The organism is Tersicoccus sp. Bi-70 (assembly GCF_001968825.1).
In the GTDB taxonomy this organism is placed as follows: domain Bacteria; phylum Actinomycetota; class Actinomycetes; order Actinomycetales; family Micrococcaceae; genus Tersicoccus.
In genome coordinates this window covers 230,687-346,029 of sequence record NZ_MIEU01000016.1, presented here as the reverse complement: position 1 = coordinate 346,029, position 115,343 = coordinate 230,687, and the positions used below count along the sequence as shown (strand labels likewise).

Below are 115,343 nucleotides of genomic sequence, written 5' to 3'. Positions count from 1 at the left end.
GTGTACTCCGCGGTCCTGCCGGCGTCCTCGGTCAGCGCACGATCGCCTCGGGCCTCGGCGTCGCGGACGTCGGAGGCAAGTGGACGCTCGCGGCGTCCTCCGCCGCCACCTCCGTGGACGGCACCCGGATGACGGTCAACCACGCCACCGCCGGGTCGAGCAGCGCCGGTTACCTCAGCGCGGTCTCCTCGACCGCGGTGGATCTGACGGCGACGCTGACAGTCGACTCGGTGCCCAACGGCGGTGGCCTGTACGCCTCCGTGATCGGGCGCCGGGTCAGCGGCTCGAATTACAAGGCCAAGGTCCAATACCGCAACACCGGCCAGGTCAGCCTGCAGATCACCCGCAGCGCGGGAGGCACCGAGACGGTCCTGCAGAACATCATCGTTCCCAACCTCACGCTGACCGGGGGCGAGCCGCTGCGGCTCCGACTGCAGGTCACCGGGACGGGGACGACCAGCGTGCAGGCCAAGCTGTGGAAGCAGGGCCAGACCGAGCCGACCGCCTGGATGGTGACGGCCACGGACACGACGGCCGCCCTCCAGGTCGCCGGCCAGATCGGGTACGACACCTACCTGTCGGGCTCGACGACCACCCTGCCGGTGGTGTTCCACCTGGACGACCTCGTGGTCACGCCGACGCAGTAACAGGAACGATCCGGTGGCCCCGGCTGCGGCAGTCCCGCGGCCGGGGCCACCGGTCTGTCCGGCTCCGATACGCTGACCGTCTCCCCAGGAAGAGGAACCCATGACACAGCAGCCCGTCACCGCGGTCGACGTGGTCTTCCCGGCCACCCGGGACATCCCCGACTGGCAGGCCCGGCATGCGGCGGGTGAGGTGCCCGGGCGCTGGCCCTACGGCCTGGACGAGCTGGACCGCTGGTCCGGGGCCCTCACGGCCACCTCCGTGGCCGACCCCTCCGGCACCCGGAGCCGGCTGGCCCGCCTGCTGCCGCGACTCGGCCGGGCGACCCCCGTCCCCGGCGCCGCCCGAGACATCGCCCTGACGTGGGAGGAGAACACGGCCGTGGCCATGCGACGGCTGCACCGGCGTGCCGAGATGTACTGCGGCGTCATCTGGGTGACGGACTCGCTCACCCGCGCCGGTTACCCGCACGCGGACCTGCACCGGGCCACGCTGCGTGCCATGACCGGGGTGTGGGTGATCAGCCGCGCGCAGGTCGAGCCGCTGCGCGATTTCCTCGGTCCGGACGGACCGCCCGTCAGTTTCATCCGGTTCGGCGTGGACGACCGGTTCTTCACCGCGGCACCGTACCCGCAGCGCCCCCTGGTCGCCAGCGTGGGCGGAGACCGCGACCGGGACCCGGACACGCTGTTCGCGGCCCTCGAACAGGTCGCGCTCCGGGTCCCGGAGGCCCGGATCGTCGTCCAGAGCCGGTCCGAGCGGCCCGCCCCGGCCGGCGTCGAGAAGATCGATCACCTGACCCACCGGCAGTTGCGCGACCTGTACCGCCGTGCCTCCGTCGTCGCCATCGCCACCCGGCCCAACCTGCACGTCTCCGGGATGACGGTCAGCCTCGAGGCCATGGCGACGGGCCGACCCGTCGTCGTCACCGGCTCGCCGGGTCTGGAGGACTACGTCGAGGACGGCGTCACCGGCCTGCTCACCGGTCAGGGCGATCCGGCGGCGCTGGCGGACGCGGTCGTCGAGCTGCTGGCCGAGCCGGACCGCGCCCGGCGGATGGGGGAGGCGGCTCGCACCGCCGTCACCACCGGGATGACGACGCGGCACCTCGTCGCGGGCCTCGCGGGTGTCCTCGGTCTCGAGCCCGTCGCCGCGCCCGTGCAGGAGTCGACGGCCTGACGGCCCGACGGCTCGGACGGGCGGTGGCGTGACCCTCCCGACGGCTCGACCGGGCGGTGGCGTGATCCTCCCGACGGCTCCGGCGAGCGGTCTCGCCGACCGGGGAGTCGGTCAGGCCGTCGGCGCGGGCATCGTCGTCGCCTGCTGCTGGCGTCGGCGCGCCAGGTCGGCCCGGACGTAGAGCAGGTTGGGCACCACCTGGCACACGAGCACCGCCACGGCCGAGCCGATGATCGGTCCGCCCGGGCCGATCGCCAGGGTCAGCCACCAGGACAGGGCCAGGTTCACCGGCACCATCACGAGGATGGGCGCGACCTGGAACCGGAGCCCGCGCTGGTCCGTCATGTACATGCCCAGCGGGTACTTGACCGCCTGCAGGGCGACGAAGAGGACGAAGCCGGCCAGCAGCCAGAAGTCGAGGGTGATCCTGCCCGCGGAGACGAACGCGGCCAGCCACGGGCTGAGGACGGCGAGGACGAGGCCGAGCACGACGCCCATCCCCAGGAACGCCAGCGTCGGCTGCCACGGGGACTCGACCCGGTCGGCACTGCGCGCCGCGGCGAAGATCGGCCAGAGGGCCACGCCGGAGGCGGCGATGGTCTGCAGGATCAAGCCGAACAGCTGGCTCGCGAGGTTGTACTGGGCCAGTTCGCCGGGGCCGGCCAGGTGGCTGAGCAGCAGCCGGTCGGTCTGCATCGCCATCGGCAGCGCGATCATCTGCACCAGCATCGGCCACGCCAGGTGCACGGCGCGCACCCCGCGGTAGCGACGCGGATGGGGGATCAGCCGGACCGCCTCCCCGAGCTGGGGGCGGAGCACGCGGGCGACGACGACGAGGCAGATCACCGAGACGAGCGCGTTGCCGACGTAGGAGAGCGCCGACAGGCCGGCGCCGACGGGCAGTGCCAGCAGGGCGCACGTCCCGATCGAGACGAACATGAACGGCGCCACGACCGCCTGGCTGGCCACCTGCGTCGTCGTGCGGCCGAGCCCCACGAGGATGCGCTGGCCCACGGTGAGGGGGAGCGCGAGCCCGAACAGCACGAGGCAGAGGAAGGGCACCCACGCGGCGCCGGGCATCAGGCCCTCCCCGAGCAGGGCCGGCCACCAGCCGGCCAGGGTGATCACCGCGGCGACGGCGACCAGGATCGCCGAGGAGACGAGCAGGATGCGGAACGCGGTGACGACGGTGCGGCGAACGGTGTCGTCCCGCGCCGGGTCGTCCGAGCCGGCCACGGCGTTGATGACCACGGCGGCGATGCCGAGGTCGGCGAACGGCAGCAGCGTGGGGATGGTGGCGAGCAGCCCGTACTGGGCGTAGGCGGCGGTGCCGAACTCGGCGATGATCAGCCGGCTGGTGAGGATGCCCAGCACGCCGGACAGGCCCATCACGAGGATCTTGGCGGCCGCGGCGGAGCCGACCACCGACCAGACGCCGCGGCTCCCGCCGGGGGCACGACGGCGGAAGGGGGAGAGCAGGGGCACGGAGCGTTTCCTCACCGGTCGGCTGCGTCGAACATGGCGTCGTCGGCCGCGAGGCGTCCGTCCCGGGCGGGCAGACCGGCCCGCACCTCGTCCGGCGAGGGCCCGGACGCCAGCGCGGCGATCAGCGCGTCGGCGAGCACGGCGGCGTCCGCGTGCCCGTCCACGACCCGGTGGCCGTGCTCGGTGAGCCAGTCGGCCAGCCCCGTCTCCGTGGTCGTCACCACGCGGGTGCCGTGGGCGAGGGCCTCGACGATGGGCAGGCCGACCTGTTCGCGCCAGGTGCGGCTGGGCTGGGAGGGCAGGGCGAGCACGGCCGCCGCAGCCAGTTCGACGTGGATCCGGGCCCGCGGCGGGTCGATGAGCACCTCGATCGAGGGGTCCGTCGCGGCCGCCGCCTCGACGGTGCCCTGCAGGGCCCCCTTGCCGACGATGCGCAGACGCGCGTCCGGCCGGGCGCGCCGCACCACGGGCCACGCCTGCAGCAGCAGGTCGACGCCCTTGCGCTCGGAGAGGGCGCCGAGGAAGAGCACGCGGCCGGCCCGATCGCCGTCGTGCGTCCCCTCCATGGCGGCGCAGGAACACGGCTCCGGCAGGGCGGGCACGGTGAGCAGCCGCGCCCGGGTGGTCCCGAGGGCGCGTCGGTAGGTCTCCCGGGCGCCGTCCGTGCCGAAGACGACGACGTCGAGGCGGTGCCACAGCCAGTGCGCCAGCGCCCGCTCACCGACGCGGCGCACGCGGGACTTCAGCCCGGCGGACGCGGACGGCGGCGGGAACGGATCGGCGTTGCCGATCGCGTAGCTGACGACCCTGGTACGGGGCCGCCGGCGGAACAGGTCGCTGACCCGGACGGCGGCGACCGCGAGCGCCGCCGCCGGCACGGCCGAGAGCATCAGGGGCTCGTTGACCTCCAGTTCGCGGGGGGCGGACCCCCACAGCAGCCGAGCCGTGCGCAGCGGGCCCGCCTGCACCAGGGGCAGGCCGTCGGCCAGGGCCGCGTCGAAGTCGTAGCGGCGCACCCGGTAGAGGATCGAGGCGGGCCGCAGCGCGGCGGCGCGTTCCAGGTGCGCGGTGCGCACGGATTCGTAGACCCGGACACGGTCCAGCAGCGGGGCGCTCATCGGTGCCCTCCGGCCCGGCCCGGGACACGACGTTCGAAGCGCCGGCCGGACAGCCAGCCGGGGACCGCGGGGGGCCCGCTGTCCTCGTCCAGTCTTCGACGGTCCAGCAGCAGCAGACCGAGCGCGAGGATCAGCGTGGGCGCTGCCCCGTACAAGGGGCTGAACATCGCGTTCCACAGCGCGTAGGTGAAGAGGAGGATACGGATTCCGGCGGCTTCGGACGTCCCGAGCAGGTGGCTGAACGAATTGATCAGAACGATCAGGAGTACGGCGGCGAGCAGCAGCCCGGCGACGCCCATCAGCGCCCACGCGTCGGCCACCGTGGAGTGCAGTTCGAAGCTCGTGCCGAACATGTAGCGCTCCACGTAGCCGTTGTTGGGCCGGTAGTTCAGGGCCGCCATGCCGGTCTTTGCGACGGCGATGTCCGTGCTCGAGGGCAGCGCTCCGAGTCCGAAGCCGAGGGGGCGGTACTGGAAGAGGGCGATGGTCGCCCCGAGCTCCGGGCGGCCTCCGAGGATGAGGTTGCCGGAGGTCTCCACCTGGGCGAGGGACCGCTGCTGTGTCTCGGCCCCGAGCAGTCCCTCGGTGGCCATGGAGGACCCCACCAGGTAGACCCCGACCAGCAGTACCCCGAGTCCGAAGATGCTGCGCAGGCGGGTCAGGGGCGTCGACCTGTTCCGGGGGATCAACCGCCAGAGGGTGACGAGCAGCACCAGGACGAGGATCGAGAACAGGGACCGGGAGTCGTTGAGCGCGGAGACGGTGGCCAGCACGGCGGTCACGACGATCGTCCCGATGCGGGTCCGGAACACCTCACACAGCCCGAGGGACAGCACCGTGACCGGTATCGCGAGGGCGAACTTCCACGGGTTGCTGCTGGAGAGGGAGTGGTTGACGAAGATGTTGACCGTCATGCCGATGCTGTAGAGCACCGCGATGGCGCCGGGGGAGAAGTACGTCCGGGCCCACAGGACGGCGCCGACCGATGCGGCGATGCCGACCATGAGCATGGTCGTGGCGATGGTGAGGGAGGTGTCGGTCTGCCGCTCCAGGTTGGACCAGCCGGTGAACCACAGGCCCGTACACACGGCCAGGACGGTGAGCACCGCCACCAACAGGGCGTAACGATAGCGGCGCAGGGCCGGCAGCCACCACGGGGTGGCGGCGATCGCGGCTGCGAACCCGAGCGTCACGCCCGCCATGAGGTTGAGGCGGATCCCCAGGACGGCAATCACGCATCCGGCCAGCAGCATCCGCAGCGTCTGGCCGGAAGGACGGTCGACCGCGAACCAGCGCGGCCGGGATGCCGCCCGGAGATGACGACGCCGGGCCCGGTGCGGCCGGGTCAGCACCGTGGTCACGGCCACTCCCCGGCCCGGACGAGGGCGCACTCATGCGCGAGCCGTCCGTCACGGACGGCGCCGACGATTCGCTGACGCACACTTCCCCCTGCGAGAACCCCACTCGCGGCCGGCGCAGATGCCGACCACCCCCTGCTCGATGCTATCAAGGCGGGCACTCGCGGCCCAGACGTGTCCACGTCAGCGGCGGGGGTCTCCCGCCGCCCGGAGCCGCACGGGACGGCCGAGCAGGTGCGCCGCGGCGATGCGGGTCCCGGCCAGGGTGCCGCGCGCGGCCGCGCCGACGGGTGCCACCGGGTGCAGCAGTTGCCGCCGGCCGCCCTGCAGCAGGATCTGCCAGGCGCACCACGGCGCCAGCAGCAGCCAGCGCCCCACGGTTGCCCGGTCCAGGTGGTCGACGGCGTACTGCAGCCGGTTGCGGGTGTTGAAGTAGTAGTAGGTGGGCGACTTGCCGAGCTGCTCGGGCCCGGTCCGGTGGGTCGCTCCCTCGTCGTGCACGGCCACCGCGTCCTCGCGGACCTCGAGCCGCCCGCCGGCCTCGAGCACCCGCGCGGACAGGTCGACGTCCTCCCAGTAGAGGAAGTACGTGTCGCTGAACCCGCCGCACGCGTCCCACAGGTCCGCCGAGACCATCAGGCACGCCCCGGAGAGCCACTCGCGGACCTCGGCGCCCGGTTCGCGTCGGCGCCGCGACCGCATCAGCCCCGTGCGCAGGTACAGGTCCGCTCCGGCGAACCACACGCCGCCGTCCGGCCGGTGCACGGCCGGGGAGACCAGCAGCAGCGGGTCCGCGATCACGGCGTCACCGAGCACGCCGACGGCGTGCGCGTCGATGCGGGCGTCCGGATTGAGCAGGAGGAACCGGGTGGCCCCCGCCCGCCGGGCCGCCGCCACCCCGTGATTCATACCCGTGCCGAAACCGACGTTGACGTCCTCGGGAACGAGGTGCCAGCCGGACCGTTCCGCCAGGTCGGTGATCCGGGTGCGTTCGTCCGCCGTCGTCGGATTGTCCACGACGACGACGGTCGCCTCCGGGCACGCGGCGGCAGCCGCGGCCAGATTGACGGCGAGCAGCTCGCTCGAGCCGTAGTTGACCACCACGATGCCGAGCCCCGCGTCGTCGGCCCCCCTGTTATCCTGCACGAGCCTCACCCTATCGAGGTCCCTGCGGCCGGTGGGCACACGAGCAGCTCATGACGGGGACAGGGCGAGCGCGGGGGTCGGGGCGCGAGAATCGGGGGAGCATGAGTGAGCGTGACCGTGCGGCGGAGCCGCGACCGGTGACCTTGACGATCGCCGTCCTGACGTACCGGCGTCCGGACGACCTGGCGGAGTTGCTCCCGCTGCTGGTCGACCAGGCCACGTCCGCCGCGGCGTACCGGGTGGACGTGATGATCGTCGACAACGATCCCGAGGCGGGGGCCGCCGCATTCGTGCGTGACGGTGCCGGGCGCGGGCCCGTCCGCTACGTGCACGAGCCGCGGCCCGGCATCGCCGCCGCCCGCAACCGTGCCCTGGACGAGGCGTCCGACGCGGAGCTGCTCGTGTTCATCGACGACGACGAAAGGCCGGGACCGGACTGGCTGGCCGACCTGCTGCGCGTGCGGGAACGCGAGGGCTGTGCTGCCGTCGTCGGGCCGGTCGTCTCCCGCTACGCCGTCGAACCCGACCCGTGGATCGCCGCGGGCGAGTTCTTCCGCCGCCGCCGACTGCCCACGGGCACGGACGTGGACGTGGCCGCGACGAACAACCTGCTGCTGGACCTCGGGAGGGTCCGCGCGCACGGGCTGCGGTTCGACGAGCGCTTCGGTCTGATCGGCGGCGAGGACACGCTCTTCACCCGGGCGCTGGTCGCCGCAGGGGAGCGGCTGGTGTGGTGCGACGAGGCCGTCGTCACCGACGTGGTGCCCCCGGCACGGCTGACCCGCTCGTGGGTGCTGAGGCGGGCGTTCAGCAGCGGCAACGCCGCGGCGCTGGTGGAGGCCGAACTGCATCCGGGATGGTCCGGACTGCGGCGGCGTGCGCGCCGGGTGGGGGACGGACTGGTCCGCGCCGCCGGTGGCGGGGCGAGGGCGGTGCTCGGCACCGTCCTGGCATCACCGGCACATCAGGCCAAGGGCTGCCGCACCGCGGCCCGTGGGGCCGGAATGATCAGCGGCGCCGCCGGCTACCGGTACGGCGAGTACCGCCGGACCTGAGACCGATCGCCTCCCGGAAGGCGGCCAGGTGGGCCTGCCCGGCCCCGCTCCAGTCCCGGCCCGTCAGGTCCGGCCGGTCCCCGGCGCCCAGACCCTGGACGGCCGAGGACGCCCGCTGCAGGTCGGCCGCGGTCAGTTCGCCGTCGAACAGCTGCACCCAGGGGGCGCCCACCTCGTCCGCGAGCCTGCGGTTGACCGTGTTGTCCGGCACCAGGACGGGCCGGTTCAGGGAGAGAGCCGTGAGTGCGCCGCCCGAGTTGTGCATGTGCCGATAGGGCAGCACCACGAGCTGCGACGAGCCGACCACGTCGACCAGTTCGGCGTCGGTCAGGAACGCCAGCCGGGTGCTGATGCGGGGGTCCTGTGCGGCCGCCTCGGTGAGCGTGCCGGCCAGCTCCGGGCTGGACGGGCGGCCGCCCACGACGAGCGACCATGCCTCGCCGTCCAGATCCCTGAAGGCCTGCACCAGGGTCTCCGTGCCCTTGTAGCGGCGGATCAGGCCGGCGTAGCCGAAACGGCCGGGCACCGGTGCCGGCCCGGGGTGGGCGGCGAACCAGTCCCGGTAGTGGCCGTGCGGGATGGTGCTGACGGTCTGACCGGGCGGCAGCTCCGTGCTGGTGTTGAGCCGGATCCGGTGCGTCGTGAGGTGATCGAAGGCGAGCAGCAGGATCCGCTGCACCGGGGAGAGGCCCTCGGGCAGCGCGAGGTTGTGCACGGTGCGGACCACCGGGGTGCGGGTGATCGCGAACCGCCCGAGGAGCAGGGCGAACAGGGCCTGCCGGGCCGCCGTCTTCACGGGTCCGTGCCCGTCGACGAGGATCTCGGGCCAGTGGGCGTGGAACACGTCGTACCGGCCCAGCAGCGCGGTCCGGTAGGAGAAGTAGTGCAGCTCGAGGCCGGGTGTCCGCTCCAGAGCCTGCGCGAGCATGACGATGTAGGGGTTGGTGGTCGGCCGCGGTCGTGGGAACGAGGCCAGCACCCGCACCGGCTCGGGCATCACCCGGCGGTGGAGTCGACGCGCTCGCGGGTGTCGGCGTCGTTCTCCGGCCGCATCGTCTCCACGGCCCGCCGCCACAGGGGCTCCGACCGCGCATCCGTGCGGTAGTAGGCGCCGGAGCGGGGCAGGCGCACGCCGTTGATCGCGACGCCGAGCACCTTCGCGTTGATGGTGTTCAGCGCCTCGATCGCGTCGCGCAGCTGCGCACGTCGGGTGGCGCCGGCACGAACCACCAGGATGGTGCCGTCGGCGAGCTTGGCCAGCGGCAGCGTGTCCGTGACGGGCAGCAGCGGAGGGCTGTCGACGACGATCAGGTCGTAGCTGCGGCCGAGCTCGGTGAGCACGTTCTCCGCGGACGCACTGTTGAGCAGCTGGTTGGGGTTCGGCGGCACCGGCCCGGAGGGGAGCACATCGATGGTCTCGACGCGGACCACGGCCTCCTGCAGGGTGGCCTGCTCGATCAGCACGCTGGACAGGCCCACGGACGCCTCGATCTGCAGGCGGTCGGCGACACCGGGACGCCGCAGATCCGCGTCGACCAGCAGCACCCGGGCACCGGACTCGGCGATCGCCAGGGCGAGGGCGACGGCCGTGGAGGTCTTGCCCTCACCGGCGGCGGGGGAGCTGACGACGACGGTGCGCAACCGGGCGTCGACCTCCATGAACTCCAGGTTGGTCCGCAGCAGGCGGTAGGACTCGGCGGCGGTCGACTGCGGGGCGGTGATCATCACCGACGACGCCGTCCGCCGGTTGGCCAGCCGCGCGAGGCTGGCCAGCACCGGGGTGTCGGCCACGCGGTGCACGTCGCGGTCCCGGCGGATCCGGGTGTCGAGCACCTCGCGGATCAGGACGTACAGGACGGCGAGGAGAATGCCGATCGCGAGCCCGGCGATCACGTACAGGCGGGTGTTCGGCGCGAACGGGGCATTCGGCTGCGTCGCCGCGGACACCGTGTTCAGCACCACCGAGGGCCGGTTGTTCGGGCCCGGGGGAGCGAGACGCTCGACCTCCGTGCCCAGCGACTCACTGACGGCGTTGGCGATCCGTGCCGCCTCGCCCGGTGAACCACTCGTCACCGTGATCTCGATGATCACGGTGTTCAGCGGGATGTTGGCCGAGACCTGGTTGTCGAGCGCCTGGGCCGTCGTGTCGAGGCCGAGCTTCTTGATCACCGGGTCCAGGACGACGGGCATCGTCGCGAGGCGGGAGAAGGACTCGACCTGGTCCTGCGTGTAGGTGGATCCCTGCACCAGTTCCTGGACGGTCTGCCCGCGCTGCGACGAGACGTAGACGCTGCTCGTGGCCCGGTAGCTCTCCCGGGTGGTCATCGCCAGCGCACCGGCCACCACCGCTCCCAGCAGTCCGGCCACGACGACCAGCACCCAGTACCTCTTGACCACGCGGACGAACTCGCTCGGTTCCACCACGCATCGACCCCCCTCCGTGTCGTGCTCCCCACGTACACACTACTCTGTGGTCCCCACGCGGCGCCTGAGTATGGAGTGTTCGCGGTACCCTCACAGGAACCGTGCCCCCGGGTGGCCCGGAAGAAGGGCGGCCTGATGCACGTCAGCGAGGCGGGAACGGTCCTGGTCGTGTGCACGGCGAACGTGTGCCGTTCCCGCTACGCGGCCGCGCTGCTCGCTCCGCGGGTGCCGTGGCCCGTGCGCAGCGCGGGCGTGCAGGCCCGGGACGGCGCGGTCCTGTGTTCCCTGGCCGCGCACCGGCTGGACGACGATCATCGCGCCCTTGAGTCCGCCGGACCGGGTGGCCGTCGTCTGCGGCACGAGCACCTCGCCGGAGCCGGCCTCGTGCTCACCGCCCGGAGGGCCCAGCGGGCCGCCGTCGTGCGGATGCTGCCCGAGGCGCGCTCACGCACCTTCACCCTGCGGGAGTTCGCGCTGCTCGTCGAGCAGTTCCCGCACGCGCTGAACGGGGACCTCCCGGGTGCCGTCGCCGCCCTGGACCGGTTGCGGCCCCGGCTGGCGGTGCCGAACGCCCGGGTGCGGTTGATGGACCGGGTGACCGGGGCGGGTCCGGCGGCGGCGCTGAGCGCGCTCGACGTCGAGGACGGCCACGTGCACGGCGGCCGGCGCCACCGTCGTGCCCTCGACGAGATCGAGGCGGCCAGCCGCCGGATCGGGGACGCTCTCGCCCTCCTCGCCATCACCGCCGACGGTTCCCTCTGAGCCGTACCGGCCGCGGGCGACGGCCGGTGACCGGGGTGCCGATCGGTGGCACAATGACACGGGGACCTGCCCGCGGGGGGTCCCGGAACGCGCGGCGGGGGGCCGCGTGAGCTCGGAATCGGCAGGGGGACGACCATGGCCATGCGCGTGGGTTACGCGGCAGGCGCTTTCGACCTGTTCCACGTGGGACACCTGAACATCCTGCGCCAGGCGCGCAGCCTGTGCGATCACCTGATCGCCGGCGTCGTCTCGGACGAGATGCTGGAGTTGACGAAGGGGCGCGGCCCGGTGGTGCCGCTGGCGGAGCGACTCGAGATCGTCGAACACATCCGCTATGTCGACCAGGTGCATGCCGAGGTGGTGCCGGACAAGCTGGACACCTGGCGCGAGCTGCGGTTCACGCACTTCTTCAAGGGTGACGACTGGCGCGGCACTGCACGGGGCCTTCTGCTCGAGCGGGAGTTCGCCGCCGTCGGGGTGGAGGTCGTCTACTTCCCGTACACCCTGCATACCTCGAGCACGAAGCTGCGCGCCGCCCTGGATCTGCTATCCGGGCGGGTCGATGAGCACGACGGTGATGGCGCTGCCATCACGGGATCGTGAGCACGGTTCCGGGGTCGGGCGCCGCCCGCGACCGAACCCTCGTCGCGCGGTTGGACTCCCGTGACAACGCGCTGAATGCGCTCCGACTTCTCTTCGCCGTGCTGGTCATCGTCTCGCACTCGTGGCCGGTCGGCGGATTCGGTGAGGAACCGGCGCTCGGCAACCTCAAGCTCGGGACGTTCGCGGTCGGTGGGTTCTTCGTCGTCAGCGGGTACCTGGTATCCCAGAGCCGTGAACGGTCACGGGCCTGGTCCTATGCGTGGCGCCGATTGCGACGGATCTTCCCGGGTTACTGGGTCTGTCTCGTGGTCACGGCGTTCGGCTTCGCTGTCGTCGCCGGGCTGACTGACGGCGGATGGAATCTTCGGTCTGCGGTCGGCTATCTGTGGCGGAACTTCCTGATGATCTGGGATCAAGGCAGAGTGGGAGCGACGCTCGCCGGTGTACCCCTGGACGGTGTGTGGAACGGGTCGCTGTGGACCCTGCGCTACGAGCTGTGGTGCTACATCGCGGTCGGACTCTGCTACAGCCTGCCGGTGTTCCGGCGGCGCGCCTGGCTCACGCTCTCCAGTTTCGTGCTCTGCACCGCCGCCACGCTCGTCCTGCACGCGACGGCTCCGAGCGGGCGCCTCTTCAACTTCGTCTTCCTGCTCACCTTCTTCCTCGCCGGCGCCGTGCTCTACAAGTTCGCCGACCGGATCCCGGTGGACGGCCGGCTCGCTGCGCTGGCCACGGCGGTGCTGATCGTGGTGAGCCTCACTGGCTACGGTCGGCAGCTCGCGCCGCTGCCACTGGCCTACGCGGCGCTCTGGGCCGGCATCAGCGCCCCCAGCGTCCTGAAGCGGATCGGACGGGTCAACGACTTCTCCTACGGCACGTACCTGTACGCGTTCCCCGTGCAGCAGTCACTGGTCCTTCTCGGGCTCCATCACGCCGGGCCGTGGATCTACGTTCCGGTCGCGGTGCTCGCCACGGCGCCCTTTGCGGCCGCCAGCTGGTTCTTCGTCGAACGCCCCGCCAACCGGGTCGGCGTACCCTTTCTCGACCGGACTCCCACGACGCACCTGCTCCCGAAGAGACGCCGCACTATCGACGTGCCCGCGGAGCCGGTCACCGCACGCGACGTCGAGGCCTGACCCGGCCGCTTGACCTGGCCGCCGGTGCTCAGCTGCCGGCGCGGTCGACCAGGGTCGCCACATAGGCGGCGAGGGCCGGGTCCATCGGCCGCGGCTCGAAGCCGGTGGCGCGCAGCCGGGCGGTGGACAGCGTGCTGTGCACCGGCCGCGGCGCGGCGGGCCGACCGGCCAGGTACTGCGCCGTCGACACCGGGGTCACCGCGTCGGCATCCGCCCCGCACAGCCGGAACACCTCCGCCGCGATCTGCGCCCACGAGCGCGCGGGACCGCTGCCGGTCAGGTGATAGGTCCCGTACGGTGCCCCGGTGGCCAGCAGATGCGCGATGCCGGCCGCGACGTCATCGGCGAACGTGAGGCGACCGATCTGGTCGTCCACCACCTCGGGGCGCACGCCGCGCCGGGCGAGCCCGACCATGGTGCGCACGAAGTTCGGCCCGTCCCCGACCACCCAGCTGGTGCGCACCACGTAGTGGCGTGGCGCGGTGGTGGCGGCGAGGTCCCCGGCGGCCTTGGACTGCCCGTACACGCCCAGGGGACTGAGCGGCTCGTCCTCCTCGTGCTCCGGGACGGCGCCGTCGAACACGTAGTCGGTGGAGATCTGGACCAGCGTGAGCTGGTGCCGGGCGGCGAGGCGGGCGAGCGCGGCGACGGCGGTGGCGTTGACGGTCCACGCCGCCTGCCGGCCCTCCTCGGTCTCGGCGGCGTCGACGGCGGTGTAGGCGGCCGCGTTGACGATGGCGCCCACCCCGTCGACGTCGATGGCCTCGATCGCCGCAGGATCGGACAGGTCGACGTCGGCACGCCCGAGGAAACGCGCGGCGGGCAGCACCGCCCGCAGGGCACGACCGACCTGACCGCCGGCGCCGAGCACGATCGTGTCGCGGCCGGCCATCGGCGTCACGTCGGCCAGCCGGGGGTGCGCCCGGTCCGCCGCCGAGACCTCCGCCTCGGCGAGGTCGATCGGCCAGGGGATGCCCACGGTCTCGTCCGCCAGGTTCAGGTAGGTGTACCGGGTCTGGGCGGCGGCGCTCCAGTGGTCGTTCACCAGGTAGGTGTACGCGGTGTCCGGTGCCAGGGTCTGGAACGCGTTGCCCACGCCGCGCGGGACGAAGACGGCGAAGCCCGGCCCGATCTCCGCCGTCACCACCCGCCCGAACCCGGGTCCCTCCCGCAGGTCCACCCACGCCCCGAAGATCCGGCCGCTGGCGACGGAGACGAACTTGTCCCACGGCTCGGCGTGGATACCGCGGGTGGTGCCGGGGCGCGTGTTGAACGAGACGTTGTTCTGCACCGGGGCGAAGTCGCCCAGGCCCAGCTCCGCCATCTTCTCCCGTTGCCAGTTCTCCTTGAACCAGCCGCGTGCGTCGGCATGGACCGGCAGCTCCAGCAGGATCAGGCCGTCGATGGCGGTGGTCGAGGACCGGAGGCCGGGTGCCACGGTCACTGACCCTTCGCCGCGTACGCCGCCTCGGTGGCGTCCTTGGCCGGCCGCCAGAACTCCTCGTGCTCCCGGTACCAGTCGATGGTGTCCGCCAGTCCCGCCTCGAAGTCCCCGAACCGTGGCCGCCAGCCGAGTTCCTCCCGCAGGCGGGTCGCGTCGATGGCGTAGCGCCGGTCGTGGCCGGCGCGGTCGGCGACGAGAACCAGGTCGTCGTCGTCGTGCCCCATCAGCCGCAGGATCTGCGCGAGCACCTCCCGGTTGCTGCGCTCGTTGTCGGCGCCGATCAGGTAGGTCTCTCCGACGGTGCCGCGATCCAGCACGGCCAGCACGCCGGAGGAGTGGTCGTCGGCGTGGATCCAGTCCCGCACGTGCCGCCCGTCGCCGTACAGGCGCGCCCGGGACCCCGAGAGCAGGTTGGTGATCTGGCGGGGGATGAACTTCTCCACGTGCTGCCACGGCCCGTAGTTGTTCGAGCAGTTGCTGATCGTCGCGGCGATGCCGAACGAGCGCACCCAGGCCCGCACCAGCAGGTCGGAACTCGCCTTCGTCGACGAGTAGGGGCTCGACGGGTTGTACGGCGTGGACTCGGTGAACCGCACCGGGTCCTCCAGTTCCAGATCCCCGAACACCTCGTCCGTCGAGATGTGGTGGAACCGGGTCTCGTGCCGGCGTACCGCCTCCAGCAGCGTGAAGGTGCCGATGACGTTCGTCTGCACGAACGGAGCGGGAGAAGCCAGCGAGTTGTCGTTGTGCGTCTCGGCCGCGAAGTGCACCACCGCGTCGTGCTGCCCGACGAGGGCGTCGACCGTGCCGGCGTCGGTGATGTCGCCACGGACCACCCGGACCCGCGCCGAATCGAGTGCGCTGAGCGCGTCCTCACTGGCGGCATAGGTGAAGCTGTCGAGGACGGTGACGGCGTCGTCGGTGTGGGCGAGGACATGACGGACGAAGTTCGAACCGATGAAACCGGCTCCCCCCGTCACCAGCAACTGGCGCATGGTCCATAACTTAGTAGAGTTGGCGATCAATGGGCGCAGACCGCCGTGGGGACGGCGGGTCGGACTGGGGAGCAGGCGCCCGCAGGAACAGGGGGAGGGTGCATGCGGGGGATCCTTCTCGCCGGGGGCACGGGGTCGCGGTTGCACCCCATCACACTGGGGACGTCGAAGCAGCTTGTGCCCGTCTACGACAAGCCGATGGTCTACTACCCGCTGTCCACGCTGATGCTGGCCGGCATCCAGGACATCCTGGTGGTCACGACCCCGCACGACGCCGAGCAGTTCCACCGGCTCCTCGGCGACGGGTCCCGGTTCGGGGTGGACTTCACCTACGTGACGCAGCCGAGCCCCGACGGGCTCGCCCAGGCCTTCGTCCTCGGCGCGGACCACATCGGGTCCGACGCGGTGGCGCTCGTCCTCGGCGACAACATCTTCTACGGCCCCCGGATGGGCCGGCAACTGCGGCGCTTCGCCGACGTCGACGGCGCCGCCGTCTTCGGCTACTGGGTGGCCGACCCGGCCGCCTACGGCGTGATCGAGTTCGATGCCGACGGCCGCGCGGTCTCCCTCGAGGAGAAGCCGGCGCAGCCGAAGAGCAACTACGCGGTGCCCGGCCTGTACTTCTACGACAACGACGTCGTCGAGATCGCCCGCGGGCTGCGGCCCTCGCCGCGGGGCGAGCTGGAGATCACCGACGTCAACCTCACCTACCTGCAGGCCGGCAAGCTCCAGGTCGAGATCCTGCCCCGCGGCACCGCGTGGCTGGACACCGGGACCTTCGACTCGCTGCTGGACGCCTCTGACTTCATCCGCACGGTGGAGAAACGGCAGGGCCTCTCGATCGGCTGCCCCGAGGAGATCGCCTGGCGGCGCGGCTTCATCGACGACGACGGGCTGCGCGAGCGCGCGGAGCCCCTGGTCAAGAGCGGCTACGGCCGCTATCTGCTGAACCTGCTCGAGACGCGATGAGGCAGCCGAGCGCGGGCACGCCCACCGGACCGTCCGGTCCCCGCCGTCGGACGGTGCTCGGCGCCGGTGCCGGTGCCGGGGTGGGCATCGCGGCGCTGCTCGCCGGCTGTGCGCCGGCCGGTGCTCCCGTCTCCCGCCGCCGGACCCCGCCCTACACGATCGACGACCTGCTGGCCGAGGACACCTTCTTCATCGCCCACCGGGGCTCCGGCGACAACTGGCCCGAGCACACGATGGAGGCGTACCGGGCGGCCACCGCGGCGGGCGCGATGGCGCTGGAGGTGTCGGTCCACGCGACGAAGGACGGCGTTCTCGTCTGCCACCACGACGGCAACACGAAACGGATGACCGGCGTCGACCGTGAGATCGCGGACACGACCTGGGCCCAGCTGAGCGCGCTGCGCGTCAACGCCCGCCGATGGCTCGGCCCGAGCACCCAGCTCGCGCCCATCCCGCGGCTGAGCGACGTCCTGGCCGCCTTCGCCGACACACACGTCCTCTTCGTCGAGGACAAGACCGGCACGCACGACACCGAGGTGCTCGACGCGCTCCTCGCCCACCGCGACGCCACGCAGCGCATCGTGTGGAAGCAGCACGTCGGCGGCCCGAACCTGAAGGCCGCCACCGACCGGGGGCTGCGCACCTGGGGGTACTTCACCACGCACGAGCTCGACGTCTTCGACCAGAACAAGGACCGGTTCGACCTGCTCGGCCTGATTCGGGAGGCCGACGACAACGCCTTCCGCCGGTTCGTGGCCACCGGGAAGCCGGTGATCTGCTGGGAGGTCCACCGCCGCTCGGACCTCACCCGCCTGCAGGGCCTCGGAGTGCGCGGCATGATGTGCTCCAACTTCCCGTACGTCACGAGCCCCGACGCCGCGGTGACACGCGACCAGTTCGCCTCCGGTCGCCGCTCGCCCGGTGACCTGCCGTACCTGATCGGTGGGGACTGGGTCACCCAGCCGCAGTGGCTGGGGGAGGACGCAGCGCTGCGGATGGCGCACACCACCAACACGAGCTACGTGCTCGGCTCGCTGTGCCCCGTCGACCGCGACAGCCATTCCCTGCGCTGGTCGATGCGCTGGCCGACGACGATGCCGACGAGCAACCAGCACGCGGGCATCGCCCTCGGGCAGGACACCGACGAGGTCTACCGGCCCACCCTGCCGAGCACCGTCGGCGGCTACCACGTCATCCTGCGGGCCAACGGGCAGGTCGGCATCTACCGGCGCGACCCCGGTCAGGCCGCCGGCACCCTGCTCGCCGACTTCCGCAGCCCCGCGCCGAAGGTGGGCCAGTGGGTGAGCCTGAACGTCGATGTCACGCGGACGACGCTGATCATCTACCGCGACGGCGACGACACGTGGACCGCGGGCGCGAAGGACGACACCTACCGGGGCGGCTATCTCAGCCTGTGCAAGAACTACCCCGGCACCGTCCCCGTCGACTTCAAGGGCGTGCGGATCGATTGAGTGCCCCACGGACATCCGCACCCCGGGTGCTCATCGCCCATCCCTCCCCGGACCTCTACGGCTCCGACCGGATGCTGCTGGAGGCGGTCGCCGCCTTCGAGGCGGACGGCTGGGACGTCGACGTCGTCCTGCCCGGCGACGGCCCGCTGGTGGCCGAGCTGGCGCGGTACCGCTGCCGCATCGCGTGGGCACCCATGCTCGTGCTGCGCAAGGTGTTCCTGCGGCCTTCCGGGCTGGCACAGCTGGCGGTGCAGAGCGCCCGTTCGGTGCTGCCCACGCTGCGGTTGATCGAGTCCTCGAAGCCTGACCTCGTCTACGTCAACACCCTGACCATCCCCGGGTGGCTGCTCGCCGGCCGCGTGACGGGGCGGCGCGTGCTCGCCCACGTGCACGAGGCGGAGTCCGACGTTCCGCGGCTCGTGGCGGTGGGGCTCGCGGCGCCCCTGCTCGCCGCGCACCGGGTGGTGGTCAACTCGCGGGCCACCGCGCGGGTCCTCACCGACGCCATCGCCGGACTGTGCCGGCGGATCGAGCTCGTGTACAACGGCGTGCCCGGCCCGGCCGAGCCGGATCCGCCCCGCGAGCGGCTCGACGGCCCGGTCCGGCTCGTGGTGGTCGGGCGGCTCTCGCCGCGCAAGGGCACCGACGTCGCCGTCGACGCCCTCGCCCGGCTGCGGGACCTCGGGGTGCCGGCCTCCCTGACCCTGGTCGGGTCCGTGTTCCCGGGCTACGAGTGGTACGAGGAGCAGCTGCGCAAGCAGATCCACCGGCTCGGGCTGGACGACGCGGTGACCTTCACCGGTTTCGTCGCCGACGTCGCCGCGGCGCTCGCGGACGCGGACATCGCCCTCGTCCCGTCCCGCGTGGAGCCGTTCGGCAACACCGCGATCGAGGCGCAGCTTGCGCTGCGGCCGGTGGTCGTCAGCGCGACCCAGGGCCTGGTCGAGACGGTCGACGACGGCCGGTACGGCTCGCTGGCCGCACCCGGCGACGCCGACGACCTGGCCGACCGGGTCGCCGAGCTGGTCGACGACTGGCCCGCGGCCCTCGATCGGGCGCGCCGAGCCCGGGAGCGGGCGGTGGGCGAGTTCGCGCCGGAGCAGTTCCATCGCCGACTCGTGGCCGTGGCACGCGCGGTGGCGCGGGTCTGACCGCGGCCACGAGGACGGTCATGACCGCGCGTGAGCGTGGCCCGACCGTCCTCCCGTCTCAGGGGCGTCCGAGGGCCCGGTACGTCCAGCCGGCCGCGCGCCAGGTCGCGGGGGTGAGCACGTTGCGCCCGTCCAGGATGCGTCGGGTGCGCACCAGCGCCCCGGTCGCCTCCGGGTCCAGCCCGGTGAACTGCGGCCACTCGGTCAGCAGCAGCACGGCGTCCGCGCCGGTGAGTGCGGCCGTCAGATCCTCCTCGAACTGCAGGTCCGGGAACCGGTGCTCGGCGTTGGCGAGGGCTTTCGGGTCGGTGACGACGACGTTGCCGCCCTGCAGCTGGATCTGCGCGGCGACGTTCAGGGCGGGGGAGTCCCGCACGTCGTCGCTCTCCGGCTTGAACGCGGCGCCGAGCACCGCGATCTTCTTGTTCAGGAACGAGCCGTCGCAGACCTCCCGGGCCAGCTCGACCATCCGGATCCGGCGGCGCATGTTGATCGAGTCGACCTCGCGCAGGAAGGTCAGGGCCTGGTCCGCACCCAGTTCCCCGGCCCGGGCCATGAACGCCCGGATGTCCTTGGGCAGGCAACCGCCGCCGAAGCCGAGCCCGGCGTTGAGGAACTTCCGGCCGATCCGGTCGTCCAGGCCGATCGCGTCGGCGAGCTCCGTGACGTCCGCACCGGAGGCCTCACACAGTTCCGCCATCGCGTTGATGAAGGAGATCTTCGTGGCGAGGAAGGAGTTGGCCGCGGTCTTGACCAGTTCCGCGGTCGGGTAGTCGGTGATCAGCCGGGCGGACCCACCCGCGAGCGGGGTCGCGTACACGTCGTCGAGCACCGCCGCGGTGGCGTCCCGCTGCTCGTCGTCGGGGATACCGTAGACGAGCCGGTCGGGGTGCAGGGTGTCGGTGACGGCGTGCCCCTCGCGCAGGAACTCCGGGTTCCACACCAGCCGTGCGTCGGGGTTGGTGCGGTGCAGCTGCTCGGCGAGGCGCCGTGCGGTGCCGACCGGCACCGTGGACTTGCCGATGATGAGATCGCCGGGGGCCAGGTGCTCGGCGGCGGAGGCGAACGCGGCATCGACGAACCGCAGGTCCGCGGCGTTCTCCCCGCGCCGCTGCGGGGTGCCGACGCACACGAAGTGCGCGCGGGCCCCGGCGATCTGCGCGAGGTCGGTGGTGAACCGCAGACTGCCCGCGTGCCCGCCCTCCCCGGCCCGGTCACCGGCGCCTTCACCGGAACCACGCGCCTGGATGTCGGCGAGCAGCTCGTTCAGCCCCGGCTCGTAGAAGGGCGCCGCCGCGGACTGCAGCGCGGCGATCTTGCCCGCGTCGACGTCGACCCCCACCACGTCATGGCCGAGCGCGGCCATGCACGCGGCATGCACCGCTCCGAGGTAGCCGCACCCGATCACCGAGATTCTCACGCCATCAGCCTTTCGCCCCACGACCCTGCCGCGGTCAGCATATGGGGTGCCGGGGCCAGGGCCCGAACGCGGGTCGACGACGAGGTGACCCGCAGGTCAACGCGGAGGTGCGCCCCCGGCCGGGCGCGCGGCCAGGGCCGGTGTCCGACGGCGGCGTCGCGCGGTCCCGGCCGTCCAGGCCCAGGCGCCGGCCACGACCACCGCGACGCCGAGCGCGGACCCGAGCGTGTTGGCCGCCACGTCGGCGAGGGAGGCGACGCGGGTGGGCAGGAACAGCGCCTGCGCCGTCTCGATCGCCCCGGAGGCGACGGCGCCGATCGCGACACCCCACCAGCGGGCCAGCGGGGGCAGCACGAGGGCGAGGAACAGCCCGGCCGGGACGAACAGGGCGATGTTGGCCAGCCACTCCACCGCGCCGTACTCGGCCCAGGACCAGCCGGCGGCGCGCAGCCGGGCCAGCAGGGCGAGCAGCGAGGCGTCGATGCCAGCGTCGGCACGCTCGGGCCGAAGGGTGAGGAAGGCCAGCGTGCCGCCGTACGCGATCGCCAGGAGCACCGCGAGGCTGTGGCGGGCCGCCCGGAGCCGGGCGCCGGCGTCGGGACGGGAAGGCATGGGCTCAGGATACTGACTCGTCCTGGGGCCGGGCGCAGCGGCCGGCGGTTCGGCCGGGGCCGCCATCCGCGACGCGGCCGCCGACTCATCCCACGCGATGGATGGCGCGCCGGCGGTGGTGCCGGTTGCGCAGTCGCAGCACGATCGAGGCGAGCACGGCGGCGGTCAGCGACCCCGCGAGGATCGCGACCTTCGCGTGGTCGTGGTGCGGGCTGGTGGTGGCGAAGCTCAGCTCCGCCACGAGTAGGGACACGGTGAAGCCGATGCCGCCGAGCACGGCGATGCCGGCGAGGTCCGGCCACCCGACCGTCGGGTCCAGCCGCGCCCGCGTGGTCCGGGTGAGCAACCACGTCGTGCCGAGGATGCCGATCGTCTTGCCCGCGATCAGGCCCACCGCGATGCCGATCGCCACCGGGTCCGTCGCCGTGGCCCGGATGCCCTCCCAGCCGCCGAGCGCGACGCCGGCGGAGAAGAACGCGAAGACCGGCACGGCGACGCCCGTGGAGAGGGGCCGCAACCGGTGCTCGAACGTCTCGGCCAGCCCCTCCATGTCGTGGGTCTCCGGGGTTCGTGTCCGCACCCGCACCGGCACGGTCAGGCCGAGCAGCACCCCGGCGATCGTGGCGTGGACGCCGGAGGCGTGCACGAGCCACCAGGTGACCAGGGCCAGGGGGAGCAGGAGGAGCGTCGCGGCGCCCGGCCGGAGCCGGAAGAGGCGCTCACGGCGTTGGGCGATGACGGCGAAGAGCAGCAGCGGCGCGAGGGCGGCCAGCAGGTAGAGCGGCTGGAGGTCCGCGGTGTAGACGAGCGCGATGATGACGATGGCGATCAGGTCGTCGACGACGGCGAGCGTGAGCAGGAACGTACGCAGCGCCGACGGCAGGTGCGAGCCGATCACGGCGAGGACCGCGAGCGCGAACGCGATGTCGGTGGCCGTTGGGACCGCCCAGCCGCGCAGTGCCTCCGGACCGGAGGAGGCGGTGACGAGGACGTAGATCAGGGCGGGGACGGCGACGCCGCCGAACGCCGCAGCGACCGGGACGATCGCGCGGGACATGTCCCGCAGGTCGCCGACGACGAATTCCTTCTTCAGTTCGAGTCCGACGAGGAAGAAGAAGAGGGCGAGCAGGCCGTCCGCGGCCCAAGCGCCGACGGTCAGGTCGAGGTGGAGGACGCCGAGGGACAGGTGGGTGTCACGCAACGTCGTGTAGCCGGCGGCCCAGGGGGAGTTGGCCCAGAGCACGGCGAGTGCCGTGGCGGCGAGCAGCAGCATCCCGCCGACGGTCTCCCGGCGGAGGATCTCGCCGATGCGGCGGTCCTCGCGGCGGCTTCCTCGGCCGAGGATCGTCCGCTTGGCGGCTTCCGACACGCGGGCGGCGGGCGAGGGGGCAGCATCGGGGGCGGGGGTGGAATCAGGGGTGTGGTCGGTCACGGGCGGCTCCGGGGTCGTGCGCCGCGAGGCGCGCAGGACAGGACGACGCCGACCAGACTTCCCGGCACACCTGCCTACGAGACTACCGGACGACCCGTCGTCGAGCGGACCACGAGGCGGGGTTCGACGACGCCGCGGGACTCCCGGGCCCCGGCGTCGAGCTCGCCGAGCAGCGCCCCGATGCAGCGCCGGCCCAGTTCCTCGAAGTCCTGGCGCACCGTGGTCAGCGGTGGGAAGAAGTAGGCGGACTCGGGCTGGTCGTCGTAGCCGACCACGCTGAGGTCCTCCGGCACGCGCAGTCCGGCCTCCTGGATGCCGCGGAGCAGCCCCAGGGCCATCTGGTCGTTGCCCACCAGCATCGCGGTGGCCGTCCGGCCGGCGGCCAGCTCCCGGCCCACTTCGTAACCGCGGGCCGCGGTCCAGTCGCCCTCGACGAGCAGGTCGGCGGTCAGTCCGGCCTGCTCGAGGGTCTCCCGCCAGCCCGCGACCCGTTCGGCGGCGTCGTACCAGTCCAGGGGTCCGGCGAGGTGCCCGATGCTCGTGTGGCCGAGCTCGAGCAGGTGCCGGACCGCGAGGCGGGCGCCGAGGCGCTGGTCCACGCCGGCGCCGGCCAGGGGCCGCAGCGGGTCCGAGGTCGCCGCGACGACGGGGAAGCCGGGGGCCACCCGGTCCAGTTCCTCGAGCAGCCCGGGGTGGGGGACGACGACGACGAGTCCGTCCACGCCGTGGTCACCGAAATGGTCGACGGCGTCCCGGACCGCCTGGGGGGTCACCGTGCGCAGGGTGACGATGCTGACGAAGTAGCCGACGTCGCGGGCGGCCTGCTCGAGGCCGAGCAGCGTCCGGGCCGGCCCGTACTGCGCCAGCTCCGAGGCGAGAACCCCGATCGTCCGGGACCGGCGGGTGACGAGGCTGCGGGCGGCAGGGTTGGGCCGGTACCCGAGTTCGGCGATCGCGGCCTCGACCCGTTCGCGGGCGCCCGCGCTGACGTTCGGGTGCTGGTTGAGGACCCGGGACACGGTCTGGTACGAGACGCCGGCGATCCTCGCGACGTCCTTCATCACCGGGGCGCGGCGTGAGGCGGGTTGGATGCTCATGGATCCTCTCTCCTTCGTGCCTACGGTATGTCGGTGCTTCCGGCCGGGGACAGCACGCCGCTCGGCGGGCGCCACCGTCGGCGTCGAGGCTCGGGACCGGCGGGCGACGGCGGCCCGTCGCTCGACGGAGCCGACCGGGCACGACCGGTGGGAGAGACCGCGCTCAGTGTGAACGCTCACAGCGTGAAACGTCAAGCATCGCGACACGGGTTGCGAACGTTCACAAAGTGTCTTGACTCACACCGGGGCCACCCCTACTGTGGTGCCGTTGTGAACGTTCTCACCGCCGGCAGCGCTGCCGCGGAACTGGTGAGGCGGGAGCTGCCACGAGGGGCACGGCCGGCGGCCGGGCGCCGACGGCAGGGGCCGCCGAACCGGACCGGCAAGGGCGCTAGTCCCACAGCACCAGTTCGCAGGCATTCGTCCTGCGGGAGGAGACCATCGTGAAGTTCAAGAAGTCCTGGGGCGTCCTCGCCCTCGTCCTGGCCGTGCTCGTGGCCCTGACCGGTTGCGGCGCCCGGGGCAGCGCCGCCGGTTCCGACAGCAGCGGCAGCGCCGCGGCGAGCGATTCCCTGGTCGGCATCTCGATGCCCACCCAGACGTCCGAGCGGTGGATCGCCGACGGCAACAACGTGCAGGACTCGCTCAAGAAGCTCGGTTACAAGACCGACCTGCAGTACGCCAACGACGACATCCCCACCCAGGTGTCGCAGATCGAGAACATGCTGACCAAGGGCGCCAAGGCGCTCATCATCGCGGCGATCGACGGCACCACGCTGACCGACGTGCTCGACAAGGCGAAGCAGCAGAACGTGAAGGTCATCGCGTACGACCGCCTCATCAACGGCTCGCCGAACGTCGACTACTACACGACCTTCGACAACTACCAGGTGGGCGTGCAGCAGGCCACCTCGCTGCTGACCGGCCTCGGCCTCGTCGACGCGAGCGGGAAGAAGGTCGACGGCAAGGGCCCATTCAACATCGAACTGTTCGCCGGCAGCCCCGACGACAACAACGCCAGCTTCTTCTGGAACGGCGCGATGGACACCCTGAAGCCGTACCTGGACGCCGGCACCCTGAAGGTGCCCAGCGGTCAGAAGAACTTCAACCAGGCCGCGATCCTGCGGTGGCAGGCCTCCGTCGCCCAGAAGCGCATGGAGGACATCATCTCCAGCGCCTACAGCTCCGGCAAGAAGCTCGACGGCGTGCTCTCGCCCTACGACGGCCTGTCGATCGGCATCATCTCCGCGCTGACCGGCGCCGGCGGCTACAGCGCCAGCAAGCTGCCCGTCGTCACCGGCCAGGACGCCGAGAAGGCCTCGGTCAAGTCGATCGTCTCGGGCCAGCAGTACTCGACGATCTTCAAGGACACCCGCAAGCTCGGTGCCCAGGCCGTCACCATGGTCGACGACCTGCTCAAGGGCAAGCAGCCCGAGGTGAACGACACCAAGAGCTACAACAACAAGGTCAAGGTCGTCCCGGCCTTCCTGCTGAAGTCGGTCGTCATCACGAAGGACAACTACCAGAAGGAACTCGTGGACTCCGGCTACTACACGGCGTCGGACCTCAAGTAACACCCGAGGGTGGGGGCCGCCGACCGGCGGCCCCCACCTGCTCGACCATTTCCCGGTAGTGCCAGGAGGCAGCGGTCACGATGTCGACCCCCATTCTCTCGATGCGCAGCATCACCAAGACCTTCCCCGGCGTCAAGGCGCTCTCGGACGTCAGCCTCGACGTCGAGCGCGGCGAGGTCCACGCCATCTGCGGCGAGAACGGCGCCGGGAAGTCCACCCTCATGAAGGTGCTCTCCGGTGTGTACCCCCACGGTTCCTTCGACGGCGACATCCTGTTCGAGGGCGAGCCGTGCCGGTTCTCCGGCATCTCCGACAGCGAGAAGCGCGGCATCGTGATCATCCACCAGGAGCTCGCGCTCAGCCCCTTCCTCTCCATCGCCGAGAACATCTACCTGGGCAACGAACAGGCGAGGCGCGGCTGGGTGGACTGGCAGAAGACCAACCTCGAGGCGGCCAAGCTGCTGGCGCGCGTCGGCCTGGACGAGAACCCGGCCACCCCGGTCCAGCACATCAGCGTCGGCAAGCAGCAGCTCGTCGAGATCGCCAAGGCCCTGTCCAAGCAGGTCAAGCTGCTGATCCTCGACGAGCCCACGGCCGCCCTGAACGACGAGGACTCGGGCCACCTGCTCGACCTGATCCTGCACCTGAAGGGGCAGGGCGTCACCAGCATCATCATCAGCCACAAGCTCAACGAGATCCGGCGGGTCGCGGACGCGGTCACGATCATCCGCGACGGCCGGACCATCGAGACCCTGCGGCTGTCCGACGGGGTCACCCAGGAGCGGATCATCCGGGGCATGGTGGGCCGCGAGCTCGAGAGCCTCTACCCCGAGCGCGACCCGCACCCGGGCGAGGAGGCGCTGCGCATCGAGGACTGGTCGGTCCGGCACCCGCAGGATCCCACCCGGATGGTCGTGCAGAACGCCTCGATCTCCGTGCGTCGCGGCGAGGTCGTGGGGCTGGCCGGGCTGATGGGCGCCGGGCGCACCGAGCTGGCGATGAGCGTCTTCGGGCGCACCTACGGGCAGGCCGTCTCGGGCCGGGTGATCAAGGACGGCAAGGAGATCGACACGTCCACCGTGGCCGGTTCGATCCGGCACGGCATCGCCTATGCGACCGAGGACCGCAAGTACTACGGCCTCAACCTCATCGAGGACATCAAGCGGAACATCTCGACCGCGGGGCTGCGCAAGCTCGCGCCGCGGGGCTGGGTGGACAGCAACCGGGAGACGCTCGTCGCGGAGGACTACCGCAAGAGCATGAACATCAAGGCTCCCTCCGTGGCCGCCGTCGTCGGCAAGCTCTCGGGCGGCAATCAGCAGAAGGTCGTGCTGAGCAAGTGGATGTTCTCCGACCCCGACGTGCTGATCCTCGACGAGCCGACCCGCGGCATCGACGTGGGAGCCAAGTACGAGATCTACTCGATCATCGCGAGGCTGGCCGGCGAGGGGAAGGCGATCATCGTCATCTCCTCCGAGCTCCCCGAGCTCCTCGGCATCTGCGACCGCATCTACACCCTCGCCGGTGGCCGGGTGACGGGCGAGGTCCCGATCGCGGAGGCCACCCAGGAGACCCTCATGCACCACATGACCCGAGAGAAGGAATAGCACCATGTCCGCCCTCCGAGATTCCCTCGGCTTCCTGGCCAGCCGCCTCCGTCAGATCGGCATCTTCATCGCGCTGATCCTGATCGTCCTGCTGTTCCAGGGGCTGACCGACGGCATCCTGCTCGAGCCGCAGAACGTCACCAACCTCGTGGTCCAGAACAGCTACATCCTGATCCTGGCCATCGGCATGGTGATGGTCATCATCGCCGGCCACATCGACCTCTCGGTCGGCTCCGTCGCCGGGTTCATCGGCGCCGTCGCCGGCGTGCTGATCGTGCAGTGGGGCTGGCCGTGGTGGGCCGCCATCATCGCGTGCCTCGTCGTCGGCGGCCTGGTCGGCGCCTGGCAGGGCTACTGGATCGCCTACGTCGGCATCCCCGCGTTCATCGTCACCCTCGCGGGCATGCTGATCTTCCGCGGGTTGACCCTGATCACCCTGCGCAACCAGCAGATCACCCCGTTCCCGGAGCAGCTGCGGGCCCTGGGCGGTGGCTTCCTGCCGGATCTCTCGGGCGGCAACTCGGTGCTCGAGTGGCTGACCGTGATCCTCGGCGTCGGCGCCACCGCGGCGTTCGTGACCCGCGAGCTGCGGCAGCGCCGCATCCGGATCCGATTCAACCTGGAGAGCGAGCCGACCTCCTGGTTCGTCGTGAAGACCGGCTTCAGCGCGCTGCTGATGCTGTTCCTGACGTTCCTGCTCGCCAGCTACCGCGGCACGCCCATCGTCCTGATCGTGCTCGGCGTGCTGATCGTCGGCTACAGCGCGGTGATGAGCAACAGCGTCTTCGGCCGCCACATCTACACCGTCGGTGGCAACCTGCACGCCGCCGAGCTCTCCGGCGTCAAGACCAAGCGCGTGACGTTCCTGCTGTTCGTCAACATGGGCGTCCTCGCCGCGCTGGCCGGCCTGATCTTCACGGCCCGCCTGAACTCGGCGCAGCCGGCCGGCGGCAACGGGTTCGAGCTCGACGCCATCGCCGCGGCCTTCATCGGCGGTGCGGCCGTGACGGGCGGCATCGGCACGGTCGCGGGCGCGATGATCGGTGGTCTGATCATGGGCGTGCTGAACAACGGCATGTCGATCCTGGGTCTGGGCACGGACTACCAGCAGCTCATCAAGGGCCTCGTCCTGCTGGTCGCCGTCGCGTTCGACATCTTCAACAAGAACCGCAGCGGAGGCGGCGGCGGCCTCGGCCGGCTGTTCGCCTTCCGGCGTGGGGGCACCGCCCCGGCGCCGGCCACCGTGACCGGTGAGACGTCGCCGAAGGAGCCGGTGACCACGGGCTCCGGAGCCACCGCCTCCTGATCCGGCCTCCGGGGCAGCCTCCGCCCCGGAACGACGACGGCCCCGGTCACCGCAGTGCGGTGACCGGGGCCGTCGTGCTTCTCGTCCAGCGGATGGGCCGGTGTCAGCCCAGCGCGCGGAAGCCGACCACCAGGGTCGCGAGGGCCAGCGTGATGGAGATGGCGACGACGAGCAGCGGCAGTGCCGGCGTCGTCGTGGGGGTTTCCGTGGGGGTCCTCGTGCCGGTGGAGCCGGATGCGTCGGGGGCCCCGGTGGCCGCGCCGGAAACGGTGTCGGCCCCGGGCGCGGTGCGGGCGGCGCGCAGCGCGCGGAAGGCCACGAACGACCACGCCCCCAGCGACCACAGGCCCGCGACGATGAGCAGGACGGCCAGCGGGGTGGGCAGCGACACGGTCAGTGCTCCCGGATCCAGCGCGCGACGGCGTCGGCCTGGTGCTGCACGGCCTTGGCGATGACCGGCTCGGCCATCTGCGCGATCCGTCCGCCGAGGAACGGGATGCCGGACGTGACGTCACCGGTGACGGTGAGCGTGCACCCGTCGCCGGTCGGCGTCAGCTGCTCGGTCCCCGTGACCTTGAGCGGGACGCTGCCGAACGAGATCACCACGTCCGAGGTGCGGCCGCCCTCCCCGGCGGGTGCGGACCAGTGCTCCTCCTGGGTGAGCAGCAGGCGGCCGCCGATGAAGGCCCTGGCCATGTCCGGGATGCGCGCGTCGTCGACGGCCCGGCTGATGGTGATGGTGAACGCGCCGGCAGGGTCGCCGTCGACGCGGAAGTCCTCGAGCGATCCGCCCGCGGCGTCGCCGGAGTACTGCGCGAACTCGCGGTCGGCGAAGGCACGGACGACGGTCTCGACGGGGGCGTCGATGGTGGCGGTCGCGGTCAGGCTCATGCGGCAGTCCTCTTCACGGCGTGGGGATGGGAGAACGGGGGCGGGCGCGCCCGGTTCGGTCTCCCATCCTAGGCGTGCGGGCCGGGCAGGCCGCCGACCGCGGCGGATTCCACCCGCAGCGGACAGCCGGCCGACGCCCCTGACCGGTGAGGCCTCCGTTGGTAGGCTGGAGACTTCCCCGGGGTCCGTGCTGGACCTCGGGTGTTCGTGCTGCCCGCGCCTGTCCGATCGGTGCGGCGACCCTGTCTCCCGAGGAGTCATCCGATGAGCCTGACCGGTCTGCGCACCGCACTGGAGGACGAGTCCGGCGTCGCCCGGCTCGCCCGCCTGTCCCGTGCCGGCGCCGACGCCCCGGAGTCGCTGGAGATCAGCGCCCCCGCCGGGCTGCGCGCCGCACTCCTGACCGAGCTGGTCACCGGGATGGGGGAGGCCGGTGCCGGACGGGACGGTGGCCGGGCTCCGGTCGCGCTCGCCGTCACCGCGACGGACCGCGAGGCCAACGACCTCGTCGACGCCCTGAGCTGCTACCTGCCCGCCGGTTCCGTCGAGGTGTTCCCCGCGTGGGAGACGCTGCCCCACGAGCGGCTGTCGCCGCGCTCGGACACCGTCGGCACCCGGCTGCACGTGCTGCGCCGGCTCGCCCACCCCGAGAAACCGGCCGGGGGAGCACCCGGGCGGGACGCCGCGGCCCTGCGGGTTGTCGTCGCCCCCGTCCGCGCCGTCGTCCAGCCCGTCGTCGCGGGCCTGGAGGACCTCGAGCCGGTCACCATCGCCGTGGGCGAGGACCATCCCTTCGACGGCCTGATCGCCGCGCTGTCCGCCGCCGCCTATGCGCGCGTGGACATGGTCACCCGGCGCGGCGAGTTCGCCGTGCGCGGCGGCATCCTCGACGTCTTCGCCCCCACCGCCGACCACCCCGTGCGGATCGAGTTCTTCGGCGACGAGGTCGAGAACATGCGGTACTTCTCGGTGGCGGACCAGCGGTCCCTTCCCGGAGAGGAACTGCAGAGCCTCTACGCCCCGCCGTGCCGCGAACTGCTGATCACCCCCGCCGTCGCGGACCGCGCCGCCGCGCTGATGCCCGCGATGCCCGGCGCCGCCGCGATGCTCGAGAAGATCGCCGCGGGCATCGCCGTCGAGGGCATGGAGTCCCTCGCCCCGGTGCTGGCCGACGGGATGGTGCCTGTCGTCGAGCACCTGCCCGACGGGTCCGTGCTCGTGCTGATCGAGCCCGAGAAGGTGCGCACCCGTGCCCACGACCTGGAGAACACGAACGCGGAGTTCCTCGCCGCGGCCTGGGCGTCCGCGGGCGACGGCGGCACCGCCCCGCTCGAGCTCGGTGACGCCGGGCGCGGACTGGAGGCCGGCGGCTTCGCCTCGCTGGCGGACACCCGCACGAACGCGCTCGACGCCGGCGTGCGGTGGTGGGCGATGTCGTCCTTCGTCCAGCCCGACGACCTCCTGCCTGACGTGGACACCCTGCGCGTGGACGCCCGGGAGCCGCACCGCTTCCAGGGCGACGTCGAGCAGATGCTCACCTTCCTCGGCGGCCGGGTCCGCGACGACTGGCGCATCGTCGTCACGACGCCCGGCCCCGGACCGGCGCAGCGCATCGCCGAGCTGCTGCACGACGCCGACATCCCCGCCGCCCGGGTCGACGACATCGGCGGCGTGCCCGAGCCCGGCATCGTCCACATCACCACCGGGGCGGCCGACGGCGGCTTCGTCGTCGAGTCGCTCAAGCTCGGGCTGCTCACGGAGGCCGACCTGCTCGGCCGCGCCAGCGCGTACGGCACCCGCGAGATGCGCAGGATGCCCGCCCGGCGGCGGCGCAACGCCGTCGACCCGCTCAGCCTCACCGCCGGGGACTCCGTCGTGCACGAGCAGCACGGCATCGGCCGCTTCGTCGAGCTGATCCAGCGCACCACCGGTGTCGGCAAGGCCCGCACCACCCGCGAATACCTCGTCATCGAGTACGCCCCGGCCAAGCGGGGTGCCCCGGGCGACCGGTTGTTCGTCCCCACCGACCAGCTCGACCAGGTGACCCGCTACGTCGGCGGCGACGCGCCCGCGCTGTCCAAGATGGGCGGCAGCGACTGGTCACGGACGAAGAACCAGGCGCGGCGCGCGGTCAAGGAGATCGCCGGCGAGCTGATCCGCCTGTACTCGGCGCGGATGGCCTCCCGCGGCCACGCGTTCGGGCAGGACACCCCGTGGCAGCGCGAGCTCGAGGAGGCGTTCCCGTACGTCGAGACGCCGGACCAGCTGACCACGATCAACGAGGTCAAGGCCGACATGGAGCGGGAGGTCCCGATGGACCGGCTGATCTCCGGCGACGTCGGCTACGGCAAGACCGAGATCGCCGTCCGCGCCGCGTTCAAGGCCGTGCAGGACGGCAAGCAGGTGGCCGTGCTCGTGCCCACCACGCTGCTCGTCCAGCAGCACTTCGAGACGTTCTCCGAGCGCTTCTCGGGCTTCCCCGTGCGGATCCGGGCCCTGTCCCGCTTCCAGACGGCCAAGGAGTCGAAGGAGACGATCGCGGGGCTGGGCGAGGGCAGCGTCGACGTCGTGATCGGCACCCACCGGCTGCTCTCCGACCAGGTCCAGTTCAAGGACCTCGGCCTGGTGATCGTCGACGAGGAGCAGCGGTTCGGCGTCGAGCACAAGGAGCAGCTGAAGAAGCTGCGCACCAACGTGGACGTCCTCGCGATGAGCGCCACCCCGATCCCGCGCACCCTGGAGATGGCGGTCACCGGCATCCGGGAGATGTCGACCCTGGCCACCCCGCCGGAGGAGCGCCACCCGGTGCTGACCTACGTCGGGCCGTACACGGACCAGCAGGTCACCGCCGCGATCCGGCGCGAGCTGATGCGCGAGGGCCAGGTGTTCTTCGTGCACAACCGGGTCTCCTCGATCGAGCGGACCGCCGCGCACCTGCAGCAGCTGGTCCCGGAGGCGCGGATCGCCGTCGCCCACGGGCAGATGAGCGAGTCGAAGCTCGAGCAGATCATCGTCGACTTCTGGGAGCGGCGGTTCGACGTGCTGATCTGCACGACGATCATCGAGACGGGTCTGGACATCGCCAACGCGAACACCCTGATCATCGACCGGGCCGACTCCTACGGGCTGTCCCAGCTGCACCAGCTGCGCGGACGTGTGGGACGTGGCCGGGAACGGGCGTACGCGTACTTCCTGTTCCCGTCCGAGAAGCCGCTCGGGGAGGTCGCGCTCGAACGGCTCAAGGCCGTCGCCCAGCACAACGAGCTCGGCGCCGGCATGCAGCTGGCGATGAAGGACCTCGAGATTCGCGGTGCCGGCAACCTGCTCGGCGGTGAGCAGTCCGGCCACATCGCCGGCGTCGGTTTCGACCTCTACCTGCGGCTCGTGGGGGAGGCCGTCTCCGACTTCCGGGGCGAGAAGGACGAGTCGCCCGCGGAGATGAAGATCGAGCTGCCGGTCAACGCGCACCTGCCCGAGGAGTACGTGCCGGGGGAGCGGCTGCGGTTGGAGGCCTACCGCAAGCTGGCCGCCGCCTACACGGACGAGGCCATCGACGAGGTCCGCATCGAGCTGACCGACCGGTACGGCGAGCCGCCGGCCGAGGTGGAGAACCTGCTGGCCGTCGCCCGGTTCCGGATCGCGGCCCGCGCCGCCGGGCTGAGCGAGGTGATCGCCCAGGGCGCCATGGTCCGCTTCGGCCCGATCGCCGACCTGCCCGAGTCCCGCCAGATGCGCCTGACCCGCATGTACCCCGGGACCCTGGTCAAGCCGGCGCTGAACGCGGTGCTGATCCCGCGGCCGAAGTCGGCGCCGATCGGCGGCATCGACCTGACCGACGAGGCCATCCTGACGTGGGCGCGCGGCGTCATCGACAGCGTGTTCGCGCCCGAGCCCGCCGTCGCCGGCTGACGCCCGACGACGCTGATACGCAGCAGGACCCCGGCCGGGTGGCCGGGGTCCTGCTGTCTGTCGCTCGGGCGGCGGCGCTCAGCGGCCGGCGTGCTCCTTGCGGGTGGGCCGGGAGAAGCCGATGAAGTAGGCGAGGGACGCGATGAGGATCGCGGCCGGCATCGCCCACCAGGTGGCGGGATTGTTGTGGTCGACGAAGCTCATCAGGTAGATGCCGACGAGGAAGACGACGAACAACACGACGAAGGTCACGATGTTCTGGACGAAGCGACCCTCGCCGGAGTGCTGGCGGTGCGGGTTGTCGTCCATCGGTTCGCGCCGCTCCTCCCAGTCGTCGCGGGGCGCCCGACCTGTCGCTGACGTGCTCATGCTTCCTCCGGTGGTTCGCGATCGATGACTGCCCCCATCGTACCCACCGCCGCGCGCGGATACCGGTCGCGTCAGTACCCGCTGCCGGTCCCGCCGGTGACGATGGCGATGCCCGAGCTGGCGCCGATGCGGGAGGCGCCTGCCGTGATCATGGCCAGGGCGTCCTCCCGGGTGCGGACCCCGCCGGAGGCCTTGACGCCGAGCTGTTCGCCCACGACGCGGCGCATCAGCGCGATGTCCTCGACGGTCGCGCCGCCGCCGCCGAACCCGGTGGAGGTCTTGACGAAGTCGGCGCCGGCGTCGACGGCGCAGCGGCACGCGAACTCCTTCTGCTCGTCGGTGAGCATCGACGTCTCGATGATGACCTTGAGCGTGGCCTGGCTGACGTGCACCGCCTCCGCGACCGCGGCGATGTCGACGACGACGGCGTTGCGGTCCATCGCGATCACGGACGGGATGGTGATGACCATGTCGACCTCGTCGGCGCCGTCCAGGCACGCGCCGCGGGCCTCGTAGACCTTGACGTCGGTGGGGGTGGACCCGAACGGGAACGCCGCGACCGAGCAGGTGAGCACCGCGGTGCCGCGCAGGGCCTGACGGGCGGTGGAGACCCACAGCGGGTTGACGCACACCGACCGGAACCCGTGGTCGACGGCCTCCCGGCACAGCGTGAGGACCTCCTCGCGCGAGGTGTTCGGCTTGAGCAGGGTGTGGTCGATGTAGCCAGCGAGCTCGGCCGCGGTCAGGGACGTCGCGTCCACGCTGTTCGAGGGCATCGGGGGCCTTTCGTCGGGAGTCGGATCCATGCTCGCACACCGGCAGCGGGCGCCGTCCCGCGCCGTACCCCGCAAGTCGGCGGCGCCGGCGGCCGGGGCGCGGGCTCAGTCCTGGCGGGGGGAGAGGTCGAGCAGCTCGCGCAGGTCGGCGGCGATCGCGTCCAGGGACGCGTCCGCGCGTGCCGTCGCCGCGGGCAGCTCGGCCCGGGACGCCGCAGGGACGACGACCTCGAGGTAGCACTTGAGCTTCGGCTCGGTGCCGGACGGGCGCACGATCACCCGGTTGCCCGCCTCGGTCACCCAGTAGAGGCCCTCGGTGGGGGGCAGGGCGGCGAGGCCGGGAACGGACTCATCGGCGGCGAGGTCGACGGCGACGACGACGGCGGACCCGTCGAACGTCGTCGGGCCGCCCTCCCGCACGCGGTGCATCATGGCGTCCAGCAGCCCGAGGTCGGAGACGCGGACGGAGAGCTGCCGGGTGCGGTGCACGCCGTGCAGCAGGAACAGCTCGTCGAGGACGTCGATCAGGGTGCGGCCCTCGGCCTTCGCGTCGGCGGCCAGTTCCGCGGCGAGCAGGCCGGCGCTGATGCCGTCCTTGTCCCGCACCGCGGCCGGGTCCACGCAGTAGCCGAGCGCCTCCTCGTACCCGAAGGAGAGCCCCGGCGTGCGGGTGATCCACTTGAAGCCGGTGAGGGTGACCCGGTGCTCGACGCCGGCGGCCCGGGCGATGCGCGACAGCAGCCGGGAGGAGACGATCGAGTTGGCGAACACGAGCCGGCCGGTGCCGGCCGGGACGGGGCCGTCCTCGGTGGCCCGGCGCTCGCGGTCGAGCACGTGGGCTCCGAGCAGCGCCCCGGTCTCGTCGCCGGTCAGCACCCGGTAGTCGCCGTCGTGCCGCACGGCGAGGGCCACGCGGTCCGCATCGGGATCGTTGGCGATGACCAGGTCGGCGTCCCGTTCCCGGGCGGCGGCGAGGGCCAGGTCCAGCGCGCCGGGCTCCTCCGGGTTGGGGAAGGCGACGGTGGGGAAGTCCGGGTCCGGCTCGGCCTGCTCGGCCACCACGTGCACGTCGGTGAAGCCCGCGTCGGTCAGTACGCGGCGCATCGTCGCGCCGCCGACGCCGTGCATCGGGGTCAGCACGACGCGCAGGTCCCGCGCCTCGAACACCTCCGGGAGCAGCAGCGTCGTGACGTCGGCGCGGTACTCGTCGGCGATCGAGGCGTCGAGGACCCTCCAGCCGTCGGCGGCCAGCGGCACCGCGGCCGGGTCGACGGGGTCGACGGCACGGATCCGTTCGGCGATCGCCGCGTCGACAGGGCTGACGATCTGGGCGCCGCGGCCGTCGTCGTCGCTGGCCCGGCCGCCCAGGTACACCTTGTAGCCGTTGTCCTGCGGCGGGTTGTGGCTCGCGGTGACCATCACCCCCGCCTCGGCGTCCAGCCGGCGGACCGCCCGGGCGAGCACGGGGGTCGGCAGGGCCGCCGGCATCAGCAGCGCCTCGACACCGGCCGCCGTGAACACGGCCGCGGTGTCGGCGGCGAACACGTCGGAGTGGTGGCGCGCGTCGAAGCCGATCACCGCGCGCGGGGTGTACGCGCCGGCGGCGACGTCGAGCAGGTACCGCGCGAGGCCGGCGGCCGCCTGGCGGACCACGAGCCGATTCATCCGAGCCGGTCCGGCACCGAGCGCGGCCCGCAGGCCGGCCGTGCCGAACGTCAGCGGACCGGCGAACTGGTCGGCGATCCGCTCCCGCGCGGCCTCGTCCCCGGCCGCGGCCGCGTCGACGTCGGCGAGCAGCTCGTCCCGGGTCCGCGGGTCCGGATCGGCGTCCGCCCAGGCCCGGGCGGCCGCGAGAAGACCGTCGGGTGCGCCCGCGGCTTCGCCCGTGGGGGACGCGGCGTCGGGCGTGGGGGAGGGAGACGGGGACGACGACGTCCGCTGCTGGCTCATACGTGTTCCTCGGGTGGGTGCGGCGGTGTCGGGGGGGAGGGCGACGCCGTCGGTCAGAGCCGGCGGACGATGCCGGCGAGCAGCGCGCTGATCCGGGGGCCGGCGTCCTGCCCGGCCTGCAGCACCTCGGCGTGACTGAGCGGTTCGTCGCTGATGCCGGCGCCGAGATTGGTCACCAGCGAGATGCCGAACACCTCCATGCCGGCGTGCCGGGCGGCGATGGCCTCGAGCGCGGTGGACATGCCGACCAGGTCGGCACCGAGCACGCGCGCCATCCGCACCTCGGCCGGGGTCTCGTAGTGCGGGCCGGGGAACTGGGCGTAGACGCCCTCGGTCAGCTCCGGGTCCACCTCGCGGGCGAGGTCCCGGATCCGCGGGGAGTACAGGTCGGTCAGGTCGACGAACGTCGCCCCCTCGAGCGGCGACGCGCCGGTCAGGTTGAGGTGGTCGGCGATCAGCACGGGCGAGCCGGGGCCCACCTCCGGGCGCAGGCCGCCGCAGCCGTTGGTCAGGATCATCGTGCTCGCGCCGGCCGCGGCCGCGGTACGCACCCCGTGGGCGACGGCGCGGACGCCGCGGCCCTCGTAGTAGTGGGTGCGGGCGCCGAGGACGAGGACGTGGCGGCCGGTCTCGGTGCGCACGGAGCGGATGGTGCCGACGTGGCCGGCGACGGCGGGCTTCGCGAACCCGGGCACGTCGGTGGCGTCCAGCTCGGCCACGGTCTGCCCGATCAGCTCGGCGGCGCCTCCCCAGCCGGAGCCGAGCACCAGGCCGATGTCGTGCCGCTCGACGCCGGTGCGCTCGGCGATGACGTCGGCCGCGGACGCGGCCAGGGCGAAGGGATCGTCGGTCGTGGGGGTGCTCACCCGTCCGACCCTACCGGCTGCCACGGATGAGGTTGCTCACGCTCGGCGCCGGTTCCCGCACGTCGGCGGCGCCTCGCTGGGCGGAGGCTTTGCCCTGGCCCGAGCCGATGGACGACAATGGGCGCCGTGAAGAATCAGCTGGACTACTCGTCGTTGCGTCTCGGGATCATCGGCGGCGGCCCGGGCGGCTACGAAGCCGCCATGGTCGCCTCCTCGCTGGGGGCCGAGGTGACCATCGTGGAGTCGCAGGACGTCGGCGGCAGCGCGGTGCTCACCGACGTCGTCCCGTCCAAGACGCTGATCGCCACCGCCGACGCCATGACGGCCGCCGCCGACGCGGACGCGCTCGGCATCAAGTTCGCCTCCGCGGGCGGCGCCACCGGCGACACCCCCGGGCTGGACACGACGACGCCGGCGCCGGCCATGTGGGCCGACCTGGCCGGCGTCAACCAGCGGCTGCTCAAGCTCGCCCGGGACCAGTCCAACGACATCCACGCCACCCTGGAGCGCAAGGGTGTGCGGATCGTCTGCGGACGGGGCCGGCTGCTGCCCGATCACACCATCGAGGCCACCACCGACGCCGGCACCGAGCTGATCGAGGTGGACGCCGTCCTGCTGGCCGTCGGCGCGAGCCCGCGGGAGCTGCCGTCCGCCACGCCGGACGGCGAGCGGATCCTGAACTGGAAGCAGGTCTACAACCTCGACGCGCTGCCCGAGCACCTGATCGTCGTCGGCTCCGGCGTCACGGGCGCCGAGTTCGCGTCCGCGTTCGTGGGCCTCGGCGCGGAGGTCACGCTGATCTCCTCCCGCGACCGGGTGCTGCCGGGGGAGGACCCCGATGCCGCCGCCGTGCTGGAGGACGTGCTGCAGAAGCGCGGGCTGAACCTGCTGGCCCGCTCCCGGGCCACCGCCGTCGAGCGCACGGAGAACGGCGTCCTCGTCACGCTGGCGGACGGCAGCACGGTCGAGGGCTCGCACTGCCTGCTCGCCGTGGGCGCCGTGCCGAACACGGCGGATCTCGGGCTCGACGACGCCGGGGTGGCGCTCACCGAGTCCGGGCACATCGTCGTCGACGGCGTCTCCCGAACGACGGCCTTCAACGTCTATGCGGCGGGGGACTGCACGGGCGTGATGCCGCTGGCCTCGGTCGCCGCGATGCAGGGCCGCATCGCCGTCGCGCATCTGCTGGGCGACGCGGTCAAGCCGCTGCGGATCAAGCAGGTCTCGTCCAACATCTTCACCTCCCCGGAGATCGCCACGGTCGGCGTCACCGAGGCGGACGTCGAGTCGGGCCAGTACCAGGCGGACGTCTTCACCCTGTCCCTGAACTCGAACGCGCGGGCCAAGATGATGCACGTCAAGGACGGCTTCGTGAAGGTGTTCGCACGGCAGGGCTCCGGCACGGTGATCGGCGGCGTCGTCGTCGGACCCCGCGCCTCCGAGCTGATCTACCCGCTGGCCATCGCCGTCAGTCAGAAGCTCAACGTGGACGACATCGCCTCCACCTTCACCGTCTACCCCTCGCTGTCGGGCTCGATCGCCGAGGCGGCCCGCCGCCTGCACGTCCACCAGTAGGACCCGGGGGACCACCCCCACACGACGCCAGCTCGTCAATAGATGTCGCATCCACCCCGGAATCGGGGCCGGATGGAGCATCTATTGACGAGCTGGCGTTCGTCGTCAGGGAGGTGCTCGTTACGGGGAGGTGGTCTCCACCGCGACGGTCGCGGCCTCGTCCTCGAGGGTGTCGAGGTCGCGATGGCGGGTCTCCCGGGTGAACCAGAGGGCGATGAACGTCAGGACGCCCATGAACGCCAGGTACGCGCCAACCCAGCCGACGCCGACGCTCTGCACCAGCGCATCCGCGACGAACGGGGTGATCGCCGCGCCCAGGATGGAGGCCACGTTGTACGCGATGCCGGAGCCGGTGTACCGGGTGTTCGTCGGGAACAGCTCGGGCAGCACGGCGGACATCGGGCCGAAGGTCAGGCCCATCAGCGCCATCCCGATGCACAGGAACAGCAGCATCAGGCCCATGTTGGCGTTCGCGCCGGTGCCCATCACGTCGCGGCTGAGGAACAGGCTGAAGCAGAAGCCGAAGACGATGATCAGACCGGTGATCACCAGCAGGGTGGGCCGGCGGCCGTACCGGTCGGCGAGCCAGCCGGAGATCGGCACGAATGCGGCGAAGAAGAGGATGGCGACCAGCTGCAGGACCAGGAAGTCGCGGTAGCCGATCCCGAGCTTGCCCTGGGCGGTGGGGCCGATGGCGTAGGAGAGGATCCACGTGGTCATCAGGTAGAACACGCCGTAGGTGGCGAGCATGATGAACGTGCCCTGGACGACCTGCACCCAATTGCGCCGGAAGACCTCGCCGAGCGGGGCCTTGACCTTTTCCCCGCGGGCGACGGCGCGGGCGAAGACCGGGGTCTCCTCGAGCTTGATCCGCACGTAGAGGCCGATGGCGACGATGATGATCGAGAGCAGGAACGGCAGGCGCCAGCCCCAGGTGAGGAACGGGCCGTCGAACAGCGGCTTGGTGGAGTCGTGCCCGAAGACCAGGGTCAGCACCAGGAACAGGCCGTTGGCGAAGAAGAAGCCGATCGGGGCGCCGAGCTGGGGCCACATCGCCGCCCACGCGCGCTTGCCCTTCGCGGCGGTCTCGGTGGCCAGCAGGGCCGCGCCGGACCACTCGCCGCCCAGACCCAGACCCTGGGCGAAGCGCATGATGGCGAGCAGGGCGGGCGCGAACACGCCGATCTGCTGGTAGGTCGGCAGCAGGCCGATGAGGAACGTGGCGATGCCCATGGTCAGCAGCGACCCGAGCAGGGTGGCCTTGCGGCCGACGCGGTCGCCGAAGTGGCCGAACAGGACGGAACCGATCGGGCGGGCCACGAAGGCGACGCCGAAGGTGGCGAGGGATGCGAGGACGGCGGCACCGTCGTTGCCCTTCGGGAAGAAGAGCAGCGGGAAGACCGAGATCGCCGCGGTGGCGTAGACGTAGAAGTCGTAGAACTCGATCGAGGTGCCGACCAGGCTCGCCACGATGATGCGGCGGCGGGGGACGGTGGGGGTCGCGGCGCCGTCGGTGGCGGCGGCGTCCGCGGGGCCCGGATGTGATGTGGACACGGGTGCTCCTTGTGCGAGTGAGACGCAGGAAATCTACGCCCATGACCACATCGCGGACAACAGTGTCCGACATCCGGACCGCCCTGGACGGCCCGGATGTCTCCGGACGCCGGCGGCGTCAGTCGGTGATGGTGGCGATGATCGCCCCGGCCGACACGGTGGCGCCCGCCGCCGTCGTCAGGCCCGAGATCGTTCCGGACCGGTGCGCGGTCAGCGGCTGCTCCATCTTCATCGCCTCGAGCACGACGACCAGGTCGCCCTCGCTGACGGTGTCCCCGTCGGCGACCGCGACCTTGACGATCGTGCCCTGCATCGGCGAGGTCAGGGCGTCGCCGTCGACGGCCGGCCCGGCCGCGGAGCGACTGGTGCGCGGCTTGCGGGAGGCCCGCACGGCGGTCGACGCGGACTTGACCGTGGAGGAGATGAACGCCGGGAGCACCACCTCGAGCCGCTTGCCGCCCACCTCGACCGTGACCCGCTGCCGCTCGTCCTCCGCGGTGTCGGAACCGGCCGGGCCGTGCGGCGGGATGGTGTTGACGAACTCGGTCTCGATCCAGCGCGTGTGCACCCGGAACGGACCACCGTCGGTGGGGGCGAACGCGGGATCGACGACGACGGCCCGGTCGAACGGGGCGACGGTCGGCATGCCCTCGACGACCAGCTCGGCCAGCGCCCGGCGGGACCGCTCGAGCGCCTGCTCGCGGGTGGCGCCGGTGACGATGAGCTTGGCGAACATCGAGTCGAAGTTGCCGCTGACGGTCTCGCCCGCCTCGACGCCGGAGTCGACGCGCACGCCGGGGCCGGAGGGGAAGGTCAGCGTCGTCAGGGTACCGGGGGCGGGCATGAAGTTCCGGCCCGGGTCCTCGCCGTTGAGCCGGAACTCGAAGGCGTGGCCGCGGACCTGCGGGTCGTCGTAGCCCAGGGCCTCGCCGCGGGCGATGCGGAACTGCTCGCGCACCAGGTCCAGCCCGGTGACCTCCTCGGAGACCGGGTGCTCGACCTGCAGGCGGGTATTGACCTCGAGGAAGGAGATGGTGCCGTCCTGCCCGACGAGGAACTCGCAGGTGCCGGCGCCCTCGTAACCCGTCTCCGTGAGGATGGCCTTGGACGCCGCGTACAGGCGGGCGTTCTGCTCCTCGCTCAGGAACGGGGCGGGCGCCTCCTCGACCAGCTTCTGGTTGCGGCGCTGGAGGGAGCAGTCGCGGGTGGAGACGACGACGACGTGGCCGTGCGCGTCCGCGAGGCACTGCGTCTCGACGTGGCGGGGCGCGTCGAGGAATCGTTCGATGAAGCACTCACCGCGGCCGAACGCCGCGACGGCTTCCCGGACGGCGGACTCGTAGAGCTCGGGGATCTCCTCGCGGGTGCGGGCGACCTTGATGCCGCGGCCGCCGCCGCCGTGGGCGGCCTTGATCGCCACCGGCAGGCCGTACTCGTCGGCGAAGGCGACCACCTCGTCGGCGCTCCGGACGGGGTCCGCGGTGCCGGGCACGAGCGGGGCGCCGACCTTCTCGGCGATGTGCCGGGCGGAGACCTTGTCCCCGAGCGCGGCGATCGCCGCCGGCGGCGGACCGATCCAGGTCAGCCCGGCGTCGATGACGGCCTGGGCGAACTCGGCGTTCTCGGAGAGGAAGCCGTATCCCGGGTGCACGGCGTCCGCGCCGGACTGGCGGGCGACGTCGAGCAGCTTGGTGATGACGAGGTAGGACTCGGCCGCCGTCGTCCCGCCGAGGGCGTACGCCTCGTCCGCGAGCCGCACGTGCAGGGCGTCCCGATCGGGGTCCGCGTACACGGCGACCGAGGAGAGTCCCTCGTCCCGGGCGGCGCGGATCACGCGAACGGCGATCTCCCCACGGTTGGCGATGAGGACTTTCGAGATGGCTCGTGACACGGGACGTGAACTCCTTCGGTGACCTTCCGGAACCCTATCGCTCTTGGTGGCTTCGGCCTACGGATCGCCGGGTTCACGCGTTGCGACGCCCGAATCGTTGTTGAATCCCTACAAATTGCGCGGAAGCGGGGTCGTCACGCCCAGAGGGTGGTGATGTCCTCACCGAGCCGGCCGAGCAGGGTGCGCAGGGTCGTGACCGACAGGCCGATGACGGCGTGCGGGTCTCCGTCGACGCGGCGGATGAAGGCGGACCCGCGGGAGTCGATGGTGAAGGAGCCGGCCACGGTCAGCGGCTCGCCGGTCGCGACGTAGGCGGCGATCTCGGCGTCCGTCATGGTCGCGAAGTGCACCTCGGCGCTGGCGATCGCGCCGGCCGCCGCCCCGCCCGGCGCCGCGTCGGAGCCGGCGTCGGTCCCGGTCACGCGCTCGGGCCGGGTGTCGATCAGCCAGTGCCCGGTGTAGAGCACGCCCGACCGGCCGCTCATCGCGGTGATCCGCTCGGTGGCCCGTGCGGGGGTGTACGGCTTGCCGTAGGCGACACCGTCGAAGGAGAACACCGAGTCGCAGCCGAGCACGAGCGCGCCGGGGCCGGGCTCGTTCGCCTTCTCGGCCAGCGTCGCCGCGACCGCCTCGGCCTTCGCGCGGGCGAGCAGGAGGGCGGTCTCGGCCGGGTCGGTCACCCCGTGCCGGGCGACGACGGCGTCCTCGTCCACGTCCGAGACCTGGATCCGGTGGGCGATGCCCGCGTCGGTGAGCAGCTTGGTGCGGGCGGGGGACGCGGAGGCAAGGATCAGGTCGAGTGGACGGCTCAGCGTGGGGGTGTGGCTCGGCTCGGGCATCCGTTCAGCGTAACCGGGGGTGGTGGGCGGCCCGACGGCGATCGCCGGTCGGGCCCGGGAACACGAACGGGCCGGGCCGCCCTCCGACGAGGACGACCCGGCCCGTTCGTGCGCCCCGCCAAGCGGCGGGGCAGTGTGGCGTGACTCAGCCGCGCGTGCCCACGAGGCCGGTGCGCTGCCCGTCGTCGGCGGACTCCGCCGGAACCGCGGCGGTCTCCTGGGCGACCTCGCGCACGTCGTCGGTGAACGGCGCACCGCTGCGGGGCGCGTTGTACAGCGCCTCGTCGAGCATGCCCTGGCGCTTGGCGACGATCGTCGGCACGAGCGCCTGACCGGTGACATTCAGGGCGGTGCGACCCATGTCGAGGATCGGGTCGATGGCCAGCAGCAGGCCGACGCCCTCGAGCGGCAGCCCCAGCGTCGAGAGGGTCAGCGTGAGCATGACGGTCGCGCCGGTGGTGCCGGCGGTCGCGGCCGAGCCGAGCACGGAGACGACGACGATGAGCAGGTACTGCCCGATGTTCAGGTCCACGTGGAAGAACTGCGCCACGAAGATCGCGGCGACGGCCGGGTAGATGGCCGCGCAGCCGTCCATCTTCGTCGTCGAGCCCAGCGGCACGGCGAAGGACGCGTAGCCGGAGGGGACGCCGAGGTTGCGCTCGGTGACTCGCTGGGTCAGCGGCATGGTGCCGATCGAGGAGCGGGAGACGAAGCCGAGCTGCGCGGCCGGCCACACGCCCGAGAAGAACTGCTTGACGCTCAGGCCGTGCGCCTTGACCAGGACCGGGTACACGACGAAGGCGACGAGGGCCAGGCCGACGTACACGGTGAGGATGAACCAGCCGAGGGAGCCGATGGTGTCCCAGCCGTACTCGGCGACGGCGCGGCCGATCAGGCCGATGGTACCGATCGGGGCGAGGCGGATGATCCACCACAGCACCTTCTGGATGACGGCGAGCGCCGACTTCGTGAGGTTGAGGAACGGCTCGGCCGGCTTGCCGACCTTCAGGGCCGCAATGCCGACGGCGATCGCGATCACGAGGATCTGCAGGACGTTGAAGCTGACCGCGGTGGTCGCGGCGCCGTCCGCCACGGTGGTGTCCGCGCCCAGGCCGAGGAAGTTGCCCGGGATGAGGCCCTGGAGGAAGGCCCACCAGCTACCGGTGTTCCCGGTGTACTGCGCGGGGGCCTGGCCGCCGGCGCCCGCGCCCGGGCGGAAGAGGACGCCGAGGCCGATACCGATCACCACGGCGATGAGGGCGGTGATGGCGAACCACAGCAGGGTGTTCCACGCGAGCCGGGCGGCGTTGGAGACCTGCCGCAGGTTGGCGATGGAGCTGACCACGGCGGTGAAGATGAGGGGGACGACGGCGGCCTTGAGCAGGGAGACGTAGTCCGCGCCGATGGTGTGCAGCGTCGTCGTCAGCCAGTTGGGCGACGTCTTCGGGTCCCCGCCCATCGCCTTGGCCACCAGGCCGAGGACGATACCGATGACGAGGGCCGCGATGATCTGGACGCCGAAGGACGTCATCCACCGGGGGAGGGTGCGAGTGCGGCGATCCGCCGCGGAAGTCTGGGAAGTCACCGATAGAGAATAGTCGGCGCTCTATATCAAAGTACAGGGAATATGTCGAATTGTGACGTCGGCTGCGTCACATGCCCACCGGAACCGGCAACCCCGTCCTCGGCCGTTCCATTCCCCGGCCACCACGCCAGCTCGTCAACAGATGCTCGATCCGGGCCCTGCGGACCCGGTTTCTGTGCATCCAGTGACGAGCTGGCGAGGGAGTAGCAGATCAGGCGGCGGGTAGCAGCGCTCGGCGGAGCGTGTCCAGGCCCACCGAGCCGAGCGAGAGCGCCCGGGTGTGGAACGCCTTCAGGTCGAAGGCGTCGCCCTCGCGGGCGCGGACCTCGTCACGGGTCTGCTCCCACAGCCGCTGGCCGATCTTGTAGGCCGGCGCCTGGCCCGGCCAGCCGAGGTACCGGGTCCACTCGAAGTCGAGCTGGCCCTCCGAGATGGCGATGTTCTTGCGCAGGAACGCCCGGCCGTTGTCGGCGTCCCACGTGCCGGTGCCCCAGCGCTCGGGAACCGGCAGCTGAAGGTGGACGCCGAGGTCGAACACGACGCGGGCCGCGCGCATCCGCTGGGCGTCGAGCATGCCGAGCCGGTCGCCCGGGTCGTCGAGGTAGCCGAGATCGGCCATCAGGCGCTCCGCGTACAGCGCCCAGCCCTCGCCGTGGCCGGAGACCCAGCACGCACTGCGACGCCAGTCGTTCAGCACGTCCTTCTTCATCGTCTGGTAGCCCATCTGCAGGTGATGGCCCGGCACACCCTCGTGGTAGACGGTGGTCTTCTCCTTCCACGTTGTGAACGTGGTCTCGCCCGCGGGCACGGACCACCACATCCGGCCGGGACGGGAGAAGTCGTCGGCCGGCGGCGTGTAGTAGATGCCGCCCTCCTGCGTGGGGGCGATCATGCACTCGAGCGTGCGCATGATCTCGGGGATCTCGAAGTGGGTGCCGGCCAACGCCGCGACGGCGTCGTCCGAGGTGGACTGCATCCAGGCCCGCAGCGCGTCGGTGCCGTCGAGCTGCCGCGCCGGGTCGGCGTTGAGCACCTCGATCGCCTCGGGAATGCCGGCCCCGGCCTTGATCTGCCCGGCGACCTCCTCCTGCTCGGCGATGATCCGGTCCAGTTCCGCGACGCCCCAGGCGTACGTCTCGTCCAGGTCGACGGCGGAGCCGAGGAACTGGCGCGAGTGCAGGGCGTACCGCTCGCGGCCGACGGCGTCGGCCGTCGGCGCCACGGGCCGCAACTCGGTGGCGAGGTAGTCGCGCAGCTTCGCGTACCCGGCACGGGCGGCGTCCGCGCCGCGCTCCAGGTCGGCGGCGACGGAACCGGGCAGCTCACCGTTGCCCGTGCGGGCGCCGGAGACGAGGCTCGCGAAGTAGCCCTCGTCGCCGACGTAGCGGCCGATCTGCTCGACCACGGTGTCGACCTGGCGGACGGCGGCCACCTCGCCGCGGCCGGCGGCGTCGCGCAGGGAGGCGACGTAGCCGTCGAGGGCGGCCGGGATGTTCGCCAGCCTGCCCGCGATGTGGGACCACTGCTCGGCCGTCTCGGTCGGCATCAGGTCCAGGACGCTGCGGATCTCCTGAGCCGGGGAGGCGATGTTGTTCAGCTCGCCGATGTCGTGCCCGGCGTCGTGGATCTCGAGCGCGAGGCCGAGGCGCTCGTCGAGGGCATCGAGGGTGACGACGTCGACGTCGTCCTCGGGGCGAAGCTTCGCGGCGGCGTCGCGGGTCTGCCGGGCGGCGTCGGCCGCGGCCCGGTAGCCGTCGGGGGAGTAGTCGCGGTACTCGGTCTCATGGCCGGCCTTGCCCATGACGGTGGCGAAGGCGGGGTCCAGGTCGAACAGGGTCTGGGTGTACCCGTTCGCCAGCTCGTCGAGGGTGGTCGGGGTGCGGGGGGCGTCGGATCGTGTGGTGTCGGTCACGGGTCGAGCCTAGCGGGCGTCGGTGACACTCCCGGCTGGCGTCCCGGCACGCCGGCCGCTGGCGCCGAGGCGGCGTGGCCGTCTATCCTGCCCATGAAGTTGAGCGTTCAACTTCTGGGGGCCGCCATGGGGGCGGCGCGATCATCAGGGGGATCCATGGTTCTGTCGCTGCGCCGTGCGCGCACACTCACCTCGCTCGCCGTCGCCGGCGCGCTCACGCTGGCCGGCGCCGCCGCCGCCGCACCCGCGCAGGCGGCGCCGACCGACTCGACCCGCGTCTCGAGCATCACCGCCGGGCCGTCGACGGTCGTGAAGTACGGGCAGATCACCGTCGCCGGCGGCGTGCAGAAGTACACCAGCGGTGCCTGGCGCGCCTCCGCCGGCGCTCCGGTCGCGGTGTACTTCGACCCGGCGGGCACCGCGCCGAACGCGCTCGTCCGCACCGTGAAGTCCGCGACGAACGGCACCTACAGCACCCGGTTCACCGCGACCCGCAGCGGTGTGTGGACCGTCCGGTCCGCGGCGACGACGACGCTGAAGGCCTCCGCGGTCAGTGCGCGCCGCACCGTCACCGTCGTGACGTCGCGCGCCGGCACCGCCCGTCCCGCCAGCCCGTGGACGTGCCCGTCGTGGGCGCCGATCAAGGGCAACGCGTCCAGCGGCATCTTCCACCGGCCCGGCCAGCGGTACTACGCCGTCACCAAGCCCGAGGTCTGCTTCGTCTCCTCGGCCGCCGCCGTCGCCAACGGGTACCGCGCCGCGAAGGTCTGACGCGTCCGCATCGCTCCGAGGCCGTCGTCCCGCTGCGCGGGGCGGCGGCCTCGGTCGTTCCCGCACCCGCGATCACCGGTGCAGCCGTTCCGACCAGCCGCGCTCCCCGCGTTCCGCGGAACCCTTGACGGCGCGCATCGCGCCGCTCTATCGTCGTAAGTGAATGAGCATTCATTCAGTGTGAACAGTCATTCATTGGTGAGACGGACGGAGGCACGAATGCCGACGATCGACGCGACGACGGATGCCACCGAGGCTGCCCACGACGCGCGCACCGAGGCGCGTCGACGCCAGCTCCTCGCAGCCGCCGCCCGCCTGATGGCCGAGCACGGCTCGCCCAACGTGTCGATGCAGGCGGTGGCCGACGGGGCCGGCGTCAGCGTCGGGCTGATCTATCGCTACTTCGGCGGCAAGCAGGACCTGCTCCAGGCCGTCATCGTCAGCGTGCTCGAGTCCTTCGCCACCCGCGTCGCGGAGGCGATCGGGGACGAGCCGGATCCCGTCCGGCGGATCGCGGCCGCCTTCGCCGGCTACTGCGACGTCATCCACGACGAGCGCGAAGCGGCCCTGCTGGCCTATCGCGAGACGAAGTCCCTCGACCCCGAGGGCCGGCGCGTGCTCATGGACCTCGAGGTGCAGACCGCGCAGCCGCTCGTCGCGGCCGTGACGGACGCGGTCGACGCCGGACTGATCCGGCCGGTCAACGTGCCGGTCTTCGCCTACCAGCTGCTGATGACGGCCCACTCGTGGGCGCTCAAGCACTGGTACTTCGGCACCCGCATCGCCCACGCCGACTTCGTCGCCGAGCACACGGCCCTCGCCCTCTCCGCCGTGCTGCGTCCCGAGACCCGGAACCACTACACCGACCTGCTCGGCACCCTCGCCTGAATCGCCGCTCCGACACCACCGCTCCGACAGCACCGCTCCGACACCGATCGACCCGCTGGGAAGGACCACCATGACGACGACGACCGACTCCCCGACCACGGCCTTCGAGGACATCCTCTACGAGGTGGACGGCCCGACCGCCGTCATCACCATGAACCGGCCCGCGCGCTACAACGCCTTCCGCGGCCGCACCGTCGAGGAGCTGATCAGGGCCTTCCGCGCCGCGTGGGCGGATCGGTCCGTGCAGGCGGTGATCCTCACCGGCGCCGGGGAGAAGGCGTTCTGCACCGGCGGGGACGTCAAGCAGCGCGCGGAGACCGGCGACTACGGGCCCACCGAGTCCGGCATGTTCGAGATCGGCTACCTGCACAAGCTGATCCGGGACATTCCCAAGCCCGTCATCGCCGCGGTGAACGGCCTGGCCATCGGCGGCGGCCACGTGCTGCACGTGCTGTGCGACCTGTCCATCGCCTCCTCGACCGCCCGCTTCGGGCAGTCCGGGCCGAAGGTCGGCTCCTTCGACGCGGGATTCGGCTCGGCCTACCTGGCCCGGGTGGTGGGGGAGAAGCGGGCCCGGGAGATCTGGTACCTGTGCCGCCAGTACGACGCCGCCACCGCCGAGCGCTGGGGTCTGGTCAACGCCGTCGTCGAACCGGAGCGTCTGCTCGACGAGGCGAAGGCGTGGGCCGCGGAGATCGCCGAGAAGAGCCCCACGGCCCTGCGATTCCTCAAGCAGTCCTTCAACGCCGACACCGACCACCAGGCGGGCCTGAGCAACATGGCGATGTCCGCCCTCGACCTGTTCGTCGCCTCGCCCGAGGGGGCCGAGGGCGCCGCGGCGTTCGCCGAGAAGCGGCAGCCCGAGTTCAACCGGTACGTGCAGACCCACTGACCGCCGGCACCCGTTCCGACCGGCAGCCCCCCTCCGACGACGCAGAGAGGCCGAACGCACCCATGGACTTCACCCTCACCGAGTCCCAGCACCGCCTGGTCAAGGAGGCGCGCTCGGTCGCCGAGCAGATCGCCCCCGGCTACCGGCAGCGCGAGATCGACCGCCGGATCGACCCGGACCTGCGCCGGGAGATCGGCGGGCGCGGCCTGATCGCCCCCGAACTGCCCTCCGCCTTCGGCGGCCGGGACGAGCCGCGCCTGAGCTCGGGCCTGATCACCGAGGAGATCGCCCGCGGCGACTTCAACGTCGCGTACCTGCAGGTCGTCGGGTCCCTGGTGGGCCAGATCCTGCTGGCGAACGCGACGAGCGACGTCGCCCGGCGCTGGGTACCGCGGATCACCAGCGGTGACGGGATCGTCGCGATCGGCCTCTCGGAGCCGACCGCCGGCTCCGACGCCGGCAACCCGTCGCTCACGGCCCGGCGTGAGCGCGGGGGCTGGGTGCTCGACGGCACCAAGTCGATGTCCTTCGCCCTGCAGGCCGACGCCGCCGTCGTGTTCGCGAAGACCGACGACGCGCAGCGCCGCGGCCGCGGCATCAGCGCGTTCGTCACCGACCTGCACGCCGACGGCGTCACCCTCGAGGCCGTCGAGGACATGGGCACCCGCGCCGTCACCCGCGGCCTGGCCCACTACACCGAGGCGTGGATCCCCGACGAGCACCTGCTCGGCAGCGAGGGGCAGGCGTTCACCCAGGTGATGCAGGGCTTCGACTTCTCCCGCGCCCTGATCGGGCTGCAGTGCATCGGCGCCGCCGCCGTCAGCGTCGAGGAGACGTGGGAGTACGTCAAGGGGCGGGAGGCCTTCGACAAGCCGCTGAGCAGCTTCCAGGGGGTCGCGTTCCCGCTGGCCGAGAGCGAGACGCTGCTGACCGCCGCCCGGCTGCTCTGCCACCAGGCGCTGTGGCTCAAGGACGAGGGACTGCCGCACACCTCGCAGGCCGCGATGTGCAAGTGGTGGGCGCCGAAGACCGCCTACGAGGTGATCAACTCCTGCCTGCTCCTGCACGGCCAGTCCGGCTACCGCACCGACCGGCCGCTCGAGCAGCGACTGCGCGACGTGCTGGGCCTGCAGATCGGCGACGGCACCGCCCAGATCATGAAGCTGATCATCGCCCGCCAGGCGGTCGGCCGCGAGTTCGCGCCCTGACGCCGTCCCGACCGACCCGATCACCCACCCACCACGCGGAGCCAGGAGAACCCATGGGAAAGCTCGAGAACAGGATCGCCGTCGTCACCGGTGCGGCCAGCGGCATCGGCAGGGGCATCGCCACCAAGCTCGCCGCCGAGGGCGCGACCGTCGTCGTCAGCGACATCAACGAGGCCGCCGCCAGGGAGACGGCCGCGAGCCTCGGCGGACCGGCGATCGGCCTCCACACCGACGTGACGTCCCGCGAGTCCGTCGACGACGCCGTCCGCGCGGTGATGGCCGAGTTCGGCCGGATCGACATCCTCGTCAACAACGCCGGGTGGGACAAGGTCGGGCCGTTCGTCGACAGCGACGTCGAGGACTGGGACCGGGTGATCGGCATCAACCTCTACGGCACGCTGCACTGCAGTCAGGCCATGCTGCGCGCGATCGCCGAGCAGGACGGGGGCCAGGATCGCGCCACCATCGTCAACGTCGGCTCGGACGCCGCCCGGGTCGGCTCCTCGGGGGAAGCGGTGTACTCGGCGGCCAAGGGCGGCATCGTCGCCTTCACCAAGACCCTCGCCCGGGAGACCGCCCGGCAGAACATCACCGTCAACGCGGTGTGCCCCGGCCCCGCCGACACGCCCCTGTTCGCCGGCATCAGCGAGGAGAACCCGAAGCTGCGGGCCGCGCTGGAGAAGGCCATCCCGCTGCGCCGGCTCGCACAACCGGAGGACCTGGCCAACGCCGTCGCCTTCCTCGCCTCCGACGAGGCCTCCTACATCACCGGCCAGACCCTGTCCGTCTCCGGCGGACTCACGATGATCTGATATCCCCTCGAGCGACCAAGGACGGACCATGAGCACACCCTTCGCCATGCTGGAGCCTCCTGCCGAGGCGGACGACTTCCGCGCCGCGGGTCACTGGAAGAACCGCCTGCTGATCGACTACCTGGACGACGCCGTGCGCGCCCACCCGGACCGGGTCGCCAACATCGACACCGGCGGGTCCCGCACCTACCGCGAGCTCGGGCGCCTGGTCGACGACGTCGCCGCCGGGCTGCTCGACCTCGGGGTCGCGGCGGGCGACACCGTCTCCATCCAGTTGCCCAACCGGCACGAGTGGATCGTCGCCCACCTGGCCGCCCAGCGCGTCGGCGCCGTCACCAACCCGCTCGTGCCGATCTTCCGCGACCGCGAGATCGGGTACATGGCCGCCCGGGCCCGCACCCGGGTCGTGTTCGTCCCGGCGGAGCACCGGAAGTTCGACCACGTCGCGATGATCGAGCGGCTGCGGGGCGACCTGCCGGAGCTGACGCACTGCGTGGTGCTCGGGGAGACGGCCGACCGGCCCGGCTTCCTGACGTGGGACGCCCTCGCCGAGCGCGGCCGCGCTCGCGGCATCACTGCCGACGAGGTCGCCGCCCGGCGACCGGATCCGGACGACCTGGCCCTGATCATGTTCACGTCCGGGACCACGGGCAGCCCCAAGGGGGTGATGCACGCCCACAACACGGTGCTCGCCGGATCGCTGCCGTGGCCGGACCGGCTCGGCATGGACGAGACCGCCGTCATCCACATGGCCTCGACGTTCAGCCACCTGACCGGGTACCTCTACGGGGTCGCGCTGCCGCTGATGCTCGGCGCCACCGGCGTCTTCCAGGAGGTCTGGAACGCCGCCGAGTTCCTCCGGCTCGTGGAGGAACACGGGATCCAGCACACCTCCGGTGCCACCCCGTTCCTGCAGGACCTGCTCGACGCCGACGGGCTGGGCGAGCACGACACCTCCAGCCTGGCCCGCTTCTGCTGCATGGGGGCACCCATCCCCGGGGCGGTCCTCCGGCGCGCCAAGGAGGTGCTGCCCGGCCTGAGCGTCTTCGGTGGCTGGGGGCAGACGGAGTGCTGCCTCGTCACCATGGGCAGCCCGGGCGACCCGGAGGAGAAGATCCTCGGCTCCGAAGGCCGCCCCCTGCCCGGCATGGACCTGCGCATCGTCGACCTGACCGGACAGCCGACGCCCGCGGGCGAGGAGGGCCGGATCCAGGTGCGGGGAGCCTTCCTGTTCCGGGGCTACCTCGAGCAGCTCGACGCCACCCGCGCCGAGCTGCACGACGGCTGGTTCGACACGGGCGACCTCGGCACGATGGACGAGGACCGCTACGTCGGGCTCGCCGGGCGCACCAAGGACATCATCATCCGCGGCGGGGAGAACATCCCGGTGGCCTACGTGGAGAACATCATCTACGAGCACCCGCGGATCACCGGCGTCGCCCTGGTCGCCGTCCCGCACCCGCGCCTGCAGGAGATCGGCGGCGTCGTCGTCCAGCTGCGCGACGCCGACCCCTTCACCCTCGAGGACCTCCGGCACTTCCTCGAGGTCAAGGGCCTGGCCAAGCCCTACTGGCCCGAGGTGCTCAAGGTGGTCGAGGACTTCCCGCGCACCGCCAGCGGCAAGATCCAGAAGTTCAAGATCCGGCAGGACCTGGCCGACGAGACCGCCCGCCTCGCCGCCGGCGGCCCGGTCGAGAGCACAGCGACCGATAGCGTGTCGATCGACAGCGGTCCCATCGACAGCGCTCCCATCGACAGCGCTCCCATCGACAGCACAGCACCGCAGGAGGCAACCCCGTGACGACCACCGACACCCGCGCACCCGGATCCCGGACGGGCACCGACGCGTCCTTCCTCGGTCCGGTCGACCTGATCGGACTGGACGGCCAGTTCTCCCCGGACGAGAAGGACCTGGCCCGGTCCGTGCGCTCCCTCGTGGACGAGCACATCCGCCCGAACATCGCCGGCTGGTACGAGCAGGCCGTGTTCCCCCGTGAGATCGTCCCCGAGCTCGCCCGGCTCGGCCTGCTCGGCATGCACCTGGACGGCTACGGGTGCGCCGGCCGGTCGGCCGTCGAGTACGGGCTGGCCGCCTCCGAGCTGGAGGCCGGCGACTCGGGGCTGCGCACGTTCGTCTCCGTGCAGGGATCGCTGGCCATGTCGGCCCTGCACAAGCACGGCTCCGAGGAGCAGAAGCAGCGGTGGCTCCCGCCGATGGCCGCGGGGGAGGCGATCGGCTGCTTCGGGCTGACCGAACCCACCGCCGGCTCCGACCCGGCCTCCATGCGGACGACCGCCGTCGAACAGCCCGGCGGCGACTGGGTGCTCAACGGGTCCAAGCGGTGGATCGGGCTGGCCACGATCGCCGACGTCGCCGTCATCTGGGCGCAGACCGGCGAGCCCGGGGACGCCCGTGGCGTGCGCGGGTTCGTCGTCCCGACGAACACGCCGGGCTTCCATGCCGAGGCGATCCCCGCCAAGCTGTCGATGCGGGCCTCCGTCCAGTGCGACATCACCCTCACCGACGTCCGGCTGCCCGCCGACGCCGTCCTGCCGGCGGACTCCGCCGTGGGGCTCAAGGGGCCGTTCGCGTGCCTGAACGAGGCGCGCTACGGGATCATCTGGGGCGTCATGGGAGCGGCGCGGGACAGCTTCGAGGCCGTCCTGCGGTACGGCGGGGAACGGACCCAGTTCGGCACGCCGCTGACGGCGTTCCAGCTCACCCAGGCGAAGCTGGCGGACATGGCCCTGGAGATCACGAAGGGGTACCTGCTGGCGCTGCAGCTCGGCCGCGCCAAGGACGCCGGGACGCTGGATCCGGTGGCGATCTCCGTGGGCAAGCTGAACAACTGCCGGGAGGCCATCGCCATCGCCCGGGAGGCCCGGGAGATGCTCGGGGGCAACGGCATCACGGGCGACCACGCGCCTCTGCGGCACGCGAACAACCTCGAGTCCGTGCGCACGTACGAGGGCACCGACGAGGTGCACGCCCTGGTCATCGGCCGGGCGCTGACCGGCATCGGCGCCTTCACGGCGTCGGGGAAGTAGGTCGCCGCGGTGCAGACCCTGATCACCACCGTCGACGACGGCGTCGGCGTCATCACGATCAACCGGCCGGACGTGCGCAATGCCCTCTCCGGCGTCGTCCTCAGCGAGATCGCCGGGGTGCTCGACGCGTGGGAGGGGGACGACGCCGTCGGCGCGATCGTCTTCACCGGTGCGGGCGAGAAGGCCTTCGTCGCCGGCGCGGACATCACCCAGCTGGCCGGGTACGACCTGGCCCACGGGCTCGCCGCCACCATGCAGCGCCTCTACGACCGGATCGAGGACTGTCCCAAGCCCACGATCGCCGCGATCAACGGCGTCGCGATGGGCGGCGGGCTGGAACTGGCGATGAGCTGCGACATCCGCCTCGCCGGGCAGACCGCGCGGATGGCGCTGCCCGAGCCGACGCTCGGCGTGCTGCCCGGCGCCGGTGGCACCCAGCGCCTCTCTCGCCTGGTCGGCGCCGGCCGGGCCCTGGAGATGATCCTCACCGGTCGCGTCCTCACGGCGGACGAGGCGGAGCGGTACGGCCTGGTCACCACCGTGGTGCCCGCGGACGAGCTGCTCGCCGCGGCCACCGCGACGGCGACCACCGTCCTGGCGAAGGGACCGCTCGCGGTCCGGCTGGCCAAGCTGATCGTCCGGCGGGGTGCCGACGCGGACCAGACGACCGGCCTGCTGCTGGAGCGACTGGCGCAGACCCTGCTCTACACGACGGAGGACAAGGCCGAGGGCGCCGCCGCGTTCCTCGGCAAGCGCACTCCCGAGTTCCGGGGGCGGTGAGGCCGTGACGACCATCCTCGTCATCGGCTCCGGCGCCATGGGCCGCCAGATCGGCATGGCCGCCGCCGTCGCCGGCTTCACCACGACCGTGCGCGACGTCGACCCCGGCGCCGTGACCGCCGCAGAGACCGACATGCGCGGCTGGCTCGACGGGCGGGTCGCCAAGGGACGCCTGAGCGCCGAACAGGCCGCCGACGCCGGCGGGAGGATCCGGTTCACGACCGAGCTGGAGGAGCCCGCCGCTCACGCCGACCTGGTGATCGAGGCGGCCACCGAGAAGCTCGACGTCAAGCGGGCGATCTTCACCGACCTGGACCGGCTCACCCCGGACCACGCGATCCTGGCCACCAACTCCTCGACCCTGGGCTCGTCCGCCGTCGCCGACGCCACCGGCCGGCCGGACCGCGTCTGCAACCTGCACTTCTTCAACCCCGCGCTCGTGATGCGCGCCGTCGAGAACGTCCGGAACGAGCACACCTCGGACGAGACCGTCGCGACGGTCAGCGCGGTGGTGCGCGCCCTGGGCAAGTCACCAGTCCTCCTGACCAGGGAGGTTCCCGGGTTCGTCGCGAACCGGTTGCTGGCCGCCGTCCGGAACGAGGCGCTGGAGCTGTACGCGGACGGGGTCGCCTCGTTCGAGGACATCGACGTCGCCGCGCGGGACGCGCTCGGCCACCCGATGGGACCCTTCGAGCTCATGGACCTCGTGGGGATCGACGTGTCGTACCTGATCCGGCAGGCGGCGTTCGAGCAGTCCGGCGATCCGCAGGACCTGCCGCACCCCCTGGTGACGGCGAAGTACGAGGCCGGGGAGTACGGCCGCAAGACCGGGAAGGGCTGGTACGACCATGACTGAGACGACGTCACCCGAGCAGAGGTCGCTGCGGGGGCTGGAGGACACCGACGCCTACCTCGCCTCGCTGCGGGACAGCCTGACGACCCCGCGGGACACGGACTACCTCCTCCTGGCCGGCGACCTGCCCGCCGAGGCCGTCGACGCCCGTGCCCGGATGCGGGCCTACGTCGACGCCCACGTGCTCCCCGTCATCAACGGGTACTGGGAGCGTGCCGAGTTCCCCTGGGACCTGCTGCCGCCGCTCGCCGCCACCGGGCTGGTCGGGGGCGTCCTGCGCGGCCACGGGGCGGCCGGTCTCTCCCGCCTGGCCGCCGGCCTCGCGACCGTGGAGATGGCCCGCGGTGACGGCTCGATGAACACGTTCCTCGGCGTCCAGGCGAACCTCACCATGGGCACCATCGACCTGCTCGGTTCCGACGAGCAGAAGGACCGCTGGCTGCCCGCGATGGTGCGGCTGGAGAAGATCGGGGCGTTCGCGCTCACCGAGCCCCGGCGCGGCTCCGACTCCGCGCAGCTGGACACCAGTGCTCGGCGCGACGGCGACACCTGGATCATCAACGGCGCCAAGCGGTGGATCGGCAACGGGTCGATGGCGCACGTGACGGTCATCTGGGCCCGCGACGAGGCGGACGGTGAGGTGAAGGCGTTCGTCGCCGAGCGGGAGGACCCCCGCGACCCGGAGACGCTGCCGCCCGGGCTCACCGCGCGCACCATCGACGGGAAGATCGGCAAACGCGCCATCCTCCAGGCCGATCTCGGCTTCGAGAATCTGCGGATCCCCGAGGCCAACCGACTGCCCGGCGCCCGCAGCTTCCGCGACACCTCCCGCGTCCTGGCCACCACGCGGGGTGGGGCCAGCTGGGAGTCCCTCGGCCACGCCGTCGCCTGCTTCGAGGCCGCCGTGGCGTACACCGAGGTCCGCGAGCAGTTCGGGCATCCCCTCGCCGGCAACCAGCTGGTGCAGAACACGCTCGCCTCGATGCTCTCCGAGCTGAGCGCCATGCAGCTGATCTGCTTCCGCATGGCGGAGCTGCAGGAGAAGGGCACCTGGACGGGCACCATGGCGTCGATCGCCAAGTTCCACACCGCCAACAAGGCCCGCGTGATCGCCCAGCAGGCGCGGGACCTGCTCGGCGGGAACGGGCTGCTGCTCGACTTCCACGTCGCCCGGCACCTGACCGACATGGAGGTCGTGCACACCTACGAGGGCACCGAGTTCATCCAGTCCCTGCTGATCGGCCGCAAGGTCACCGGCCGGTCGGCCTTCTGACCGTGGCCGGATCCATCCGCGGCGCGAGCGCGGGGCTCGATGGGTTGATCGGATGAGCGCGCACTTCCGCCCCGAGACCCAGCCGAACGAGAGGATCCTCCCCGTGCCCAGCGCCCCGATCGCCGTCGGCGACGTCCCCGTCTTCCGCCGGACCGTCACGGAGACGGACATGGTCCTCTTCGCCGGCATCACCGGCGACTTCGCGGCCAACCACACGGACGAGGAGTACATGCGCCGCACCGTGTACGGCACCCGGCACGTGCACGGTGCCCTCGTCGTGGGCTTCATGTCGACGGTCGCCGGGAGAGCGCTCGAACACGCGCGGCCGGACGGACTGGTGCCGGTGTCCCTGGGCTACGACCGCATCCGCTTCGTCCGCGCCGTCTTCCCCGGCCAGACCTTGCGGCTGCGCTACGAGTTCGTCACCTGGGATCCAGAGGAGCTGCGGGCGACGGCGACGGTCGCAGCGTTCGTCGAGGACGAGCTCGTCGCGGTGGGAACCCACGTCGTCGTCTGGGTGCCGGCCGACCCGGCCTGAGAACGCCGCCAGCTCGTCAATAGATGTCGCATCGAGCCCGATTCGGGTCCGGATGGAGCATCTATCGACGAGCTGGCCAGAAGGAACGTCGAGTGCGTCAGCGGTGCAGGGAGCTCCGGCGCCAGGCGCCCGGGCCCGGGGCGGGCCGCATCCGCAGGGCCGCACGGCGCTGCCACGCGCGGTCGTGCTCCGTGTTCTCCTCCTCCGCGGAGCCGAGCGTGGCGACGACGGCGGCGAGGGCCGCCAGCTCCTCCGGGGTGGGGTTGCCGGCGAGCACCTGCAGCAGGGGCTCGCCGTGGATGTCGTTGAGGACGGGGACGGTGACGCTCATGGGTTCTCCTCGACTCGGGGGTCGTCGATGGGGTGTCGGTGTCGGGTGCGGGTCAGAGCGGGATGTTGCCGTGCTTCTTGGCCGGCAGGGTGGCGCGCTTGTCCCGCAGGCCGCGCAGCGCCTTGATGATCTGCAGCCGGGTGTCGGCGGGGGCGATGACGGCGTCGACGTAGCCGAGTTCGGCCGCCTGGTAGGGGTTCAGCAGCGCTTCCTCGTAGTGCTCGATCAGCTCGGCGCGCCGCGCCTCGACGTCCTCCCCGGCGTCGGCGGTGGCCTTCAGATCCGCCCGGTAGAGGATGTTGACGGCGCCCTGCGCACCCATGACGCCGATCTGCGCGGTGGGCCAGGCCAGGTTGACGTCCGCGCCGAGCTTCTTCGAGCCCATGACGATGTACGCGCCGCCGTAGGCCTTGCGGGTGATCAGGGTGACGAGCGGGACGGTGGCCTCCGCATAGGCGAACAGCAGCTTCGCGCCGCGGCGGATGATGCCGTTGAACTCCTGGTCCTTGCCGGGCAGGAAACCGGGCACGTCCACGAGCGTGACGATGGGGATGTTGAAGGCGTCGCAGTGACGCACGAAGCGGGCGGCCTTCTCGGAGGCGTTGATGTCCAGGGTGCCGGCGAACTGCATCGGCTGGTTGGCGACGATGCCGACGGTCGTGCCCTCGATCCGGGCGTACCCGATCATCACGTTGGGCGCGTACAGGGCCTGCATCTCGAGGAAGTGGCCGTCGTCGACGACGGTCTCGATCACCGTGCGCATGTCGTACGGCTGGTTCGCCGAGTCGGGGATGAGCACGTCCAGCGCCTCGTCCTCCGGGGTGGGCTCCGGCTCGTCGGCGAAGTCCAGGTGCGGCGCCTCGGCGAGGTTGTTCGAGGGCAGGAACTCGAGCAGCTCGCGGACGAAGTCGAGCGCGTCGGTCTCGTCGGTGGCGAGGTAGGTCGCGGTGCCGGTGTTGGCGTTGTGCTGCCGTGCGCCGCCGAGGGACTCCATGTCCACGTCCTCGCCGGTGACCGTCTTGATCACGTCGGGGCCGGTGATGAACATGTGGCTGGTCTTGTCGACCATGACGATGTAGTCGGTCAGGGCGGGTGAGTAGGCGGCGCCGCCGGCACACGGGCCCATGATCAGGCTGATCTGCGGGACGACGCCGGAGGCGTGCACGTTGTTGCGGAAGATGTCCGCGAACATCGCCAGGGAGGCCACGCCCTCCTGGATGCGCGCGCCGCCGCCGTCGTTGATGCCGATCACGGGGCAGCCGTTGCGCAGCGCGAACTCCTGCACCTTGACGATCTTCTCGCCGTTGACCTGGCTGAGCGATCCGCCGTAGACGGTGAAGTCCTGGCTGTAGAGGGCCACGAGTCGGCCGTCGATGGTCGCGTAGCCGGAGACGACGCCGTCGCCGAGCGGCTTCTTCTTCTCCATTCCGAAGGCGGTCGAGTGGTGCACGGCCAGGGCGTCGAACTCGACGAACGAGCCCTCGTCGATGAGCTGGTCGATGCGCTCGCGGGCGGTGCCCTTGCCGCGGGCGTGCTGCCGCTCGACGGCGGCCTCACCGGAGGGGAGCTCTGACTCCTGCTGCCGGCGGCGGAACTCCGCGATCTTGCCGGCGGTGGTGGTCAGATCGATGCTCATGTGGTTCGGGCTCCCTGCTCGTCCGCTGATTCGTGTGGTGAGTCGTGTGCTGGCGCGTCTTCGTCGGGGCGGCAGTCGCTGGAGGTTCCGTACAACATCGCGGCGGCCGGCACGTCGTCGGAGTCAGGCTCCGAGCCAGTCTAGCCAGCACCATGAGGGCGACTGTTGTAGGAAGCCGACAAAGTCGGGGGCGATTCTCGGGCGCGTTCGGAATGGTGCGGGCGACGCCGACGGGGATTGTGGGGGCGGTGCGGGTGTCGGTCCGCGCTGAGCGTCGAGTGTGCGGTTGACGGCTTCATCCGGGTCGAATGCCTGCGTCAACCGCCCACTGGACGGTGGGGGCGGTGGCGTGGAGGCTCATGCCGAGTGGACCGACGATGTCGCGTCCGCGTCCGTATCCCGCGCCGTCCGTCCACTCGGCACACGGGAGGCGTCGAGTGGGCCGATGATGTCGCGTCCGCGTCCGTATCCCGCGTCGTCCGTCCACTCGGCGCACGGGAGGCGTCGAGTGGGCCGATGATGTCGCGTCCGCGTCCGTATCCCGCGTCGTCCGTCCACTCGGCGGAAGGGAGCCGGTGCGCTCTGCGGGCGGATGGGAGGGCGCGACGACGCCGGCCCATCGTCGCTCGCGACCGGCGACGGCTCGACCCGGGTCGGCCCGGAGACCGGCGTCCGGTCGGCCGGCGGCGGCCGCCGGAACCGGTCCCGGGGCAGGTTACTGACCAGTAACATCGCGGCTAACATGGGCGCATGAGCAGCACTCTCTCCGGGACCACGATTCTCATGTCCGGCGGCAGCCGCGGCATCGGCCTGGCCATCGCCCTGCGCGCCGCGCGGGACGGCGCCAACGTCACCCTGCTGGCCAAGACGGACACCCCGCACCCGAAGCTGCCCGGCACCGTCCACACCGCGGTCGAGCAGATCGAGTCCGGGGGCGGCTCCGGCCTCGCCGTCGTCGGCGACGTGCGCAACGACGACGACGTCGCCCGCGCCGTCGAGGCGACGATCGAGCGATTCGGCGGCATCGACGTCGTCGTCAACAACGCCTCGGCGATCGACACGCGCCCGACCACCGCGATCAGCATGAAGCAGTACGACCTGATGGCCGACATCAACGTCCGCGGCACCTTCCTGCTCTCGAAGCTGAGCATCGAGGCCCTGACCCGGTCGGCCAACCCGCACATCCTCACCCTCTCGCCGCCGCTGAACCTCACGCCCTACTGGGCCGGCAAGCACCTGGCCTACACGCTGGCGAAGTACGGCATGAGCCTGACCACGCTCGGGCTGGCCGAGGAGCTCGCGGACCGGGGCATCGGCGTGAACTCGCTGTGGCCCTGCACCCTGATCGACACAGCCGCGATCCGCGCCATGCCCGGCGGCGAGCAGCTGGTGCGCGCCGCCCGCACGCCCGCGATCATGGCCGACGCCGCCCACGCCGTCCTGACCCGGCCCGCCGCGACCACCACGGGCAACTTCTTCACCGACGAGCAGGTGCTGCACGAGGAGGGGATCACCGACCTCTCCGCCTACAGCGTCGTGACGGCAGCGCCCGGGGAGGACCCCGCCCAGCTGCTGCCGGACATCTTCCTCTCCGACGGCACGGACGATCCCGACCGTCGCTGACCCGTGGTGAGCCCGGCGCTGACCGGGCCTTCCGTCGCCCCGAGGAGCGGCGGGATCACCATGACGCACACCCCCGACGGGCCGGCGGTACTGGCTAGACTGCGAGCATGACCCCGTCCTTCCCCGCGCCCCCGGCTCCGCTGGACCAGGCGCGACTGGAACGCGGGCTGCTCGCCCCGGCGGGCCCGTGGGCCCGGGTGACGGTGGTGGAACGCACCGGGTCGACGAACGCCGACGCCGCCGCGGCCGCTGTCGCGGAACCGGCGGCATGGCCGGACATGAGCGTGCTGATGACCACGCACCAGGACGCCGGCCGCGGCCGGCTGGACCGGTCGTGGGAGATCGAACCCGGTGCCGGCCTGGCGATCAGCCTCGTGCTGCGCCCCACCGACGCCTCCGGGCGCCCGCTGCCCACCCAGACCTACAGCTGGCTCACGCTGCTGGCCGCGCTCGCCCTGGCCGAGTCGCTGGGCGGGCCCGAGGGTGTGACGGCGACGATCAAGTGGCCGAACGACGTTCTCGTGCACGAGAAGAAGGTCGCCGGCATCCTGGCCCAGCTGGCCGGCACGACCGACGGCACCCCGCCCGCCGTCGTGCTCGGCTGCGGCATCAACGTCGCCCAGGAGCTCGCGGCGCTGCCCGTGCCCACCGCCACCTCGCTCGCGGCGTCGGGATCGCGGCGGCTCGACACCAACGACGTCGCCGGCGCCTTCCTGACGGCCTTCGCCGGGCACTACCGCGACTTCTGCGACCGGTCCGGCGACGCCACCCGCGCCGGGGAGACGGGCACCAGCCTGATCCGCAACATCTCGCTGTGGATGGACACCCTGGGTCGACGCGTGCGCGTACAGCTGCCCGACGGCTCCGACCTGACCGGGGAGGCCACCGCGCTCGCCGTCGACGGCGCCCTGCAGGTGATCGGCTCCGACCTGGCCCAGCACGACATCCACGCCGCCGACATCGTCCACCTGCGCGCCGAGGGAACCCCGTGAGCTCCCGCGCGCTGCGGCGGCTGCTGCGGGGCGCCGATCCGCGCGAGGACCTGCTCGTGGTCACCCGTCCCCGGGCTCACCGGCTCGTGCGCACCTTCGTGGCCTTCGTGCTGATCGTCGCCGCCGGGGGCATGGCTCTCGGCTGGCTCAGTCGCCGCCACGCCGACCCGGTGCTGGTCTCGATGCAGCCCGTGCTCCTGCTGGCCGTCGTCATCGGCGTGCTGGCGGCCCTCGGCGTGCTCGTGCTGCGGCCCTTCCTGCGCTGGCACCGCACGCGATACGTCCTCACCTCGGCGCGGATCCTCCGGCACGACGGCGGGCGCCGCCGGTCGACCGAGGTGTGGCTGCCCGCCGTCCTGCACGTGCACGTCGCGCAGAGCCTGCCGCAGCGCATCGTGCGCGCCGGCGACGTCTACGTCGACTCCGTGGCCGGCCGCCTCGTGCTCACCGACGCGCCGCACGCGCGTCGGTTCGCGGGCATCGTCACCGCCGCCGTCGAGCGGTCTCGGCCCGGCCTTCCGGGCCCGGGGGCCGTCGGTCCGGGACCGCTCGGACCCGGACACCGCGGATCCGGGCAGGTCGGATCCATGCCCCTCGGGTCGGGCGCGTTGCGATCGGGATGGACCGGTGCCCCCGGGGCGTCGATGACCGGGGCGCCGATGGCATCAGCCTGGGCGGCGCCGTCCCTCGCCCCGTCGATGTCCGTATCGGCACCGATGTCCATGTCCGTGTCAGGGGGTGCGCGTGGGCGCTGACCGTTCCCGCCGCCGCTGGGCCCGGCTCCTGCAGCCGCGCGGACCCCGCCCCGCCGAGCCGGCAGACACCGACATCAGCAGCACCGACTCGAGCAGCACCGAGCCCGGCAGTGCTGAGCCCCGCAGCACCGAGCCCGGCGTCACCCGAGCCGGCGGTGTCGACCCTCAGGTCGATCGCGCCGACGCCGCGCCCTCGAGGCCGGCAGGGTCCGATGCCGTTCCGCCGATGCCTGTACCGACGGACAGCGCGTCCGACGGTGCCCCCGTCGCCGACGACGTCCGTCCCCGCGCCCGCCTCGTCCGGGACGACGACGGGACCGACCGCCTCGTGGGTCTGGACGGCGAGCCGATGCCGCTGACCACCGAGCTGCCGCGCATCGGGCCGCGGCAGGCGACGTCCATCGAGGCGAGCATCCTCGGCGGGGATCACCAGCTCAGCCGGCGGCAGATCGCCCAGGAAGCGGGGGTGTCGCTGAAGTGGGCCCGCCAGCTGTGGCGCGCCATGGGGTTCGCCAACGTCAGCGAGTCGGCCGTCGCCTTCACCGAGCGGGACCTCGAGGCGCTGCGCACCGCCACGAGCCTGGTGCGCGACGGCCGGTTGAGCGAGGAGGCGACGATCTCCATCGCCCGCGCCTTCGGCCAGATGACGGACCGGATGGTGATCTGGCAGATCGAGGCGATCGTCGAGGACATGGTCGACCAGCTCGGCATCTCCGACACCGAGGCCCGCGAGCGGCTGATCGCCGAGCTGCCGACCATGATCGAACCGCTGCAGGAACTGCTCAGCTACGCGTGGCGGCGCCAGCTCAACGAGGGCGTCCAGCGGCTCGCGGTCCGCACCGAGTCGCAGCGCCGCTGGGCCAGCGGCGGCCGGCACCCCGCGCGTGGGGAGACCGAGCTGCCGATCGCCCGCGCGGTGGGCTTCGCCGACCTCGTCTCCTACACCTCCCTGTCCCGGCGGATGAACGAGCGGACCCTCGCCAGCCTCGTCACGACCTTCGAGGCCCGCTGCGCGGAGATCATCTCGGTGGGCGGCGGCCGCATGGTCAAGACGGTGGGGGACGAAGTGCTCTACATCGCCGACACCCCGCAGGCCGGTGCGGAGATCGCCCTCGCCCTGGCCACCCGGTTCGCCGACGATCCCGACATGCCCGCCACCCGGGGTTCCGTGGTGTGGGGCCGCATCCTGCCGCGCCTGGGCGACGTCTACGGTCCGACGGTCAACATGGCCTCGCGCCTGACGTCGATCGCGGACGCCGGCACGGTGCTGACCGACCAGTCGACGGCCCGGATGCTCGCGAGCAACGACACCTTCGTGCTCACCCCGCAGCCGACCGCCAACCTGCGCGGATTCGGCGAGGTGCACCCGGTGCTGCTCACCCGCGGCCAGGGTTCCGGCCTCGTCGTCGACTGACCGCCGCCTTCCCTGACGTCGTCTCTCCCTGACGAGAGCCCCTGGCCGACGCGGGCTCCATCCTGACGTGGGCTCTTCCGGACGGCGTCTCGTTCATGACGCCGTCTCACTCCGCATGACCGGCCGGAGCCGCCGGACACCTGGCGCGCCCGGGTGTCCGCGCGCTCGGAGTCCGGTCTGACGAGGCGCGATGGTGCCGACGGACGGCCCGGAAATCAGGGGTACCCAAACGACGCACGCCGTGCCAAAATGAACGGAATTCATTTATGACCCGGATCACGTCGAGGAGCACCATGACCACCGTTCTGCAGAACCACGTCGGAGGAGCGTTCGTCGACGCGCACGGCTCCGGCCGCCTCGACGTCGTCGATCCGAGCACGGGGGAGCGCGTCGCCGTCTCGCCCGTCTCGGACGCCGACGACGTCAACGACGCCTTCGCCGCCGCCGAGCAGGCCTTCGCCGGGTACCGCCGGACGACGCCGGCCGAACGGCAGGCGATGCTGCTCGCCTTCGCCGACGCACTGGAGGCGAACGCCGAGGAGCTCGTCGAGGCGCAGTACCGCAACACCGGCCAGCCCCGCGCCGTCATCGCCGAGGAGGAGGTGGCCGTCGGGGCGGACCACATCCGCTTCTTCGCCGGCGCCGCCCGCGTGCTGGAGGGCCGGGCCGCGACCGAGTACCTGAGCGAGCACACCTCCTACGTGCGCCGCGAGCCGGTGGGCGTCATCGCCCAGGTGACGCCGTGGAACTACCCGATCCTGATGGCACTGTGGAAGCTCGGCCCCGCGCTCGCGGCCGGCAACACGGTGGTGCTCAAGCCCTCGGACACCACGCCGGAGTCGACCCTCGTGCTCGCCCGGCTGCTGGGCAAGACGTTCCCCGACGGCGTCGTCAACGTCGTCCTCGGGGACGCGAGCACGGGTGCACTGATGACGGAGCACCGGGCCGCGGCGATGGTCTCCATCACCGGCAGCGTCCGGGCCGGACGCGCCGTCGCCCGCTCCGCCGCCGACGGCCTCAAGCGCGCCCACCTCGAGCTCGGCGGCAAGGCGCCCGCCGTCGTGTTCGCCGACGCGGATCTGGCCGCCACCGCGAAGGCCCTGGTCGAGTTCGGCACGTTCAACGCCGGCCAGGACTGCACCGCCGTCACCCGCATCCTCGTCCAGGACACCGCCCGCGACGCGTTCGCGGAGTTGCTGGTCGAGGCGGCCCGTGCCACCGTCACCGGCAGCGACGATCCCGCGGACAACAGCTACGGGCCGCTGAACAACGCCCACCACTTCGCCACCGTCCGGGACCGCGTCGCCGCCCTGCCGGCCCACGCCCGCGTGCTGACCGGCGGGGCGCCGCTGGACCGGCCCGGCTTCTTCTTCCCGGCCACCGTGATCGACGGGGTGCGGCAGGACGACCCTCTGGTGCAGGAGGAGACGTTCGGCCCGGTGCTGACGCTGCAGACGTTCTCCACCGAGGCCGAGGCGATCGCGCTGGCCAACGACGTCGAGTACGCGCTCGCCTCCAGCGTCTGGACCAGCGACCACGGCACCGCGATGCGGGTCAGCCGCGACCTCGACTTCGGCTGCGTCTGGGTGAACACCCACGTGATGCTCACCGCCGAGATGCCGCACGGCGGCTTCAAGTCCTCCGGCTACGGCAAGGACCTGTCCCTGTACTCCGTCGAGGAGTACACCCGCATCAAGCACGTCATGCACGCCCTGAGCGTCTGACGCACCCACACCCGCCCACCAGAGAACGAGGCCTCCCACGCGCATCCTGACCTCCCTCGGCGCGCCCGATTCACCGACCCGGGTGCACCCGCCGACCCGGCAGCCCGTCCGCATCGCCGTCGTCCAGCACCGCTGGCGCGGCTCCCGCGAGGCGACCGAGAACGAGCTGGCCGAGGGCATCGCCGCCGCGGCCGGCCTCGGCGCCCGGCTCGTGCTGCTGCCCGAGCTGACCCTCTCCCGCTATCCCGCCGACACGCTGCCCGACGGCGTCCCGGCCGAGGCCGCCGAGGACCTGGACGACGGGCCCACGGCCCGGTTCGCCGCCGACCAGTCCCGGCGCCACGGCATCCACGTGCACGCGTCGGTCTACCGGCGCGACCCGGCGACCACCGGCGACGGGCTCGGCACCAACACCGCCGTCCTGCACGCGCCCGACGGCACCCGCGTGGCCGCCACCGACAAGCTGCACATCCCCGTCACCGAGGGCTACTACGAGGACCGGTACTTCCGTGCCGCCGCACCCGCGGACCCGTACCCGGTCACCGAGCTGGGGGAGCTCTCCGGCCTGCGGCTCGGGATGCCCACCTGCTGGGACGAGTGGTTCCCGGAGCTGGCCCGGCTGTACTCGCTCGCGGGGGCTGAACTGCTCGTCTACCCGACCGCGATCGGCTCCGAGCCTGGCTTCCCCGGCTTCGACACGGAACCGCTTTGGCGCCAGGTGATCCTCGGCAACGGCATCGCCAACGGCCTGTTCATGGCCGTGCCGAACCGGTGGGGCGACGAAGGGCTGGTGACCTTCTACGGCAGCTCGTTCGTCTCCGACCCGTTCGGCCGGGTGCTCGTGCGGGCCCCGCGCGACGAGTCGGCCGTGCTCGTCGCCGACCTGGATCTGGACCAGCGCCGCGACTGGCTCGACCTGTTCCCGTTCCTGCGCACCCGCCGCCCCGACACGTACGGCGCGCTCCTGCGGCCGGCCGGGGACGCATCGGTCGAGGACGCGTCGGCCGGGGAGAACGCGGTCGGGGAGGGTGCGGCCGGGGCTGCCCCCGCGGTCGACTGCGACGCCGAACCGGCCGGGGCGGGACGATGACGGCGCCGGTGACCCGCACGCCGGAGCCGGGGACGGACGCGGAGCCGCAGACGGAGCCGGCGGCGTCGTCCGCGACCGCCGCCGGCGCGTTGCGGATGGCGGCCGAGTGGGCGCCGCAGGACCGGGTCTGGATGGCCTTCCCCTCCGGTGGCTACACGCTCGGGCCGACCGAGGCCGATGCCGAGGCCGCCCGCGCCGCCTGGGCCGCGGTCGCCGGTGCGATCCTTCCGTTCGCACCGGTGAGCATGGTCGTCGACCCCTCCGCGGTCGAGGACGCCCGCCGGCACCTCGACCCGCGGGTCGAGATCGTGACCGCGCCGCTGGACGACGCGTGGATGCGCGACATCGGGCCGACCTTCGTGCACGTCCACAGCAAGAACAGTGCAGTGGGCACCGCCGGCACCACGGGTGACGGCGCCGCAGCTGGCGGCACCGGCCTGGCCGCCGTCGACTGGGTCTTCAACGGCTGGGGCGGCCAGGACTGGGCGCGGTGGGATCGCGACCGGCACATCGGCGCCTTCGTCGCCGAGGCCGCAGGGGTCCCGAGGATCGCGTCCACCCTCGTCAACGAGGGCGGCGGCTTCCACGTCGACGGCGAGGGCACCGCCCTGGCCACGCGCAGCGTCCAGCTGGACCCCGGCCGCAACCCCGGGCTCACCGAGGCCGACGTGGAGGCGGAGTTCGCCCGCGTGCTCGGCGTCGAGCGGGTGATCTGGCTCGACCGGGGCCTGCACCGGGACGCCCAGCGGTTCGGCACCCGCGGCCACGTCGACATCGTCGCCGCCTTCGCCGCGCCCGGCGTCGTCCTGGTCCACGACCAGACCGACCCGAGCCACCCCGACCACGAGGTCACCGCGGACGTGATCGCGACGCTCTCCACCGCGCGCGACGCCGCCGGACGCCGGCTCGAGGTGATCCGCGTCCCCGCACCGCAACGGCTGCGGGACGAGGAGGGCTGGGTGGACCTGAGCTACCTGAACCACCTGATCGTCAACGACGGCGTGATCGCCTGCGCCTTCGACGACCCGAACGACGAGGTCGCCGCCGGCATCCTCGCCGCCGCGCACCCGCACCGCACCGTCGTCACCGTCGACGCCCGGGAGATCTTCGCGCGCGGCGGCGGCATCCACTGCATCACCCAGCAGCAACCGAGCAACCAGCCAGTCCAGCAACGAGCCCAGGAGGCACGATGACCACCACCCCCACCGCGCCTCCCGGCCGTTCGTCCGGAACGGCGGCCGGCACCTCCTCGGGCACGGCGGCCCCGGTGCACGAGAAGGGCCTCAAGCCCAACAGCCTCGGCCTGCTGGCCGTGGTCGCGATCGGCATCTCCACCATCGCGCCGGCCTACGCGCTGACCTCGAGCCTCGGCCCGACCGCGATGGAGGCGGGCACCCACGTCCCGGCCGTCCTCGTCCTCGGGTTCATCCCGATGTTCCTCGTGGCTCTCGGCTACCGCGAGCTGAACGACGCGATGCCGGACAGCGGCACGACGTTCACGTGGGCCTCCCGCGCGTTCGGGCCGTACGTCGGCTGGATGGGCGGCTGGGGGTTCCTGGCCGCGAACATCATCGTGCTCTCCAACCTCGCCGGCGTGGCCGTCGACTTCTTCTACGCCTTCCTCGCCGACATCACCGGCCGGCCCGAGCTGGCCGACCTGGCCTCGGACCAGTGGATCAACGTGCTCACCTGCGTCGTCTTCATGGCGCTGGCCACCTGGGTCTGCTGGCGCGGCGTCGAGGCGACCGCCTGGGTGCAGTACGCCCTGCTCGGCCTGCAGCTGGTGGTGCTCGGCATCTTCGCGGTGATGGCGTTCACCGGCGCCGCCGCCCACGGCATGCCCGCGGGGATGCCGGACGCCTCGTGGTTCAACCCGTTCGAGATCGGCGACTTCGGCGCCTTCGCCACGGCGATGAGCCTGTCCATCTTCCTGTTCTGGGGCTGGGACCTGTGCCTGACCCTGAACGAGGAGACGAAGGGCGGCGGTCGGACCGCCGGCTGGGGCGCGACCATCACCGCCGTCTCCGTCCTGGTCATCTACCTGGTGCTGACGATCGCGACCATCATGATTGCCGGCGTCGGTGCCGACGGCCTGGGCCTCGGCAACCCCGACAACGCGGAGAACGTGCTGGCCAACCTCGCCGGACCGGTGATGGGACCCTTCGCGGTGCTGCTCTCCCTCGCGGTGCTCTCCAGCAGCGCCTCCTCGCTGCAGGCGACGATGAGCGGGCCGTCCCGCACCCTGTTCGCGATGTCCTGGTACCGGGCGCTGCCGTCGTTCCTGACGCGGCTGAACCGGGCCAACGGCACCCCGTCCGCCGGTATCTTCACCGCCGCGGCCGCCTCCACCGTGTTCTACGTGCTGATGCGGCTGGTGAGCGAGAACGTGCTCAGCGACACCATCACCGCGCTCGGCATGATGGTCTGCTTCTACTACGCCGTCACCGCGTTCGCCTGCGTGTGGTTCTTCCGCCGGCAGGCCCGCGGGTGCGCCCAGGTGCTGCGCCGGCTCGTCCTTCCGGGCATCGGCGGGGTGGCGCTGATCGTGGTGTTCCTGCAGACGGCGATCGACAGCGCGGACCCGGAGTTCGGCTCCGGCTCGCAGATCGGCGGCGTGGGGCTGGTGTTCATCATCGGCATCGGCGTGCTGCTCCTCGGCGTGCTCGTGATGCTCGTCCTGCGCTGGCGGACGCCCGCGTTCTTCCGGGAGGGGCTGCGCTGGACCGGCGCGGACGCGGACCGGGCGCTCGACGGCACGCACGACGGCGCGCACGATGCTGCGCACGACGGCGTTCACGACGGCCATCACGACGCAACCGGGACCACCGGGGAGTCGCGTGCCGAGTCCGGCGCCCCCGGGTACGGCGGTCGGGATGCGGAGCGCTGACGTGCTCGGCGGGACCGGTGCGGCGGGCTCAGGCCCCGGAGCCGTGCCGGGCCCGCAGGCCGGCGAGCAGCGCGTCGAGCCCGAGGTCGAAGGCCGCGTCCGCGGTGGCCGCGCCGCGTCCGTACCGGCGGTGCCGGTCCGCGACCGCGGCGGCGAACACGGGCGCCGCGTCCTCGCTGACGTCGAAGATCTCCGCGGGAGCGGCGGTGTCCAGGGCCGAGCCGAAGACGAAGGACTCGACGGCGACGACGGCGTTGACCGCCTCCCCGCCGGACCAGCCCGCCTCGACCAGCGCGGCGACCACGGTCTCGTACATCGCGAGGCTGCCCGGGGCGTCCGAGACGGGCAGGACGGCCATCACCGGGATCAGCGGCGTGACGTCGGCGTAGGCGTCCCGGTAGGAGCGGGCCCACGAGGCCAGCGCCTCGTCCCACGGCAGCGTCGCGAACGGGCCGGTGTCGATGGTCGCGTTGATCGCGTCCTGCGCCCACAGCAGCACCTGCTGCTTGGACGCGGCGTGGTTGTAGAGCGCGGAGACGGAGACGTGCAGCTCCTTCGCCAGGGCGGCGAGGGTGAAGGCCTCGTAGCCGCGCCGGGTGATCAGCCGCAGCGTGACCCGGGTGATCGCCTCCTGCGAGAGCACGGGGGTGCTCGGGCGGCCGCGCCGGCGGCCGGTCCCGGCGGGCCGGGCGTCGTCCGCGGTCGCCGTCGCGGTCGCCGTCGACGCGCCGGCCACGTCCACGTCCACGCCCGCATCCTCTCGTCGTCCAGCACCCGTCTCGCTGCCAGTGTACGGACCACGTCCGGCACTCTCCGGGACGCCGAGCACTCGTGACAATAATGAACGTCATTCATATAATGAGAGGGTCTCTCGGACCCGGAAACCAGGAAGTGACACCATGGCAGACACCCAGTTGAGCGCCGACGTCGTGATCGTCGGCGCGGGACCGACCGGGCTGACCGCGGCCCGTCGGCTCACCGCCGCCGGCCGGTCGGTGATCGTGCTCGAGGCCCGCGACCGCGTGGGCGGCCGCACATGGTCCCGCACCATCGACGGCGCGTTCCTCGAGATCGGCGGCCAGTGGATCTCGCCGGACCAGACCGCGCTGACCGCGCTGGTCGACGAGCTCGGCCTGTCCACCTTCTCGCGCTACCGCGAGGGGCAGAACGTCTACCTCGCGCCCGACGGCACCCGGGCCCTCTACACCGGGGACAGCTTCCCGGCGGGGGAGCGGACCGAGGCCGAGATGGACCGCGTGGCGGCGATCCTCGACGAGCTCGCCACCGAGATCGGCCCCCACGAGCCGTGGGCGCACCCGCGTGCCCGGGAGCTGGACACCATCTCCTTCCACCACTGGCTCCGGCAGCAGTCCGACGACGAGGCGGCGTGCGAGAACCTCGGCCTCTTCATCGCCGGCGGCATGCTCACCAAGCCCGCGCACGCGTTCTCCGCGCTGCAGGCCGTGCTGATGGCCGCCTCCGCCGGGTCCTTCTCCAACCTCGTCGACGACGCGTTCATCCTCGACAAGCGGGTGGTCAGCGGCATGCAGTCCGTCTCGACCACGATGGCCGAGGCGCTCGGGCCCGACGTCGTCAAGCTCGAGAACCCGGTGCGGACCATCCGCTGGGACGAGGACGGCGCCACCGTCGTCACGGACCACCTGGAGGTCCGCGCCCGCGACGTCGTGATGGCCGTCCCGCCGAACCTCTACTCCCGGGTCAGCTACGAGCCGCCCCTGCCGCGCCGCCACCACCAGATGCACCAGCACGTCTCCCTCGGCCTCGTGATCAAGGTCCACGCGGTGTACGAGACGCCGTTCTGGCGCGAGGAGGGCCTCTCCGGCACCGGCTTCGGCTCGCACGAGCTGTGCCAGGAGGTCTACGACAACACCAACCACGGCGACGAGCGGGGCACCCTGGTCGCCTTCGTCTCCGACGAGAAGGCGGACGACCTGTTCCGGCTCTCCGACGAGCAGCGGCGGGAGCGCATCCTCGCGTCCCTCTCCCACTACCTGGGGGAGCAGGCGAAGCACCCGGTCGTGTACTACGAGTCCGACTTCGCCGCCGAGGAGTGGACCCGCGGCGCCTACGCCGCCAGCTACGACCTGGGCGGGCTGCACCGGTGGGGCGCCGACCAGCGCGAACCCGTCGGGCCGATCCGCTGGGCCAGCTCGGACTTGGCCGCCGAGGGCTACCAGCACGTCGACGGCGCCGTCCGGATGGGCCAGCGGGTGGCCGCGGAGATCCTGGGCACCGACGCCGACGCCGAGTCCGCCGCAGCCGATGCCACCGCCGACGCCCGGACGGACGACGCCGACGCGCTCGCGGGTGCAGGGGCCCGGTCATGAGCGCCGGGCTCTCCGGCGGGACGGCCGGGGCGGCGCAGGGCCGCACCCGGTACCTGGTCGCCTACGCCGCGGACCGCCGGTCGAAGGACGCGCTCGCCCTCGCCGGGGTGCTCGCGCGGACCTTCGACGCGGCCCTGGACGTCGTCTACATCGTGCACGAGCCCTCGGCACGCACCGCGCACCAGCCCAACACGGCCGACTTCGCCGCCCACGTGCGGGACCAGGCGCGCGCGTGGCTGGAGGAGGCCCGCGACCGGGTGCCGGCCGGGGTCCCGGTCGAGCTGCACCTGCGGGACGCGGCCTCGGTGACCGCCGGGGTGCTCGACGCGGCCGCCGAGCTCGGCAGCGCCCTGATCGTCATCGGGTCCGGCTCCGGATCCGGCCGCCCGCTGGTCGCGAGCCCCGTCGTCGGCGCGCTGCTGCACGCCAGCCCGGTACCGGTGGCCATGGCGCCGCGGAAGTACGGGGCCGGCCGGGGCGAGACGGGCCCGCTCGAGGAACTGGCCTGCGCCGTGGGCACCCGACCGGGGGCGCAGCAGGTGCTCGAAGAGGCGGTCGAGGCCGTCGGGCGGGTGAACCTGCCGCTGCGGCTCGTCTCCCTCGTCGACCTCGCGGGGCACGACCGGGCGGCCGGGCGGGCCGCGCGGCAGGAGGCCGAGCAGGCGCTGCAGGATGCCGCCGCCCGGGTGGGGGAGCGCGGCGTGGTGCGCACCGACGTTGGGCGTGGCAAGGACCTCAAGCACGCCGCGGCGAGGATCGACTGGAACCCGCGCAGCGTGCTGCTCATCGGTTCCTCCCGCCTCGCGCAGGGGCGGCAGACCTTCCTCGGGACGACCGCGGCCCGGCTGCTCGCCCACCTGCCGATCCCGATGATCGTGGTCCCGCGCCCGGACTGACCTGACGCGCCGAGCCAGCTGGTCGATAGATGCTGATCAGAGGCCTCCGGGACCTTGTTCGGTGCATCTGTCGACGAGCTGGCCAGCAGAGTGGCGGCGGCCGACGCCGGGAAGCGGTACCGCTACCATGGGACGCGCCGGGTTCGACGGGTCTCGCCCGGCCGACGTGTCGCAGGGGGACAGACGTGAAGTTGCTCGCCGGGTTCCGGGGTCGTGCCGCGCGCCGACGCCGTGCTCTGGTGTCGACGCTGGTCCTCGCCGTCGTCACCGCCGTGCTCGTCACCGGTGCCGTCCTCTACCCGGGCTTCAAGACCGCGGACGTGGATCTGCACGACGGCGGCGTCTGGGTCACCAACTCCTCGAAGAACCTCGTGGGGCACCTGAACTACCAGTCCAAGCTGCTCGACGGCGGCGTCGTGGCCGGCAGCCCCGACTTCGACGTGCTGCAGGCCGGTGCACGGGTGCTGGTCAGCGACACGGGCCGGTCCGCGCTCACCCCGCTCGACCCCGCCGCCGTCACGCTCGGCGCGGACCAGAAGATCCCCGGCAACGCCCGCCTCTCCTTCGGCACCACGATCGTCGCCATCACCGACCCGCAGGCCGGGAAGGTGTGGGCCGTGCCCTCGGACCGGCTCGGCAGCTTCGACCCGGACGGCACCACTCCGATCGTCGAGAACGCGCGCGGCGTCGTCGCCGCCGTCGGGACCGACGACACCGTGCACGCCGCCGACGTCGCCGGGAAGAAGCTGCTGTCCCTGCACGTCGATGCGGACGGGAACGTCACCGACCGGCAGCAGGCCGAGCTGGGCGGCATCACCGCCGCCGACACGCTGCAGATCAGCGCGGTCGGGAGCCGGCCCGTCCTCTTCGACGCCGCCGCCGGCACCCTGTCCCTGCCCGGCGGCCGGACGGTCACCGTGCCCGACGGGCGCAACGGCAAGCTGCAGCTGCCCAGTGCCGGAGGAAGCGGCAGCGGTGGGGGAGCGGACACCGTCGTCGTCGCCACCAGCAAGGAGCTCGTCCGGCAGCCGCTCGACGGCGGGGAGCCCACCCGCGCCGCCAACGCCACCGCGGGCACGCCCACCGCCCCCGTCCAGCTCGCCGGGTGCATCCACGCCGCCTGGGCGGGCTCGGGCCAGTACGTGCGCGAGTGCGCGAACCCCGCCGACTCGATGCGCCGCGACATCCCGTCCCTGGCCGCCCGCGCGGACCTACAGTTCCGCGTCAACCGGGACGTGGTCGTGCTCAACGACATCGCCGCCGGCAACACGTGGCTGGTCCAGCAGGACATGGAGATGGTGAACAACTGGCAGGACATCATCCCGCCGCCCGACGTCGCCGACCAGGCGAAGGACGACTCCCACGACCAGTCCGTCGAGCGGGCCCTGCCGGACCGGACCAAGCCCAACCGTCCGCCGGTGGCCGCCAACGACTCGTTCGGCGTGCGGCCCGGCCGCACCACGACGCTGCCGATCATGGACAACGACTCCGACCCCGACGGCGACGTGCTCACCGCCTCCGTCGCCGGGAAGGGGCCGGACCTCGGCACCGTGCAGCCGATCTACGACAACACCGGCCTGCAGATCGCCGTCCCGGAGAACGCGCGCGGCACCGGCGTGTTCCGCTACGCGGCCTCCGACGGGCGCGGCAAGTCGGCGACCGCGACGGTGCGCGTGGCCGTGCGCGGACCGGACGAGAACGGCGCCCCACGCCCCAAGCGGCCCGCCGACCCGACCACCATCCCCGTGCAGCAGGGCAGGTCGGTCAGCCAGAACGTCCTCTCCGACTGGACCGACCCCGACGGGGACGACCTGTTCCTCGTCAGCGCGTCACCCACCAAGGACGGGGACCGGGTGCGGGCCCGGCCGGACGGGCTGCTCAGCTACCAGGACGTCGACAAGTCCTCCGGGAAGAAGACGGTCGCGATCGTCGTCTCCGACGGGCGGACCACGACCGAGGGCACGGTGATCATGGACGTGCGGCCCACGTCCGCGCTCGCCCCCGTCGCCACCCCGGACCACATCACGGTGCGTGCGGGGGAGTCCGCGACCGTCGCCCCGCTGAGGAACGACCTCGACCCCGCCGGCGGCACCCTGCGGATGCCCAAGGTCAACGCCGTGGCGGGCACCACCGTCACCCCGAACTACGACGCCGGCACGTTCACGTTCCGTGCCAACGCGCCCGGCACCTACTACCTCGAGTACCTGGCCAACAACGGGCCGAAGAGCACGGTGGGCCTCGTCCGCGCCGACGTCGTCCCCTCGACCGCCGAGGGCGGCCCGGTCGCGGTGCGGGACACCGCGCTGCTGCCGGCCCACCAGGACGTGCTCGTCGACGTGCTCGGCAACGACTCGGACCCGGCCGGCGGGGTGCTCGTCGTCCAGTCCGTCTCGGCGAGCGCGTCCTCGCCCGTCAGCGTCGCCATCGTCGACCACGGTGTGCTGCGCATCGCCGACGTCCGGGGCATCACCGCGCCGCTGACCGTGAAGTACACGATCTCCAACGGCACCCAGTCGGCCACCGGCGAGGTCAACGTCGTCCCCGTCGCCCCGCCCGCGAAGCTGCAGCCGCCCGAGGCCGCGCCGGACGAGGTGACCGTGCGGGTGGGCGACGTCGCGACCATCCCCGTGCTCGGCAACGACAAGCACCCGCAGAACGACACCCTCCACCTGGACCCGAAGCTCACCCAGATCCCCGATGCCGCCGCCGGCCGCACGTGGGTCTCCCAGGACACCGTCCGCTTCCTCGCCGGTGAGACGCCGGGCTCGTACCGGGCCATCTACAACGTCGTCGACAGCCGCGGCCAGAAGGACTCGGCGCAGGTCACCATCCACGTCAAGGCCCGCGACGACGAGCACAACGGCCGCCCGCAGCCGAGGAACCTGACCGCCCGCGTGCTCGCCGGCGGCACCATCCGCATCCCTGTGCCGCTGGACGGCGTGGACCCGGAGGGCGACTCCGTCCGCATCTCCGACGTGGACCGGGCGCCCGCGAAGGGCACCGCGATCCTCGGCGCCGACTACATCGACTACACGGCGGCCGGCAATGCGACCGGCACCGACTCCTTCACCTACGAGGTGCGGGACCGGCTCGGCGCCCGGGCCACCGCCTCGGTGCTGGTCGGGATCGCGCCGCCGACGAAGACCAACCAGGCACCCGTGCCCGTCGCCGACGCCGTCAGCGTCCGGCCCGGCCGGCAGGTGGCCGTTGACGCACTGCACAACGACAACGACCCCGACGGGGACCAGCTCGCCCTGATCGAGAACGGCCTCGAGGCGCCCGAGGGGGTGGCCGCGCACGTGCGCCGCGGCCAGGTGGTGCTCACCGCGCCGCGGACCGAGGGCCCCGTGGCCGTCCGCTACACCGTCCGCGACTCCCGCGGCGCGCGCGCCATCGGCACCATCCGCCTCGACGTCTCCGCGAGCGCCCCGCTGGTGGCGCCCATCGCCCAGGACGACCGGGTGGAGGTCGCCGAGACCATGGGCAAGAACACCGTCCAGGTGCCGGTGCTGGACAACGACGCCGACCCCGACGGCATCGCCGACGCGCTGGACGTGAGTTTCCCGGGGGCACCTGCGGGCGTCTCCTTCTCCGGGGGCCGGGCCACCGTGCCGCTGACCGAGACGGAGCAGCTCATTCCGTACACGGTCACCGACGTGGACGGGCAGACCGGATCCGCCCTGATCTGGGTGCCGGGCAGGGCCGACCAGTACCCGACCCTCGCCGACCGGAAGACCAGGCACGTGACCGCCGGGCAGCGGCTCGACATCGACCTGGCGAAGGCGGTGCGGGTGCGCGACGGCCGCTCCGTCCGCATCACGCAGGTCTCCGGGGTCAAGGCCATCGGCGCCGCCGGCGGGGACCTCGTCGCCGACGAGCACACCCTGCGCTACCAGGCGGCCGACGACTTCTACGGTCCCGGGTCCATCACGTTCGAGGTGACGGACGGGTCCGGCCCGGACGATCCGAACGGGCGCACCTCGACGCTGACGATCATGATCGACGTCAAGCCCAAACCCGCGCAGAACCACCCGCCGACGTTCGCGGGCGGCTCCATGACGGTCGCCGAGGCCGAGCCGGCCACCGAGTTCGATCTCGCCCCCGCGGCCGCGGACGTCGACGCCGGGGACCGCGAGCGGCTGCGCTACAGCCTCGACGGGGCCCGCCCGGAGAACCTCACCGTCAGCCTCGACGGCTCGCGCCTCAAGGTCGCCGCGAAGGACTCGGCGGTCAAGGACACCGCCGTGCCGATCCAGGTCTCCGTCACCGATGGCAAGTCCGAGCCCGTGACCGGCACCGTCACGGTCGCCGTCGTCTCCTCCTCCCGGCCCCTGGCCGTGGTCAACGACGACGTCGTCGCGGACGCGAAGGCCGGCAGCCCGACCACGGTGGACGTGCTCGCCAACGACGTCAGCCCCTTCCCGGGCACCCCGCTCTCCGTCGTCGACGCCGTGCGGGAGACGGGGCCCGGCACCGTCGCCGTCTCCGGATCGAGGATCACGGTCACGCCCGCGAAGGACGTGGCCGGGGTGATGGTGGTCCGCTACACCGTGGGGGACCGGACGAAGGACCCGGACCGGCAAGTGGACGGGGCCATCCGGCTGACCGTCAAGGCCCGGCCGGACGCACCGTCGACCCCGCGGGCCGCCGAGACCCGCAGCCACACGGTGGTGCTGAACTGGGCGCCGCCGAGCGACAACGGGTCCCCGATCACCGGGTACACCGTGACCGGGACCGGCGGCTTCCGGCAGCAGTGCGCCAGCACCACGTGCACCCTGGCCGGGCTCACCAACGACCGGCCCTACACGTTCGCCGTCACGGCGCGGAACGCGGTCGGCGAGTCCGACGCGTCGCCGACCTCCGGCGTCGCCCGCCCCGACCAGCGGCCCGACCAGCCGGCCGCGCCGCGGCTGAAGTTCGGCGACGCGCGGCTCGACGTCGCATGGACCCCGCCGCGCGTCGACGGCTCCCCGGTGAGCAGCTACGACCTCGAGCTCTCCCCGGCCCCGCCGAGCGGCGCCGTGCAGAAGACCGGCCTGACGTCCACCGCCACCACGTGGACCGGGCTGAACAACGGCACCGCGTACCAGGTGCGGGTCCGCGCCCACAACAAGGCCAAGGACCCGTCCGACTTCAGCGCGTTCTCCGCCTCCGAGGTGCCGGCGGGCAAGCCCGGCGCCCCGGCGTCGGTGACCACGCAGCGGGTGTCCTCGGTGGGCGGGCAGAACCAGATCGCCGTCTCGTGGTCCCCGGCGGCCCCCAACGGCGACCCGATCGAGACGTACACCCTGACGGTGCTGCGCGGCGGTTCGACGGTGCAGACCCTCGCCGTCAGCGGCGGCCGCACCACCCAGACGGTGACCGTGCCCAACGCCGAGGCGGACTACACGTTCCGCGTCGTCGCGAAGAACAAGGCCGGCACCGGGCCGGTCAGCGCCCCGTCCGCGCCGCGGCGCGCGTTCGGTGCACCGCAGGCGGTGTCCTCCGTCAAGCTCAGCCCCGCGAACACGGACACGACCGGCGGCCAGGTGCGCGTCGACTTCACGCCGCTGTCCGCCGCGCAACGCAACGGTGCGCAGGCCGGCGAGGTCAGCTACCGCTACTCGGCGAGCACCGGCCAGTCCGGCCCGATCCAGCCCGGCCAGGTGCTCGGCGGCTTCGCCAACGGGCGGGCCACCACGGTGACCGTCGTCGCCGACACCAGCGCCAACGGCGCCCGGTACGCCAGCCCCGGCCGCACCTCCAACAGCGTCCGGCCCTACGGCCGCCCCGGCACGCCGGCCACCTCGGGCAGCAACGGGACCCAGGACACCCGGTCCGACACGAGCCGGCACCGGGCGTCCGTGAGCTGGTCCCCGCCCGGCAACGCCGACGTCGAGCACCTGGAGCTGCGCGTCGACGGCGGCAGCTGGCAGAACGTCGGCGCGTCCGCGGGCAGCCGGTCCTTCGGCGACTACAGCGCGACCCACCGGGTCGACGTCCGCTCGATCAACTCCGTCGGCACGCCCGGCGCCGTCTCGACCACGACGGTGCGGACCGGGGCCAAGGCCCCGCCGCCCCCGCCGCCCGCGCCGACCCCGGAGCGGACGAGCGTGCGCGTGGAGAGGTCGACGGTCAACTCGTGCACCCAGGCGCCCGGCGAGCCCGACAACTTCAGCCCCAACCCGCCCACCTGTGACGGCCGGGTCGGCGGCACGCCGAACCCGAACGGCAAGTGGCTCTCGTACGTCGACGGAGCGGTCGACGTCGACCGGTGCGGCAGCCCCTTCAGCGGCGGCAGCACCGGGTGGTACCACATGACCAGCGGCCCGCTCTCCGGACGCTGGGTCAAGGCCATCACCGTCACGCACGAATCCGGCCCCGCCATCCGCTGCGGTTGACCCACCGCCTACCCACCCAGCCGGTCGGCCGATAGTCCATTCCGGATCCAGCGCCCACCCACCGAGCGGCCACCCACCGACCACTCACCGCCCACCGAAGGACACCGAAACGCCCATGAGCATGACCGCCGAGCAGGCCGAGTGGTTCGCCCAGACCGTCACCCGCCTCGTGGAGAACGTGGGGGAGGCGGTGCTCGGCAAGGAGCGCGTGATCCGGTTGACGGTGACCGCGCTGCTGGCCGAGGGGCACGTCCTGTTCGAGGACGCCCCGGGCACCGGCAAGACCTCCCTGGCGCGCGCCCTCGCCGCGACGGTGCAGGGCAGCCACTCGCGGATCCAGTTCACCCCGGACCTGCTGCCCGGCGACGTCACCGGCGTGACCATCTACGACCAGAAGACCCAGGCCTTCGAGTTCCACCGCGGCCCGGTGTTCGCGACCATCGTCCTGGCCGACGAGATCAACCGCGCCTCGCCGAAGACCCAGTCCGCGCTGCTGGAGGTGATGGAGGAGTCCCGGATCACCGTCGACGGCACCACGCACGACGTCGGCCGCCCGTTCCTCGTGCTCGCCACCCAGAACCCGATCGAGCAGGCCGGCACGTACCGGCTGCCCGAGGCGCAGCTGGACCGCTTCCTGATCAAGACGTCCATCGGCTACCCGGACACCGCCGCGACCGTGCGGCTGCTCTCCGGCGCCACCGTCCGGGACCGCTCGGCCTCCCTCGAACCGGTGATCACGACGAAGGCGCTGCGGGAGATGGCGGACCTGGCCACCACCGTCCACGTCGAGGACGCCGTCCTGGAGTACGTCGCCGTCCTCGCCGAGCGCACCCGCCAGGCGCCGCAGACCCGGCTCGGGGTGAGCGTGCGCGGAGCGCTGTCCATGGTCCGGGCCGCCAAGGTGTGGGCTGCTGCCGGCGGCCGGCCCTACGTGCTGCCCGACGACATCAAGGAGCTCGCCCCGGCCGTGTGGACCCACCGGTTCGTGCTCGACCCCGAGGCCGAGTTCTCCGGTGCCACCGCCGAGGACGTCCTCGCCGAGGTGCTGGCCGCGGTCCCGGCCCCGCAGCACCGGGCCGGCGTGCCCGGATGACGAGCCGCACGACCAGCCGCGGGTCCAGTCCGGCGACGGGCGCCTCCCGGGCGTCCAGCCGCACGACGACCCCGGCGACGGATGCCTCCCGGGCGGCGCGCTGGGGGGAGACAGCGCGGCGGGGTCTGACCCGGGGCGCGTCCCGCGTGACCGCGCACCCGCTGTACGGGCGTGCCCGCGGCCGTGCGCAGCGCGTCGGCCGGGTCACCGGCGGCCTCGTGCGCCGGCACGTGGTGCCCGCGGTCGGGGTCGTCGGCCCGCTCGGCCGGCTCGTCCTGGCCGCCGTCGTCGTGCTCGCCGTCCTCGGGCTGAGCCTGGGCTGGCAGGAGGCCGGCGTCGGCGCCATCTTCGGCACCCTGCTGCTGCTCGGCGCGGTCGGTTTCGTGCTCGGCCGGTCCGACTACGACGTCGACCTGGATCTGACGCGCACCCGGGTGGCCGTGGGAGACCGCGCGGTCGGCGCCGTCACGGTCGCCTCCGCCGCGACCCGGCCGCTGCGGCCCGCGTCCCTGGAGCTGCCCGTCGGCGCCGCGATCGCCTCCTTCTACCTGCCACGGCTCGAGCCCGGCCAGTCCTACGAGGACCTCTTCACCATCCCCACCACCCGCCGCACGGTGCTGACCATCGGCCCGGTGCGCTCCGTGCGCGCGGACCCGCTGCACCTGCTGCGCCGCGAGGTGATGTGGACGGAGCCCGTCGAGCTGTTCGTGCACCCGCGCACCGTCGCGCTCGGCGCCTCCACCCCGGGCTTCATCCGGGACCTGGAGGGGCTGCCCACCCACGACCTGGCGAACACCGACGTCTCCTTCCACGCCCTGCGCGAGTACCAGCCGGGGGATGACCGCCGGCACATCCACTGGCGTTCCACCGCGCGCACCGGCACGCTGATGGTCCGCCAGTTCGAGCAGACCCGCCGCTCGCACATCGGCATCGGCCTGTCCACCGAGGCGAGCGAGTACGACGGCGAGGCGGACCTCGAGCTGGCGATCTCCGTGGCCGCCTCGATCGGTCTGCAGGCCGCCCGGGAGCAGCGCAACCTCGACGTCATCACCTCCTCCGGGCCGCTGCGCACCCGCACGGGCCGTGCCCTGCTCGACGACGCCACCCGGCTCACCGGCACCACCGGCATGGCCGCTGTCGACCTGGCCCGCACCACCGCGGAGACGCTGCCCAACGCGTCGGTCATCTTCTTCGTCGTCGGGATGCACGTCTCCGCCGCGGACCTGCGCCGCGCCGCCGCGTGGGTGCCCGTCGGCATCCGCACCCTCGCCATCCGCTGCGGCACCGGCGCCCCCGCCGCGCGCGCGACCATCGGCGACCTCGTGGTGCTGACCATCGGCTCCCTCGACGAGCTCGGCTCCGTGCTGCGGCGGGCGGCCGCATGAGCACGCCACCGCGGAACTTGCCGGGCACCTCGGCGGGCCTGCGCTCCCGTCTTCTCCGGTCCCGTCTCGTCCGCTCCCGTCTTCTCCGCTCCCGCGACCTGCAGTCCCGCGCGCTCGACGTCGTCGCGCTCGGTGCCCTGCTGTGGCTCGGCGCGCTCGGCTTCCAGACCAGCTTCGGCGCCCAGCCGCGGTTCTTCGTCGCGGTCGCCGGGGCCATCGTGCTCGGGCTGGCCATCGCCGCCGCGGGTGCCCGGTGGCGGCTCGGCGAGCTGTGGGTCGTGGGCCTGGCCGTCGTCGCCTACCTCGTGGCCGGGCCGGCGCTGGCCGCCCCCGCCGAGGCAGGGGCAGGGGTGCTGCCGACCCTGGAGGCGTGGCGGGTCCTCGTCTTCGGCGTCGTCCAGTCGTGGAAGGACTTCCTCACGGTGGCCCCGCCCGTCGGCGTCGCCCGCGGCATGCTGATCGTGCCGTTCCTGTGCGTGTACGTCGGCGCGATCGTGGCCGGCACCCTGGCCTGGCGGGTGCGGCACGCCGCCTGGGCGCTGCTGCCGGTGACCGCCGTGCTGGTCGCCGGTGCCGCGCTCGGCGCGGACACCACCGCCCTGCCGGTGCTGCGCGGCGTCGCCGTCGTGCTCGTCGCCGTCGCGTGGCTGGCCTGGCGGCTGGAGACCGGCCGCCGCAGCGCCGCCGCGACCGTCACCGCCGCGGGCTCGACGCCGGTGTCCACCCCCGAGCCCGGCCTGCCCGGTGCGGTCGCCCGGCTCGGCCGCCGGCGCCGGCTGCTCGGCGGCGTCGCCGTCCTGACCGGGGCCGCCCTGCTGACCGCCCTGATCGCTCCCGTCCTCGCGCCCGCCGGGGACCGCGCCGTCGTCCGCGACGCCCTCGTGCCGCCGCTGGACCTGCACCAGTACCCGAGCCCGCTGATGAGCTTCCGGCAGTACGTCAAGGACCGCAAGGACGACGTACTGTTCACCGTCCAGGGGCTGCCGAAGGGCGAGCGGGTGCGGCTCGCCGCGATGGACGCCTACAACGGGGTCGTCTACAACGTCGACGACGCGTCCTCGGGCGCGTTCGCCCCGGTCGGCGACACCGGCACGCTCGCCGTCGCGAGCCCGGGCGCGGGCGACGGCCGGCACGCGTCCGTCCGCTTCACCATCGACGACTTCGCGTCGCCGTGGCTGCCTGCCAGCGGCCGGATCCGGGGCGCCGCCTTCACCGGGGCGCGCGGCACCGGGATCGGTGATTCCCTGTTCTACAACGCCGACGCCGAGACGGCGCTGACCACCAGCGGCGTGCAGCGGGGCGACAGCTACTCGCTCGACGTCGAGTACCCCGAGACGTACAGCCACGACCAGCTCGCCCCGCTCGGCTTCGCCGACGTCGCCCTGCCGGACCCGTCCAACGTGCCCGAGGCCGTCGCCTCCCGGGCCGGGGACCTGGCCGGCACCGAGACCGCCGCCGTGGATCGGGTCCGCAGCCTCGAGCAGGGCCTCGCGAAGTACGGCTACTTCAGCCACGGGCTGGAGGGGCAGACCCGGTCCCTGTCGGGGCACGGCGCGGCGCGCATCGAGGGGCTGCTCGGGGCGAAGACGATGGTCGGGGACGACGAGCAGTACGCCGTCGCGATGGCGCTGATGGCCCGCAACCTCGGCATCCCCGCCCGCGTCGTGATGGGCTTCGCCCCGGACTGGTCGGCGGTCAAGGACCCCACGGCGCCGGTCCGGATCACCGGCGACGACGTGCACGCCTGGGTCGAGGTGAAGTTCGAGCGTGCCGGGTGGGTGCCGTTCAACCCGACCCCGGAGGAGAACAAGGAGCCGCTCCCGCCGCCCAAGCAGCCGCTCGCCAAACCGAAGCCGCAGGTGCTCCAGCCTCCGCCACCGCCGCAGGAGCCGGCCGAGGTGCCGCCGGAGTCCGACCCGGATGCCCTGAACACGGACGAGAACAAGGAGAACGCCCGGCAGGACTGGGGCCCGGTGCTCGCGATCGGGCTGACCGTCGGCATCCCCCTCGTCGTGATCCTGACGCCGCTGCTGGTGATCGCGGCGCTGAAGGGACGCCGATACCGGCGTCGCCGCCGCGACGGCGCGCCCGTGCAGCGGATCAGCGGCGGGTGGAGCGAGGTGCTCAGCCTGGCCGCGGACCTCGGCACCCGTGTCCCCGCCGGAGCCACCCGGCGCGAGCACGCGGCCACCGTCGCCGGCGCGTTCCCCTTCGCCGCGGGCGGCACGACGACGCTCGCCCGCCGGGCGGACGCGGCCGTGTTCGCCGGCGGGGAGCCGACCGAGGAGCAGATCGCCGCCTACTGGAGCGGCGTCGACGCCTCCCTGGCCGGGATCCGGGGCTCCGTCTCCCGCGGCCGGCGCTGGAGGGCCCGGTTCTCGCTGCGCTCGCTGCGTGCGGAGCGTGCCGAGCGCAGGAGACAGCAGCGGGCCGAACGACGCCGTCGGGCTCAGCAGCGGCGGGCCCAGCGGGGGAGCACGGCCGCACCGATGCGGAAGGACCGGCCGACACCGCGCGCCACGGACACGGCCGCGCCGCGATCCCCGGCTAGGATGACGGACGATGAGTGAGACCACCACGGCCGAGGGCGCCGACGGCACCGTGCGCATCGTCTCCGGCTTCACGACGGATCGTGGCCTGCGGCGAGAACTGAACGAGGACTCGCTGATCGTCACCGACACCCTGTTCGCCGTGGCGGACGGGATGGGCGGCCACGAGGCCGGCGAGGTGGCCAGCGGCGTCTGCGTGCGCACACTCGGCGAGTCCGAGCTGCTGAGCGGTTCCGGAGCGATGGGCTCCGAGCGCGAGATCACCGCTGCGCAGGTGCAGGAGCTGCTCGAGCGCGCCGATGCGGCGATCCGGGAGGAGACCGACTCCCGCGCCGGCACGACCCTGACCGGCGTCGTGCTCACCCGCGAGGCCGGCCGCCCGTACTGGCTGTTCTTCAACGTCGGGGACTCCCGCAGCTACCGCCTGTACCAGCACCGGCTGCGGCAGATCAGCGTCGACCACTCCGAGGTGCAGGAGCTCGTCGATCTCGGGCACATCACGCCCGAGGAGGCGCTCGTCCACCCGCGGCGTCACGTCGTCACCCGCGCGCTCGGCACCGGCGTCGACATCGCCGCCGACTTCTGGCTGCTGCCGGTCGAACCCGGTGAGCGGATCCTGCTCTGCTCCGACGGGCTCACCGTCGAGGTGCCGGACGACGCGATCGGCCGGGTGCTCGACGCCGTCGCCGACCCGCAGACCGCCGCCGACGCCCTCGTGCAGGCCGCAGTCGCCAACGGGGGCCGGGACAATGTCACCGTCGTCGTGATCGACGCCGTGGGCGGGTCGGACGGCGAGGACGAGGCGCACACGACGGCGCCGCGCCCGCACGACGACGAGGACACCCTGCCGCGACGGGCCGCCACCGGGTCGACCGCGGTGCCGCCGCCGGCGGACAGCACGTCCGCGTCGGCCTCCGGGGACCGTCCGGGCCCGTGACCGCGGCGCGCTACCGCTCCGGCGACTGGACGCTCCTGGCCCAGCTGCCGCCCGCCGATGCCGATGCCGACGCCGGAGCCGTGGTGCTGCTGCCCCCGGGCACCCCGGCGGAGACGATCGACCGCGTCTGGGACGCCCTCGCCGTCGACTCCGGGACCGGCGGACTGCCCGTCGGTGACCCCACCTCGATCGGCGCCTTCGCCGGTGCCGTGCTCGGCGCGGCCGACGGGATCGTGCTGCGGGTGGCGGGCCGCACCGTGACCCCCGCCGTCCGCGGCGCCGGTTCCGTCACCGTCCTCACCGACGGCGGCGACGGTGAGCGGCGGTTCGTCGACGGCGACGACTCCGCGGTGGTCGCGGACGTGCGGTCCGTGACCGTTCTGACCGGCCCGCTTGCCCCGCGTGCGGACGACGGCGCCGCCGTCTGGTTGCCGCTTCGGGCCGGCATCGTCACCGCCGCGGAACTGCGGTTCGCGCCGGCACCGGCACCAGCGCAAGCCCCGGCACAGCCTCCGGCACCGGCGACGCCGTCCGTCGACGCCGCCGCGGAGCCCGCCTCCGCCGTGATCCCGCCCGCGCCGTCGAACGCCCCGACCATCGGAGCCGTGCGGGCCGCCGACGAACAGCCCGCCGCTGAACCGCCCATCAGCGAGCAGCCCGCCACCGCGTTGCCTGCCGCTGAGCAGCCCGCCGAACAGCCCACCGACCGACCCACCACCGGGCCGCTCGTCCTCGCCCGCGTGTGCCCGGAGGGACACGCGAATCCGCCGGCCACCCGCGACTGCGGCCGGTGTGGCCGTGCCCTGACCGGTGACCCGCGCCGCGTCCCCCGGCCGTCGCTGGGCACCCTGACCGTGTCCGACGGCCGTCGCCTCGAACTGGACCGCCCGCTCGTCGTCGGTCGCCAGCCCGCCGTCACGCGCGGTGCCGGCGCCGACATGCCGCGCATCGTCACCGTCCCCAGCCCGCACGGCGACATCTCCCGCTCCCACGTGCGCGTGCGGCTGGACGGCTGGCACGTGCTGCTCGACGACCTCGAGTCCACCAACGGCACCCTCCTGCGCCGACCCGGGCAGCCGCCGCGTCGGCTCGGTCGCGGGGAGTCGACGATGCTGCTCGACGGCGACGCGATCGATCTGGGCGACGGCATCGGTCTGACGTTCGAGGCACGGCCGTGAGCACCCGCCGCGCCGCGCCGCCGCCGGAGATCCCCGGCTTCCGCTACGTCGACGTCCTCGGGTCGGGCGGCTTCTCCGACGTCTACCTGTACGAGCAGGAGCGTCCGCGGCGCCGGGTCGCGATCAAGGTGCAGCTGGCGGACCTGCGCACCGCCGACGCCCGCGCGGCGTTCGAGCGCGAGGCGGACCTGATGGCTCAGGTCTCCACGCACCCCTACATCGTCACCATCTACGAGGCGGACGTGACGGCCGCCGGGCACTCCTACCTCGCCATGGAGTACTGCTCGCGGCCGAGCCTGAACGTGCGGGCCCGGCAGTCGCCGCTCGCGGTCAGCGATGTCCTCGCCATCGGCATCCAGGTCGCCTCCGCCGTCGAGACCGCGCACCGCGCCGGCATCGTGCACCGCGACATCAAGCCCGCCAACATCTTGGTCACCGACTACAACCGGCCCGCCCTGACCGACTTCGGCATCTCCGGGACCGTGGACGCGGTGGCCGAGACCGACGCCGGGATGTCCATCCCGTGGTCCCCGCCCGAGGCGTTCGACGGCGGCGCGACCGACGGCGTGCGGCTGGACGTGTGGGGCCTGGCCGCGACGCTGTACACCCTGCTCGCCGGCCGCTCGCCCTTCGCGGTGACCGGCGGCAACAACGCGCAGGCCGAGGTGATCCGGCGGATCACGTCGACGCCGCTGCCGCCGATCGGCCGTGAGGATGTACCCGGCTCGCTCGAGCGCGTGCTCGCCACGGCGATGGCGAAGGACCCGCTCGCCCGGTACCCCAGCGCACAGGCGCTCGCCTACGACCTGCAGCGGATCCAGGCTGAGCTCTCCCTCGCGGTGACCCCGTTCGAGGTGCTCGCCGAGCCCACGGTCGGAGCCGCCGACGACGGCGACGGGGAGGCGACGCGGGTCCGCGGTGTCGTCTCGATCGACCCGGACGGCACCACGAGCGCCCGCACGGCCGACGGCGCCGGGCCCGAGCGGGTCGAGGTGCGCCGCCGGCCGGCGACCCCGGCCCGTCCCGCGCCGGCTGCTCCCGGCGCCGACCGCAGCGCCGTCTCGGGCGCCCATCGCGGGCGCGTCACCGGCACCCCCGACGACGAGCACACGGTCGTGCGGCCCGGTCGGCCCGGTCGGCCCGTGTCGGACGACCCGGACGGCAGCGGTCCCGAACGGCGTGAGGCCGACCGACGCGAGTCCGACCGTCGTGAGACGGGGGACGAACGCGCGGACACCGGTCGCGCCGACTCCGGTGGCCCCGGCACCGGTGGCCCCGGCACCGGTGGCCCCGGCACCGCGACCGGTGCGACGCCGGCGTCCGGACCGCTGATCAGCCGCGTTCCCGGTGTCGCCGCCGGAACGGCCGCGTCGACCGCGTCCGTCCCCGGCACGGGAACCGCAGCCGGAACGGGTGCCGCTCCGGCCCGTCCGGACGAGCAGACCCCGGAACACGAGGCGACGCCGACGGCCCCACGCCGGCGCGGGCGGCTCGTCGCACTGGCCGTGCTCGCCCTGGCGATCGTCGTCGCCGGCGTCGTCGTGGTCGTCTCCGTGATCAACGGCCCCGCCCCGACGGCGACGACCCGCAGCGCCCCCGCGCTCTCGCCGAGCCCGGCGGACCCCCTGATCTACGGCACCGTGCCCACCCCGGCCGGCCTGAAGGGCGTGCCCGGGACGGGTGGCATCGTGTTCACGTGGCGCAATCCGCAGCCGCTCGCGGGGGACTCCTACATGGTCCGCCGCTACACGGCCACCGACTTCTCGGCCGACCCGGTGCGGGTGGGGGCGCTGCGCGTCGTCGTGCCGCGACCGGCCAGGGGCCAGACGTGCCTCGAGGTCTCCATCCGGCGTGAGAGCGGCCGCGGCTCCGAGACGCCCGCGCGTGCGTGCTGGGCGCCATGACGACGCGCACCGCCCCCTTCCACGTGACGACCCCGACGACCCCGACGGAGATGACCCGATGAACGCGGCGACCACCACCACCGCGGACGCGGCAGCCCCGGCCCGCCGGCTGGTCAACGCGTCCGCCGGCAAACGGCTCGTGGCCCGGCTGATCGACGCGCTCCTGCTGGTGGTCGTCGGTGCGGTCACGGCCGTGATCGCGGGGGCGCAGGGTCCGGACGGCGCCGTCGCGCCCGTCGTGATCGCCGGCTCCGCCGTCGCCGTCCTCGTCCTGCTGGTGCAGTGGTGGTGGGAGGCGACGCGCGGGCGGACCGTCGGCGGCGTGACCGTCGGCATCCGCACGGTCGACGCGCGGGAGGCCGCCCCGGGCTGGTGGCGGGTGCTGCTCCGGACGGCGATCGTCGTCGTCGCCGGGATCGTGCCGGTCATCGGGCCGCTGCTCGTCACCGTGTCCAGTGTCTGGGACCGCGACCGTCGTCGGCAGGGCTGGCACGACAAGGCCGCCGGCACCTGGGTGGTCGACGCGAGCCTCGGCCGGGATCCGCTGCCGGCCGGGGGGCAGGACGCTGCGCCGGTGCGCCGGTCCCGTCGAACGGCAACGGCAACGGCACCGGCGTCGGCTCAGGCATCGGCTCCGGTGGAGGGTCGGGCCGACGCCGTGAACGCGCCGGGGACTCCGGGCGGAGCCGTCGCCGGGGCGTCGTCCGCGTCGTCGGCCATGACACCGGCAGCAAGCGCGGCGCCGGCGACCGCGTCGTCGTCGGCACAGGCACCGGCTCCGTCTGCCTCTATCGCGCCGGCACCCGGCGCAGTTCCCGCGGCGCCGGCTCCGTCGCACGTGCCCGGGTCGCCGGCAGCGTCGGTGTCCGAGGCTCCGGCCGGGCTGGACGACGACCTCGAGCAGACCCGCATGACCCGGCCGCGCTCGACGGCCTGGCGGCTGGCCTTCGACGACGGCAGTGCCCTGACCCTGCGTGGGGAGGCGCTGGTCGGCCGCAACCCGGTCAACACGCCGGAGGAGCCGGACGTCCTGCTCGTCAATCTCCCGGACCCCGGCCGCAGCATCTCCAAGACGCACGCGCACCTGTCCGCGCACGCCGACGGGGTGTGGGTCACGGACCGGCGTTCCACCAACGGCACGGCCGTGACGCCGCCGAGCGGTGACCGTGCCGCGGTCGAGCCCGGGGTGCCCGTCCTCGCGGTCGACGGTGCGCTGGTTCACCTGGGCGACCGGACGATCGCGGTGACGCGGACGTGACCGAGACGCGTCCGGCCGAGCCTCGCACGGTCGATTCCGATGCGGCTGGTTCGCCTGGATCTGGTGCGCCTGGTTCTGCCGAGCATCGGGACCCCGCGGTCGCGTACACGCCGGGCGCGTCGACGCTCATCGTTCACGGGCGCACCGTGGTCGTGCTGCCCGGCGATGCCGCCGCCATCGCCGGCGGGGTGTGGGACGGACTGCAGCACGCCGCCGAGCTGGCCGGGGTTCTCTCGGCCGTGCAGGCCGGTGCGGGGTCGGGGACGCGGACGGACCTGCTGGCGCTGCCCGCGTTCGCGGTCCTGCGGTTCGACGACGACGCCGTGCGGATGCTGGTGCGCGGTGCCGTGACGGTCCGGCGCGAGCAGGGGGATGCCGTGCAGGCTCCGGTGGGCGACGACGACGTGGTCTCGGGTGCCGACGCCCTGACCTGGACGGAACGCAGGCTGCCCCGCGGCGGCCGATTCACGATCGAACCGTTCGAGGGCGCAGACGGATCTGTCGGAAATGGTGAGTCCGGAACCGAGGTGTCCTCCGCTGCGGAGCGTTCGAATGACGCGCTCCAGTCCGCCGGCGTTGCCCGAGCGACCAGCGAGGCAGAGTGGCACCTGCTGGTCGACGGCGCCGCGCTCGCCGGGGCCGTCCGTGTCAACGACGTGACCCACGCACCCGGGCACACCGACCGAGCGGAGCCGGAGCAGGCGGCGGCGTCCGAGACCGACCGGCCTGTCGTGGCCGAGCCGCAGACGAATGCGGGACGAGCGACCGTGACGGATCCCGCGCAGGCGGGCGTAACTGAACCGGACCGGCCGGTCGTGGCCGAGCCGGAGGCAGACGCGAGACGGGCGGCCGTGACGGATCTCGAGCAGGTGGTCGCGCCCGAGCCGGAACAGGCGTCCTGGTCCGGCGAGCTGGTGTCGGGGGAGACGATCATGGCCCCGCCGACGGGCGAGCAACCGCAGGTCTCGGCCGCTCGGTCGGCGACAGGGGCCGAGCCGACACCCGAGGGAGAGCTGCACCCGGCGACCGCACCGACCCCGACATCGGCGGACGAGCCGGCATCCGAGTCGACTCGAACTCCTGAGCCAGGACCGACGACGCAGCCGAGCCCGACGACGCAGCCGACCCCCGCGTCGGCGTCCGAGCCGCAACCCGAGCCCGACAGCGACCCCCCGGCGGACCGACCGTCCGCAGCGGACACCGCTGATACACGCGACGGTGACGGCACGCCCGCCGCTGACGCCGTCACCCCCGTGGCCGTCCCGCGCCCGCGGAGTCTGATCGACGCGGTGCCCTGGCGACTGGACGAGAACCGATTCGCGGCGACTCCCTCGTCGGCGTCACCCGGCACCGCGAACCCCGGCCCGACATCGTCGGCCAGTACCGCTCCGTCAGCTGGCACCGCTCCGTCCGCTGCCGGTACCGCGGACTCAGCGGGCGTCGCTCCGTCCGCCTCGTCGGCATCCGCACCGACGCCCGAGCCGCGGCGTGCACCGTTCCCCCGATCGGCGACCGCCGCGGCCAGCACCGCCACCCCGACAACGGCCGCCTCCGCGTCGGCCGCTGCATCGTCGGCCGCGTCGTCCGCGTCGCCCGCGCCGGCCGCGTCGGCCGCGTCGGCGGAGGACCACGACGGACTGACCCTCACGGGCGCCGAACAGCAGGCGCTGCGCACCGCGAGCCGGCGTCCACCGGGCGGTCCACGCGCGATCTTCGCCACCGGCGACGTGATCCCGCTCGACGGCATCACCGTCCTCGGCCGCCGTCCGGCGCTGCCCGCCGGCGCCGACCCCGCCGGCGTCCGTCTCGTCACCGTGCCGAGCCCCCAGTCGGACGTCTCACGGTCACACCTGCGGATCGAACGGCTCGCCGACGGCTGGCACGCGACGGACCTTCACTCGACCAACGGCACCGTGCTCACCCACCCGGGCGAACCGGCTCGGCGCCTGCAGGACGGGGCGTCGTTGCCGCTGCGGTCCGGGGACGGCATCGATCTCGGCGACGGCGTGACGGCCGTACTGGAGGACCTCGCATGACCGCTGCCGCACCACGCCGGAGGGGGTGCCGGCGGGCGCCGACCGCTGTGCCACAATGGTGCCGCGTTCGCGTGTCGGGCCGGGTCCAGGGGGGATCCGCGGGCGGTGGCGCACCGGGGGAGATGTCATGGCGGAACTGACCGTCGAGTTCTGCGGGGAGTGGTACACCCCCGCGCCGGACGCCGTCTTCACGATCGGCCGCGAGGGTGACCTCCGGATCGACGACAATCCCTATCTGCACCGGGTCTTCCTGCAGATCGTCTGCCGCGACAGCCTGTGGTGGCTGGCCAACGTCGGCTCGCTGCTCTCGGCGACCATCGCCGACGGGTCGGGCGGCATGCAGGCGTGGCTTCCGCCCGGCGCTCAGCTGCCGCTGGTGTTCGGTCAGACGACCGTGGTATTCACGGCCGGCTCGACGACGTACGAGCTCGCCATCCACATCGCCACCCCGACGTTCCGGGCCGATCCCCGCACGGCGGACGCATCGGGTGAGACGACGATCGGCATGGTCGTCTTCACCCCGAGCCAGAAGGCGCTGATCGTGGCCCTGGCCGAGCCGTCCCTGCGCCGCGGGGGAACCGGCTTCGCGAACATCCCGTCCTCAGCGAAGGCGGCCGAGCGGCTCGGCTGGTCGCAGTCCAAGTTCAACCGCAAGCTCGACAACGTGTGCGAGAAGCTGGATCGCGTGGGCGTCACCGGGCTGCGGGCCAGCGGCGGGGGACCGGCGTCGAACCGCCGCGCCCGGCTGGTGGAGCACGCCATCACGTCCCACCTGGTCACCGCGGACGACCTGGCGATCCTCGACACCCCGATCGACGACTGACGTCCCGGCCGGCCCACGCCCAGGCGGCCTCCAGCGAGGCACCCGGACCCCGGCCGCGTCCCGTCAGCACTCAGCTCGTCAATAGGTGCTCCATCGGGACCCGAATAGGGGCCGGATGCGACATCTATTGACGAGCTGGCGGAGGGGGAGAAGCGTCAGCCGGCGAGGTGCTGCACCAGGCGGGCGTGCTGCTCGAGCGGGTGCTCGCCGTCCGGATCCTGCCCGTAGGAGACGACGAGCGACGGCGCCGACGACGGTCCCACCAGCTCCGCGCGGTCCCCGGCCAGTCGCCGCGCCGCGTCGGCGCCCGAGGAGCGCAGGGCGTCCGGTCCGAACACGGCCAGGGCCGGCACCGAGGCGCCCGTGAACCGCGCCGGGCGGTTCAGGCCCGGCAGTCCGAGGGCGTGTCCCACCAGGCCGGTGCGCACAGCGTGCCGGGTCAGCGCCCGGCCGACGTACCCGAGCGCGGCGTCGTCGAGCGGGTCCTCGGACTCGACCAGCAGCTCGAACGTCTCGCTGACGCCGGTGGAGGTGCGCTCCACCTCGAGGACGCCGACGGCCGCCACCTGGCTGTGCGGCTGCGGGGCGCCGACGACGACGAGTCGCGACCGGTTCGGCGCGATCCGGAAGCAGTGGTCGGTGAGCGCGGTGACGTCCCACGGCTCGCTCGCCGGTTCGTGCGTGCCCCAACCGGTGGGGGCCTGACCGGTGAACAGGGTCAGCAGCGTCTCCGCGAGCTCGCCCACGCGCGTGCCGTGCGCCGCGGGATGCAGCAGTTCGGCGCGGAGGTGCACCGCCGCGCCATGCCCGGTGGCCGACACGGCGTCGGCGACCAGGAACTCGTCGGCCAGCTCGTCGACCGTGCTGAACACGTCGCCGTCCCAGTCGTGCACCCGGCCGGTGTAGCCGTCGTGGAACCGGCCGTCGTGCCGGGTGACCAGCCAGCGCCGGCCCGGCTGTGACAGGAGGTCGTTCGCGGGCAGCGTCAGCACGCTGTCCGGCGGTGTGATGAGGGCGAAGAACCGGCCCTCCTCGGCAGCGCGCGCGGCGGCGAGGTCGATCCACGCGGACCGGTGCACGACCGGCCGGTCCTGGAAGAGCACCGCGGTGTCCGCGGTGGCGAAGTCGAACAGGCTCATCGGTCCCCTCCCGTGGGCTCGGACGGCGAGGACGACGGCGCGTCGGAGGACGTGGGCTCGGACGACGACGCGTCGGACGACGACGACCCCAGCCGGACGGACCCCGGCGTGCCCGCGAGCCCCGGCGGCGGCCCGGCGACATGCCCGGCGAACGCGCCGCCGATCGTCAGCGCGAGTCGCTCGGCGACCGGCTGCCCCTCCGGGGAGACGGCGTGCACCTCGACCCACCAGACCGGCTCGGCGTCGGGGGAGAGGGAGGGGAACCCGTCGGGGCCGGCGGTGCCGTCGGCGTGCGAGCCGAGCTCGGTGACGGTGGCGCCGGCGAGCACGCGGCCCGGCTCGGAGCCGACGCGGATCAGCCGGGGCAGCTCGACCATGACGTCGGCCGGCCCGGTCTCGGTGGCCGCCACCTCGAGCAGCAGTCCCTCGGCGGCCTCCCGCACGTACCGTTGCCCGGCCGCGGCGGCGACGGCCGCGGCGAGGTGGTCCGGTTGCGGGTGGGTCCGGCAGGCGATCACCCAGTCGGCGCTCACGAGGCACTCCCTTCCTGAGATCGAGCGGACGGAACGAGTCCGATCGGCCCGGTGACGGTGCCCTCGCCGACCTCGTCGGTCTCGGCCACCTCGTTGTGGAACAGCTGCACGGTCGTGACGGCGCTGCCCGGCCGCAGCACCTGGGCCCGGCCGACGGGCAGCTGGCGGGCACGGAGGCCGTTGAGCAGGACGCCCTCGCCGCGGTCGCCGGACATCAGCAGCCCCGTGCCGCCGGAGTCCCGCAGCGCCGTGAAGAACGACTCGTAGATGCCCCGGCTGGCGCCCCGCACGCGCCGGGTGAGCACGGCGTGCAGCCCGATCTGCGCGCCCAGCGGCAGGAACGAGGTGAGCCGGGAGAGCGGGGCGGTGCCGCCGGCGGTCAGGATGTCGTAGTCGTCGATGAGCAGCACGACGGCGGGGGCGGTCGCGGCATGATCGGCGTCGGCCACGCGCTCGGCCAGCTCGGAGGAGACGGCGCCGGCGAGCTGCTCGGCCAGGGCCGCGCTGGACGCGTAGCCCCCGAGGTACTCCTCGGGGATCTCGCCCTCGAGGCTGCGCCGGGGATCGAACACCGCGAAGACGATCTCCTCCGCGGTGTACTGCTCCCGCAGCCGCCGCGTGAGGGTGCGCAGCAGGTTGGTCTTGCCGCACCCGTCGTCGCCGAGGACCAGCAGGTGCCGGTCGGCGCCGCGCAGGTCGAGCAGCTCGGTCTCGAGGTCGTTCTCGCGGATGCCCAGCGGCACCCGGCCCCGCCGCCGCGGCGTCGGCACGCTCTCGGCCTCGACCAGGGCGGGCAGCACGCGCACCGCCATCGCCCGCGCGTCGGTGGAGGCGGCGACGTCGGCGACGAGGGAGCGGAGCCCCTCCTGCAGCGTGTCGACGTCGTCGACCCCGTCGATCCGCGGCAGCGCGACGTGGCCGAGCAGTTTGCGATCCGTCAGGGCCCGCCCGGGCCGGTCCGCGGCGATCGACTCGGCCAGCTTCCGCCCGTGGGCGGACTCCGCGGGTTCGCCGAGCCGCAGCTCGATCCGGGTGCCGAAGAAGGCCTGCTGCGCGAGCCGCACCTCGTTCATCCGGGAGGAGGTGACGACGACGTGGATGCCGTAGCCGGCGCCGCGGGAGATCAGGGCGTGCACGTTGCGTTCGACGTCCTCGAACTCGTCCTGCAGCTGCCCGTACCCGTCGAGCAGCAGCACGACGTCGGCGCTGGCGATGCCGGGCAGTTCGCCGCGGGCGGCGAGCCGGCGCAGGGTGGCCAGGGAGTCGATGCCGCGTTCTTCGAACACGCGCTCCCGGACGGCGAGCATGCCCATCAGCTCGTCGACGGTGCGGCGGACCACCTCGCGGTTGGTGCGCACGGCGACGCCGCCGACGTGGGGCAGGTCCTGCAGGGCCAGCAGGCCGCTGCCGAGCAGGTCCACCGCGTAGATGCCGACCTCGGCGGGGCTGTGGGTGAGGGCGAGGGACGCGGCGACGGTGCGCAGCAGGGTCGACTTGCCCGACGACGGGCCCCCGACGACGTGCACGTTGCCGCCGGCGGCGGTCAGGTCGAGCTGCCACAGGCCCTGCCACTGCCGGGCCGGGTCGTCCAGGAGGCCGATCGGCACCTGGAGGTTCCCGCCGGGGATGCGCAGGCCGGCACTGGTGCTCTGCGGCGCGCCGGCCGCGCTGTCCAGGGCCATCGCGGCGGGCAGCGGCGGCAGCCAGATCGGGTCCACGGCCCGCGGGAACCGGGAGAGGACGCCCATCAGCGTCGAGAGCACGGTGGGCCCGGTGGTGCGCCGGGACGGCCCGGAGCCGGGCGCAGCGGCGGCGGCCGCCGGCACCGCGGGCGCGTCCGCGGGGACCTCGGAGGCCGACGCACGGGCACGGGACCGGGAGCCACCGAAGGCACCGGTCCCGACGAATGTGTGCTCGGAGACCGGAGCCGAGGAGGCGGCAGCCGGGGAGCCGGACGCCGGACTGCCGGTCGCAGCGCCGGACCCGGGCCGGCCGCCGTCGAGCGTGGCGGCGTACCGCGGGACGAGCGCCACCTCGGGCTGGACCTCGACGGGCTCCGCCTGCTCCGCGCGCAGGACGTCCTCGGCGGGACCGGAGACGTACCCGGCCTTGAACCGCGTGTAGGTGGTGGTGTCGACCTTCAGATAGCCGAAGCCGGGCACGGGCGGCAGGTGGAACGCGTCGGGGGTCTCCAGCACGGTGCGGCTCTCCGACTCGGAGAGGGTGCGCAGCCCGATCCGGTACGAGAGGTACGTGTCGAGGCCGCGCAGCTTGCCGCCCTCGATCCGCTGGCTGGACAGCAGCAGGTGCACGCCGATGGAGCGGCCGATCCGGCCGATCGAGAGGAACAGCTCGATGAAGTCCGGCCGGGCGGTGAGCAGCTCGCCGAACTCGTCGATGATGACGACGAGGTGCGGCAGTGGGGGCAGGTTCTCGCCCCGGTCCAGCCGTTCGCGGCGCAGCAGCTGGTAGTCGGTGATGTTCGCGATGTTCCCGGCGGCCTTGAGCACCTCCTGCCGGCGCTGGATCTCCCCGGCCAGGCTCGCGTAGACGCGCTCGATCATCGCGACATCGTCGGAGAGGTTGGTGATGACGCCGGCGACGTGCGGGGCGCCCTCGAACGGGGCGAACGTCGCGCCGCCCTTGTAGTCCACGAGCACCATGGACAGCACGTCGGGGGCGTGCGTGGCGAGCAGCCCGAGGACGAGGCTGCGCAGCATCTCGCTCTTGCCCGAGCCGGTGGCGCCGACACACAGCCCGTGCGGCCCCATGCCGAACTGGGCGGATTCCTTCAGGTCCAGCAGCACGGGCCGGCCGCGATCGTCCGGTCCGAGCGGGACGCGCAGGAAGTCGACCTCGGCGCGCGGCGCCCACAGTCGGCGCACGTCGTCCTCGGTGGCGTCGACGCCCAGGCCCAGCATCGTCAGGAAGTCGTCCGTGCCGGAGCTCGTCTCGTGCTCGAGCGAGTCGGCGGACAGGCGCAGCGACGCGAGCTCGCGGGCCAGGGCCTCGGCCGTCGCGACGGGCAGCGGCGTCAGCTCGCCGTCGTGCACGGCCGGGGCGAGCGGGTCGGCGAGGTGGTTCTCGAGCCGGTAGCCGTCGGCGGTCTGGGTGATGCGCAGCCCCACCTCGGAGGGCTCCTGGTTGCGCTCCTGGACGAGGTGCAGGGTGGTGATGCCGAGGGAACCGGGCGTGGCCCGCTTGTCGGTCAGCTGCAGCTCCCCGGGCAGGTCGCCGTACGCGTCGGAGACGACGAGCAGCCGGGGCAGGGCGGTGCCGACGCCGGCGCGCAGGAAGTTCTTCCGGGCCTCGGCGGCGAGGCTGGACCGGGCGTTCAGGTCGTCGGCGAGCACGTCGGTCAGCTCGGCGGCGCTGCGGGCGAGACGCCGGACGGGGCCGGTCGCGTGGGCGTGCCGCTGGTCGGCCAGGTGGGGCAACCAGGACAGCCAGGAGACGTCCTCGCGTCGGTCCTCGGGCACGGCGACGGCGACGTGCAGGTCCTCGGGGGAGTGGAATGCGGCGGCCTGCAGGACGAGGATCCGGGCCACCTCGAGGGCGAACGCCCGGTCACCCACGATGCTGACGTTGCCGGCGGAGTCCAGCGGCACGGTCAGCGGCAGCCCGGGAGAGGCCTCGTAGCGGCGCTGCAGGAGGCGCAGCTCGGAATCCATGAACACGTCCGTCTGCTGCAGCGCTCCGGCCGTCTCGGTGACCGTGATGGGCCGCAGCGGGCGGGTGCCGGTGCCGAGCCGCACGTGCAGGAAGTCCTCGTTGGCGCGGCGGCGCTCCCACAGGCGGGCCGGATTGCGGACGATGTCGAACAGGGCGGTGGGTGCCGGGTTGCCGTCCTGCGCGGTGCGCACCGCCAGCTGCTCCCCGGCGCGCAGTTCCGCACGGGAGCGTTCCAGGTAGTCGAGGTAGTTCTCGCGCTGCTCACGGCGGTGCCGGCCGGCCTTGCCGCGCTGGCTGATCAGCATGACGATCGAGGCGAGCACGGTGACGATCATCATCAGCGCGCCGACCGCGGCGAGGCTGGAGCCGCGGAACAGCATCATCACCGTCATCGAGGCGCCGGCCCCGAGCAGGGGGATCAGCGACATCATGTTCATCCCCCCGCGGCCGCCCTCCACGGGCGGCGGCGCGTTGAGGATGAACGGCTCCGGCGTCCGGGACGCGGGGGTGGTGCGTCCGGGGCGGTGGACGAGGCGGACGCTCATCGGGCGGCTCCGCCCGCGGCGCCGACCGGGGGGACGGCCGCCGCGGGATCGGGCGCACCGAGTGCGGGTGTGGTGACGGGGACCCCGCCGATCGCGGTCCGCACGAGGGCGGAGGCCAGCGCGGTGGCCTGCAGCCGGGTACTGCGGGCCAGCAGGGACAGGTCGAACTCGACGCCGGAGGCCAGGTGCCGGTCGTGCCGCAGCGGGAGGGCGGGCACGCCGTCGTGGTCGAGCTGCCGGGCCTCGGCGACGACGTCGAGACCGGCGCCGGGCTGGACGTCGACGAGCGCGGTGAGCAGCGGCGGCGTACCGCCGGAGGCCGTGATTCCGCCGGATGCCGTCAATTCCGCGAGCCAGCGGGCGTCGTCGAGCCCGGCCACCGTGCAGGGGGCGACGTGCAGCAGCGCGTGGGCACCCGCGAACGGCGCCGCGGCCACCGGGTCACCCGAACCGGTGGTGCCGAGCACGGGGGCGTCGACGAGGGTGACGGCGCAGAACCGGGAGACGGCGACGACGAGCTCGTCCAGGCCTGTGCCCGGCTCCGAGGCCGCCGCCCACAGGTTGCGACCGGCGGGGGCGAGCGCGTCCGTCAGATCGGTCAGGGTCGCGGGGACACGGCCGGCGGCGTCGAGCACCTCGTCGTCGGTCGGCAGCGTGCGCTCGGGCGCGAGCCGCAGGGCGAGGGTGCCGCGCGGGCCGGCGGCGTCGACGACGGCCACCGGGTCGGTGCGCAGGGAGCCGATCACGCGGGCGAGCAGGGCGGTGGTCGTCGTGCGCCCGGCGCCTCCCCGGGTCCCGATGACCGCCACCCGGCGGCCGGTCGTGACGGCGCCCTGGACGCCGGCGGCCGCCTCGGTCAACTGCTGCGGGTACGGGTCGGCGGTGACGATGCCGGTGATCTGGCGGGCGGCGCGCGCCGCCCAGCTCTCACCGGGGGTACCGCGCAGGCGCCGTCGTTGCTGGTCGCGGACCGACTCGAAGTCGTCGCGGATGTCGGACCGGCCGTCCGTGGTGTGCGTGCTCATCGTCCCCCCTCTATCCGAAGCTCGTCAGCAGCTGCGCGAAGACGCCGAACATGCCGACGGCGAGCGGCACCGAGGCGATGATCAGCAGCGTCTCGGCGCGGTTCCCGTTCTGGCGCAGCTGGGCCAGCACGTGCGCCGGTGCGCGCACGAGCAGCCCGATCAGGATGCCGGCGACCACGACGGCCAGCGCGGCGACCGCCAGCCAGCGCATCGACGGGCCGCGGCCGATCAGGTCGAGCACGAGGGCGATCACGCCGGTGAACGCCGCTGCGTAGAGGGAGGCGCGCTGGGCCGCGAGCGGGAACGCCCGTGCCCGCAGCGCCGTGGCCGCCGTCAGCACGGCGAGCAGCAGGAGGCTCCACACCGGTTCCCGGCGATCTCCGCCGAGCAGCCACAGGGCCGCACCGAGCGAGACCGCGCAGATCACCGTGCCCATGGTCAGGGACCGGTGCGCGGAGGCGATGGCGGCCAGGGCGTCGGTCCGGCGCAGGGTGCCGCCGGCCGCCCGCCGGTCGTCGAGGGCGGCCAGGCCGGATCCCGAGAGCGCGATCTTCGGCACCAGGCCGAGCCCCATCAGCGTCACGATGCCCATGACGGCGCCGGCGCGGGCGGGCGTCGCCGTCCACAGCCAGATCAGCACCCACAGGGCGGCGAGCACGGCGAGCGTGATCGCGCCGCCCAGGAACACGGCGCGGGTCGTGGAGACGAGCGTGAGCAGCAGGAGGACGGCGAGCGCGAGGCCGGCCAGAGCGAGGGCGTGCAGCGGCGGCGTCGCCGGCAGCAGCAGGATGCCCAGCACTCCCGACGCGATGCCCGTGCCGAGCAGCAGGGCGCCGGCCACCCGGGTGGTGGCGCGCGGCAGGGCGGCCGTCCCGACGGCGAGGGCGACGGCGGCGCCGATCAACGGCAGCAGCCCGTGCGGGGACGACAGCGGCGAGAGAACCCAGAACACGCCGGTCAGGAGCAGGGCACCGGCGACGGCGGCGACGGCGGAACGCCAGGCCGGCGTCCACACGCCGCCCATCGCGTCGGTCCGCTCGACGACGGCGTCCGTGACGTCGTAGATGACCGGGGGCGGCGGGGCGTCGGCCCGGTCGACGAGGGTGAGGACGGCGCCGTCGAGCACGCGGGCCTGGTCCAGCGTCCCGTCCGCGGCGAGGGTGGCGCCCGTGCCGGTGACGAGCAGCTTCTCGGAGGCGCGCCCGCGCGCGGGCTCCTCCAGCAGGTCGAGCACCCGCGGGATCAGGGCACCGACGGGGTGGTCGGAGGGCAGCAGCACGTCCGCGTGCCGGTGGCTGCCGAGCACGGTGACGCGCGTGAGATCCGTGGCCATGGTCAGGCGACCTCCGCCGTCGTGAGGGAGAGCGGCATCGAGATGGCGAGCACGACGACGTCGCCGTCACGCTCCGCGGGCGCGGGAGCGCCCTGCCGCTGCTGATCCAGCTGCTGCTGGCGCTGCTGCTGTTCCTGCTCCTGCTGTTGCTGCTTCGCGTTCTGCTGGGCCAGCAGGTTGGAGACGAACGAGTACCCGACACAGACCGCGGCGACCAGGGCGGCCACCGCGACGCTGTAGAAGAAGGTCCGCACGCCGTCGGCCCAGCGTCGCTGCAACGGGTTGGACCCGTAGAGCAGTGCCGTCAGCAGACGGCTGCGTCGGACGGCGACGGACTCGATGAGTTGGCTGTCGTAGTCGGCGGCCACCGATCTCCCTTCCCCCCTGCGGTGCTCGGTCGGGACCATCCTTCCATCCCGCACGGCCAGGACGGTGCGGCAGCGCGCCGCGGACATGGGTAGTTCTCCCCATGCCCGATGCTTGTCCCGGCCGGTCGTTTCCGGTTGCATGGTCAAGGAAGCTGCACCACGGCCGGCTCTGCCCGCAGAATCGGCACAACGAAGAGGGGATCGACGTGAAGTTCGACATGGGGGCCCAGACCCTGAGCACGCTGACCAACCAGACCAGCACGAACAGCGAGGACCTCGGATCGCTGGTCCGCAAGCTGGTGGCCGACGTGGCGCCGCTGGAGAACAAGTTCCACGGCTCCGGCCGCGCGCGCTTCGACGATTTCAAGCACCGCACGGATGAGATCGCCAACGAGCTGAACAACTCGCTCGGTGCGATCCTCGAGGGCCAGGGCGGCATGGACACGGCCTTCCAGACCGGCGACCAGGAGTCCGCCGACAACGCGACGCAGTCGCAGGGTTCGGCCGACTTCAGCTCCGCCGACTTCCGCTCGCGCCGCGCCTGACCGTCCGCCGTACCGCCACCACAGCCATCCGGCGGGCATGCCGCCCGCCGTCACGAGGGGAAGAATCTGATGGACCGCATTGCTTACGACACCGGCGTCTCCGGCTCCGTCCAGGGCGACATCCAGGCCACCATCGGCCGGCTCGAGACCCTGATCGCCGCCCGTGAGAAGGACGTCGCCGCCGCGATGGCCGACTTCCAGGCCGACGGCGTCTCGGACGAGTACCACAACGTCGAGCAGCGTTGGAAGAACGCCGCCGGCGAGGTCAAGAACATCATCCACCTGGTCAAGCAGACCCTGGGCCTGAACGACGAGACCGCCTCCGGTGCCGGTCAGCGGGCCCGCACGGCGGTCAGCAACATCGGCTGACCTGCCCATCGGGCCACGCGGCCGGGCCGGGACGTCCATCACGGCGTCCCCGGCCCGGCTCGCGGCGCCGCGTCCCGACGTCCTCGGGGTGCGGCCACCTTCGACCGGTGAGCCGGCGTCACGCGCCGGCCGGGAACCACAGGAGTGAATCATGTCCTTCGACGTGTCCACGAGCGCCGTGGTGGGCGTGCTCAACGAGGTCAACGGGGTGTACACGACCTACGAGAAGCTCGTCACCGCCTTCGGCACCGCCGTGAGCGACCTGGCGACGGCCACCAAGGCCGAGCCGATCGGCACGGCCCTGCAGGGCGCCTCCGAGAAGGCGTTCAGCCCGGACATCACGAACGTCGTCGGACGGACCGGCACCGCGCTGAGTGCGGTGAACCAGGTGGTCACCATCCTGACGGACGCGGACTCCACCATGTCCGCCACGGCGCGGGAGAACGCGGCGCGCGCCGAGCAGGCGAAGGCGGACGACGCGCCGGGCGCCTCGTCCGGCTCCGGACACGGGTCCGGGCACGCACCGACCAACGCACGCTGAGGCAGGGGGAGCACTCATGAGCTACGACATCGGGGCGTTCGAGAAGAATCTGCCGGACCCGGAGACGATCCGCACCGCCGGCACCACGCTGAAGACGAAGGCCACCTCGTTCTCGACGAAGGCGACGTCGACGTCGACGTCCTGGAGCAGGCTGCAGGGCAAGGGCGTGTACTCGGCGCCGGGCGACGAGGTCGTGTTCTCCGCCTTCACACCGATCACCACGGCGGCCGAGGACCTGGTCACCGACATCGGGACGGTCAAGACGGCGACCGACGGATTCGCCGACGACGTCGACACGATCAAGACCAAACTGGCCGGGATCAAGGCCGACGCGGCGTCGTTCGAGGGCGAGATCGCGGGCCGGTCCCGGGACGACTGGGACGACGACGAGGACCTGGTCAAGAAGGAGCAGGACATCATCCACGGCCTGAACGGGCTGTATGCGGACCTGCAGCAGGCGCAGATGACCTGTGCGAACGCGATCAACGCCATCTATGGCGGCCCGACCTACGTGATGGTGACGCAGGACGGCCCGAAGGCCGGTCAGATCGCCTACGGGTACACGAACGAACAGCTCGACGCGGCGTCCACGGAGGGCAACATCCCGTGGGGCAAGCCCACCGAGTGGGACAAGCCCTGGTACAAGGACGCGTGGGACGGCGTGTGCTCGTTCGGCAAGGGTGTCTGGTCCGGGGTGACCGGCACCGTCAAGGGTCTGTGGAACATGGTCAACGTGACCGACATGGACACCTTCAAGGCCACCTGGAAGGGCATGGGCAAGCTGGCCCTGAACGTGGCCATCGTGACCTCGCCGGTGGCGCAGGTGGCGTTGCGGGCGACCGGTCACGGGGACGTGGTGGACAAGGCCGGCACGGAGTTGCTGGCGGTCGGCAAGGCCGCGATCCACTGGGACGACTGGAAGCGTGATCCGGCGTACGCCGCCGGGGCGACGACGTTCGACCTCGCCACCATCCTGCTGACTGCCGGCGGCGGTGCCGTGGCGAAGGCCGGGTCGGTCGCGGGCAAGATCGCCGAGGTCTCCAACGCGGGCGGCAAGATGGCGACGGTGCTGAACGCGACGCGCATCTCCACCCTGGCGAACGTGACCATCAAGGGCGTGGACCTGGTGAACATGCTCAAGCTCAAGGGCATCACCATCGCCACGGACGGCATCAAGGTCGCCGGCACGAAGATCGCCGATCTGCCGGTGAAGATCTCCGGCGGCACGACCAACCTCAGCACCCGGATGGCGGCGGTGGCGGACCAGCTGGGCCTGGGCGGCCCGCGCGTGGCGACCGCCGGCGGCCACGGCGTGGTGGACGCAGCCGGCAGCGCTTCCACGCGTCCGACGGTGATGCACCTGGGCGCGGACACCCCGTCCCGCCCGACCGGCACGACCGGTGCGCACCCGGGGACGGGTTCCGGTGGAGGCGGCCGGACGGTTCCGGAGGGGCAGCCGCGGTTCGGTGTCCGCACCGAGGACGGCACGCCGTCGGGCAAGCCCGTCACGAACACCGAGGCGCCGGAGGGCGGTACGGCGAAGCCGGCCGCGTCGACGACGCACCCGGAGGCCCCGGAGTCGGGCTCGGCCAAGCCGGCCGCGACGACCACCCACCCGGAGGCCCCGGAGGGCTCGGTCAAGCCGGCCGCTTCGACGACGCACCCGGAGGCCCCGGAGTCCGGTTCGGCGAAGCCGGCCGCGTCGACCACGCACCCGGAGGCCCCGGAGAGTGCGGCCAAGCCGGCTGCCGCGCACGACGTCGCGGACCACGGGAACGGCCCCTCGACCGCGGAGACGCACACGCCGGACGGGGACAGCAACCCGGCCGGCACCGAGACGGGCCCGGGAGTCAGCGAGCACCCGACGAGCGACGGCGTCGACACGACGCCCGACGGTTCCGACGCCCCGGCGCAGCCCGCCGGGACGGTGGACGACCCGATCGTGCACCGCAACGCCGAGGGGCAGCCGACCGCCGTCGAGATCGAGGGGCACCGCTACGAGATCGACACGGACCGTGCGTCGTTGAACGACCTGACGCCGTCCACGGATCCGCGCAGCTGGGCCGATCCGGACGGGTTCCTGCGCGACCACATGGACCCGGCGGACTACCGCGCGCTGGACGCCGAGCGGCTCCCCGACGGCAGCCTCCCGCCGAACGCGGCGGCGCAGGCCGTCGACCATCTGATCGAACAGCGGCTGGGTCACTCGAGCGAGTGGGCCACCAAGTACTACTACGACCTGCCCCACGACCAGGCGGCGTTCATCCACGATCTGCGTCACCAGTTCCCGGTCGGCGACGAGTCGACGCTTTACCAGAAGATCATGTCGGCGGACCAGGCCGAGAAGATGTTCGATGTCGGCAACAAGTACCGCACCGGTGTCGCCGGCTACGTGACCCATGCCGCCGATACCCGCGGTCTGACCACCGTCGACGAGGTCATCCAGGGTCTCCGGCTGGACTACGTCGTCGGTCGCCACCCGAACGGGGCCCCGATCTTCGGCTACGAGCCGGGCGCCGTCAACGAGGTCGTGGCGATCCGGTACCACACCGACGTCGACGGCCTCGCGAGGACCCACATCGACGACCCGGCCAACCGGGCCTGGCTCGACCAGCAGGAGGGGTCGCTGCAGACCCCCACGCCGGGCCACGCCGCCGACGCCGGCCAGGTCGATGCCAAGGGTGAGAGCCTGCTGCCTCAGGACGTGTCGCAGTGGCCGAACACGGGCACCGGGCTCACCAGCAGCCGTGTCGACCACCAGCCGATCATCCCCGAGCTCAAGATCAGCGGTGGTGCTCCGCTCGAGCGCGGTGCCCAGATGTGGCGGATCGACCGGGCGGGCAACGAGGTGCTCATGGGCATCTTCGACGGCAAGAACTGGGTGCGGCTGTGATCGATGGGCAGAACCGCCTGCTCACCGGTGCGTACGGAACCCACGAGGGCCGCCGGCACCAGTTGATCAAGGCGACACCGTCACAGGGCGAGTACTTCGTCGCCGCGGGCGAGCAAGGCCGGGGTGAGTCGGTGACGGTGAACGAGTCCGAGGTGACGGACGTGTTCTCCGTCCGGGTGACCAGTTCGTGGCGCGACTGCGAGGTGCTGGTCCACGAGGATCTGGGGGAGGGCCGGTGGGAGGTGGAGTTCGTCGATGGCGCGCGAGCGTGGGCCGCGGGTGCTCAGCGCCTTCCGGGCATCGACGGCGACCCCCACGATCGCGTCACCGGATGGATGTCCACGGACGACCTTGCGCCGTTCACGTCCCACGTCCAGCGGTACGCCGGTCGCTCCTTCTCCGGCGACCCGGAGGAACGGTGGGAAAGTGGTCCGCTCGCTTGAGCAGGACCGTGTCCTGGGTGTGAGCGGATCAGCCGACGAGCGTCTGCTCACGGGGAACTACGGACGGTGGCACGGCGTCGTCCAGGCCCTTTCACGGGTGTCGCCGAAGAGTTCTCTTCCGTGTTCTCGGTCAGGGTTCGCTCGGAGTGGCGGCACTGTGACGTGCTGGTCGACGAGGCCCTGCCCGAGAACAGGTGGAAGGTGACCTTCCGGGACGGCGCGCAGGCGTGGGCGGCCGGCGCGCAGCATTTTCCGGGAATCGACGGTGACCCCGACGACCGGGTGTCCGGCTGGATCGACGGGGATGACCTGGGTGAGTTCCGATCCCTCGTCCAACGCTGGGAGAACGGCAAGCCGGTGGGCGACCCCGAGGAACGATGGGAGTACGGTCCCTCGGTTGACGGTTGACGGTTGACGGTTGACGGTTGACGGATGACGGATGACGGATGACGGATGACAGATGACTGTGGCTTGTCGGGTAGCTTGGCGTCGGTGAGTTTGGACGCCGAGGGTCGCCTGCTGACGGGGTACTACGGGATCTGGCAGGACCGGAGATATCCGTTGAGCAATCCTGAGCCGTTTAGAGGCGAACTCGTCCTCGTCCACGACACTGACGAACCCCTCGAGCACCCGTGGTCCGCCCGCGAGGTGAGGGGCCGGGCTCCCGCCTGGTACCGCAATTTCGCTGCGGTGCCGGCCGAGAACGTGCACGGCGTCGTCAGCATCACGGTGCGCGCCGCGTGGAACGACTGCGACCTGTTGATCCACGACGAGTCACCGGACCGTACGCGGTGGGACGTCGAATTCTTCGACGGCGAGCGGGCCGCCGCCTCCGGCGCGCTGGCGAACGACGGCATCTCGGGCGACCCACGCGGTCGGATCGCCGGATGGTTGCCCAAGTCCGATGTCTCGGGGCCGATCTCGACCGTCGTGGACTACGACGCGACCGGGAGAATCTCCGGATCTGCACAGCAGCGATGGGAGTACGGTCCGCTCGGCTGAACGAGGCAGGGCCACCCGAAGGCCGGTGCGGGTGCACGTCTGCGGAATGAGAGATCGATGAGGACGACAAGGGACGGGCGCCTTCTGACGGGCGCCTATGGCACCTGGCGGGGAGAACGCCACGCGTTGCTCGGGGCGGTGCCTGACGGAGGACGGCTCCTGCTGCTCCGATGGGGCGATGAGGCCATGCCGCCACCGTGGAAGTCCGCGCAACTCGGTGGGGAGTCGTCGCCTCGCTTCCGGAACAAGCTCAGTGTTGACGCCGGCGAGGTCAGTGACGTCGTCATCGTCCAGGTGGAGGGAACGTGGAGTCGGTGTCGTGTCATCATCGACGGCGAGCCGGACGACCAGCGATGGCAAGTGGGGTTCGCGAACGCCCGGGACGCATGGGCGCACCATGCTCAGGACCAGCCGGGTATCGACGGCGACCCGTACGACGTCGTCGAGGGAACGCTGCCGAAGACCGACGTCGCCGACGTCGTGTCGTTCGTGCAGCGGTACGAGCGCACGAGCCCGGTGGGTGGTGCCGAGGAACGCTGGGAACACGGACCGCTCGCGTGACCCCGCCCGCCCCGTAGGGTGAAACCACCGACCGTGTCCGTGTGACGAGAGGAAACACCACCGTGGTCCTGCAGAAGGTGCTCTACCCCGCCCTCCGCGACGAGTTCCTGTCCGGACGCCTCCAGCGCATCGGCGGGTTCGTCCTGCGCGCGCAGGACGCCGTCGCCGCGCAGACCCCGGCCCAGCTCCACGATGCCTTTGCCCTCGGCTTCCCCGGCTCGCCCTACGACCCGGACGCTCCCTTCGTCGACGTCATCCGCTTCCAGCCCCCGCGCGGCCCGGTCCTCCACGACGCGGTCAGCCCCGCCGTCGTCGATCACCCGCCCTACACCGGCAACGGGTTCGCGCCCTGGCCGGACCACGTCGCCCCCGTCTACCTGCTGGACGAGTCGCCGCTGCCCGCCGGCGCCGAGATGTGGCGCCTGTCCGCCGACGGCTCCGAGGACCTGCTCGCCATCCACCCCGACGTGGCCACGGGCTGGCTGCAGGTCGCCGGTGGGGAGGAGGTCCCGCGGGTGCCGATCCTGCCGTCCACGCTCGCCTGGCACGCCATCTGGCAGGGCGAGGACTTCGTCGCCGACGTGACGAAGGACGGCATCGTCCTGCTCGCGGCCGAGCAGCTCGACGGCTTCGAGGCCACTCGCGGCCCGGCGTGGCGCCGCGTCGTGCCGGCCGAGGAGGTCACGGACGTCTTCCGGATGCGGCTCGAGTGCCGCTACCGGGGCCTGCCGTGCCTGGTCACTGACAGCGGCGAGGACGAGAAGGGCAGCGTGCTGCGCCTGGCGTACGTCGGGCACGACGCCGAGTTCGCCGAGGGCATGAGCCTGCACAAGCTGGACGCCGGCTGGTACTGGACCGCCGCCCGGCAGGAGGAGATCGAGGGGCTGCAGGGCATTCAGGAGCGCTTCGAGGACCTGCCGCACGCCGGAGCCTGAGCGCTCGGCCCGGCGTCGTCGGCCCTCCAGTTCGGTCGGTGGTGTGGGGCAAGATGGAGCCGTGAGCACAGAGGCGGAGATCCCCGAGTCCGAGGCCCCGGCGCAGGAGACGCAGCGCGAGTACGACGAGACCGTCGACGCGATCCGCAGCGCCCGCGTCGCGTACTACACCAACGACGCGCCGACGCTCTCGGACGCCGACTACGACCGGCTGTACCGGCGGCTGGAGGAGCTCGAAGCACTGCACCCCGAGCTGCAGACGAACGATTCGCCGACCCAGGAGGTCGGCGGCGAGGTCTCCGCCGCGTTCAGTCCGGTCACGCACCTGCAGCGGCTCTACAGCCTCGACGACGTCTTCTCCCTCGACGAGCTGCGTGCCTGGTTCACCCGCGCCGAGGCGCAGGTCGAGCAGCTGCACCTGCACGCGCCCGCGTGGCTGACCGAGGTCAAGATCGACGGCCTGGCCGTGAACCTGCTCTACGAGAACGGTGTCCTGGTCCGGGCGGCCACCCGCGGCGACGGTGTCACCGGCGAGGACATCACCGCGAACGTCGTCACCATCGAGGAGGTTCCCCGCCGGTTGAGCGGGTCGGACTGGCCCGAGCGGCTCGAGGTCCGCGGCGAGGTGTTCATCCCGAGCGCCGACTTCCTCGTCCTGAACGAGCAGATGGTCGCGGACGGCAAGGCGCCGTTCGCCAACCCGCGCAACTCGGCGGCCGGATCGCTGCGGCAGAAGGACCCGAAGGTCACCGCCTCCCGGCCGCTGCACGTCTACGTCCACGGCATCGGCGTGCGCGAGGGGCTGACCGCCACCACCCAGTCGGCCACCTACGACCTGCTCGCCGGGTGGGGCCTGCCCGTCTCGCCGTATACGAAGGTCTTGGCCACGTACGACGAGGTGCTCGCCTTCATCGAGCAGTACGGGGAGCACCGGCACGACCTGCGGCACGAGATCGACGGCATCGTGATCAAAGTCGACGACCTGGACACCCAGCGCCGGCTCGGCCACACCTCCCGGGTGCCTCGCTGGGCGGTGGCCTACAAGTACCCGCCGGAGGAGGTCAACACCAAGCTCCTGGACATCCAGGTGAACGTGGGCCGCACGGGCCGGGTCACCCCCTACGGCGTCATGGTCCCGGTCAAGGTGTCCGGCTCCACGGTCGAGATGGCCACCCTGCACAACCAGGACGTGGTCAAGGCCAAGGGCGTGAAGATCGGCGACATCGTCGTCCTGCGCAAGGCCGGTGACGTGATCCCGGAGATCGTCGGTCCGGTCATCGCCCTGCGGGACGCGCAGGACCCGCCCGTGCGGGACTTCGTCATGCCCACCCGCTGCCCGTCCTGCGGCACGGAGCTGGCCCCGGCGAAGGAGGGCGACGCCGACATCCGCTGCCCGAACGCCCGGTCCTGCCCGGCCCAGCTGCGGGAGCGTGTGTTCCACGTCGCCGGTCGCGGCGCGTTCGACATCGAGGCGCTCGGCTGGGAGGCCGCCATCGCCCTGACGGCGCCCGCCGAACCGGAGACGCCGCCGCTGACCACCGAGGCCGACCTGTTCGACCTCACGCCGGACAAGCTCGCCGAGGTGCGGATCACGCGGGAGACGAAGGTCAAGGGCGTGGCGACGGGCGAGACCGAGCTGGTGCCCTACTTCTTCACCCGCGGCACCGCGAAGAAGGACCCGGAGCCGACCGCGAACACTCGCCACATGTTCGAGGAGATGGAGAAGGCGAAGAGCCAGCCGCTGTGGCGGGTGCTCGTGGCGCTGAGCATCCGGCACGTGGGGCCGACCGCCGCCCGCGCTCTGGCCGGGGCCTTCGGCTCGATGGACGCGATCCGGGCCGCGAGCGTCGAGGAGCTCGCGCACGTGGACGGGGTGGGGCCGACCATCGCCGAGGCGCTGACCGAGTGGTTCGCCGAGGACTGGCATCGGGAGATCGTCGAGACCTGGGCGGCCGCGGGAGTACGGATGGCGGACGAGTCCGACGAGTCCGTACCGCGCACCCTCACCGGGCTCACCGTCGTCGTCACCGGCTCACTGCAGAACTTCAGCCGCGACGAGGCGAAGGAGGCCATTCTCACCCGCGGCGGCAAGGCCGCCGGCTCGGTGTCGAAGAAGACCGACTACGTCGTGGTGGGGGAGAACGCCGGGACGAAGGCGGACAAGGCCGAGCAGCTCGGCGTGAAGGTCCTCGACGAGGCCGGGTTCGAGACGCTGCTCGCCACCGGGGAGGCCTGATGAGCGTGAGCGGTTCTCCCGATCGTGAGCTCGTCGACCTCGACGCACTGCTGGCGACGGCACGACGGGCCGCCGCGGCCGGTGCCGCCGTGCTCGCCGGCGCCGGTTCTGCAGACACGGACGAGCGACGGATGGACGCGACCACCAAGTCCTCCGACTCGGACTGGGTGACGTCCTACGACCTGGCCGCCAAGCGGGCGGTGCGGTCCGTGCTGGCCGCCGAGCGGCCGGACGACGCCGTCAGCGGTGAGGAACTCGGCACCAGCGAGTCGGACGGGTCAGGTTCGGGCGGGACGGGACTGCGCTGGTCCGTCGACCCCCTGGACGGGACGACCAACTTCATCCGCGGCATCGTCTACTGGGCGACGTCCGTGGCCGTGATCGGCGCTGACGGCCAGTGGCTCGCCGGCGTCGTGACTGCCCCGGCGCTCGGCGTGGAGTACTGGGCCGCGGCCGGGCGAGGTGCCTGGCGACGGCAGCTCACCGGGGACGCGGACGCGCCGCGCCGGCTCTCCGGCCCCGACCCGGAACGGCCCGGCCGGCTGCTCGCCACCGGCTTCTCGTACGACGGCACCTCCCGGGCCCGCCAGTTCAACGAGCTCGAGGGGCTGATGAGCGCCTTCGCCGACGTCCGGAGGCTCGGGTCGGCGGCCCTGGACCTGTGCCTCGTGGCGGACGGCACGCTCGACGCGTTCCGGGAGAGCGGCCTGCACGAGCACGACTGGGCCGCCGGTGCCCTCATCGCGCAGGAGGCCGGATGCTGGGTGCACCGTCCCACCGCGTCCACGGCGCTCGCCGACCCTGACGACCAGTGGCGCGAGGAGGGCATCACCGCGGCCACGAGCCGGCACGAGGCCCAGCGCCTCGACCTCGATCTGGCCTGAGGCTCAGCCGAACGCGATGTACCGGCCGGCCTTGCCCGGCTCGGCGATCTCGAACAGCGGCCGCAGGTCGGTGCTCTCGAGCAGGGCCATCTGCTGGTCGAACCGCTCACTGATCACGAACACGGTGTGCGACAGTCGCCAGTCGTCGGTGAACCAGGCCCGGAGCGACGTGAGCAGCCGTGCGTCGAGGTGCGTCCGAACCCGGGACCGGCGGACCCAGAAGTAGACCACCGCGTCCATCTCGTCCCAGACGGCCTCGTCGACGGCGGTCACGGTCGATCTCGCGAGGAAGGTGGCGGTCGTCGGGAAGACGTAGACGCAGCCGAGGCACGTGACGTCCTCGGGATCGACCACGGTGTAGGTGAAGGCGCGACGCTCGGCGTGCCGGCGCGCGAGGTCCTCGAGATCCTGCCGGTTCGCCTCCACCGTGAAGTCGTCCGCCGGCCAGGTCGACTGTTCCCACCGCCGCAGGTCGTCCCGCGTCTCCAGGACGGCATCGTGGTCCCGGGCGGCGTCGTCGGCGGTGATCGGGCGCAGGACGAACTCGCTGGTGCGCAGGACGGCGGGAATCCGCTGATCCGCATCGGTGATCGCCATCGGTGCCTCCTCGACTGATCGGGCCCGGCCGTCCTGTCCCCGCGGATCCGGCCGAGGCAGGACGCTCGCCGTGTTCCGCCGAGATCGCGAATCTACGCCTCCCGTCGTCGCCGGAGGCCTGGTGCGCCCGGCCCCGCCGTTAGCATGGCGCCATGACCGCGTCCGACGACAACGCGACACCCGTGCCCTGGCAACGGGTGTTCGCCGCCCTGGCCAATGACAAGCTGCGCCTGGCCTACGGCCTGGCCGTCGTGCACGGGGTGGACCGGCTCGACAACCGGGAGACGCGCAAGCTGACCGGCGCCGGTCTGCTCGCGACCGGTCCCGACGGTGCGACTGTCGTCGACGGCTCCGTCTTCGCTGCTGCCCTCGCCGCGGCCGCCATCCCGCAGCCGACCGGCGTCGACCGGTTCTTCCACGAGGGGCGCATCACCACCGTGCCTCGTCGCACGGAGGACCGGGACGAACTGCTCGGCCACCTGGCGATCCGGCTCTTCGGCGTCGAGGACGTGCTGACCGAGGCCGAGGTCAACCGTCTGCTCGCCACCGTCACGAGGGACGTCCCGACCCTGCGACGCGCGCTCGTCGACTTCGGGTTCCTCACCCGGGAGACCGACGGCAGCCTGTACTGGCGCAGCGCATGACGGCGCCGGTCCTGGTCCTGCAGCACAACGCCTGGGAGGGTCCCGGGCTGATCGGTGACGCCCTCGTCGACGCCGGACTGTCGCTGACCTTCCTCAACCTCGTCGACCACCCCGCGGACGCGGTGCCCGTGGTCGCCGACCTCGCGGGCGTGGTGCTGATGGGCGGGCCCATGCGTGCCACCGACCACGCCGCGCACCCGGGTCTCGCGCGCGAGGCCGACCTGGTCCGGGTGGCCGTCGCCACGGGACTGCCCGTGCTCGGCGTGTGCCTGGGACACCAGATCATCGCCACCGCTCTCGGCGCAGACCTGCACGCCGGGGCGACCCACGAGGTGGGCCTCGCCCCGGTGCGGTTCACCGGCGCCGATGCGCGGCCCGAGCTCGGGCTGCCGATGGGGGAGACGCGGGTGCTGCACTGGCACGGGGACAACGTCGACGCGCCCGCCGGCGCCGTCGTCCTCGGAGCCTCCGCGGGCTGCCCGGTGCAGGCGCTCGCCGTCGGGTCCGCCCTCGGACTGCAGTTCCACCCCGAGCTCACCCCGGCGATGCTCGACCGCTGGCTGGAGGAGCCGGAGATGCGGGCCGATCTGGTGGACGACGACGCCTCGGGCGACGACGCGGCCGCTGTGCTGCGTACCGCCTTCGCCGCGGAGCACCCGTCCATCGTCGCCGCCTTCGCGCCGGTGTTCGCCGGGTTCGCGAGTCGCTGCGTCGAAGCCGCTGGGATGCCGTCGAACTGACGCCGGTGCGTCGGGTGGTCTGCTCACGATCGGGACCGTTGTTGCCGTTGGCGCGGGTTCAACGCGGCGCGATGGCAACAACGGTCCCGATGGCGTCGGACGGCGCCGCGCGGGGATCCGGCCACCGCCGCATCGACGACGTCAGTGGCTGGTTACCGCTGGATCGCGGCGGACGGGACGACGGCGTCCTGTCGGCGTCGACCGGGCCGGCCGGTGATTGGGACCGTTGGTGCCGTTGGGGCGGGTTCAACGCGGCGCGATGGCAACAACGGTCCCGATGGCGTCGCGTGACGCCCGGGACGGGTCAGCCGTTGGCGACCGTGACCGCCGAGTGCAGGTGCTCGTCCCGCGCGAGCTCGGCGACGAGGAAGTCGGCCAGATCGGTGCGGGTGAGCGAGCGGGTGCGGGTGGGGGAGCCCGCCGGGTAGGTCCGGATGTCGCCGGTGGCTTGCTTGTTCGTCAGCAGGGCAGGCCGGGTGATGATCCAGTCGAGGTCGCTCGCGCGCACGGCCGCCTCCATCGCGTCCTTGTCCCGCATCGCGCCGCGCAGGAACGTCGGCAGGAACACGCGGAGGGCCGGCGCGACGGCCGCCATGCTGTCACCCACGCCGACGGACGAGGTGACGATCAGTCGCCGGACGCCGTGGCGGGTCATCGCCGCCATGAGCGCGCCGGCGGCGTCGGTCTCCAGCGTGGAACGGCGCCAGGGCACGGCGGCGCCGATGGTGTCGATCACCGCGTCCTGCCCCCGGACCGCGGAATCGACGGTGTCCGGATCGCGCGCGTCCCCGACGATCAGGCGCGCGCCCGTGAGCTCGGCGTCGGGCTGCCGATGGACGAGGGCGGTGACCTCGTGGCCGGCCTGCACGGCTCGCGCGACCGCGGCCCGGCCGGTCTTCCCCGCTGCACCGACGATGAGAACCTTGTTGGCACTGCCTCCTGTGTCGTGCTCATTCTCGTCGTGGACGTCGCCGCGGTGAAGGACGTCCGACGGCAGGGTCGGCTCCATCGTGGCGGTCGGGGTCGCCAGCCGGGTGATCTCTCGATCATCGAGTGATCGGCCGCTAGGGTGGCGGGATGAGCGAGAAGAACCTGCGCAAGGGCGAGAAGGTCGAGTGGCAGAGCCACGGGCAGACGGTCGAGGGGACCGTGCAGAAGAAGATCACCGAGGACACCGAGGCGGCCGGCCGGACCGTGCGCGCCGACAAGGACGACCCGCAGTACCTGGTCGAGAGCGACAAGACCGGCAAGGACGCCGTCCACAAGCCGGAGTCGCTCGACAAGGCCGACTGACGACGGACGCAGGGCAAGAGACCGGACGACGGAGACGACCGTGTCCTCCAACCGGACGGCAGCTTCCGCCGGCCGCCGTCGCCGCGGGGCGGGATCCGGGGCGTCATCGACGACCTGTTCGCCGGTCAGACGCCGATCGACCGCCGGCTGTCCCTCCTGCTCCTCGGCGGCATTGTGGCGGTCCCGGTGCTCGCCGCGGTCATATCGGCGTTCCGCTTTCCCCTCGGTTCCGCGTTCCTGGTCGCATTGATCGTCTACGCGGTGGTGCTGGCCGTTCCTCTCGTTCGGTCGGTGAAACAGGACGTCCGGCTGAGGAGAGCCGGCAAGCGCACGGGGTTGGCGTCGCCCCTGCAGTGGCTCGTATTCCTGCCCATCACCCTCTTCACGACCGAGTTCCAGCGGTTGCTCATGCGAGCGGGGATGGACGAATGGGCGTCCTTGGTCCTCATGGTGGTGGTGGCGGTGGTGACCGGGCTGGCGATCGGCTGGATCGTCCGACGGTTCCAGCGACGCGCACGCACCGACCCCGCCCCCGACGACTGACCCCTACCCACCGGCCCGGCGGTACTCGTGCTCCGGGCGACCGGTCGAGCCGTAGCGCAGGCCGATCGTGACGGCGTGATCCTCCGCCAGCGA

General features: G+C 72.6%; 96 protein-coding genes (2 of these 96 running past the window's edge). 61 read left to right on the top strand and 35 right to left on the bottom strand.

Annotated elements, in window-relative coordinates; genetic code table 11:
- The 3 genes from BGP79_RS14145 to BGP79_RS14135 all read left to right on the top strand — a co-directional run.
- Positions 1–132, top strand: the end of a protein-coding gene (locus tag BGP79_RS14145; RefSeq protein WP_143588434.1) for a LamG domain-containing protein. It extends 2,997 nt beyond the left edge of the window; 132 of the gene's 3,129 nt are visible here — the last part of the coding sequence; its start codon lies beyond the left edge, outside the window; its stop codon occupies positions 130–132.
- Positions 129–647, top strand: coding sequence for a hypothetical protein (locus BGP79_RS14140; RefSeq protein WP_143588433.1), 519 nt, complete (start codon positions 129–131; stop codon positions 645–647). Before BGP79_RS14145 ends, BGP79_RS14140 begins: the two co-directional genes overlap by 4 nt.
- Before the next feature lie 100 nt (positions 648–747).
- Positions 748–1,824, top strand: a complete 1,077-nt coding sequence (locus BGP79_RS14135) for a glycosyltransferase family 4 protein (RefSeq protein WP_076696556.1) — start codon at positions 748–750, stop codon at positions 1,822–1,824.
- A 111-nt stretch (positions 1,825–1,935) separates the two neighbouring features.
- On the opposite strand, the gene BGP79_RS14130 is transcribed toward BGP79_RS14135, so the two are convergent.
- The 4 genes from BGP79_RS14130 to BGP79_RS14115 form a co-directional block, all read right to left on the bottom strand.
- A complete protein-coding gene (locus BGP79_RS14130) occupies positions 1,936–3,309 on the bottom strand; it encodes an oligosaccharide flippase family protein (RefSeq protein WP_233121554.1) in 1,374 nt (457 codons plus the stop codon).
- A gap of 11 nt (positions 3,310–3,320) precedes the next feature.
- On the bottom strand, positions 3,321–4,427 hold the full coding sequence (locus BGP79_RS14125; RefSeq protein ID WP_076696554.1) for a glycosyltransferase: 1,107 nt from the start codon (positions 4,425–4,427) through the stop codon (positions 3,321–3,323).
- A complete protein-coding gene (locus BGP79_RS14120; protein WP_143588432.1) occupies positions 4,424–5,788 on the bottom strand; it encodes a hypothetical protein in 1,365 nt (454 codons plus the stop codon). Before BGP79_RS14120 ends, BGP79_RS14125 begins: the two co-directional genes overlap by 4 nt.
- Before the next feature lie 180 nt (positions 5,789–5,968).
- Entirely contained in the window at positions 5,969–6,931 is a 963-nt protein-coding gene (locus tag BGP79_RS14115; RefSeq protein ID WP_076696550.1) for a glycosyltransferase, read from the bottom strand.
- A 101-nt stretch (positions 6,932–7,032) separates the two neighbouring features.
- Here BGP79_RS14115 and BGP79_RS14110 point away from each other — a divergent pair, with 101 nt between their 5' ends.
- Positions 7,033–7,986, top strand: a complete 954-nt coding sequence (locus BGP79_RS14110) for a glycosyltransferase family 2 protein (RefSeq protein WP_076696548.1) — start codon at positions 7,033–7,035, stop codon at positions 7,984–7,986.
- Here the strand turns inward: BGP79_RS14110 and BGP79_RS14105 are convergent.
- Entirely contained in the window at positions 7,940–8,983 is a 1,044-nt protein-coding gene (locus BGP79_RS14105; RefSeq protein WP_076696546.1) for a glycosyl transferase, read from the bottom strand. The genes BGP79_RS14110 and BGP79_RS14105 overlap by 47 nt on opposite strands.
- Positions 8,983–10,410 (bottom strand): polysaccharide biosynthesis tyrosine autokinase, encoded by a 1,428-nt coding sequence (locus tag BGP79_RS14100; RefSeq protein WP_083701950.1) that lies wholly within the window; start codon positions 10,408–10,410, stop codon positions 8,983–8,985. Before BGP79_RS14100 ends, BGP79_RS14105 begins: the two co-directional genes overlap by 1 nt.
- A 111-nt stretch (positions 10,411–10,521) precedes the next feature.
- Here BGP79_RS14100 and BGP79_RS16785 point away from each other — a divergent pair, with 111 nt between their 5' ends.
- The 3 genes from BGP79_RS16785 (at position 10,522) to BGP79_RS14085 (ending at position 12,911) form a co-directional block, all read left to right on the top strand.
- Positions 10,522–11,172 carry a hypothetical protein gene (locus BGP79_RS16785; protein WP_076696543.1) on the top strand — a complete coding sequence of 217 codons (651 nt, stop codon included), beginning with the start codon at positions 10,522–10,524 and terminating at the stop codon, positions 11,170–11,172.
- A 135-nt stretch (positions 11,173–11,307) separates the two neighbouring features.
- Entirely contained in the window at positions 11,308–11,775 is a 468-nt protein-coding gene (locus BGP79_RS14090) for an adenylyltransferase/cytidyltransferase family protein (protein WP_076696541.1), read from the top strand.
- Positions 11,772–12,911 (top strand): acyltransferase, encoded by a 1,140-nt coding sequence (locus tag BGP79_RS14085; protein ID WP_076696539.1) that lies wholly within the window; start codon positions 11,772–11,774, stop codon positions 12,909–12,911. The genes BGP79_RS14090 and BGP79_RS14085 overlap by 4 nt, the downstream gene beginning before the upstream one ends.
- Before the next feature lie 28 nt (positions 12,912–12,939).
- Here BGP79_RS14085 and BGP79_RS14080 read toward each other — a convergent pair whose 3' ends face one another.
- Positions 12,940–14,349, bottom strand: coding sequence for a bifunctional dTDP-4-dehydrorhamnose 3,5-epimerase family protein/NAD(P)-dependent oxidoreductase (locus BGP79_RS14080; protein WP_083702003.1), 1,410 nt, complete (start codon positions 14,347–14,349; stop codon positions 12,940–12,942).
- Between the two features lie 2 nt (positions 14,350–14,351).
- Entirely contained in the window at positions 14,352–15,350 is a 999-nt protein-coding gene (rfbB, locus tag BGP79_RS14075; protein ID WP_076696537.1) for a dTDP-glucose 4,6-dehydratase, read from the bottom strand.
- A gap of 102 nt (positions 15,351–15,452) precedes the next feature.
- On the opposite strand from rfbB, the gene rfbA reads away from it, so the two are divergent.
- Genes rfbA through BGP79_RS14060 form a run of 3 tightly spaced genes read left to right on the top strand, consistent with a single transcriptional unit; the run spans position 15,453 to position 18,942 of the window.
- The gene (gene rfbA / locus BGP79_RS14070; protein WP_076696535.1) at positions 15,453–16,319 is read left to right on the top strand and encodes a glucose-1-phosphate thymidylyltransferase RfbA; all 867 of its coding nucleotides are present in this window, start codon (positions 15,453–15,455) and stop codon (positions 16,317–16,319) included.
- Entirely contained in the window at positions 16,316–17,791 is a 1,476-nt protein-coding gene (locus tag BGP79_RS14065) for a glycerophosphodiester phosphodiesterase family protein (RefSeq protein ID WP_076696534.1), read from the top strand. Before rfbA ends, BGP79_RS14065 begins: the two co-directional genes overlap by 4 nt.
- 26 nt (positions 17,792–17,817) lie before the next feature.
- Complete coding sequence (locus BGP79_RS14060) at positions 17,818–18,942, top strand: glycosyltransferase family 4 protein (RefSeq protein WP_233121551.1); 1,125 nt, start codon at positions 17,818–17,820, stop codon at positions 18,940–18,942.
- Between the two features lie 58 nt (positions 18,943–19,000).
- Here the strand turns inward: BGP79_RS14060 and BGP79_RS14055 are convergent, their stop codons facing one another.
- From BGP79_RS14055 to BGP79_RS14040, 4 genes are all read right to left on the bottom strand, one after another.
- Positions 19,001–20,362, bottom strand: coding sequence for a UDP-glucose/GDP-mannose dehydrogenase family protein (locus BGP79_RS14055; protein WP_076696530.1), 1,362 nt, complete (start codon positions 20,360–20,362; stop codon positions 19,001–19,003).
- 96 nt (positions 20,363–20,458) lie between these two features.
- Entirely contained in the window at positions 20,459–20,974 is a 516-nt protein-coding gene (locus BGP79_RS14050) for a VanZ family protein (RefSeq protein WP_158067196.1), read from the bottom strand.
- 85 nt (positions 20,975–21,059) lie between these two features.
- Positions 21,060–22,406, bottom strand: a complete 1,347-nt coding sequence (nhaA, locus tag BGP79_RS14045; RefSeq protein WP_369800213.1) for a Na+/H+ antiporter NhaA — start codon at positions 22,404–22,406, stop codon at positions 21,060–21,062.
- 74 nt (positions 22,407–22,480) lie between these two features.
- Positions 22,481–23,503, bottom strand: coding sequence for a LacI family DNA-binding transcriptional regulator (locus BGP79_RS14040; protein WP_076696526.1), 1,023 nt, complete (start codon positions 23,501–23,503; stop codon positions 22,481–22,483).
- A gap of 440 nt (positions 23,504–23,943) precedes the next feature.
- On the opposite strand from BGP79_RS14040, the gene chvE reads away from it, so the two are divergent.
- The 3 genes from chvE (at position 23,944) to mmsB (ending at position 27,990) form a co-directional block, all read left to right on the top strand.
- Positions 23,944–25,077, top strand: a complete 1,134-nt coding sequence (gene chvE / locus BGP79_RS14035) for a multiple monosaccharide ABC transporter substrate-binding protein (RefSeq protein ID WP_369800239.1) — start codon at positions 23,944–23,946, stop codon at positions 25,075–25,077.
- Between the two features lie 80 nt (positions 25,078–25,157).
- Positions 25,158–26,684 carry a multiple monosaccharide ABC transporter ATP-binding protein gene (gene mmsA / locus BGP79_RS14030; RefSeq protein ID WP_076696522.1) on the top strand — a complete coding sequence of 509 codons (1,527 nt, stop codon included), beginning with the start codon at positions 25,158–25,160 and terminating at the stop codon, positions 26,682–26,684.
- A 4-nt stretch (positions 26,685–26,688) separates the two neighbouring features.
- A complete protein-coding gene (gene mmsB, locus BGP79_RS14025; protein ID WP_076696520.1) occupies positions 26,689–27,990 on the top strand; it encodes a multiple monosaccharide ABC transporter permease in 1,302 nt (433 codons plus the stop codon).
- Positions 27,991–28,093: 103 nt separating this feature from the next.
- Here mmsB and BGP79_RS14020 read toward each other — a convergent pair whose 3' ends face one another.
- Positions 28,094–28,381, bottom strand: a complete 288-nt coding sequence (locus tag BGP79_RS14020; RefSeq protein WP_076696517.1) for a hypothetical protein — start codon at positions 28,379–28,381, stop codon at positions 28,094–28,096.
- Positions 28,382–28,383: 2 nt separating this feature from the next.
- Complete coding sequence (locus BGP79_RS14015; protein WP_076696515.1) at positions 28,384–28,881, bottom strand: DUF2505 domain-containing protein; 498 nt, start codon at positions 28,879–28,881, stop codon at positions 28,384–28,386.
- Positions 28,882–29,145: 264 nt separating this feature from the next.
- Here BGP79_RS14015 and mfd point away from each other — a divergent pair, with 264 nt between their 5' ends.
- Complete coding sequence (gene mfd / locus BGP79_RS14010; protein WP_076696514.1) at positions 29,146–32,790, top strand: transcription-repair coupling factor; 3,645 nt, start codon at positions 29,146–29,148, stop codon at positions 32,788–32,790.
- Positions 32,791–32,868: 78 nt separating this feature from the next.
- Here the strand turns inward: mfd and BGP79_RS14005 are convergent, their stop codons facing one another.
- From BGP79_RS14005 to BGP79_RS13990, 4 genes are all read right to left on the bottom strand, one after another.
- On the bottom strand, positions 32,869–33,159 hold the full coding sequence (locus BGP79_RS14005) for a hypothetical protein (RefSeq protein WP_143588431.1): 291 nt from the start codon (positions 33,157–33,159) through the stop codon (positions 32,869–32,871).
- Between the two features lie 71 nt (positions 33,160–33,230).
- Positions 33,231–33,935: a deoxyribose-phosphate aldolase gene (gene deoC, locus BGP79_RS14000; RefSeq protein ID WP_076696509.1), complete on the bottom strand. Its 705-nt coding sequence runs from the start codon at positions 33,933–33,935 to the stop codon at positions 33,231–33,233.
- A 105-nt stretch (positions 33,936–34,040) separates the two neighbouring features.
- Entirely contained in the window at positions 34,041–35,885 is a 1,845-nt protein-coding gene (locus tag BGP79_RS13995) for a phospho-sugar mutase (protein ID WP_083701946.1), read from the bottom strand.
- A gap of 53 nt (positions 35,886–35,938) precedes the next feature.
- Entirely contained in the window at positions 35,939–36,751 is an 813-nt protein-coding gene (locus tag BGP79_RS13990) for a purine-nucleoside phosphorylase (protein ID WP_076696507.1), read from the bottom strand.
- A 117-nt stretch (positions 36,752–36,868) separates the two neighbouring features.
- Here BGP79_RS13990 and BGP79_RS13985 point away from each other — a divergent pair, with 117 nt between their 5' ends.
- The gene (locus BGP79_RS13985) at positions 36,869–38,326 is read left to right on the top strand and encodes an NAD(P)H-quinone dehydrogenase (protein ID WP_076696505.1); all 1,458 of its coding nucleotides are present in this window, start codon (positions 36,869–36,871) and stop codon (positions 38,324–38,326) included.
- Positions 38,327–38,446: 120 nt separating this feature from the next.
- Here BGP79_RS13985 and BGP79_RS13980 read toward each other — a convergent pair whose 3' ends face one another.
- The 5 genes from BGP79_RS13980 to BGP79_RS13960 form a co-directional block, all read right to left on the bottom strand.
- Positions 38,447–39,880, bottom strand: a complete 1,434-nt coding sequence (locus BGP79_RS13980; RefSeq protein ID WP_076696503.1) for an MFS transporter — start codon at positions 39,878–39,880, stop codon at positions 38,447–38,449.
- A 118-nt stretch (positions 39,881–39,998) separates the two neighbouring features.
- A complete protein-coding gene (locus BGP79_RS13975; protein ID WP_076696501.1) occupies positions 39,999–41,771 on the bottom strand; it encodes a biotin carboxylase N-terminal domain-containing protein in 1,773 nt (590 codons plus the stop codon).
- A gap of 134 nt (positions 41,772–41,905) precedes the next feature.
- Positions 41,906–42,610, bottom strand: a complete 705-nt coding sequence (locus BGP79_RS13970; RefSeq protein WP_076696500.1) for a nucleoside triphosphate pyrophosphatase — start codon at positions 42,608–42,610, stop codon at positions 41,906–41,908.
- Positions 42,611–42,755: 145 nt separating this feature from the next.
- A complete protein-coding gene (locus BGP79_RS13965) occupies positions 42,756–44,141 on the bottom strand; it encodes a dicarboxylate/amino acid:cation symporter (protein WP_076696498.1) in 1,386 nt (461 codons plus the stop codon).
- 265 nt (positions 44,142–44,406) lie between these two features.
- On the bottom strand, positions 44,407–46,107 hold the full coding sequence (locus BGP79_RS13960; protein WP_076696496.1) for a DUF885 domain-containing protein: 1,701 nt from the start codon (positions 46,105–46,107) through the stop codon (positions 44,407–44,409).
- A gap of 156 nt (positions 46,108–46,263) precedes the next feature.
- Between BGP79_RS13960 and BGP79_RS13955 the strand changes: the two genes are divergently transcribed.
- The 11 genes from BGP79_RS13955 to BGP79_RS13905 all read left to right on the top strand — a co-directional run bounded on the left by BGP79_RS13955 (position 46,264) and on the right by BGP79_RS13905 (position 57,170).
- Positions 46,264–46,878 carry a hypothetical protein gene (locus BGP79_RS13955; protein ID WP_076696494.1) on the top strand — a complete coding sequence of 205 codons (615 nt, stop codon included), beginning with the start codon at positions 46,264–46,266 and terminating at the stop codon, positions 46,876–46,878.
- Positions 46,879–47,097: 219 nt separating this feature from the next.
- Positions 47,098–47,766: a TetR/AcrR family transcriptional regulator gene (locus BGP79_RS13950; protein WP_076696492.1), complete on the top strand. Its 669-nt coding sequence runs from the start codon at positions 47,098–47,100 to the stop codon at positions 47,764–47,766.
- Positions 47,767–47,836: 70 nt separating this feature from the next.
- Positions 47,837–48,658: an enoyl-CoA hydratase-related protein gene (locus tag BGP79_RS13945; protein WP_076696490.1), complete on the top strand. Its 822-nt coding sequence runs from the start codon at positions 47,837–47,839 to the stop codon at positions 48,656–48,658.
- 62 nt (positions 48,659–48,720) lie between these two features.
- The gene (locus BGP79_RS13940; RefSeq protein ID WP_076696488.1) at positions 48,721–49,866 is read left to right on the top strand and encodes an acyl-CoA dehydrogenase family protein; all 1,146 of its coding nucleotides are present in this window, start codon (positions 48,721–48,723) and stop codon (positions 49,864–49,866) included.
- A gap of 53 nt (positions 49,867–49,919) precedes the next feature.
- Complete coding sequence (locus tag BGP79_RS13935) at positions 49,920–50,678, top strand: SDR family NAD(P)-dependent oxidoreductase (protein WP_076696486.1); 759 nt, start codon at positions 49,920–49,922, stop codon at positions 50,676–50,678.
- 28 nt (positions 50,679–50,706) lie between these two features.
- A complete protein-coding gene (locus BGP79_RS13930) occupies positions 50,707–52,479 on the top strand; it encodes an AMP-binding protein (protein WP_076696485.1) in 1,773 nt (590 codons plus the stop codon).
- Positions 52,480–52,547: 68 nt separating this feature from the next.
- Entirely contained in the window at positions 52,548–53,726 is a 1,179-nt protein-coding gene (locus BGP79_RS13925) for an acyl-CoA dehydrogenase family protein (protein WP_233121616.1), read from the top strand.
- 9 nt (positions 53,727–53,735) lie between these two features.
- On the top strand, positions 53,736–54,506 hold the full coding sequence (locus BGP79_RS13920) for an enoyl-CoA hydratase/isomerase family protein (protein WP_076696481.1): 771 nt from the start codon (positions 53,736–53,738) through the stop codon (positions 54,504–54,506).
- A 4-nt stretch (positions 54,507–54,510) separates the two neighbouring features.
- A complete protein-coding gene (locus BGP79_RS13915; RefSeq protein ID WP_233121548.1) occupies positions 54,511–55,362 on the top strand; it encodes a 3-hydroxyacyl-CoA dehydrogenase family protein in 852 nt (283 codons plus the stop codon).
- Entirely contained in the window at positions 55,355–56,632 is a 1,278-nt protein-coding gene (locus tag BGP79_RS13910) for an acyl-CoA dehydrogenase family protein (protein ID WP_083701945.1), read from the top strand. The genes BGP79_RS13915 and BGP79_RS13910 overlap by 8 nt, the downstream gene beginning before the upstream one ends.
- Before the next feature lie 103 nt (positions 56,633–56,735).
- Positions 56,736–57,170 carry a MaoC/PaaZ C-terminal domain-containing protein gene (locus BGP79_RS13905; protein WP_076697076.1) on the top strand — a complete coding sequence of 145 codons (435 nt, stop codon included), beginning with the start codon at positions 56,736–56,738 and terminating at the stop codon, positions 57,168–57,170.
- Positions 57,171–57,267: 97 nt separating this feature from the next.
- On the opposite strand, the gene BGP79_RS13900 is transcribed toward BGP79_RS13905, so the two are convergent.
- Both BGP79_RS13900 and BGP79_RS13895 read right to left on the bottom strand, forming a co-directional pair.
- Positions 57,268–57,501: an acyl-CoA carboxylase epsilon subunit gene (locus tag BGP79_RS13900; RefSeq protein ID WP_076696479.1), complete on the bottom strand. Its 234-nt coding sequence runs from the start codon at positions 57,499–57,501 to the stop codon at positions 57,268–57,270.
- 52 nt (positions 57,502–57,553) lie between these two features.
- On the bottom strand, positions 57,554–59,137 hold the full coding sequence (locus tag BGP79_RS13895) for an acyl-CoA carboxylase subunit beta (RefSeq protein WP_076696477.1): 1,584 nt from the start codon (positions 59,135–59,137) through the stop codon (positions 57,554–57,556).
- A gap of 750 nt (positions 59,138–59,887) precedes the next feature.
- Between BGP79_RS13895 and BGP79_RS13890 the strand changes: the two genes are divergently transcribed.
- From BGP79_RS13890 to BGP79_RS13855, 8 genes are all read left to right on the top strand, one after another.
- Entirely contained in the window at positions 59,888–60,760 is an 873-nt protein-coding gene (locus BGP79_RS13890; RefSeq protein WP_076696475.1) for an NAD(P)-dependent oxidoreductase, read from the top strand.
- 107 nt (positions 60,761–60,867) lie between these two features.
- Entirely contained in the window at positions 60,868–61,752 is an 885-nt protein-coding gene (locus BGP79_RS13885; protein ID WP_076696473.1) for a biotin--[acetyl-CoA-carboxylase] ligase, read from the top strand.
- Positions 61,749–62,507 carry a PH domain-containing protein gene (locus tag BGP79_RS13880; protein ID WP_076696472.1) on the top strand — a complete coding sequence of 253 codons (759 nt, stop codon included), beginning with the start codon at positions 61,749–61,751 and terminating at the stop codon, positions 62,505–62,507. The genes BGP79_RS13885 and BGP79_RS13880 overlap by 4 nt, the downstream gene beginning before the upstream one ends.
- A 349-nt stretch (positions 62,508–62,856) precedes the next feature.
- On the top strand, positions 62,857–63,921 hold the full coding sequence (locus tag BGP79_RS13875; RefSeq protein ID WP_083702000.1) for an adenylate/guanylate cyclase domain-containing protein: 1,065 nt from the start codon (positions 62,857–62,859) through the stop codon (positions 63,919–63,921).
- A gap of 293 nt (positions 63,922–64,214) precedes the next feature.
- Complete coding sequence (locus BGP79_RS13870) at positions 64,215–65,645, top strand: aminobutyraldehyde dehydrogenase (protein ID WP_076696470.1); 1,431 nt, start codon at positions 64,215–64,217, stop codon at positions 65,643–65,645.
- 82 nt (positions 65,646–65,727) lie between these two features.
- A complete protein-coding gene (locus BGP79_RS13865) occupies positions 65,728–66,735 on the top strand; it encodes a nitrilase-related carbon-nitrogen hydrolase (RefSeq protein WP_076696468.1) in 1,008 nt (335 codons plus the stop codon).
- 95 nt (positions 66,736–66,830) lie between these two features.
- Positions 66,831–67,928 (top strand): agmatine/peptidylarginine deiminase, encoded by a 1,098-nt coding sequence (locus BGP79_RS13860; protein ID WP_076697070.1) that lies wholly within the window; start codon positions 66,831–66,833, stop codon positions 67,926–67,928.
- Entirely contained in the window at positions 67,925–69,622 is a 1,698-nt protein-coding gene (locus tag BGP79_RS13855) for an APC family permease (protein ID WP_076696466.1), read from the top strand. The genes BGP79_RS13860 and BGP79_RS13855 overlap by 4 nt, the downstream gene beginning before the upstream one ends.
- A 28-nt stretch (positions 69,623–69,650) precedes the next feature.
- Here BGP79_RS13855 and BGP79_RS13850 read toward each other — a convergent pair whose 3' ends face one another.
- Positions 69,651–70,370: a TetR/AcrR family transcriptional regulator gene (locus BGP79_RS13850; protein WP_233121546.1), complete on the bottom strand. Its 720-nt coding sequence runs from the start codon at positions 70,368–70,370 to the stop codon at positions 69,651–69,653.
- 151 nt (positions 70,371–70,521) lie between these two features.
- On the opposite strand from BGP79_RS13850, the gene BGP79_RS13845 reads away from it, so the two are divergent.
- The 12 genes from BGP79_RS13845 to BGP79_RS13790 all read left to right on the top strand — a co-directional run bounded on the left by BGP79_RS13845 (position 70,522) and on the right by BGP79_RS13790 (position 92,409).
- Positions 70,522–71,970 carry an NAD(P)/FAD-dependent oxidoreductase gene (locus BGP79_RS13845; RefSeq protein ID WP_083701942.1) on the top strand — a complete coding sequence of 483 codons (1,449 nt, stop codon included), beginning with the start codon at positions 70,522–70,524 and terminating at the stop codon, positions 71,968–71,970.
- Positions 71,967–72,866, top strand: coding sequence for a universal stress protein (locus BGP79_RS13840; RefSeq protein WP_076696464.1), 900 nt, complete (start codon positions 71,967–71,969; stop codon positions 72,864–72,866). Before BGP79_RS13845 ends, BGP79_RS13840 begins: the two co-directional genes overlap by 4 nt.
- 185 nt (positions 72,867–73,051) lie before the next feature.
- Positions 73,052–79,246, top strand: coding sequence for an Ig-like domain-containing protein (locus BGP79_RS13835; protein ID WP_143588430.1), 6,195 nt, complete (start codon positions 73,052–73,054; stop codon positions 79,244–79,246).
- 115 nt (positions 79,247–79,361) lie between these two features.
- Positions 79,362–80,339: a MoxR family ATPase gene (locus BGP79_RS13830; protein ID WP_076696463.1), complete on the top strand. Its 978-nt coding sequence runs from the start codon at positions 79,362–79,364 to the stop codon at positions 80,337–80,339.
- The gene (locus BGP79_RS13825; protein WP_076696461.1) at positions 80,336–81,724 is read left to right on the top strand and encodes a DUF58 domain-containing protein; all 1,389 of its coding nucleotides are present in this window, start codon (positions 80,336–80,338) and stop codon (positions 81,722–81,724) included. Before BGP79_RS13830 ends, BGP79_RS13825 begins: the two co-directional genes overlap by 4 nt.
- A complete protein-coding gene (locus BGP79_RS13820; protein WP_076696459.1) occupies positions 81,721–84,294 on the top strand; it encodes a transglutaminase domain-containing protein in 2,574 nt (857 codons plus the stop codon). Before BGP79_RS13825 ends, BGP79_RS13820 begins: the two co-directional genes overlap by 4 nt.
- The gene (locus tag BGP79_RS13815) at positions 84,287–85,210 is read left to right on the top strand and encodes a PP2C family serine/threonine-protein phosphatase (protein WP_076696457.1); all 924 of its coding nucleotides are present in this window, start codon (positions 84,287–84,289) and stop codon (positions 85,208–85,210) included. Before BGP79_RS13820 ends, BGP79_RS13815 begins: the two co-directional genes overlap by 8 nt.
- Positions 85,207–86,388 carry an FHA domain-containing protein gene (locus tag BGP79_RS13810; RefSeq protein ID WP_076696455.1) on the top strand — a complete coding sequence of 394 codons (1,182 nt, stop codon included), beginning with the start codon at positions 85,207–85,209 and terminating at the stop codon, positions 86,386–86,388. Before BGP79_RS13815 ends, BGP79_RS13810 begins: the two co-directional genes overlap by 4 nt.
- Positions 86,385–88,292, top strand: a complete 1,908-nt coding sequence (locus tag BGP79_RS13805; RefSeq protein WP_076696453.1) for a serine/threonine-protein kinase — start codon at positions 86,385–86,387, stop codon at positions 88,290–88,292. The genes BGP79_RS13810 and BGP79_RS13805 overlap by 4 nt, the downstream gene beginning before the upstream one ends.
- A 58-nt stretch (positions 88,293–88,350) precedes the next feature.
- Entirely contained in the window at positions 88,351–89,550 is a 1,200-nt protein-coding gene (locus BGP79_RS13800; RefSeq protein WP_076696451.1) for an RDD family protein, read from the top strand.
- 146 nt (positions 89,551–89,696) lie between these two features.
- A complete protein-coding gene (locus BGP79_RS13795; RefSeq protein WP_076696449.1) occupies positions 89,697–91,586 on the top strand; it encodes an FHA domain-containing protein in 1,890 nt (629 codons plus the stop codon).
- Positions 91,587–91,713: 127 nt separating this feature from the next.
- Positions 91,714–92,409 carry a hypothetical protein gene (locus BGP79_RS13790; protein WP_076696447.1) on the top strand — a complete coding sequence of 232 codons (696 nt, stop codon included), beginning with the start codon at positions 91,714–91,716 and terminating at the stop codon, positions 92,407–92,409.
- Positions 92,410–92,564: 155 nt separating this feature from the next.
- Here the strand turns inward: BGP79_RS13790 and BGP79_RS13785 are convergent, their stop codons facing one another.
- From BGP79_RS13785 to BGP79_RS13755, 6 genes are read right to left on the bottom strand one after another with little or no spacing between them, the layout of a single operon-like run.
- Positions 92,565–93,548, bottom strand: a complete 984-nt coding sequence (locus BGP79_RS13785) for a DUF6177 family protein (protein ID WP_076696444.1) — start codon at positions 93,546–93,548, stop codon at positions 92,565–92,567.
- Entirely contained in the window at positions 93,545–94,081 is a 537-nt protein-coding gene (locus BGP79_RS13780) for a hypothetical protein (protein ID WP_076696442.1), read from the bottom strand. The genes BGP79_RS13785 and BGP79_RS13780 overlap by 4 nt, the downstream gene beginning before the upstream one ends.
- Positions 94,078–98,298, bottom strand: coding sequence for a type VII secretion protein EccCa (gene eccCa, locus BGP79_RS16230; protein WP_083701940.1), 4,221 nt, complete (start codon positions 98,296–98,298; stop codon positions 94,078–94,080). Before eccCa ends, BGP79_RS13780 begins: the two co-directional genes overlap by 4 nt.
- Positions 98,295–99,323, bottom strand: a complete 1,029-nt coding sequence (locus tag BGP79_RS13765; RefSeq protein WP_076696440.1) for a hypothetical protein — start codon at positions 99,321–99,323, stop codon at positions 98,295–98,297. Before BGP79_RS13765 ends, eccCa begins: the two co-directional genes overlap by 4 nt.
- 10 nt (positions 99,324–99,333) lie before the next feature.
- Positions 99,334–100,656 carry a type VII secretion integral membrane protein EccD gene (gene eccD / locus BGP79_RS13760; protein WP_076696438.1) on the bottom strand — a complete coding sequence of 441 codons (1,323 nt, stop codon included), beginning with the start codon at positions 100,654–100,656 and terminating at the stop codon, positions 99,334–99,336.
- 2 nt (positions 100,657–100,658) lie between these two features.
- The gene (locus BGP79_RS13755) at positions 100,659–101,024 is read right to left on the bottom strand and encodes a hypothetical protein (RefSeq protein ID WP_076696436.1); all 366 of its coding nucleotides are present in this window, start codon (positions 101,022–101,024) and stop codon (positions 100,659–100,661) included.
- A 206-nt stretch (positions 101,025–101,230) separates the two neighbouring features.
- On the opposite strand from BGP79_RS13755, the gene BGP79_RS13750 reads away from it, so the two are divergent.
- The 11 genes from BGP79_RS13750 to BGP79_RS13700 all read left to right on the top strand — a co-directional run bounded on the left by BGP79_RS13750 (position 101,231) and on the right by BGP79_RS13700 (position 111,433).
- Positions 101,231–101,569 (top strand): hypothetical protein, encoded by a 339-nt coding sequence (locus tag BGP79_RS13750; protein ID WP_076696434.1) that lies wholly within the window; start codon positions 101,231–101,233, stop codon positions 101,567–101,569.
- A gap of 69 nt (positions 101,570–101,638) precedes the next feature.
- Positions 101,639–101,938 (top strand): pore-forming ESAT-6 family protein, encoded by a 300-nt coding sequence (locus BGP79_RS13745; protein ID WP_076696433.1) that lies wholly within the window; start codon positions 101,639–101,641, stop codon positions 101,936–101,938.
- A gap of 151 nt (positions 101,939–102,089) precedes the next feature.
- Positions 102,090–102,479: a DUF6507 family protein gene (locus BGP79_RS13740; protein WP_076696431.1), complete on the top strand. Its 390-nt coding sequence runs from the start codon at positions 102,090–102,092 to the stop codon at positions 102,477–102,479.
- Between the two features lie 16 nt (positions 102,480–102,495).
- Positions 102,496–105,372: a hypothetical protein gene (locus tag BGP79_RS13735; protein ID WP_076696429.1), complete on the top strand. Its 2,877-nt coding sequence runs from the start codon at positions 102,496–102,498 to the stop codon at positions 105,370–105,372.
- Positions 105,369–105,815 carry a hypothetical protein gene (locus tag BGP79_RS13730; protein ID WP_076696427.1) on the top strand — a complete coding sequence of 149 codons (447 nt, stop codon included), beginning with the start codon at positions 105,369–105,371 and terminating at the stop codon, positions 105,813–105,815. The genes BGP79_RS13735 and BGP79_RS13730 overlap by 4 nt, the downstream gene beginning before the upstream one ends.
- 162 nt (positions 105,816–105,977) lie before the next feature.
- Entirely contained in the window at positions 105,978–106,223 is a 246-nt protein-coding gene (locus BGP79_RS13725) for a hypothetical protein (protein WP_076696425.1), read from the top strand.
- 84 nt (positions 106,224–106,307) lie between these two features.
- On the top strand, positions 106,308–106,817 hold the full coding sequence (locus BGP79_RS13720) for a hypothetical protein (RefSeq protein ID WP_143588429.1): 510 nt from the start codon (positions 106,308–106,310) through the stop codon (positions 106,815–106,817).
- 126 nt (positions 106,818–106,943) lie between these two features.
- The gene (locus BGP79_RS13715; protein WP_158067194.1) at positions 106,944–107,378 is read left to right on the top strand and encodes a hypothetical protein; all 435 of its coding nucleotides are present in this window, start codon (positions 106,944–106,946) and stop codon (positions 107,376–107,378) included.
- Positions 107,379–107,440: 62 nt separating this feature from the next.
- Positions 107,441–108,313: a hypothetical protein gene (locus tag BGP79_RS13710; RefSeq protein WP_076696420.1), complete on the top strand. Its 873-nt coding sequence runs from the start codon at positions 107,441–107,443 to the stop codon at positions 108,311–108,313.
- Positions 108,314–108,356: 43 nt separating this feature from the next.
- Positions 108,357–110,549 (top strand): NAD-dependent DNA ligase LigA, encoded by a 2,193-nt coding sequence (ligA, locus tag BGP79_RS13705; RefSeq protein WP_083701939.1) that lies wholly within the window; start codon positions 108,357–108,359, stop codon positions 110,547–110,549.
- The gene (locus tag BGP79_RS13700) at positions 110,549–111,433 is read left to right on the top strand and encodes an inositol monophosphatase family protein (protein ID WP_076696418.1); all 885 of its coding nucleotides are present in this window, start codon (positions 110,549–110,551) and stop codon (positions 111,431–111,433) included. Before ligA ends, BGP79_RS13700 begins: the two co-directional genes overlap by 1 nt.
- A 3-nt stretch (positions 111,434–111,436) precedes the next feature.
- On the opposite strand, the gene BGP79_RS13695 is transcribed toward BGP79_RS13700, so the two are convergent.
- On the bottom strand, positions 111,437–112,030 hold the full coding sequence (locus tag BGP79_RS13695; RefSeq protein ID WP_076696416.1) for a hypothetical protein: 594 nt from the start codon (positions 112,028–112,030) through the stop codon (positions 111,437–111,439).
- Between the two features lie 152 nt (positions 112,031–112,182).
- Here BGP79_RS13695 and BGP79_RS13690 point away from each other — a divergent pair, with 152 nt between their 5' ends.
- A complete protein-coding gene (locus BGP79_RS13690; RefSeq protein ID WP_076696414.1) occupies positions 112,183–112,674 on the top strand; it encodes a DUF2087 domain-containing protein in 492 nt (163 codons plus the stop codon).
- Positions 112,671–113,414, top strand: coding sequence for a type 1 glutamine amidotransferase (locus BGP79_RS13685; RefSeq protein WP_076696413.1), 744 nt, complete (start codon positions 112,671–112,673; stop codon positions 113,412–113,414). The genes BGP79_RS13690 and BGP79_RS13685 overlap by 4 nt, the downstream gene beginning before the upstream one ends.
- 304 nt (positions 113,415–113,718) lie before the next feature.
- On the opposite strand, the gene BGP79_RS13680 is transcribed toward BGP79_RS13685, so the two are convergent.
- On the bottom strand, positions 113,719–114,423 hold the full coding sequence (locus BGP79_RS13680) for an NAD(P)-dependent oxidoreductase (protein WP_083701938.1): 705 nt from the start codon (positions 114,421–114,423) through the stop codon (positions 113,719–113,721).
- A 68-nt stretch (positions 114,424–114,491) separates the two neighbouring features.
- Between BGP79_RS13680 and BGP79_RS13675 the strand changes: the two genes are divergently transcribed.
- Entirely contained in the window at positions 114,492–114,707 is a 216-nt protein-coding gene (locus BGP79_RS13675) for a DUF2945 domain-containing protein (protein ID WP_076696411.1), read from the top strand.
- Between the two features lie 186 nt (positions 114,708–114,893).
- Positions 114,894–115,250 (top strand): DUF3810 domain-containing protein, encoded by a 357-nt coding sequence (locus BGP79_RS13670; RefSeq protein WP_143588428.1) that lies wholly within the window; start codon positions 114,894–114,896, stop codon positions 115,248–115,250.
- Positions 115,251–115,253: 3 nt separating this feature from the next.
- Here BGP79_RS13670 and BGP79_RS13665 read toward each other — a convergent pair whose 3' ends face one another.
- Positions 115,254–115,343, bottom strand: the 3' end of a protein-coding gene (locus tag BGP79_RS13665) for a response regulator (RefSeq protein ID WP_076696407.1). The gene runs 576 nt beyond the window's last position; only the last 90 of its 666 coding nucleotides appear in the window; its start codon lies off the right edge, out of view — the gene reads right to left on this strand; its stop codon occupies positions 115,254–115,256.

Excerpts from the sequence above, each read along its gene's own strand:
- BGP79_RS14140 (WP_143588433.1), top strand. The coding sequence starts at position 129 with ATGACGGTCAACCACGCCACCGCCGGGTCGAGCAGCGCCGGTTACCTC.
- BGP79_RS14135 (WP_076696556.1), top strand. The coding sequence starts at position 748 with ATGACACAGCAGCCCGTCACCGCGGTCGACGTGGTCTTCCCGGCCACC.
- BGP79_RS14125 (WP_076696554.1), bottom strand. The coding sequence starts at position 4,427 with ATGAGCGCCCCGCTGCTGGACCGTGTCCGGGTCTACGAATCCGTGCGC.
- BGP79_RS14110 (WP_076696548.1), top strand. The coding sequence starts at position 7,033 with ATGAGTGAGCGTGACCGTGCGGCGGAGCCGCGACCGGTGACCTTGACG.
- BGP79_RS14105 (WP_076696546.1), bottom strand. The coding sequence starts at position 8,983 with ATGCCCGAGCCGGTGCGGGTGCTGGCCTCGTTCCCACGACCGCGGCCG.
- BGP79_RS14090 (WP_076696541.1), top strand. The coding sequence starts at position 11,308 with ATGGCCATGCGCGTGGGTTACGCGGCAGGCGCTTTCGACCTGTTCCAC.
- rfbB (WP_076696537.1), bottom strand. The coding sequence starts at position 15,350 with ATGCGCCAGTTGCTGGTGACGGGGGGAGCCGGTTTCATCGGTTCGAAC.
- rfbA (WP_076696535.1), top strand. The coding sequence starts at position 15,453 with ATGCGGGGGATCCTTCTCGCCGGGGGCACGGGGTCGCGGTTGCACCCC.
- BGP79_RS14065 (WP_076696534.1), top strand. The coding sequence starts at position 16,316 with ATGAGGCAGCCGAGCGCGGGCACGCCCACCGGACCGTCCGGTCCCCGC.
- BGP79_RS14050 (WP_158067196.1), bottom strand. The coding sequence starts at position 20,974 with ATGCCTTCCCGTCCCGACGCCGGCGCCCGGCTCCGGGCGGCCCGCCAC.
- BGP79_RS14040 (WP_076696526.1), bottom strand. The coding sequence starts at position 23,503 with ATGAGCATCCAACCCGCCTCACGCCGCGCCCCGGTGATGAAGGACGTC.
- mmsA (WP_076696522.1), top strand. The coding sequence starts at position 25,158 with ATGTCGACCCCCATTCTCTCGATGCGCAGCATCACCAAGACCTTCCCC.
- mmsB (WP_076696520.1), top strand. The coding sequence starts at position 26,689 with ATGTCCGCCCTCCGAGATTCCCTCGGCTTCCTGGCCAGCCGCCTCCGT.
- BGP79_RS14015 (WP_076696515.1), bottom strand. The coding sequence starts at position 28,881 with ATGAGCCTGACCGCGACCGCCACCATCGACGCCCCCGTCGAGACCGTC.
- mfd (WP_076696514.1), top strand. The coding sequence starts at position 29,146 with ATGAGCCTGACCGGTCTGCGCACCGCACTGGAGGACGAGTCCGGCGTC.
- BGP79_RS14005 (WP_143588431.1), bottom strand. The coding sequence starts at position 33,159 with ATGAGCACGTCAGCGACAGGTCGGGCGCCCCGCGACGACTGGGAGGAG.
- deoC (WP_076696509.1), bottom strand. The coding sequence starts at position 33,935 with ATGCCCTCGAACAGCGTGGACGCGACGTCCCTGACCGCGGCCGAGCTC.
- BGP79_RS13995 (WP_083701946.1), bottom strand. The coding sequence starts at position 35,885 with ATGAGCCAGCAGCGGACGTCGTCGTCCCCGTCTCCCTCCCCCACGCCC.
- BGP79_RS13985 (WP_076696505.1), top strand. The coding sequence starts at position 36,869 with ATGGGCGCCGTGAAGAATCAGCTGGACTACTCGTCGTTGCGTCTCGGG.
- BGP79_RS13970 (WP_076696500.1), bottom strand. The coding sequence starts at position 42,610 with ATGCCCGAGCCGAGCCACACCCCCACGCTGAGCCGTCCACTCGACCTG.
- BGP79_RS13965 (WP_076696498.1), bottom strand. The coding sequence starts at position 44,141 with ATGACGTCCTTCGGCGTCCAGATCATCGCGGCCCTCGTCATCGGTATC.
- BGP79_RS13955 (WP_076696494.1), top strand. The coding sequence starts at position 46,264 with ATGGTTCTGTCGCTGCGCCGTGCGCGCACACTCACCTCGCTCGCCGTC.
- BGP79_RS13950 (WP_076696492.1), top strand. The coding sequence starts at position 47,098 with ATGCCGACGATCGACGCGACGACGGATGCCACCGAGGCTGCCCACGAC.
- BGP79_RS13945 (WP_076696490.1), top strand. The coding sequence starts at position 47,837 with ATGACGACGACGACCGACTCCCCGACCACGGCCTTCGAGGACATCCTC.
- BGP79_RS13940 (WP_076696488.1), top strand. The coding sequence starts at position 48,721 with ATGGACTTCACCCTCACCGAGTCCCAGCACCGCCTGGTCAAGGAGGCG.
- BGP79_RS13935 (WP_076696486.1), top strand. The coding sequence starts at position 49,920 with ATGGGAAAGCTCGAGAACAGGATCGCCGTCGTCACCGGTGCGGCCAGC.
- BGP79_RS13930 (WP_076696485.1), top strand. The coding sequence starts at position 50,707 with ATGAGCACACCCTTCGCCATGCTGGAGCCTCCTGCCGAGGCGGACGAC.
- BGP79_RS13910 (WP_083701945.1), top strand. The coding sequence starts at position 55,355 with ATGACTGAGACGACGTCACCCGAGCAGAGGTCGCTGCGGGGGCTGGAG.
- BGP79_RS13900 (WP_076696479.1), bottom strand. The coding sequence starts at position 57,501 with ATGAGCGTCACCGTCCCCGTCCTCAACGACATCCACGGCGAGCCCCTG.
- BGP79_RS13895 (WP_076696477.1), bottom strand. The coding sequence starts at position 59,137 with ATGAGCATCGATCTGACCACCACCGCCGGCAAGATCGCGGAGTTCCGC.
- BGP79_RS13890 (WP_076696475.1), top strand. The coding sequence starts at position 59,888 with ATGAGCAGCACTCTCTCCGGGACCACGATTCTCATGTCCGGCGGCAGC.
- BGP79_RS13885 (WP_076696473.1), top strand. The coding sequence starts at position 60,868 with ATGACCCCGTCCTTCCCCGCGCCCCCGGCTCCGCTGGACCAGGCGCGA.
- BGP79_RS13875 (WP_083702000.1), top strand. The coding sequence starts at position 62,857 with ATGCCGCTGACCACCGAGCTGCCGCGCATCGGGCCGCGGCAGGCGACG.
- BGP79_RS13870 (WP_076696470.1), top strand. The coding sequence starts at position 64,215 with ATGACCACCGTTCTGCAGAACCACGTCGGAGGAGCGTTCGTCGACGCG.
- BGP79_RS13860 (WP_076697070.1), top strand. The coding sequence starts at position 66,831 with ATGGCGGCCGAGTGGGCGCCGCAGGACCGGGTCTGGATGGCCTTCCCC.
- BGP79_RS13855 (WP_076696466.1), top strand. The coding sequence starts at position 67,925 with ATGACCACCACCCCCACCGCGCCTCCCGGCCGTTCGTCCGGAACGGCG.
- BGP79_RS13845 (WP_083701942.1), top strand. The coding sequence starts at position 70,522 with ATGGCAGACACCCAGTTGAGCGCCGACGTCGTGATCGTCGGCGCGGGA.
- BGP79_RS13840 (WP_076696464.1), top strand. The coding sequence starts at position 71,967 with ATGAGCGCCGGGCTCTCCGGCGGGACGGCCGGGGCGGCGCAGGGCCGC.
- BGP79_RS13830 (WP_076696463.1), top strand. The coding sequence starts at position 79,362 with ATGAGCATGACCGCCGAGCAGGCCGAGTGGTTCGCCCAGACCGTCACC.
- BGP79_RS13825 (WP_076696461.1), top strand. The coding sequence starts at position 80,336 with ATGACGAGCCGCACGACCAGCCGCGGGTCCAGTCCGGCGACGGGCGCC.
- BGP79_RS13820 (WP_076696459.1), top strand. The coding sequence starts at position 81,721 with ATGAGCACGCCACCGCGGAACTTGCCGGGCACCTCGGCGGGCCTGCGC.
- BGP79_RS13815 (WP_076696457.1), top strand. The coding sequence starts at position 84,287 with ATGAGTGAGACCACCACGGCCGAGGGCGCCGACGGCACCGTGCGCATC.
- BGP79_RS13800 (WP_076696451.1), top strand. The coding sequence starts at position 88,351 with ATGAACGCGGCGACCACCACCACCGCGGACGCGGCAGCCCCGGCCCGC.
- BGP79_RS13790 (WP_076696447.1), top strand. The coding sequence starts at position 91,714 with ATGGCGGAACTGACCGTCGAGTTCTGCGGGGAGTGGTACACCCCCGCG.
- BGP79_RS13785 (WP_076696444.1), bottom strand. The coding sequence starts at position 93,548 with ATGAGCCTGTTCGACTTCGCCACCGCGGACACCGCGGTGCTCTTCCAG.
- eccCa (WP_083701940.1), bottom strand. The coding sequence starts at position 98,298 with ATGAGCGTCCGCCTCGTCCACCGCCCCGGACGCACCACCCCCGCGTCC.
- BGP79_RS13765 (WP_076696440.1), bottom strand. The coding sequence starts at position 99,323 with ATGAGCACGCACACCACGGACGGCCGGTCCGACATCCGCGACGACTTC.
- eccD (WP_076696438.1), bottom strand. The coding sequence starts at position 100,656 with ATGGCCACGGATCTCACGCGCGTCACCGTGCTCGGCAGCCACCGGCAC.
- BGP79_RS13745 (WP_076696433.1), top strand. The coding sequence starts at position 101,639 with ATGGACCGCATTGCTTACGACACCGGCGTCTCCGGCTCCGTCCAGGGC.
- BGP79_RS13740 (WP_076696431.1), top strand. The coding sequence starts at position 102,090 with ATGTCCTTCGACGTGTCCACGAGCGCCGTGGTGGGCGTGCTCAACGAG.
- BGP79_RS13735 (WP_076696429.1), top strand. The coding sequence starts at position 102,496 with ATGAGCTACGACATCGGGGCGTTCGAGAAGAATCTGCCGGACCCGGAG.
- BGP79_RS13700 (WP_076696418.1), top strand. The coding sequence starts at position 110,549 with ATGAGCGTGAGCGGTTCTCCCGATCGTGAGCTCGTCGACCTCGACGCA.
- BGP79_RS13695 (WP_076696416.1), bottom strand. The coding sequence starts at position 112,030 with ATGGCGATCACCGATGCGGATCAGCGGATTCCCGCCGTCCTGCGCACC.
- BGP79_RS13690 (WP_076696414.1), top strand. The coding sequence starts at position 112,183 with ATGACCGCGTCCGACGACAACGCGACACCCGTGCCCTGGCAACGGGTG.
- BGP79_RS13685 (WP_076696413.1), top strand. The coding sequence starts at position 112,671 with ATGACGGCGCCGGTCCTGGTCCTGCAGCACAACGCCTGGGAGGGTCCC.
- BGP79_RS13680 (WP_083701938.1), bottom strand. The coding sequence starts at position 114,423 with ATGGAGCCGACCCTGCCGTCGGACGTCCTTCACCGCGGCGACGTCCAC.
- BGP79_RS13675 (WP_076696411.1), top strand. The coding sequence starts at position 114,492 with ATGAGCGAGAAGAACCTGCGCAAGGGCGAGAAGGTCGAGTGGCAGAGC.